Source organism: Bradyrhizobium sp. Ec3.3, assembly GCF_000472925.1.
GTDB lineage: Bacteria > Pseudomonadota > Alphaproteobacteria > Rhizobiales > Xanthobacteraceae > Bradyrhizobium.
In genome coordinates, this window is the sequence record NZ_AXAS01000010.1 from 55,207 (window position 1) to 164,667 (window position 109,461).

113 protein-coding genes (1 of these 113 only partly in view) are annotated in these 109,461 nt (G+C 63.8%); 60 read left to right on the top strand and 53 right to left on the bottom strand.

The window, feature by feature from the left end; translation table 11 throughout:
* Together YUU_RS0111680 and YUU_RS50695 are read left to right on the top strand one after the other, a co-directional pair.
* Nucleotides 1-194: the 3' portion of a thioredoxin family protein gene (locus tag YUU_RS0111680; protein ID WP_027522529.1), read on the top strand. 547 nt of this gene lie to the left of the window's left edge; only the last 194 of its 741 coding nucleotides appear in the window; its start codon lies beyond the left edge, outside the window; it ends in the stop codon at nt 192-194.
* The gene (locus tag YUU_RS50695) at nt 134-445 is read left to right on the top strand and encodes a hypothetical protein (protein ID WP_371260483.1); all 312 of its coding nucleotides are present in this window, start codon (nt 134-136) and stop codon (nt 443-445) included. Before YUU_RS0111680 ends, YUU_RS50695 begins: the two co-directional genes overlap by 61 nt.
* 52 nt (nt 446-497) lie before the next feature.
* Here the strand turns inward: YUU_RS50695 and YUU_RS0111690 are convergent, their stop codons facing one another.
* Entirely contained in the window at nt 498-1,823 is a 1,326-nt protein-coding gene (locus tag YUU_RS0111690; protein ID WP_027522530.1) for a TROVE domain-containing protein, read from the bottom strand.
* A 1,229-nt stretch (nt 1,824-3,052) separates the two neighbouring features.
* Between YUU_RS0111690 and YUU_RS0111700 the strand changes: the two genes are divergently transcribed.
* Nucleotides 3,053-3,712, top strand: coding sequence for a DUF429 domain-containing protein (locus tag YUU_RS0111700; RefSeq protein ID WP_027522531.1), 660 nt, complete (start codon nt 3,053-3,055; stop codon nt 3,710-3,712).
* A 29-nt stretch (nt 3,713-3,741) separates the two neighbouring features.
* Here the strand turns inward: YUU_RS0111700 and YUU_RS0111705 are convergent, their stop codons facing one another.
* Nucleotides 3,742-3,942: a hypothetical protein gene (locus tag YUU_RS0111705; protein ID WP_027522532.1), complete on the bottom strand. Its 201-nt coding sequence runs from the start codon at nt 3,940-3,942 to the stop codon at nt 3,742-3,744.
* Between the two features lie 145 nt (nt 3,943-4,087).
* On the opposite strand from YUU_RS0111705, the gene YUU_RS60175 reads away from it, so the two are divergent.
* Nucleotides 4,088-4,234 carry a hypothetical protein gene (locus YUU_RS60175; RefSeq protein ID WP_198031736.1) on the top strand — a complete coding sequence of 49 codons (147 nt, stop codon included), beginning with the start codon at nt 4,088-4,090 and terminating at the stop codon, nt 4,232-4,234.
* A gap of 131 nt (nt 4,235-4,365) precedes the next feature.
* Nucleotides 4,366-5,070, top strand: a complete 705-nt coding sequence (locus YUU_RS0111715; RefSeq protein ID WP_027522533.1) for a glutathione S-transferase family protein — start codon at nt 4,366-4,368, stop codon at nt 5,068-5,070.
* Between the two features lie 129 nt (nt 5,071-5,199).
* On the opposite strand, the gene YUU_RS0111720 is transcribed toward YUU_RS0111715, so the two are convergent.
* The 3 genes from YUU_RS0111720 to YUU_RS0111730 form a co-directional block, all read right to left on the bottom strand.
* The gene (locus tag YUU_RS0111720) at nt 5,200-5,982 is read right to left on the bottom strand and encodes a sulfite exporter TauE/SafE family protein (RefSeq protein WP_027522534.1); all 783 of its coding nucleotides are present in this window, start codon (nt 5,980-5,982) and stop codon (nt 5,200-5,202) included.
* A 3-nt stretch (nt 5,983-5,985) separates the two neighbouring features.
* A complete protein-coding gene (locus tag YUU_RS0111725; protein WP_027522535.1) occupies nt 5,986-6,618 on the bottom strand; it encodes a TetR/AcrR family transcriptional regulator in 633 nt (210 codons plus the stop codon).
* Nucleotides 6,619-6,817: 199 nt separating this feature from the next.
* A complete protein-coding gene (locus YUU_RS0111730; RefSeq protein ID WP_027522536.1) occupies nt 6,818-7,189 on the bottom strand; it encodes a tRNA-binding protein in 372 nt (123 codons plus the stop codon).
* 103 nt (nt 7,190-7,292) lie between these two features.
* On the opposite strand from YUU_RS0111730, the gene YUU_RS0111735 reads away from it, so the two are divergent.
* From YUU_RS0111735 to YUU_RS0111770, 8 genes are all read left to right on the top strand, one after another.
* The gene (locus tag YUU_RS0111735; RefSeq protein ID WP_027522537.1) at nt 7,293-7,652 is read left to right on the top strand and encodes an ArsC family reductase; all 360 of its coding nucleotides are present in this window, start codon (nt 7,293-7,295) and stop codon (nt 7,650-7,652) included.
* Nucleotides 7,653-8,149: 497 nt separating this feature from the next.
* Entirely contained in the window at nt 8,150-8,905 is a 756-nt protein-coding gene (locus YUU_RS0111740) for an ABC transporter ATP-binding protein (RefSeq protein ID WP_008551999.1), read from the top strand.
* Nucleotides 8,898-9,647 (top strand): ABC transporter ATP-binding protein, encoded by a 750-nt coding sequence (locus tag YUU_RS0111745; RefSeq protein ID WP_027522538.1) that lies wholly within the window; start codon nt 8,898-8,900, stop codon nt 9,645-9,647. The genes YUU_RS0111740 and YUU_RS0111745 overlap by 8 nt, the downstream gene beginning before the upstream one ends.
* Nucleotides 9,648-9,682: 35 nt before the next feature.
* Nucleotides 9,683-10,906: an ABC transporter substrate-binding protein gene (locus YUU_RS0111750; RefSeq protein WP_027522539.1), complete on the top strand. Its 1,224-nt coding sequence runs from the start codon at nt 9,683-9,685 to the stop codon at nt 10,904-10,906.
* Nucleotides 10,907-10,979: 73 nt separating this feature from the next.
* Nucleotides 10,980-11,849, top strand: coding sequence for a branched-chain amino acid ABC transporter permease (locus tag YUU_RS0111755; RefSeq protein WP_027522540.1), 870 nt, complete (start codon nt 10,980-10,982; stop codon nt 11,847-11,849).
* A gap of 1 nt (nt 11,850) precedes the next feature.
* Entirely contained in the window at nt 11,851-12,819 is a 969-nt protein-coding gene (locus YUU_RS0111760) for a branched-chain amino acid ABC transporter permease (protein ID WP_027522541.1), read from the top strand.
* A gap of 155 nt (nt 12,820-12,974) precedes the next feature.
* Nucleotides 12,975-13,619, top strand: coding sequence for a DUF47 domain-containing protein (locus tag YUU_RS0111765; RefSeq protein WP_027522542.1), 645 nt, complete (start codon nt 12,975-12,977; stop codon nt 13,617-13,619).
* A 99-nt stretch (nt 13,620-13,718) separates the two neighbouring features.
* Nucleotides 13,719-14,723, top strand: coding sequence for an inorganic phosphate transporter (locus YUU_RS0111770; RefSeq protein ID WP_027522543.1), 1,005 nt, complete (start codon nt 13,719-13,721; stop codon nt 14,721-14,723).
* On the opposite strand, the gene sugE is transcribed toward YUU_RS0111770, so the two are convergent.
* Nucleotides 14,716-15,030, bottom strand: a complete 315-nt coding sequence (gene sugE, locus YUU_RS0111775; RefSeq protein WP_027522544.1) for a quaternary ammonium compound efflux SMR transporter SugE — start codon at nt 15,028-15,030, stop codon at nt 14,716-14,718. The genes YUU_RS0111770 and sugE overlap by 8 nt on opposite strands.
* A 174-nt stretch (nt 15,031-15,204) precedes the next feature.
* Here sugE and YUU_RS0111780 point away from each other — a divergent pair, with 174 nt between their 5' ends.
* From YUU_RS0111780 to der, 7 genes are all read left to right on the top strand, one after another.
* The gene (locus YUU_RS0111780; RefSeq protein WP_027522545.1) at nt 15,205-16,824 is read left to right on the top strand and encodes a peptide chain release factor 3; all 1,620 of its coding nucleotides are present in this window, start codon (nt 15,205-15,207) and stop codon (nt 16,822-16,824) included.
* A 203-nt stretch (nt 16,825-17,027) separates the two neighbouring features.
* Nucleotides 17,028-17,615 (top strand): hypothetical protein, encoded by a 588-nt coding sequence (locus tag YUU_RS0111785; protein WP_027522546.1) that lies wholly within the window; start codon nt 17,028-17,030, stop codon nt 17,613-17,615.
* Between the two features lie 77 nt (nt 17,616-17,692).
* A complete protein-coding gene (locus YUU_RS0111790; RefSeq protein WP_027522547.1) occupies nt 17,693-18,277 on the top strand; it encodes an NnrU family protein in 585 nt (194 codons plus the stop codon).
* A 72-nt stretch (nt 18,278-18,349) separates the two neighbouring features.
* A complete protein-coding gene (locus YUU_RS0111795) occupies nt 18,350-19,945 on the top strand; it encodes a class I adenylate-forming enzyme family protein (protein ID WP_027522548.1) in 1,596 nt (531 codons plus the stop codon).
* Between the two features lie 167 nt (nt 19,946-20,112).
* Complete coding sequence (locus tag YUU_RS0111800; RefSeq protein WP_027522549.1) at nt 20,113-20,766, top strand: tetratricopeptide repeat protein; 654 nt, start codon at nt 20,113-20,115, stop codon at nt 20,764-20,766.
* A gap of 30 nt (nt 20,767-20,796) precedes the next feature.
* Nucleotides 20,797-21,348: a hypothetical protein gene (locus YUU_RS0111805; RefSeq protein WP_027522550.1), complete on the top strand. Its 552-nt coding sequence runs from the start codon at nt 20,797-20,799 to the stop codon at nt 21,346-21,348.
* A 50-nt stretch (nt 21,349-21,398) separates the two neighbouring features.
* Complete coding sequence (der, locus tag YUU_RS0111810; RefSeq protein WP_027522551.1) at nt 21,399-22,781, top strand: ribosome biogenesis GTPase Der; 1,383 nt, start codon at nt 21,399-21,401, stop codon at nt 22,779-22,781.
* Nucleotides 22,782-22,944: 163 nt separating this feature from the next.
* On the opposite strand, the gene YUU_RS0111815 is transcribed toward der, so the two are convergent.
* From YUU_RS0111815 to YUU_RS0111840, 6 genes are all read right to left on the bottom strand, one after another.
* Nucleotides 22,945-24,171, bottom strand: a complete 1,227-nt coding sequence (locus YUU_RS0111815) for an ABC transporter substrate-binding protein (protein WP_027522552.1) — start codon at nt 24,169-24,171, stop codon at nt 22,945-22,947.
* Nucleotides 24,172-24,380: 209 nt separating this feature from the next.
* Nucleotides 24,381-25,121, bottom strand: coding sequence for an SDR family NAD(P)-dependent oxidoreductase (locus YUU_RS0111820; RefSeq protein ID WP_027522553.1), 741 nt, complete (start codon nt 25,119-25,121; stop codon nt 24,381-24,383).
* Nucleotides 25,122-25,280: 159 nt separating this feature from the next.
* The gene (purF, locus tag YUU_RS0111825; RefSeq protein ID WP_027522554.1) at nt 25,281-26,792 is read right to left on the bottom strand and encodes an amidophosphoribosyltransferase; all 1,512 of its coding nucleotides are present in this window, start codon (nt 26,790-26,792) and stop codon (nt 25,281-25,283) included.
* A 31-nt stretch (nt 26,793-26,823) separates the two neighbouring features.
* Entirely contained in the window at nt 26,824-27,453 is a 630-nt protein-coding gene (locus tag YUU_RS0111830) for a CvpA family protein (RefSeq protein ID WP_027522555.1), read from the bottom strand.
* 167 nt (nt 27,454-27,620) lie between these two features.
* Nucleotides 27,621-29,066, bottom strand: coding sequence for a DNA repair protein RadA (radA, locus tag YUU_RS0111835; protein WP_027522556.1), 1,446 nt, complete (start codon nt 29,064-29,066; stop codon nt 27,621-27,623).
* Nucleotides 29,067-29,084: 18 nt separating this feature from the next.
* On the bottom strand, nt 29,085-29,813 hold the full coding sequence (locus tag YUU_RS0111840) for a sulfite exporter TauE/SafE family protein (RefSeq protein ID WP_027522557.1): 729 nt from the start codon (nt 29,811-29,813) through the stop codon (nt 29,085-29,087).
* A gap of 293 nt (nt 29,814-30,106) precedes the next feature.
* Between YUU_RS0111840 and YUU_RS0111845 the strand changes: the two genes are divergently transcribed.
* A complete protein-coding gene (locus YUU_RS0111845; RefSeq protein WP_027522558.1) occupies nt 30,107-30,475 on the top strand; it encodes a GFA family protein in 369 nt (122 codons plus the stop codon).
* A 69-nt stretch (nt 30,476-30,544) separates the two neighbouring features.
* On the opposite strand, the gene YUU_RS0111850 is transcribed toward YUU_RS0111845, so the two are convergent.
* Entirely contained in the window at nt 30,545-31,057 is a 513-nt protein-coding gene (locus YUU_RS0111850) for a hypothetical protein (RefSeq protein ID WP_156944238.1), read from the bottom strand.
* A 180-nt stretch (nt 31,058-31,237) separates the two neighbouring features.
* Nucleotides 31,238-32,008, bottom strand: coding sequence for an exodeoxyribonuclease III (locus tag YUU_RS0111855; protein WP_027522560.1), 771 nt, complete (start codon nt 32,006-32,008; stop codon nt 31,238-31,240).
* Nucleotides 32,009-32,048: 40 nt separating this feature from the next.
* Here YUU_RS0111855 and YUU_RS0111860 point away from each other — a divergent pair, with 40 nt between their 5' ends.
* Nucleotides 32,049-32,267: a cysteine rich repeat-containing protein gene (locus YUU_RS0111860; protein ID WP_027522561.1), complete on the top strand. Its 219-nt coding sequence runs from the start codon at nt 32,049-32,051 to the stop codon at nt 32,265-32,267.
* A gap of 173 nt (nt 32,268-32,440) precedes the next feature.
* Here the strand turns inward: YUU_RS0111860 and alr are convergent, their stop codons facing one another.
* Together alr and YUU_RS0111870 are read right to left on the bottom strand one after the other, a co-directional pair.
* Nucleotides 32,441-33,730, bottom strand: coding sequence for an alanine racemase (alr, locus tag YUU_RS0111865; protein WP_027522562.1), 1,290 nt, complete (start codon nt 33,728-33,730; stop codon nt 32,441-32,443).
* Between the two features lie 166 nt (nt 33,731-33,896).
* Nucleotides 33,897-35,402 (bottom strand): replicative DNA helicase, encoded by a 1,506-nt coding sequence (locus tag YUU_RS0111870; RefSeq protein ID WP_027522563.1) that lies wholly within the window; start codon nt 35,400-35,402, stop codon nt 33,897-33,899.
* Nucleotides 35,403-35,950: 548 nt separating this feature from the next.
* On the opposite strand from YUU_RS0111870, the gene YUU_RS0111880 reads away from it, so the two are divergent.
* Nucleotides 35,951-36,148, top strand: coding sequence for a hypothetical protein (locus YUU_RS0111880; RefSeq protein ID WP_027522565.1), 198 nt, complete (start codon nt 35,951-35,953; stop codon nt 36,146-36,148).
* 15 nt (nt 36,149-36,163) lie between these two features.
* Here YUU_RS0111880 and YUU_RS0111885 read toward each other — a convergent pair whose 3' ends face one another.
* Nucleotides 36,164-37,414, bottom strand: a complete 1,251-nt coding sequence (locus tag YUU_RS0111885) for a cyclopropane-fatty-acyl-phospholipid synthase family protein (RefSeq protein WP_027522566.1) — start codon at nt 37,412-37,414, stop codon at nt 36,164-36,166.
* A 287-nt stretch (nt 37,415-37,701) separates the two neighbouring features.
* On the opposite strand from YUU_RS0111885, the gene YUU_RS0111890 reads away from it, so the two are divergent.
* The 3 genes from YUU_RS0111890 (at nt 37,702) to YUU_RS50700 (ending at nt 40,317) form a co-directional block, all read left to right on the top strand.
* Nucleotides 37,702-38,757 carry a hypothetical protein gene (locus tag YUU_RS0111890; protein ID WP_027522567.1) on the top strand — a complete coding sequence of 352 codons (1,056 nt, stop codon included), beginning with the start codon at nt 37,702-37,704 and terminating at the stop codon, nt 38,755-38,757.
* Nucleotides 38,758-38,863: 106 nt separating this feature from the next.
* Nucleotides 38,864-39,472 carry a TetR/AcrR family transcriptional regulator gene (locus tag YUU_RS0111895; RefSeq protein ID WP_027522568.1) on the top strand — a complete coding sequence of 203 codons (609 nt, stop codon included), beginning with the start codon at nt 38,864-38,866 and terminating at the stop codon, nt 39,470-39,472.
* Nucleotides 39,469-40,317, top strand: a complete 849-nt coding sequence (locus YUU_RS50700) for an amidohydrolase family protein (protein WP_051389699.1) — start codon at nt 39,469-39,471, stop codon at nt 40,315-40,317. Before YUU_RS0111895 ends, YUU_RS50700 begins: the two co-directional genes overlap by 4 nt.
* Nucleotides 40,318-40,358: 41 nt before the next feature.
* On the opposite strand, the gene rplI is transcribed toward YUU_RS50700, so the two are convergent.
* The 4 genes from rplI to rpsF form a co-directional block, all read right to left on the bottom strand.
* Nucleotides 40,359-40,958, bottom strand: coding sequence for a 50S ribosomal protein L9 (gene rplI / locus YUU_RS0111905; RefSeq protein WP_027522569.1), 600 nt, complete (start codon nt 40,956-40,958; stop codon nt 40,359-40,361).
* Nucleotides 40,959-41,004: 46 nt separating this feature from the next.
* Nucleotides 41,005-41,979, bottom strand: coding sequence for a DUF2232 domain-containing protein (locus YUU_RS0111910; RefSeq protein WP_027522570.1), 975 nt, complete (start codon nt 41,977-41,979; stop codon nt 41,005-41,007).
* Nucleotides 41,980-42,108: 129 nt separating this feature from the next.
* Entirely contained in the window at nt 42,109-42,348 is a 240-nt protein-coding gene (rpsR, locus tag YUU_RS0111915; protein WP_007592020.1) for a 30S ribosomal protein S18, read from the bottom strand.
* A gap of 5 nt (nt 42,349-42,353) precedes the next feature.
* A complete protein-coding gene (rpsF, locus tag YUU_RS0111920) occupies nt 42,354-42,821 on the bottom strand; it encodes a 30S ribosomal protein S6 (protein ID WP_027522571.1) in 468 nt (155 codons plus the stop codon).
* 494 nt (nt 42,822-43,315) lie between these two features.
* Here rpsF and YUU_RS0111925 point away from each other — a divergent pair, with 494 nt between their 5' ends.
* Both YUU_RS0111925 and YUU_RS0111930 read left to right on the top strand, forming a co-directional pair.
* A complete protein-coding gene (locus YUU_RS0111925; RefSeq protein ID WP_027522572.1) occupies nt 43,316-44,020 on the top strand; it encodes a TetR/AcrR family transcriptional regulator C-terminal domain-containing protein in 705 nt (234 codons plus the stop codon).
* 3 nt (nt 44,021-44,023) lie between these two features.
* Complete coding sequence (locus tag YUU_RS0111930) at nt 44,024-45,049, top strand: fatty acid desaturase family protein (RefSeq protein WP_027522573.1); 1,026 nt, start codon at nt 44,024-44,026, stop codon at nt 45,047-45,049.
* Here the strand turns inward: YUU_RS0111930 and YUU_RS50705 are convergent.
* Entirely contained in the window at nt 45,046-46,299 is a 1,254-nt protein-coding gene (locus tag YUU_RS50705) for a GGDEF domain-containing protein (RefSeq protein WP_084801410.1), read from the bottom strand. The genes YUU_RS0111930 and YUU_RS50705 overlap by 4 nt on opposite strands.
* A gap of 321 nt (nt 46,300-46,620) precedes the next feature.
* Here YUU_RS50705 and fabD point away from each other — a divergent pair, with 321 nt between their 5' ends.
* The 7 genes from fabD to gmk all read left to right on the top strand — a co-directional run bounded on the left by fabD (nt 46,621) and on the right by gmk (nt 53,314).
* Nucleotides 46,621-47,580 carry an ACP S-malonyltransferase gene (gene fabD, locus YUU_RS0111940; protein ID WP_027522574.1) on the top strand — a complete coding sequence of 320 codons (960 nt, stop codon included), beginning with the start codon at nt 46,621-46,623 and terminating at the stop codon, nt 47,578-47,580.
* A gap of 10 nt (nt 47,581-47,590) precedes the next feature.
* Nucleotides 47,591-48,328: a 3-oxoacyl-[acyl-carrier-protein] reductase gene (fabG, locus tag YUU_RS0111945; RefSeq protein ID WP_027522575.1), complete on the top strand. Its 738-nt coding sequence runs from the start codon at nt 47,591-47,593 to the stop codon at nt 48,326-48,328.
* Between the two features lie 310 nt (nt 48,329-48,638).
* A complete protein-coding gene (locus YUU_RS0111950) occupies nt 48,639-48,878 on the top strand; it encodes an acyl carrier protein (protein WP_027522576.1) in 240 nt (79 codons plus the stop codon).
* A 105-nt stretch (nt 48,879-48,983) separates the two neighbouring features.
* Entirely contained in the window at nt 48,984-50,249 is a 1,266-nt protein-coding gene (gene fabF, locus YUU_RS0111955) for a beta-ketoacyl-ACP synthase II (protein ID WP_027522577.1), read from the top strand.
* 113 nt (nt 50,250-50,362) lie between these two features.
* A complete protein-coding gene (mltG, locus tag YUU_RS0111960; RefSeq protein WP_027522578.1) occupies nt 50,363-51,631 on the top strand; it encodes an endolytic transglycosylase MltG in 1,269 nt (422 codons plus the stop codon).
* A gap of 132 nt (nt 51,632-51,763) precedes the next feature.
* Entirely contained in the window at nt 51,764-52,651 is an 888-nt protein-coding gene (locus YUU_RS0111965; RefSeq protein ID WP_027522579.1) for a YicC/YloC family endoribonuclease, read from the top strand.
* A gap of 3 nt (nt 52,652-52,654) precedes the next feature.
* Entirely contained in the window at nt 52,655-53,314 is a 660-nt protein-coding gene (gmk, locus tag YUU_RS0111970) for a guanylate kinase (RefSeq protein WP_027522580.1), read from the top strand.
* Here gmk and YUU_RS0111975 read toward each other — a convergent pair.
* Nucleotides 53,247-54,560: a hypothetical protein gene (locus YUU_RS0111975; protein WP_027522581.1), complete on the bottom strand. Its 1,314-nt coding sequence runs from the start codon at nt 54,558-54,560 to the stop codon at nt 53,247-53,249. The genes gmk and YUU_RS0111975 overlap by 68 nt on opposite strands.
* Before the next feature lie 376 nt (nt 54,561-54,936).
* Here YUU_RS0111975 and YUU_RS0111980 point away from each other — a divergent pair, with 376 nt between their 5' ends.
* Together YUU_RS0111980 and YUU_RS0111985 are read left to right on the top strand one after the other, a co-directional pair.
* Entirely contained in the window at nt 54,937-55,455 is a 519-nt protein-coding gene (locus tag YUU_RS0111980) for a hypothetical protein (RefSeq protein ID WP_027522582.1), read from the top strand.
* A 164-nt stretch (nt 55,456-55,619) separates the two neighbouring features.
* The gene (locus YUU_RS0111985) at nt 55,620-56,867 is read left to right on the top strand and encodes a sensor histidine kinase (protein WP_035662141.1); all 1,248 of its coding nucleotides are present in this window, start codon (nt 55,620-55,622) and stop codon (nt 56,865-56,867) included.
* A 16-nt stretch (nt 56,868-56,883) separates the two neighbouring features.
* Here the strand turns inward: YUU_RS0111985 and YUU_RS0111990 are convergent, their stop codons facing one another.
* On the bottom strand, nt 56,884-57,789 hold the full coding sequence (locus YUU_RS0111990) for a transglutaminase family protein (protein WP_027522584.1): 906 nt from the start codon (nt 57,787-57,789) through the stop codon (nt 56,884-56,886).
* Nucleotides 57,790-57,943: 154 nt separating this feature from the next.
* Here YUU_RS0111990 and YUU_RS0111995 point away from each other — a divergent pair, with 154 nt between their 5' ends.
* The 3 genes from YUU_RS0111995 to YUU_RS0112005 all read left to right on the top strand — a co-directional run bounded on the left by YUU_RS0111995 (nt 57,944) and on the right by YUU_RS0112005 (nt 59,510).
* On the top strand, nt 57,944-58,207 hold the full coding sequence (locus tag YUU_RS0111995) for a GlsB/YeaQ/YmgE family stress response membrane protein (protein WP_027522585.1): 264 nt from the start codon (nt 57,944-57,946) through the stop codon (nt 58,205-58,207).
* Nucleotides 58,208-58,337: 130 nt separating this feature from the next.
* Nucleotides 58,338-58,601 (top strand): hypothetical protein, encoded by a 264-nt coding sequence (locus YUU_RS50710; protein ID WP_063621696.1) that lies wholly within the window; start codon nt 58,338-58,340, stop codon nt 58,599-58,601.
* Nucleotides 58,602-58,763: 162 nt separating this feature from the next.
* A complete protein-coding gene (locus YUU_RS0112005) occupies nt 58,764-59,510 on the top strand; it encodes a hypothetical protein (RefSeq protein WP_156944240.1) in 747 nt (248 codons plus the stop codon).
* A gap of 32 nt (nt 59,511-59,542) precedes the next feature.
* On the opposite strand, the gene YUU_RS0112010 is transcribed toward YUU_RS0112005, so the two are convergent.
* The 7 genes from YUU_RS0112010 to lptF all read right to left on the bottom strand — a co-directional run bounded on the left by YUU_RS0112010 (nt 59,543) and on the right by lptF (nt 68,318).
* Nucleotides 59,543-60,601, bottom strand: coding sequence for an alcohol dehydrogenase (locus tag YUU_RS0112010; RefSeq protein ID WP_027522587.1), 1,059 nt, complete (start codon nt 60,599-60,601; stop codon nt 59,543-59,545).
* Between the two features lie 126 nt (nt 60,602-60,727).
* Nucleotides 60,728-61,582, bottom strand: a complete 855-nt coding sequence (rsmA, locus tag YUU_RS0112015) for a 16S rRNA (adenine(1518)-N(6)/adenine(1519)-N(6))-dimethyltransferase RsmA (RefSeq protein ID WP_027522588.1) — start codon at nt 61,580-61,582, stop codon at nt 60,728-60,730.
* Complete coding sequence (pdxA, locus tag YUU_RS0112020; protein ID WP_027522589.1) at nt 61,579-62,580, bottom strand: 4-hydroxythreonine-4-phosphate dehydrogenase PdxA; 1,002 nt, start codon at nt 62,578-62,580, stop codon at nt 61,579-61,581. The genes rsmA and pdxA overlap by 4 nt, the downstream gene beginning before the upstream one ends.
* Nucleotides 62,580-63,512: a SurA N-terminal domain-containing protein gene (locus YUU_RS0112025; RefSeq protein WP_027522590.1), complete on the bottom strand. Its 933-nt coding sequence runs from the start codon at nt 63,510-63,512 to the stop codon at nt 62,580-62,582. Before YUU_RS0112025 ends, pdxA begins: the two co-directional genes overlap by 1 nt.
* 56 nt (nt 63,513-63,568) lie before the next feature.
* Entirely contained in the window at nt 63,569-66,055 is a 2,487-nt protein-coding gene (locus tag YUU_RS0112030) for an LPS-assembly protein LptD (RefSeq protein ID WP_027522591.1), read from the bottom strand.
* A complete protein-coding gene (lptG, locus tag YUU_RS0112035) occupies nt 66,055-67,152 on the bottom strand; it encodes an LPS export ABC transporter permease LptG (RefSeq protein ID WP_027522592.1) in 1,098 nt (365 codons plus the stop codon). The genes YUU_RS0112030 and lptG overlap by 1 nt, the downstream gene beginning before the upstream one ends.
* Complete coding sequence (lptF, locus tag YUU_RS0112040) at nt 67,149-68,318, bottom strand: LPS export ABC transporter permease LptF (protein ID WP_027522593.1); 1,170 nt, start codon at nt 68,316-68,318, stop codon at nt 67,149-67,151. Before lptF ends, lptG begins: the two co-directional genes overlap by 4 nt.
* A gap of 338 nt (nt 68,319-68,656) precedes the next feature.
* Between lptF and YUU_RS0112045 the strand changes: the two genes are divergently transcribed.
* The 3 genes from YUU_RS0112045 to YUU_RS0112055 all read left to right on the top strand — a co-directional run bounded on the left by YUU_RS0112045 (nt 68,657) and on the right by YUU_RS0112055 (nt 71,272).
* A complete protein-coding gene (locus YUU_RS0112045; RefSeq protein WP_027522594.1) occupies nt 68,657-70,159 on the top strand; it encodes a leucyl aminopeptidase in 1,503 nt (500 codons plus the stop codon).
* The gene (locus YUU_RS0112050; protein WP_027522595.1) at nt 70,156-70,608 is read left to right on the top strand and encodes a DNA polymerase III subunit chi; all 453 of its coding nucleotides are present in this window, start codon (nt 70,156-70,158) and stop codon (nt 70,606-70,608) included. Before YUU_RS0112045 ends, YUU_RS0112050 begins: the two co-directional genes overlap by 4 nt.
* A gap of 169 nt (nt 70,609-70,777) precedes the next feature.
* Entirely contained in the window at nt 70,778-71,272 is a 495-nt protein-coding gene (locus YUU_RS0112055; RefSeq protein ID WP_198031742.1) for a hypothetical protein, read from the top strand.
* 9 nt (nt 71,273-71,281) lie between these two features.
* Here the strand turns inward: YUU_RS0112055 and YUU_RS0112060 are convergent, their stop codons facing one another.
* The gene (locus YUU_RS0112060; RefSeq protein ID WP_027522597.1) at nt 71,282-71,932 is read right to left on the bottom strand and encodes a glutathione S-transferase family protein; all 651 of its coding nucleotides are present in this window, start codon (nt 71,930-71,932) and stop codon (nt 71,282-71,284) included.
* 229 nt (nt 71,933-72,161) lie between these two features.
* Nucleotides 72,162-72,530 carry an antibiotic biosynthesis monooxygenase gene (locus tag YUU_RS0112065; protein ID WP_027522598.1) on the bottom strand — a complete coding sequence of 123 codons (369 nt, stop codon included), beginning with the start codon at nt 72,528-72,530 and terminating at the stop codon, nt 72,162-72,164.
* Nucleotides 72,531-72,627: 97 nt separating this feature from the next.
* On the opposite strand from YUU_RS0112065, the gene YUU_RS0112070 reads away from it, so the two are divergent.
* The 3 genes from YUU_RS0112070 to dapD all read left to right on the top strand — a co-directional run bounded on the left by YUU_RS0112070 (nt 72,628) and on the right by dapD (nt 75,538).
* Complete coding sequence (locus YUU_RS0112070) at nt 72,628-73,104, top strand: MarR family winged helix-turn-helix transcriptional regulator (RefSeq protein ID WP_027522599.1); 477 nt, start codon at nt 72,628-72,630, stop codon at nt 73,102-73,104.
* Nucleotides 73,105-73,253: 149 nt separating this feature from the next.
* Nucleotides 73,254-74,411: a D-alanyl-D-alanine-carboxypeptidase/endopeptidase AmpH gene (gene ampH, locus YUU_RS0112075; RefSeq protein WP_051389702.1), complete on the top strand. Its 1,158-nt coding sequence runs from the start codon at nt 73,254-73,256 to the stop codon at nt 74,409-74,411.
* Nucleotides 74,412-74,566: 155 nt separating this feature from the next.
* Nucleotides 74,567-75,538, top strand: a complete 972-nt coding sequence (gene dapD / locus YUU_RS0112080; RefSeq protein ID WP_027522601.1) for a 2,3,4,5-tetrahydropyridine-2,6-dicarboxylate N-succinyltransferase — start codon at nt 74,567-74,569, stop codon at nt 75,536-75,538.
* A 475-nt stretch (nt 75,539-76,013) separates the two neighbouring features.
* Here dapD and YUU_RS0112090 read toward each other — a convergent pair whose 3' ends face one another.
* From YUU_RS0112090 to YUU_RS50715, 3 genes are all read right to left on the bottom strand, one after another.
* Nucleotides 76,014-76,772 carry a sulfite exporter TauE/SafE family protein gene (locus tag YUU_RS0112090; RefSeq protein ID WP_027522602.1) on the bottom strand — a complete coding sequence of 253 codons (759 nt, stop codon included), beginning with the start codon at nt 76,770-76,772 and terminating at the stop codon, nt 76,014-76,016.
* 269 nt (nt 76,773-77,041) lie between these two features.
* Nucleotides 77,042-77,725, bottom strand: a complete 684-nt coding sequence (locus YUU_RS0112095) for a response regulator transcription factor (protein WP_027522603.1) — start codon at nt 77,723-77,725, stop codon at nt 77,042-77,044.
* On the bottom strand, nt 77,722-79,035 hold the full coding sequence (locus tag YUU_RS50715) for a histidine kinase (RefSeq protein ID WP_198031737.1): 1,314 nt from the start codon (nt 79,033-79,035) through the stop codon (nt 77,722-77,724). Before YUU_RS50715 ends, YUU_RS0112095 begins: the two co-directional genes overlap by 4 nt.
* A 440-nt stretch (nt 79,036-79,475) precedes the next feature.
* Between YUU_RS50715 and YUU_RS50720 the strand changes: the two genes are divergently transcribed.
* The 5 genes from YUU_RS50720 (at nt 79,476) to YUU_RS0112125 (ending at nt 83,592) form a co-directional block, all read left to right on the top strand.
* Nucleotides 79,476-79,832: a hypothetical protein gene (locus YUU_RS50720; protein ID WP_051389704.1), complete on the top strand. Its 357-nt coding sequence runs from the start codon at nt 79,476-79,478 to the stop codon at nt 79,830-79,832.
* 76 nt (nt 79,833-79,908) lie between these two features.
* A complete protein-coding gene (locus tag YUU_RS0112110) occupies nt 79,909-80,262 on the top strand; it encodes a hypothetical protein (protein ID WP_027522604.1) in 354 nt (117 codons plus the stop codon).
* A gap of 121 nt (nt 80,263-80,383) precedes the next feature.
* The gene (locus tag YUU_RS50725) at nt 80,384-81,667 is read left to right on the top strand and encodes a serine hydrolase (RefSeq protein WP_051389711.1); all 1,284 of its coding nucleotides are present in this window, start codon (nt 80,384-80,386) and stop codon (nt 81,665-81,667) included.
* A gap of 121 nt (nt 81,668-81,788) precedes the next feature.
* Nucleotides 81,789-83,045: a tetratricopeptide repeat protein gene (locus YUU_RS50730; RefSeq protein WP_084801412.1), complete on the top strand. Its 1,257-nt coding sequence runs from the start codon at nt 81,789-81,791 to the stop codon at nt 83,043-83,045.
* Between the two features lie 31 nt (nt 83,046-83,076).
* On the top strand, nt 83,077-83,592 hold the full coding sequence (locus tag YUU_RS0112125) for a hypothetical protein (protein WP_156944243.1): 516 nt from the start codon (nt 83,077-83,079) through the stop codon (nt 83,590-83,592).
* Between the two features lie 183 nt (nt 83,593-83,775).
* Here YUU_RS0112125 and YUU_RS0112130 read toward each other — a convergent pair whose 3' ends face one another.
* The gene (locus YUU_RS0112130; protein WP_035662091.1) at nt 83,776-84,282 is read right to left on the bottom strand and encodes a helix-turn-helix domain-containing protein; all 507 of its coding nucleotides are present in this window, start codon (nt 84,280-84,282) and stop codon (nt 83,776-83,778) included.
* Between the two features lie 169 nt (nt 84,283-84,451).
* Here YUU_RS0112130 and YUU_RS0112135 point away from each other — a divergent pair, with 169 nt between their 5' ends.
* Both YUU_RS0112135 and YUU_RS0112140 read left to right on the top strand, forming a co-directional pair.
* Nucleotides 84,452-85,102, top strand: a complete 651-nt coding sequence (locus YUU_RS0112135; RefSeq protein ID WP_027522607.1) for an isochorismatase family cysteine hydrolase — start codon at nt 84,452-84,454, stop codon at nt 85,100-85,102.
* Nucleotides 85,099-86,472 (top strand): epoxide hydrolase family protein, encoded by a 1,374-nt coding sequence (locus YUU_RS0112140; RefSeq protein WP_027522608.1) that lies wholly within the window; start codon nt 85,099-85,101, stop codon nt 86,470-86,472. The genes YUU_RS0112135 and YUU_RS0112140 overlap by 4 nt, the downstream gene beginning before the upstream one ends.
* Nucleotides 86,473-86,621: 149 nt before the next feature.
* Here YUU_RS0112140 and YUU_RS0112145 read toward each other — a convergent pair whose 3' ends face one another.
* The 3 genes from YUU_RS0112145 to YUU_RS0112155 all read right to left on the bottom strand — a co-directional run bounded on the left by YUU_RS0112145 (nt 86,622) and on the right by YUU_RS0112155 (nt 89,241).
* Nucleotides 86,622-88,484: an ABC-F family ATP-binding cassette domain-containing protein gene (locus tag YUU_RS0112145; protein WP_027522609.1), complete on the bottom strand. Its 1,863-nt coding sequence runs from the start codon at nt 88,482-88,484 to the stop codon at nt 86,622-86,624.
* A gap of 47 nt (nt 88,485-88,531) precedes the next feature.
* Nucleotides 88,532-88,714, bottom strand: a complete 183-nt coding sequence (locus YUU_RS0112150; protein ID WP_027522610.1) for a hypothetical protein — start codon at nt 88,712-88,714, stop codon at nt 88,532-88,534.
* Nucleotides 88,715-88,989: 275 nt separating this feature from the next.
* A complete protein-coding gene (locus tag YUU_RS0112155) occupies nt 88,990-89,241 on the bottom strand; it encodes a hypothetical protein (RefSeq protein ID WP_027522611.1) in 252 nt (83 codons plus the stop codon).
* A 294-nt stretch (nt 89,242-89,535) separates the two neighbouring features.
* On the opposite strand from YUU_RS0112155, the gene ndk reads away from it, so the two are divergent.
* Nucleotides 89,536-89,958, top strand: a complete 423-nt coding sequence (gene ndk, locus YUU_RS0112160) for a nucleoside-diphosphate kinase (protein ID WP_027522612.1) — start codon at nt 89,536-89,538, stop codon at nt 89,956-89,958.
* Nucleotides 89,959-89,973: 15 nt separating this feature from the next.
* The gene (locus tag YUU_RS0112165; RefSeq protein WP_027522613.1) at nt 89,974-90,834 is read left to right on the top strand and encodes a TerC family protein; all 861 of its coding nucleotides are present in this window, start codon (nt 89,974-89,976) and stop codon (nt 90,832-90,834) included.
* 50 nt (nt 90,835-90,884) lie between these two features.
* Here YUU_RS0112165 and YUU_RS50735 read toward each other — a convergent pair whose 3' ends face one another.
* From YUU_RS50735 to YUU_RS0112190, 4 genes are all read right to left on the bottom strand, one after another.
* Entirely contained in the window at nt 90,885-91,364 is a 480-nt protein-coding gene (locus YUU_RS50735; protein WP_084801413.1) for a LysR substrate-binding domain-containing protein, read from the bottom strand.
* 170 nt (nt 91,365-91,534) lie between these two features.
* Nucleotides 91,535-92,020, bottom strand: coding sequence for an adenosine-specific kinase (locus tag YUU_RS0112175; protein ID WP_027522614.1), 486 nt, complete (start codon nt 92,018-92,020; stop codon nt 91,535-91,537).
* Between the two features lie 330 nt (nt 92,021-92,350).
* A complete protein-coding gene (gene glnA / locus YUU_RS0112185) occupies nt 92,351-93,781 on the bottom strand; it encodes a type I glutamate--ammonia ligase (RefSeq protein ID WP_027522615.1) in 1,431 nt (476 codons plus the stop codon).
* 166 nt (nt 93,782-93,947) lie between these two features.
* Nucleotides 93,948-94,130: a hypothetical protein gene (locus tag YUU_RS0112190; protein WP_027522616.1), complete on the bottom strand. Its 183-nt coding sequence runs from the start codon at nt 94,128-94,130 to the stop codon at nt 93,948-93,950.
* Nucleotides 94,131-94,371: 241 nt separating this feature from the next.
* On the opposite strand from YUU_RS0112190, the gene YUU_RS0112195 reads away from it, so the two are divergent.
* Nucleotides 94,372-94,734, top strand: a complete 363-nt coding sequence (locus YUU_RS0112195; RefSeq protein ID WP_035662166.1) for an SPW repeat protein — start codon at nt 94,372-94,374, stop codon at nt 94,732-94,734.
* 140 nt (nt 94,735-94,874) lie between these two features.
* On the opposite strand, the gene YUU_RS0112200 is transcribed toward YUU_RS0112195, so the two are convergent.
* Nucleotides 94,875-96,200 (bottom strand): MFS transporter, encoded by a 1,326-nt coding sequence (locus YUU_RS0112200; RefSeq protein WP_027522618.1) that lies wholly within the window; start codon nt 96,198-96,200, stop codon nt 94,875-94,877.
* Between the two features lie 357 nt (nt 96,201-96,557).
* Here YUU_RS0112200 and YUU_RS0112205 point away from each other — a divergent pair, with 357 nt between their 5' ends.
* Both YUU_RS0112205 and YUU_RS0112210 read left to right on the top strand, forming a co-directional pair.
* Nucleotides 96,558-96,791 (top strand): DUF2171 domain-containing protein, encoded by a 234-nt coding sequence (locus YUU_RS0112205; protein WP_027522619.1) that lies wholly within the window; start codon nt 96,558-96,560, stop codon nt 96,789-96,791.
* Between the two features lie 93 nt (nt 96,792-96,884).
* A complete protein-coding gene (locus tag YUU_RS0112210; RefSeq protein WP_027522620.1) occupies nt 96,885-99,164 on the top strand; it encodes a ComEC/Rec2 family competence protein in 2,280 nt (759 codons plus the stop codon).
* 8 nt (nt 99,165-99,172) lie between these two features.
* Here the strand turns inward: YUU_RS0112210 and YUU_RS0112215 are convergent, their stop codons facing one another.
* The 4 genes from YUU_RS0112215 to glp all read right to left on the bottom strand — a co-directional run bounded on the left by YUU_RS0112215 (nt 99,173) and on the right by glp (nt 102,284).
* A complete protein-coding gene (locus YUU_RS0112215) occupies nt 99,173-99,610 on the bottom strand; it encodes a hypothetical protein (RefSeq protein WP_027522621.1) in 438 nt (145 codons plus the stop codon).
* Nucleotides 99,611-99,824: 214 nt separating this feature from the next.
* On the bottom strand, nt 99,825-100,151 hold the full coding sequence (locus tag YUU_RS61140; RefSeq protein WP_245287998.1) for a hypothetical protein: 327 nt from the start codon (nt 100,149-100,151) through the stop codon (nt 99,825-99,827).
* 47 nt (nt 100,152-100,198) lie between these two features.
* Nucleotides 100,199-100,897, bottom strand: coding sequence for a transcriptional repressor LexA (lexA, locus tag YUU_RS0112225; RefSeq protein WP_027522623.1), 699 nt, complete (start codon nt 100,895-100,897; stop codon nt 100,199-100,201).
* 175 nt (nt 100,898-101,072) lie between these two features.
* On the bottom strand, nt 101,073-102,284 hold the full coding sequence (gene glp, locus YUU_RS0112230; RefSeq protein WP_027522624.1) for a gephyrin-like molybdotransferase Glp: 1,212 nt from the start codon (nt 102,282-102,284) through the stop codon (nt 101,073-101,075).
* A 229-nt stretch (nt 102,285-102,513) separates the two neighbouring features.
* Between glp and YUU_RS60180 the strand changes: the two genes are divergently transcribed.
* Nucleotides 102,514-102,690, top strand: a complete 177-nt coding sequence (locus YUU_RS60180) for a hypothetical protein (protein WP_198031738.1) — start codon at nt 102,514-102,516, stop codon at nt 102,688-102,690.
* 101 nt (nt 102,691-102,791) lie between these two features.
* On the opposite strand, the gene YUU_RS0112245 is transcribed toward YUU_RS60180, so the two are convergent.
* The 3 genes from YUU_RS0112245 to YUU_RS0112255 all read right to left on the bottom strand — a co-directional run bounded on the left by YUU_RS0112245 (nt 102,792) and on the right by YUU_RS0112255 (nt 104,936).
* Complete coding sequence (locus YUU_RS0112245) at nt 102,792-102,989, bottom strand: hypothetical protein (RefSeq protein WP_027522625.1); 198 nt, start codon at nt 102,987-102,989, stop codon at nt 102,792-102,794.
* Between the two features lie 174 nt (nt 102,990-103,163).
* Nucleotides 103,164-103,793 carry an HAD family phosphatase gene (locus YUU_RS0112250; protein WP_027522626.1) on the bottom strand — a complete coding sequence of 210 codons (630 nt, stop codon included), beginning with the start codon at nt 103,791-103,793 and terminating at the stop codon, nt 103,164-103,166.
* A 9-nt stretch (nt 103,794-103,802) separates the two neighbouring features.
* Nucleotides 103,803-104,936: an alpha-hydroxy acid oxidase gene (locus YUU_RS0112255; protein ID WP_027522627.1), complete on the bottom strand. Its 1,134-nt coding sequence runs from the start codon at nt 104,934-104,936 to the stop codon at nt 103,803-103,805.
* Between the two features lie 294 nt (nt 104,937-105,230).
* Between YUU_RS0112255 and YUU_RS0112260 the strand changes: the two genes are divergently transcribed.
* Nucleotides 105,231-106,571, top strand: coding sequence for a S41 family peptidase (locus YUU_RS0112260; protein ID WP_027522628.1), 1,341 nt, complete (start codon nt 105,231-105,233; stop codon nt 106,569-106,571).
* A 135-nt stretch (nt 106,572-106,706) separates the two neighbouring features.
* Here YUU_RS0112260 and YUU_RS0112265 read toward each other — a convergent pair whose 3' ends face one another.
* On the bottom strand, nt 106,707-109,427 hold the full coding sequence (locus YUU_RS0112265; RefSeq protein WP_051389707.1) for an EAL domain-containing protein: 2,721 nt from the start codon (nt 109,425-109,427) through the stop codon (nt 106,707-106,709).
* Nucleotides 109,428-109,461 lie beyond the last annotated feature (34 nt).

Below are 109,461 nucleotides of genomic sequence, written 5' to 3' on the forward strand. Positions count from 1 at the left end.
ATTACCTCGACATCACACCGCTCGGCCGGCAGGAGGTGTGGGAAGACTCGCCCGAGGGCTATCCCCAGACGCCGACCTACAAGTGGTGGAACTGGCATGACAATTACGAGGCAGGTGCAGCGCCCGACAAGAGATGGGTCGAGGTGTCGGACGCCGGAGAGGCGGCGTTCCGGAAACAGAGCGCAAAGTCGTGAGCAAGACCGCCGCGATCGGTGCGGCCAATTGGCTACGCCTCGCGGCCGCGCCGACCTTCGCGATCATGGCGCTGCTGACGGCCGTTCTGGGCGGCGGATCGCTGGATGCGTTGTGTTCGACAGCGGGAGCGTCGCCGTTCGGTGGAATGGTCCCGATGTACCTGCTGATGAGCGCCTTCCATCTGGCGCCCTGGCTGAAGCTGATCGGCAGCCGCGCCGGGCTGCCCCGTGCGGCTGAAGGCCCGGCGTAAAACCGAGTGAGCCGGGCGCGGGAGGCCGCGCCCGGTTCGTTGGTGTGACGTATCAGTGCAGCGTGGTCTCCGACGCCGCGATCCACGCGACCACGGCCTCCGAGAAGCCGTTGACGCGGGTCCAGCCGCCGTGGCCGACGCCATGCTGATACGAGGCGATGTTGACCAGCGTTCCGCGCGCCGCAGGGTCCGGCACCCGGTCGTGGCTCTGCTCGTCGGTGAAGACGATCAGCCGGTCACCCTTGCGGTCGATCTCGGACACCGCCTTGCCGAGATAGGTCCCGCCATGGGCCTGCGAGTTGATGATCGCATCCCTGAGCGCAAAGCCGCGGCGGGGAGGGACCTTCACCACCTCATTGCTGAAGGTGAAGATCTCGACCTCGTCGCAGACCTCGCGGGCGAGGATCGCAAGACCGCACGCGGCCTCCGCGCGCGTCATTTCCGACTGCGCGGAGAGGGGCGTGAACATCGAGCCTGACACGTCGATCAGGAGCCGCGTGCGGCCAGGCAGCCGCACATGGTCCTTGACCGACTTCAGCATCGCACCTTCGAGTTCGGGCTCGAAATCCGGCGCGTAGCGCGCGGCCGTGATGAAGCGATAGGGCAGGATACGATCCGTCCGCATCGCCTCGATCGCGCCCGCGATCACATCGCGCGGCACCTGCGCGTTCTGCATCAGGCGCAGATTGCGCAGCAGCGCCATGCCGCCGAGCTTCTTCTCGGCGATCAGCCGCTCGAAGCTCTCGCGCTTGCTCTTGCCGGCCGAGAGCGAGACCTCCCAGGTGTCGGGGGAGGCGAGCTCGCCGTCGACGAGCTGCTTCCACACCTTCTCCTGCGCTGCGTCCTTCGGCTTGGCGTGCACCAGGAACAGCACGTCCCTGATCCGCACCGCGCCGTCGCGGTCGTACTTCGCGAGCTGATAGGCGTCGAACTTGGTCAGCGCGCGGGCAAGACCCTTCTTGACCTGCGCCGACACCGGCTGACGCTTGCGCTGCTGCTGAGGGCCGAGCGCGTCCGCCCAGTAGATCGCGAGCAGCTCCGTCATCTCGTCGGGGCGCTGGATCACCTGTGCGAGCGTATCGGCAACCAGCGCACGATGCTTCTCGCTACGCGCCATCTCGCGGACCACGAGGAGCGGTGCGTGCCGCAGCTTCATGATTTCGCGCGCCTCGATCGCAAGCTGCGCAACGCGGGCAGGGGCGACCTTGGGCACGAGTGCCTTGATGCGATCGGCGATCGAAACGCCATCCTCGTAGAACTGGTCCTCCCAGAGAAGGCAGTTCATCAGCGTGCGCTTCAGCTCCATCTCGGGCGTGAAGCGCACGGCGCGCGCGCCCTCACGCGTGAAGGCGCGAACGATCTTGTTGAGCCTGACCATGACGGCCTCCTCTTAAGTTGATGATGGAATGAAAACGGTGCCGGGGAACAAGCGAGGCTGTACTGCCCTTGCGGGCTTCACAGAGCGGGCTCAATCTCGGAAGAGACGAGGCACCGCCGTTGCGATCACGAAGTAACAGCGCTCTTCACCACCGGCGGTGGTGACGAGAATGACACGATCCGGGAACAGGCGATGCTGAGACCCCAGCTTGCAGCTTACCTGCAAGCCGGGTAGCGCTCTGGCCACTGAGCTACCGGTGCATGGTACACCGGGCGGGATTCGAACCCGCGACCTCTCGATTATCAGTCGAAGTAACAGCTATCTTCACCACGGATCGTGATGGGGGTGGCGGGGAACGGGCGATGCTGTTCTGCTCTGTGAGCGGACTGAGCTACGGCATTTCAGCCGGCGGGATACGAACCCGCGACCTCCGCTCCGGCAAGCCAAACGTTGGCAAGCCAAGACGGCGCTCTACCGAAGTAACAGACATCTTCACCACCGCCAGGCCGAAGCATTCGCATCGGCATTGATGGGTACGCTGGGGAACGGGCGATATCGGCTTTCAGTGACGACAACACAGGATTGTCCTTGCGGAGGGACCCTGCGCCGGGCCGCGTGCAAGCCTTTTCCGAGGCCGCATCCCGGTGCGTGTGTCAAAGGCGGGAGGCATACCCGCTTTGCCGGGGAGGAAGTATCCGACATCTTCACCACCAGCGTCGGTTGAGCCGCGAACATCGCGGCAAACCGATTTACGAAAACTCTATCGCGGCGCTGTCGACGCGCCGCCGTTTGCGAACCCTTTCGAGGTTCGCTCTGCCATCGGTGTCCGGCTCATCGCCTCGTTCCCTCCGGCAGGCCCCGCGCGCTTGGGCACGCGCTTCTCCAGCGCGGGCCCCGGGATCCGGGTCTCCCGTTCCGGCGTCATGCCGGGGTATTCGAACGGGCCGCGCGGCGGGCAACAAAAAACCCTCCGGAGCGGCTGGCTCGGGAGGGTCCGTGAGAAGCGGACTTTCGATCTCGCTCTCAAGCGAGATCGCTCCCATGAGCCGGGCATGCGCTATCGATCGGTCCGAGACCGTTCGACAGTCGCGCAAATCTTTCGTAGCGATGGTTCATCACTCGGTTCATGGTCTTTTCTCGAACGGAAGTGTTCGCGAGGGCGCGGGACATACGCCCGCAACTTGCGGATGTCAAGCGTGCTCGAAGACATGCAGCAGACGGAAGAGGGGATGCCAATCTATCTCGGCCTCGACGGCTTTCGGTTCGGCTGGGTCGCTGCCTGGATCGATCAGCGCGGCGATCATGGGTTCGACTATGCGCCTGGTCTCACGCGCTTGCTTGCGATGTCGCACAGGCGGGCGATGATCGACATGCCGATCGGATTGAAGACGACGGGCTATCGGGTCTGCGATCTTCGCGCCCGCGAACTGGTCGGCGCTGCGGTCTTCCTCGGCGCGCGTCGCGATCTCTGGACGTTTCCGGACATGGCAGCTGCGAACCGGCATTATTGGCAGCGGGGCGACAAGGGCGTGTCGTGCCAGCTCTGGAACATCAGGGACAAGATCAGGGAGCTCGACGATGTCATGACGCCGGAGCGCCAGAAGACGATCGGCGAAGCGCATCCGGAGTTGATTTTCTGGAGTCTTGCGGGCGAGCGAAGGCTGGAACGAAAGACGTCGGCGACCGGCCGCGAACAGCGCATTCGGCTGCTGGAGAAACAGGGTTTTGCCAAGCTCCGGAAATGGCTGACGCAGCGTCACGGCACCGGCATCGGGCGTGACGATCTGATCGACGCCTGTGCCTGCGCGATTGCCGCGCGCGACAGCACCAGTTGCCTCGATGGCGAGGATCCAGATCCGCGCGGCTTGCGGATGGAGATCAACTATTGAGAGCGATCAGGTGCCCGATCGCTTCCGCCTCAGGTGCGGCCGGCATGAGCACGGCGCTGCATGAGATGCTGCCGAAGTTGATCTTCCTGGTGCTCCAGCCTCAAAGCTCTATCTTCAAAATCCGCGGCCATCGCCCGTAGCCGTCGCGCGGCTTCGTTATGGGCAAGGTCGTTCGCGACCCGGCGACAACGCTCGGCGTGATCGAGCAAGGCGCGCTTCTCGATGTTCATCCCTCGACAACGCGGGCGTGGCTCAATGGTCCCTCGCTCTGGTTTTGGAACAGAGCGGGAAAGAGTGGCAATCTTTTCGCGCGACCAAGGAACATGACGAACGAGCCGACGTTTAGAGATCAAGTTATGCTGAGGGACAAATGCAATGAACGATGTCAGCCAATTGGCGACCGCGATGCTTGCGATCGCCTTTACGGCGATGCTGCTGGTGACGGGGCAATGGTTCATGGAGTATCGGCTGCAACATGAGGCAGAGACTCCGCTCGCGGCGATGATGACGCTGCCGCCATAGGCGCGTCGGGCGGGCTCGTGCTGGACTTCATCCTCGTGACCGGAACGTGCAGGCGGCATGGCCTGTGATCTTGTGTTGTTCCGCGCCGCGCCTAGATTAGATGCGCTCCAACACACGCATCCAAGGTCCTGATGTCCGATCTCTCAGCCTTCCCCATCACCAAGCGCTGGCCCGCGAAGAATCCCGAACTCCTTCAACTCTACTCCCTTCCGACGCCGAACGGCGTCAAGGTCTCGATCATGTTGGAGGAGATCGGGCTGCCTTACGAGGTCCATCTCGTCGATTTCGGCAAGGACGACCAGAAGACGGTGGAATTCCTCTCGCTCAATCCGAACGGCAAGATCCCGGCGATTCTCGATCCCAACGGTCCCGGCGGCAAGCCGTTGCCGCTGTTCGAATCCGGCGCGATCCTGCAATACCTCGCCGAGAAGACCGGCAAGCTTCTGCCGCAGGAGGCGGCGCGCCGCTACCAGACCATCCAGTGGGTGCACTTCCAGATGGGCGGCATCGGGCCGATGTTCGGCCAGGTCGGCTTCTTCCACAAATTCGCCGGCAAGGAGTTTGAGGACAAGCGGCCGCTTGAGCGCTACGTGGGCGAGTCCAGGCGCCTGCTCGGTGTCATGGAAACGCATCTAGTCGGCCGGCAGTGGTTCATGGATGACGATTACACCATCGCCGACATCTCCATGCTTGGCTGGGTACGCAATCTCGTCGGCTTCTACGGCGCTGGCGATCTCGTCGAATTCAGCCAGTTCAAGTCGGTCGCGGCCTGGCTCGAACGGGGCCTTGCGCGCCCGGCCGTACAGCGCGGGTTGAACATTCCGAAGCGGCCGTGAATTAAAGCGTGATCCGGAAAAGTGTGAAGTGGTTTTCCCTCGCGACAAACGCGGAACGCGTTTGCGCGGAGATCATGCTCAAACAAAAATCTAAAGCGTGATGGCGGTTCATCCTGATCTCATCGCGCTTTAGCTCAGCGCCTTCCAGGTCATGTAGAGTGCCATCAGCGAGACGAGCCCGACCATGATCCGGCGCAGCACTGATTTGCTCACGCCATTGGCCATGCGTGCGCCGAGATCAGTGCCGATCCAGAGGCCGGCAAGAATGCCGATGATGGCCGGCCAGCCGACCATGAGCCCCTTGCTCCAGTAGATCCAGGCGGCCGGAATGTTGGTCGGAATAACCGAGAAGATGAGGCTGACGAGTTGCGCCCGATGTTGCGGCACGCGCAGGCCAGCGGCGAGGCCGACCGTGATCGCGAGGCCGCCGCCGATACCCATGAAGCCGGAGGAAAAGCCGGCCAGCGTGCCGATGAGAAACAGAGGGAGCCCGGGCAATTTGTCGGCATTGCCGACCTCGCTACTGGCGTCCTTGCGGTCGCGCCGCAGAACCAGAGCTGCGATCAGCGCAACGAGGTAGACGACGTAGGTCCATTGCAGGACCGAGTCGGATACCGCGGCCGCGGCATAGCCGCCGCTCGCACCACCGACGAGAAATCCGATGCCGATCCAGGCGATCCATTGCAACGGGCTGCGATTGCCACTCTGCCAATAGCGGCGCACGCCGGCGAGGCCCGTCGGAGGGACCTGGGCGATGAGCGAAGTCCCCTGGGCGACGTGCTGCTCCGCGCCGAGTAGCAGCACGCAGAAGATCACGAGACCGCCGCCGGGGCTTGTGCCCATGAAGCCCGATGTCACCCCTCCGACGAGGCCAACGCCGACACCTGCCAGCAGGTCATGGATCCAGGACATCATTCAGGCCCTGGTCCTTCGTTTGACGTCGTGTCTGGTGATGCGGAAGCCGTCGATCACGCCGGTGACGGCCGCCATGCAGGCTTTGCTGTCGAACTCCTCGCCCCAGCATTTTTGCAGCACAAAGCCCTGAAAGATCGCGATCAGCGTACGCGCGATCGCATCGGCGCCGAGATCGCGCTTGATGAGGCCATCGTGCTGGGCACGCTCGACCAGCGCGACGATCAGCGCGCGCGGCATGTCGATGCCTTCGACGACGCTGGTGCGGACGCGGCGGTTGCGCAGGGCCTCGGCCCAGCCGTGGATTCCGACGCGCCGGCGCGCCTCGCCGGCGGGATCGGTGAGCCATTGCGCGTAGACGCGAACCAGCGCGTGGAGTCGCTCCAGCGGATCGCCGGACCCTTGCGCGACCGAGTTGAGCACGGCCTCGCGGCGATGCCGGTCGTCGGCCAGCGCCTCGATGAGATCGTCCTTGCTCTGGAAGTAGAGGTAGACCGCGCCGTGGCTGAGCCCGGAGCGCTTGACGATGTCGGCCATGCCGGTCTGGTGGAAGCCGTCTTCGGAGAAGCAGGCGAGGGCGGCCTCGAGAATCTGCTGGCGCCGGCTTTCACGCTGTCTTTCGCTGATCTTCGGCATCGCGGCTAGCCCCGCTAAATAACTGACCAGATGATCGTTTTGTGAGATTTCGCGCATAAAAGCGTTGACGATCTCAATAATAAAAAACGATCAGTCAGTCAGTTTTAGTGCGAAAGAACCAGAGCGTCAAGTGATCGGCCGGCCATCGCTGGCATGCCAGAAGTCGACCGACGTCACGTTAGCTGGTGGACTGAGGTGGCTAGAACAGCCGGCCGCCGTTCGGCACCGGCTTGCTCGGCTGCATCAGCACGACCTTGCCCTCGGCGTCGGGGAAGCCAAGTGTCAACACCTCGGAAACAACCGGCCCGATCTGGCGCGGAGGAAAATTGACGACGGCTGCGACCTGCTGTCCCACCAGCGTTTCCAGCGGATGGTTTTCGGTGATCTGCGCCGAACTCTTGCGCACGCCGATCACGGGGCCGAAGTCGATCCACAACCGCCATGCCGGCTTGCGCGCTTCGGGGAACGGTTTTGCGTCGATGATAGTGCCGACGCGGATGTCGACCTTCAGAAACGTGTCGAAGTCGATGGTGGGCGCCGCAGCGGCGGTGGAATCGTGATTGACGTGCATGGTGAAATCCGTGTGGCGAACTTGGGTGGCGAATATTGTGGGGTGCGCCGTAGTTTCGTACAACGCCGATCATCGTCACGTGACCCATGCATGAGGAGCGGCCTTGCCCACCACCATTTATGGCATCAAGAACTGCGACACCATGAAGAAGGCGCGCGCCTGGCTGGATTCCAGCGGGGTGGCCTATGATTTCCACGACTACAAGGCCGCGGGCGTCGAGAAGGAAAAGCTCAAGTCGTGGAGCGACAAGGTCGGCTGGGAGGCGCTGCTCAACCGTGCCGGCACCACCTTCAAGAAGCTGCCCGAGGCCGACAAGGAAGGCCTCAACGAGAAGAAGGCACTCGCTTTGATGCTGGCGCAACCCTCGATGATCAAGCGTCCCTTGCTCGAGATGGGCGGCAAGCTCCTGGTCGGATTCAAGCCGGACATCTATGCCAAGGAAGTCGGCGCCAAGAAACGCTAACAAGAAACGCTAACAAGAAACGGAAGCCGCCGTCCTCGCTGGTCGTCTTCACTGATGCGATGACGTGGGAGATTTTGTCATCGGTCGCGAAGATCACGTTGTCTGATCGACTTGACGACCGATGGAGTGGCGTTTTCGAAATCCAAAACAATAGTCCCGGCGAATACAAACCCGCGGATGATCCACCGCGCGGTAAAATCTTCCATGAAGGGCTGGCCGAGCCTGCGAAAGACCGTTAACGACGGCTTGATGACCAATGCTTTGCGCGCGAGGCATCGGGCAGGTGCGACATCAACGCCTTCGACTAAGGGAGCATCTATCCCGTAGTCGACGGCTCTGCCTGCTCAGCTTTCCGCCTTGCCTAACCCCCGTCACCTCCGGCATATTCCGCCGCCGGAGGCGGCGTTCCGGAAAGGGCTCCAAGGCTTCCGGAAAGCCGATAGCAATAAGCAAAGCCACGCGCGGCCAGCGCGTCGCGCGGGCGGGGGGAAATTTGTTTGGCCGATGAGTTCATTCTCGAAACGGAAGGGCTGACCAAGGAGTTCGCGGGATTCTTCGCCGTCCGCGATGTCGCCCTCAAGGTCCGCCGCGGGAGTATTCACGCGTTGATCGGTCCGAACGGGGCCGGGAAGACGACGTGCTTCAATCTCCTGACCAAGTTCCTCAAACCGTCTGCCGGAAAAATCCTCTACAAGGGGCAGGACATCACCGCGATGGCGCCGGCCGACGTCGCGCGCATGGGATTGGTGCGCTCGTTCCAGATCTCGGCGGTATTTCCGCATCTCACTGCGCTGGAAAACGTCCGTGTTGCGCTTCAGCGCCAGCACGGCAGCTCGTTCGACTTCTGGCGCTCCAAGTCCGTGCTCAACCGCTTCAATGATCGCGCGCGCGAGCTGTTGAACGACGTCGGCCTCAGCGAGTTTGCCAACACGCCCGCGGTCGAGATGCCCTACGGGCGCAAGCGCGCGCTCGAGATCGCAACCACGCTCGCGCTCGACCCCGAGATGATGCTGCTGGACGAGCCGATGGCCGGTATGGGCCACGAGGACATCGACAAGATCGCGGCGCTGATCAAGCGCATCTCCGCGAAATATACCATCCTGATGGTCGAGCATAATTTGAGCGTCGTGGCCAATCTTTCCGACATCATCACCGTGTTGACGCGCGGGCAGGTGCTTGCGCAAGGCCATTACAGCGAGCTCACCAAGGACGAGCGCGTCAAGGAAGCCTATCTGGGAGCCGGTCATGCCTGACACTGCGATCGCCGAGGCGCGGGCGAAGGCTGCAACGACCGGCGGCAACATCCTGCAGGTGCGCAACTTGGAGGCCTGGTACGGCGAGTCCCACATCCTGCACGGGATCAATTTCGACGTGAATGCGGGCGAGGTCGTCACGTTGCTCGGGCGCAACGGTGCCGGCAAGACGACCACCCTGAAGTCGATCATGGGCGTCATCGGCAAGCGCACCGGCTCGGTGCGGTTCAACAACGAGGAGATCATCCGCGCGACCTCCGACAGGATCGCGCGCATGGGGATCGCCTTCTGCCCCGAGGAGCGCGGCATCTTCGCGAGCCTCGACGTGCGCGAAAACCTGATGTTGCCGCCGATCGTGCGGGCCGGGGGGCTGTCGCTCGACCAGATCTTCGAGCTGTTTCCGAACCTGAAGGAACGCCTGAGCAGCCAGGGAACAAAACTCTCCGGCGGTGAGCAGCAGATGCTGGCGATTGCGCGTATCCTGCGCACCGGCGCCAGCTTCCTGATGCTGGACGAGCCGACCGAAGGTCTTGCGCCGGTCATCATCCAGCAGATCGGCCACACCATCGCGCGGCTGAAGAAGGAGGGTTTTACCATCCTGCTGGTCGAGCAGAACTTCCGCTTCGCTTCCACCGTCGCCGACCGCTATTATGTCGTCGAGCACGGCAAGATCATTGACGGATTCTCCAATGCGGAGCTTGCCGCCAATATGGACAAGCTCCACGCCTATCTCGGCGTCTAGAACTGCCAACGAGAAACTCAAAAAAGGAAAGTTGCATGAAGACCAGGTCGATTGCGTCATTTCTGCTCGGCACCGCGCTGTCGCTCACCGCGGTGAGCGCGGCTTGCGCACAGGACAAGACCGTCAAGATCGGCGCGCTGTCCGATCAGTCCGGTCTCTACGCCGATCTCGGTGGCCCCGGCTCGACGCTGGCGGCGCAAATGGCAGTCGAAGATTCCGGCCTTGCCGCCAAGGGCTGGAAGATCGACATCATCTCCGGCGATCACCAGAACAAGCCCGACATCGGCACCGCGATCGCGCGGCAATGGTTCGACGTCGACAAGGTCGATGTGATCGTCGACGTGCCGAATTCCGGCGTGGCGCTTGCCGTCAACAACGTCGTCAAGGAGAAGAACGGCGTCTACATCAATTCGGGCGCTGCGACCTCCGATCTCACCAACGCGCAGTGCTCGCCGAATACCGTGCACTGGACCTACGACACCTACATGCTCGCCCACACCACCGGCCAGGCGCTGGTGAAGGCCGGCGGCGACACCTGGTTCTTCCTGACCGCGGACTACGCCTTCGGCGCGGCGCTCGAGCGCGACACCACGGCGGTGGTGCTGGCCAATGGCGGTAAGGTCGTCAGTGGCGTCAAGCATCCGCTCAACACGCCGGACTTCTCCTCCTTCCTGCTCCAGGCGCAGTCGTCCAAGGCCAAGGTCATCGGCCTTGCCAACGCCGGCGGTGACACCACCAACACGATCAAGCAGGCGGCTGAGTTCGGCATCGCCAAGGGTAGCCAGAAGCTCGCGGCGCTGCTGCTGTTCCTCACCGACGTCAAGGCGCTCGGTCTCGAGACCGCGCAGGGCCTCAACTTCACCGAGACCTTCTACTGGGACATGAACGACCAGACCCGCGCGTTCTCGAAGCGTTTCGCTGCCAAGATGAAGAACGGCGCACCGCCCACCATGGTGCAGGCCGGCGTCTATTCGGGCCTGCGTCATTACTTCAAGGCGCTGGAAGCGCTCGGCGGCAATCCGCATGACGGCGTCAAGGTCGTCGAGAAGATGAAGTCGATGCCGACCGAGGATGATCTGTTCGGCAAGGGCGAGATCCAGCCGAACGGCCGCACCATCCACAACGCCTATCTGTTCGAGGTGAAGAAGCCCTCCGAATCCAAGGCGCCGTGGGACTTCTACAAGCTGGTCGGCACGGTGCCGGGCGATCAGGCCTTCACGCCGCTGTCCGAAAGCAAGTGCGCACTGTTGAAGAAGTAAGAAGCAACAACGGTTCGCCGGCGAGCGCCGGCGAACCGCATGAGGAACGCTGAAGGGACTGGGTGCGGGATCGATGCAGGCTCTCTATGCACAGCTACTGGTGGGACTGATCAACGGCTCGTTCTACGCGCTGCTCAGTCTCGGGCTCGCCGTGATCTTCGGCATGCTCAACATCATCAATTTCGCCCATGGCGCGCTCTACATGATGGGCGCGTTCGTCGCGTATTTCCTGCTCAACAACGATTACCTCAGTATCGGTTACTGGCCAGCGTTGATCATCGCGCCAATCGTGGTCGGCATCTTCGGCATGATCCTGGAGCGGACCATGCTGCAATGGCTGACCGGGCTCGATCATCTCTACGGCCTGCTGTTGACGTTCGGTATGGCCTTGATCATCCAGGGCGTGTTCCAGAACTACTTCGGCTCGTCCGGTCTGCCCTATGCCATTCCCGACCAGCTCAAGGGTGGCATGAATCTCGGCTTCATGTTCCTGCCCATCTACCGCGGCTGGGTCGTCGTCTTCTCGCTGGTGGTGTGCCTTGCGACCTGGTTCCTGATCGAGAAGACCCAGCTCGGCGCGTACTTGCGCGCAGCGACCGAAAACCCGACGCTGGTGCGCGCCTTCGGCATCAACGTGCCGCGCATGATCACGCTGACTTACGGTCTCGGCGTCGGCCTTGCCGCGCTCGCCGGTGTGCTTTCCGCGCCGATCAACCAGGTGCGGCCGCTGATGGGCGCCGACCTCATCATCGTGGTGTTCGCGGTGGTGGTGATCGGCGGCATGGGATCAATCATGGGCTCGATCATCACCGGCTTCGCGCTCGGGGTGATCGAAGGCCTCACCAAGTATTTTTACCCCGAGGCCTCCAACACCGTCGTGTTCGTGCTGATGGTGCTGGTGCTGCTCGTGAAGCCGACGGGACTGACGGGAAGGGCGGCCTGATATGACAGCCTTGACGGACGATACCCTGCCCGTGACGGCGCGCGCGATGCGCGACGAGATGATCGTGTTCGTGTTCATGGCGCTGGCCTTGGCCGCCGTGCCGTTCACCGGCATCTATCCGTTCTTCGTGATGCAGGCGCTGTGCTTCGCGCTCCTCGCCTGCGCCTTCAACCTGCTGATCGGCTATGGCGGTCTCTTGTCGTTCGGCCACGCGATGTTCCTCGGCACCGCCGGCTATTGCAGCGCCCATGCGCTGAAGGTGTGGGCGCTGCCGCCGGAACTCGGTATTCTCGCCGGCGTTGCCGCGGCCTTCGTGCTCTCGATCGTGACTGGCTACATTTCGATCCGTCGCCAGGGCATCTACTTCTCGATGATCACGCTGGCGCTGTCGCAACTGCTCTATTTCATCTACTTGCAGGCGCCGTTCACGCATGGCGAAGACGGCATTCAGGGTATTCCGCAGGGCCATCTGTTCGGGATCTTCGATCTCTCCAAGCCGACGGTGCTTTACTACGTCGTGCTGGTCGGCTTCCTCGCTGGCTTCCTGCTGATCTACCGCATCATCAACTCGCCATTCGGCGAAGTCTTGAAATCGATCCGCGAGAACGAGCAGCGCGCGATATCGCTCGGCTACCGCACCGATCAGTACAAGCTGCTGGCCTTCATCCTCTCGGGCACGCTGGCGGGCTTTGCCGGCTCACTGAAGGTGTTCGTAGCGCAGAACGCCTCGCTCACCGACGTGCACTGGTCGATGTCCGGCGAGGTCGTGCTGATGACGCTGGTCGGCGGTCTCGGCACCATTTTCGGACCCGTGGCGGGCGCCTTCGTGATCATCGCCATGCAGCAGTACCTGGCGAGCTACGGCCAGTGGGTGACGGTGATTCAGGGCGCGATCTTCGTGATCTGCGTGCTCACCTTCCGCCGCGGCGTCGTCGGCGAAATCGCGCATTACTTCCGGAGATCCCTGTAAGTCTCTGAGCCAAAGACAGTTTCCCTGATTTTTGAAAGTGGTGGATGAACTGCTTCGGGCGGCGTGACGTGGCACGCGCGCGGCCCCAAAATGGTCTATGACAGTCGGGTGACAGTCCCTCCGGACCGGCCAATCTCAACCCGGCAGTTATTCCCATGATGCGTTGGTTTCGCGCCTTTCTCCCCAAGGAGGAAAGGTTCTTCGATCTGTTCGACCGCCACGCCCAGACCGTGATCCAGGGCTCGATCGCGCTCCAGGGCATGCTGAACGGCGGCGAGGAGACGCCGGTCTATTGCCAGCGCGTCAACCAGTTCGAGAACGATGCCGACAACATCACGCGCGAGGTGCTGACCGCGGTGCGCCGCACCTTCATCACGCCGTTCGACCGCGGCGACATCAAGAACCTGATCACCTCGATGGACGACGCCATCGACCAGATGCAGCAGACCGCCAAGGCGGTGATGCTGTTCGAGGTCCGCGCCTTCGAGCCGCCGATGCGCGAGATCGGCGGGCTTCTGATCGAGTGCGCCAACCTGGTGGGCCGCGCGCTGCCGCTGCTTCAAGAGATCGGCAAGAACGTCGCCATGCTGACCGCGATCACGGAAGAGCTGACCAAGCTGGAGGGACGTGTCGACGACCTCCACGATATCGGCCTGAAGGAGCTGTTCCTGAAGCACCGCGAGGGCAACGCGATGGATTTCATCGTGGGTGTCGAGATCTACGATCATCTCGAGAAAGTCGCGGACCGCTTCGACGACGTCGCGAACGAGATCAACAGCATCGTCATCGAACAGGTCTAGCGCATGATCCGGAAAAGTGTGCAGCGGTTTTCCCTCGCGACAAACGCGGAACGCGTTTGCGCGGAGATCATGCGCAAACTTTAAAGCAGGGGCTGCGCCGTGGATGCTGTGTTGGGTCTTCCCGTCCTCGTCGGACTGATCGCGGTCGCGCTGCTGTTCGACTTCCTGAACGGCCTGCACGACGCCGCCAATTCGATCGCCACCATCGTCTCGACCCGCGTGCTGCGGCCGCAATTTGCGGTGTTCTGGGCCGCGTTCTTCAATTTCGTCGCCTTCCTGGTGTTCGGCCTGCACGTCGCCCAGACCATCGGCACGGGGATCATCGATCCCTCGATCGTCGACGCTCAGGTGATCTTTGCGGCTCTTGTCGGCGCTATCGTCTGGAACATCGTGACGTGGGCGCTCGGCATTCCGTCGTCGTCGTCACATGCGTTGATCGGCGGACTCGTCGGCGGCGGCGTGGCCAAGGCCGGGATTTCGGCCGCAGTCTGGAGCGGATTGTCCAAGACCGTGTTGGCGATCGTGCTCTCGCCGCTGGTCGGCTTCCTGCTCGCGATGATGCTGGTTGCGATCGTCTCCTGGGCCTCGATGCGGTCGACGCCGTTCGCCGTCGACCGCGCCTTCCGCATCCTGCAATTCGCCTCAGCCTCGCTCTATTCGCTCGGCCATGGCGGCAACGACGCCCAGAAGACCATGGGTATCATCGCCGTGCTGCTCTTTTCGCAGGGCCAACTCGGCGGGGAATTTTATGTACCGTTCTGGGTGGTGCTGTCGTGCCAGGCGGCGATGGCGATGGGCACCCTGATGGGTGGATGGCGGATCGTCCGCACCATGGGCCTGCGCATCACCAAGCTGACGCCGATGCAGGGTTTCTGTGCCGAGACCGGCGGTGCCGCAACCTTGTTCATGGCGACTTTCCTCGGCGTTCCCGTCTCGACCACTCACACCATCACCGGCGCGATCGTCGGTGTCGGCGCCGCCCGCCGCGTCTCCGCGGTGCGCTGGAACGTGGCGAGCTCGATCGTCTATGCCTGGGTGATCACGATACCGGCGTCCGCGATCGTCGCCGGCCTCTCTTGGTGGGCGGTGCAGTTTTTCAAGTAACGAGTTTCAGCCCGACGATGCCGCCGACGATCAGACCAATGCTGGCGAGGCGAAGTGCCGTGGCCGGCTCGCCGAACAGGATGATCCCCAGGACGGCGGTGCCGACCGCGCCGATCCCGGTCCAGACCGCATAGGCGGTTCCAATCGGCAGCCACTTCAAGGCCAATCCGAGCAGGATGACGCTGCCCGCCATGGCGGCGAGCGTGAGCACGGATGGAACGAGCCGCGAGAAACCCTCGGTGTATTTGAGGCCGATCGCCCAGCCGACCTCCAAAAGACCGGCGACGAACAGGATAGTCCAAGCCATGACGCCCCTCCGTTCAAGGCAGGGCCGTCCCCGCGACTGATGTGCTGATTAAAGGAAGGTCGTCCTTCCCGGGGTGGATGTCCTTCCCGGGGCGGATATGGGGCTGGCCGAGGCGCCCCGCAATCACCAAATGACCCTTGATTAGCCCGGTTTTCCCTGCCAAACGCTCCCGCCATGTCCGACATCGCCATCACAGCAGAATCGCCGGCCCGTTCCCCGCTTGCTGCCGAAGTGGCGCGGCGGCGGACCTTTGCGATCATCTCCCACCCGGACGCCGGCAAGACCACGCTGACCGAAAAGCTCCTGCTGTTCGGCGGCGCCATCAATCTTGCAGGCCAGGTCAAAGCCAAGGGCGAGCGGCGCAACACGCGCTCGGACTGGATGAAGATCGAGCGCGAGCGCGGCATTTCCGTCGTCACCTCGGTCATGACCTTCGAGTTCGAGGGCCTGGTGTTCAACCTGCTGGACACGCCGGGCCACGAGGACTTTTCGGAAGACACCTATCGCACGCTGACGGCGGTCGACTCCGCCGTGATGGTGATCGACGCCGCCAAGGGCATCGAGGCGCGGACGCGCAAGCTGTTCGAGGTCTGTCGCCTGCGCGACATCCCGATCATCACCTTCATCAACAAGATGGACCGCGAGAGCCGCGACGTTTTCGACCTCCTGGATGAGATCGAGAAGACGCTGGCGCTCGACACCACGCCGATGACCTGGCCGGTCGGGCGCGGCCGCGACTTCCTCGGTACCTATGACGTCGTCAATGGCGGCGTGCGCCTGCTCGAAGGCGGTGGCGCCAAGACCGGCGCGGCGCAGCAGATCGAGATCGCCGAACTGGCCAAGCTCAATGCCAATCTCGATGTATCGGCGGTGAAGGACGAGCTCGAGCTCGTCACCGAAGCTTCCAAGCCGTTCGAACTGGGTGCGTTTCGCGAGGGCCATCTGACGCCGGTTTATTTCGGCAGCGCGCTGCGCAATTTCGGCGTCGGCGACCTTCTGGAAGGCCTCGGCAAGTTCGCACCCGAGCCGCGCGCGCAGGAAAGCGACCAGCGCAAGGTCGAAGCAACCGACCCACGCATGAGCGCCTTCGTGTTCAAGATCCAGGCGAACATGGATCCGAACCACCGCGACCGTATCGCCTTTGCGCGGCTGTGCTCGGGCAAGCTCAGCCGGGGCATGAAGGCCAAGCTCGTGCGCACCGGCAAGAGCATGCCGCTGTCGAGCCCGCAATTCTTCTTCGCGCAGGACCGCTCGGTCGCGGACGAAGCCTTCGCCGGCGACGTCGTTGGCATCCCCAATCACGGCACCCTGCGCATCGGCGACACGCTGACGGAAGGCGAGGATTTCACCTTCGTCGGCGTGCCGAGCTTTGCGCCGGAAATCGTCCGTCGCGTCCGGCTGACGGACGCCATGAAGGCGAAGAAGCTGAAGGAAGCACTCCAGCAGATGTCGGAAGAGGGCGTGGTGCAGGTGTTCCGCCCGCGCGACGGTGCGCCGGCGCTCGTGGGCGTCGTCGGCGCGCTGCAGCTCGACGTGCTGAAGGCGCGGCTCGAGGCGGAATATTCGTTGCCAGTCGAGTTCGAGGTAAGCGAATTCCAGCTTGCGCGTTGGGTCTCCTCGGATGACCGTAAGAAACTCGACACGTTTGTCGCCGCAAACACCTCCAGCATCGCCGACGACGTTGACGGCGATCCCGTGTATCTGGCCAAGAACGAGTTCTACCTCGGCTACACCAAGGAGCGTGCCGAGGGCATCGAGTTCGCCAACGTCAAGGACGTGAAGAAGAAGGGGTAGAGCTGCCCCAATCTCACTGACATGCCCGCTCGAAAGCGGGCGTCCAGTACGCCGGGGCTTCTCGGCTCCTGCACGGCCGTCTCTGGATACTGGGTTGCCAGGCAACGAGCACGAGCTGAACGCGCGCATGTGAACGCCGGTGGGCTTGACGCGTCGACGGCCGGTGTCACGTTTGAAGCATGTGGCATTGCGGTCTGGCGGTCATGTGGCGCTGCATCCTTATTCTGCTCTTGGTGACGGTAACATCGGTCTCTGCCGATGCACGGTATCGACACTTCCATTCGATTCCGTACTTCTACGAGCCTTTCCCCTACGAGCCTTTCCCCTACGAGCCGTGCGGCGGACCGTTCCAGGGGCCCTGCATCACCGAGATACCCTTTCCGTTCGGCGAGACGTTCCAGGTCACGGTCGAGACCGTTCCATCGCAAGCCGACAGCGCGAAGTACCAAAAGCCGGATCATGATCTCGACACGCTCAGTGACCTCCGTGCCGAGCTGCGCTCGTGCTGGTCGCCTCCCTCAGTCGATAGTGCGCGCGAGGGCATGCAGATGTCGGTGCGTTTCAGCCTCAACAGATCGGGCAGCCTGATCGGCCCGCCGCGCCTGACCTTTGCGACGCCGGGGGCGCCGGCGGACACGCGAACCACCTACCTCGATGCCATCAACGCGTCGCTGAATGCCTGCCTGCCGCTAAAACTCACCGACGGCTTTGCCGGCGCGCTGGCCGGACGGCCGATCGCGATCCGCTACGTCGACAATCGCGAGCTGAAGAAACCTGGGACGCAGCAGTGACTGGCGAATGACGCATTGCGGGCGACGGGCTCGAAGTGATACCCGATAGCGGGGGCGCCATTTAAGGGGAGGATGTCATGGGTCTGCTGGTGATGATCCTGGGGCTCGCTTTGTTTTTCGCGGCCCACACATTTACGACGAAACGCGAGGCGCGCGCGCAGGCGATCGCGCGGCTGGGCGAGGGCACCTACAAAATCCTCTACGCGCTGTTTTCGCTGGCGGGCCTTGCGCTGATCGTCTGGGGCTTTTCCCAGTACCGCGCGACCGGCTGGATCGACGTCTGGTATCCGCCGAAGGCGATGAAGCACATCACCGTCGCGCTGATGCTGCCGGCGGTGATCCTGGTGGTGGCGTCCTACATCCGCGGGCGCATCTACGCGACACTGAAGCATCCGATGCTGGCCGGCATCAAGCTGTGGGCGGCGGCGCATCTTCTGGCCAATGGCGATCTCGGCTCCATCATCCTGTTCGGCTCGTTCCTGGGCTGGGCGGTGTATGACCGGATTTCGCTGAAGCATCGCAAGGATGCTGGCGGCCCGCCGATTCCGGTTGGCGGCGTCACCAACGATCTGATCGCCGTCGCCGTCGGTGTCGTCGCCTATCTGGCGCTGGCCTTCGCCTTCCATCCCGTCGTGATCGGCGTTCCCGTGATGGGAGGTTAGCCGATCAGCGCAAGACAAGACCGGCTGTCCGTGCGGGGAAGGTGACAAGAATAACAAGCCGGGAGCTTCCCGATGGACTGGTCGCAAATTCAGCTTCCCCCGATGCGGCTCGAGGCGCGCTTTGCCGACCGCGTGGTAAGCGCATTCTGCGAGCGGCCGGCGAGCGTCTGGGCGATGATCGCGGAAGCCGCGAGCCGCAATCCCGACGGTGAAGCGCTGATTTGCGGCAATGCCAGGCTGACCTGGCGGCAGGCTGTCGAGCAGTCGGCGCGGATCGCCGCCGGACTTCGCAGGCTGGGCCTGCAACGCGGTGATCGCGTCGCGCTCCTGCTCGGCAACCGCATCGAATTTCCGTTGATCCTGTTCGCGGCCGCGCATGAGGGCCTCGTCACCGTGCTGCTGAGCACGCGCCAGCAGAAGCCCGAGATCGCCTATGTGCTCGGCGATTGCGGCGCCAAGGTCCTGATCCACGAGGCGGCGCTCGCCGACCGTCTCCCGGAGCCGCGCGATGTCCCCGATGTCGTGCATCGTATCGCGGTCGACGATGACGTGCGTTTATCGCGCTTCTCCGAGCTCAGCGATCACGCGCCTGCGGATGCGCCGGCTGATGTCGGTGAAGAGGATACCGCGATGATCCTCTATACCTCCGGCACCACGGGCAGGCCGAAGGGCGCAATGCTCGCCCATTGCAACATCATCCATTCCTCGATGGTCTTCGTATCGTGCCTGAAACTCACGGCGGCCGATCGTTCGATCGCGGCGGTTCCGCTCGGCCATGTCACCGGCATCGTCGCCAACATCACCACCATGGTTCGCTGCGCAGGCGCGCTGATCATCATGCCGGAGTTCAAGGCGGCCGACTATCTCAAGCTCGCCGCGCGCGAGCGCGTCACCTACACGGTGATGGTGCCGGCAATGTACAATCTGTGTCTGCTCCAGCCGGGCTTCGACAGCTATGATCTCTCGAGCTGGCGCATCGGCGGTTTCGGCGGCGCGCCGATGCCGATCGCGACCATCGAGAAGCTGGACGAAAAAATTCCCGGCCTGAAGCTGATGAACTGCTACGGCGCGACCGAGACCACATCACCGTCGACGATCATGCCGGGCGAGCTTACCGCGAGCCACATCGACAGTGTCGGCTTGCCCTGTCCCGGCGCGCGGATCGTCGCGGTTGACACAGAGGGGCGCGAGCTGCCGCGTGGCGAGATCGGCGAGCTCTGGATTGGAAGCGCGTCCGTGATCAAGGGTTACTGGAATAATCCGAAAGCGACCGCCGAGAGCTTTACCGGCGGCTTCTGGCACTCCGGCGACCTTGGCTCGGTCGATGCCGAAGGCTTCGTCCGCGTGTTCGACCGCCAGAAGGACATGATCAACCGCGGCGGCCTGAAGATCTATTCCGCCGAGGTGGAATCCGTGCTGGCCGGCCATCCGGCGGTGGTCGAGAGTGCGATCATTGCAAAACCATGTCCTGTGCTCGGCGAGCGCGTCCATGCGGTGGTCGTCACGCGTGAGGCGGTCGCGGGCGAGGCGCTGCGTTCCTGGTGCGCCGAGCGGCTGTCCGACTACAAGGTGCCGGAAACGATTGTCCTCACCGCCGAGCCGCTGCCGCGTAACGCCAATGGCAAGGTGCTCAAGCGGCAGTTGCGGGAGACGCTGGCCGCCTCCTGAGGCCGGCCGGAACCGCAAGGGCCTGGGCGAAGGGTTAACGCCTTGATCGGGCTCGCTTTGCCTTGCCACCGCCATATCGATAGCGTATCGCAGCCGCGACGCGGGGACGGGATTCCTGACGCGAACGCTATGGCGCGCGCTCCCGGCCGGGCATGGGATTAGCATAAGTGTCTGAATTATTTGACGAAGTCGACGAGGAAGTACGTCGCGATCAGCTCAAGAAGCTGTGGGACAAGTATTCGATCTACTTCATTGCCCTGATGGTGCTGATCGTGGCCGCCGTCGGCGGCTGGCGCGGTTATCAGTACCTGGAGGCCAAGAAGGCCGCCGAGGCCGGCGCCGCCTTCGAGAAGGCCGTAGAGCTGTCGGAGCAGAACAAGCACGCCGAGGCCGAAGCGGCCTTCACCGAGCTCGCGGCCAAGGCACCCCGGGGCTATCGCACACTGGCGCGCCTGCGCGCTGCGGCTGAGGCCGCTGCACGCGACCCCAAGGCTGCCGTGAAGATGTATGACGATATCGCGGCCGACAGCAGCGCTGGCGCCGAGCAGCAGGCGCTCGCAAAACTCCGCGCCGCAGGGCTTCTGATCGACACGGCGGCCTATGCCGACATCCAGCAGCGGCTGGAGGCATCCGCCGCGGCCGGCTCCACCTTCCGCCATAGCGCACGTGAAATGCTGGCCCTGTCGGCCTGGCGCAATGGCGACGCGGCTGCCGCACGTAAATGGCTGGATGCAATTGCCGAGGATGGTGAAACCCCGCAGGGCCTGCGCTCGCGCGCCGAGGCCTTGCAGGCTCTGCTGCCGCCGGTCGCCAAAAGCTAACGGCCCGAGAACAGTTGGACGAGACCTGAGATGCGCCGTACCCAACGTTTGATCGCAGCTGCTGTTCTGATCGCCTTCTCAAGCCTCCTTGGCGGCTGTTCGAGCGGCGGGTTCGATCCGAGCGATCTCATGGACTGGCTCGACACCAAGAAGAAGCTGCCGGGCGATCGCAAGCCGGTCTTCCCCGAAGGCGTGCCGGGCCTGGAGCAGGGCGTGCCGAGGGACCTCTACAAGGGCTCACAGCAGCAGCAAGACCAGCAGAATGCGGACGCCGCGGCGGCTGCCGCAGCACCGCCGCCTGAGCCGCCGAAATCCGCGAAGGCCGCGAAGTCGAAGAAGACCAAGCAGCCGGCGGCCGCCGCCGCTGCGCCGGCTGGCGAAGTCGACGGTGAGGCTCAGCCCGAAGCGGCGCCGCCCGCCGCTGCACCGCCGCCGAAGCAGAAGATCGTCCGCAAGCGCACCACCGCGCCGCCGCCCGATCAGGATCAAACCACCCAGCCGGCGCAATCGAGCCAGGCCACGCAGCAGCAGTCGCAGGGAGCTTTCCCCGCGCCGATGCCAAGCGGCAGCTTCACGCGCTGATATTTTTCACTGCATTGACAGGCGCAGCCCCGGCAGCGCACGAATGACCAATGTCTTTTACGATCGCCATCATCGGCCGGCCCAATGTCGGAAAATCGACGCTGTTCAACCGCCTGGTGGGACAGAAGCTCGCGCTCGTCGATGACCTGCCCGGTGTGACCCGCGACCGCCGCGAGGGCGATGCCAAGCTCGGCGATCTCGCATTCACCATCATCGACACGGCCGGTCTCGACGAAGGCGCCAAGGGTTCGCTGACCGCGCGGATGCAGGAGCAGACCGAGACTGCGATCGCGCAAGCCGACGCACTGTTCTTCGTCATCGACGCGCGCGTCGGCCTCACGCCGACCGATCGCGCCTTTGCCGATTTCGCGCGCCGCGCCAACAAACCGGTGCTGCTGGTTGCCAACAAAAGCGAGGGCAAGCATGGCGATGCCGGCGCGATGGAAGCCTTTGCGCTGGGCCTCGGCGATCCCATCCAGGTTTCCGCCGAGCACGGCGAGGGCATGGGCGAGCTCTACGATGCCCTGAGCAGGCTGATGCCGGAGCCGCCCGATGAGGATGAGGTCGAGGACGAGGAGGAGCTGTCCGAGGAGGAGGCCGCCAGGCGTCCGATCCGGGTTGCGATCGTCGGCCGCCCCAACGCCGGCAAGTCGACGCTGATCAACCATCTGCTCGGCGAGGAGCGCCTTTTGACCAGCCCGGAGGCGGGCACAACGCGCGACTCCATCGCGGTCGAGATCAACTGGAAAGGGCGCGATTTCCGCGTGTTCGATACCGCGGGCCTGCGCCGCCGCTCGCGCATCGAGGAGAAGCTGGAGAAGCTCTCGGTCGCCGATGCCTTGCGTGCCGTGCGCTTTGCCGAAGTCGTCGTGCTGATGATGGATGCGCAGCACCGCTTCGAGGAGCAGGATCTGCGCATCGCCGACCTGATCGAGCGCGAGGGCCGCGCCGTCGTGCTGGCGGTCAACAAATGGGACCTGATGGAGAGCAGGGGCGGCGGCGCAATCTCCAATCTGCGCCGCGATGCCGATCACTGGCTGCCGCAGGTCAAGGGTGTGCCGATCGTCGCCGTCTCCGGCCTGATGGGGGAAGGTATCGACCGCCTGATGCAGGCGATCCAGGACGCCTATGCGGTCTGGAACAGGCGCGTGCCGACCTCGGCGCTGAACCGCTGGTTCGAGCAGGCGATCCAGGCCAACCCGCCGCCGGCGGTCTCGGGCCGCAGGCTGAAGCTCAACTACATCACCCAGACCAAGGCGCGCCCGCCGAGCTTCGTGCTGTTCTGCTCGCGCGCCGACGCCGTTCCGCAGGCCTATTTGCGCTATCTCACCAACTCCATGCGCGACGCCTTCGAGCTGCCGGGCACGCCGGTGCGCATCACCTTGCGCGAGAAGGCCAATCCGTTTGCGCATAAGCGCAAGCGTCCGTCCTGATTGGCGAGGCGAGTGGGGCGATAACTTCGCATGGTGGGCAAAGCGACTTGTCCGCCGTAGCTCGAAGAGCGACGGCGGAAGCGTGCCCACCACTTCTGTCGCGATGGATGGATAAGACGGTGGGCACGGCGCTTTCGCGCCTTTGCCCACCCGACAGCATCGCTTACTTCTTCACCAGCGGACACTCGCTCGCTTCGAGCGGCTTGGCAGCGTCTTCCGGTGCGATGGTGGCGACCAGCTTGTAATAGTCCCACGGGCCCTTCGACTCCTCTGGCTTCTTCACCTCGAACAGATAGGCCGGGATGAGGCGGCGGCCGTCGGCGCGCAGCGGGCCCTTGCCGAACAGCGGATCATCCGTCGGCAGTTCCTTCATCTTGGCGACGACCTTGGCGCCGTCATGCGGGTTGCTGCCGAGCGCGTCCATCGCCTTCAGATAATGCAGGATGCCGGCATAGAGACCGGCGACCGTCATCGACGGCATCGAGCCCTTCGGCGAGACCTTCTGGAAGCGCTTCGACCATTCGCGCGTCTGGTCGTTGAGGTCCCAGTAGAAGGACTCGGTGAAGGTCAGGCCCTGCGCGGTCTTGAGGCCCAGCGAGTGCACGTCGTTGATGAACAGCAGCAGCGCTGCGAGTTTCTGACCACCCGCCACGATGCCGAATTCGGATGCCTGCTTGATCGCGTTGGTGGTGTCGCCGCCGGCATTGGCAAGGCCGATGATCTTGGCTTTCGACGACTGCGCCTGCAGCAGGAACGACGAGAAGTCGGAGGAGTTGAGCGGATGCTTGACGCTGCCGAGCACCTTGCCGCCATTGGCGATGACAACCGACGAGGTGTCGCGCTCCAGCGCATGGCCGAAGGCGTAGTCGGCGGTCAGGAAGAACCAGCTGTCGCCGCCGGCCTTGGTCAACGCCTTTCCGGTGCCGTTGGCGAGCATGTAGGTGTCGTAGGTGTAGGAGATCGTATTCGGCGTGCAGGCTTTGCCGGTGAGGTCAGCGGTGGCCGCGCCCGAATTGAGCAGCACCGAGTTCTTTTCCTTGACGAGGTTGCTCACCGCGAGCGCAACGCCCGAGCTCGGCGTGTCCGAGATGACGTCGACCTTGTCGTTGTCGATCCACTGCCGAGCGATGTTGACGCCGATGTCGGGCTTGTTCTGGTGATCGCCCGAGACGACCTCGATCGTCCAGCCCTTGGCTTTCAGGCCGGAATCCTCGACCGCCAGCTTCACGGCGGCGACCGAGTTCGGCCCGCCGATGTCGGCATAGAGGCTCGACATGTCGTTGAGCACGCCGATCTTGATGGTCTTGTCTTGGGCGGAAGCCGAGGTGGCGAAGCCGAGGCCGGCACAGGTCAACAGCGCGGCATAGCGCCACGCGCGCATGTTTTTCATTGTATTCCCTCCAACTGTTGATGCCGGGACGGCCCTCTTCGGTGGGGCTTTTGACCATCGGCGCGATCGGTCATGATCTTGATGTTCCCGATAGCCTGTCCTGATGCTTGCGGCAATGCGCTAATCGTAGCGGTCCGGGCGATCGGTTAATCCGATCGTCCCGCGCTGACTTAAATTTCATCAAAGGTCGCGCCACCGCAGGGCGGCTTTCAGGCCGGCGGTCGGAAGCTCATCAGCGTGCGCGACTTGTAGTCGTAGAATTTGCCGGTTTCTGTCCAGTCGGGTGCGCACATCGGCACGATGAACTCCGCCGCCTGCTCGGGCGTGTCGAGCGTCGAGGGATCCTCGCCCGGCATCAGGGTCGCGCGCATGCGGGTGCGGATCGGCCCGGGATTGAACAGGTTGACGCGCAGCTTCGTGCTCGCGGTCTCCTGCGCCCAGGCGCGTGCCAGCGTCTCCAGCGCGGCCTTGGAGGCGGCGTAGGGGCCGACATAGGCGGTCGCCTTGTTGGCCGCGCCCGAGGTGATGAACACCGCGCGGCCGGCGTCGGATTGTTTCAGCAGCGGCTCCATGCAGCGGATCAGCTGGAAGTTCGCGGAGACGTTGATCGCCATCACGTCGGTGAAGGTCTTCAGTTCGATATGGCCAAGCGGTGAGGAGGGACCGAGCACGCCGGCATTGCCGACGAGAATGTCGAGCTTGCCGTGGCGCTCGTGCAGCGCGGCGCCGAGCCGCGCGATACCATCGAAGTCGGTGAGGTTGAGCGGCACCAGCGTGGCACTGCCGCCTGCTTTCCGGATCTCGTCGTCGAGCTCTTCCAGCCCGCCCTGCGTGCGCGCCACCGCGACGATGTGCGCACCGGCTTTCGCCAGCGCGATTGCGGTGGCGTAGCCGATGCCGCGCGAGGCGCCGGTGACGAGAGCGATGCGGTTGGCTAGGGGTTGTGTCATGGCGGGGTTTTACAGGCGTGGATGGCCGGGACAAGCCCCCGCTTGGTCGTCATTTCCGGGGCGATGCGAAGCATCGAACCCGGAATCTCAAGATCGCCCAATGCGCAATTGCGCATTGGGGTCGGTCCTGCGGACCGCCCCGGAATGACGGCTACGCCGTCAGCTCGCCTCCGCCAGCAACGACAATTGCCGCGGCTGAGCCTCGGTCTGGGTCTGGTCGGTGAGATGCGTCGGATAGGCGCCGGTAAAACAGTGATCCGAAAATTTCGGATTGGCCGGGTCGCGGCCGGGCTCGCCCATGGCGCGGTACATGCCGTCGATCGACAGGAAGGCGAGCGAGTCCGCGCCGATGATCTCGCGCATCTCTTCGAGCGAGTGCGTCGCCGCGAGCAGGCCGCCGCGATCGGGCAGGTCGATGCCGTAGTAATCGGGATAGAGGATCGGGGGCGAGGCGAGACGGAAGTGCACCTCGGTCGCGCCCGCATCGCGCATCATGCGCACGATCTTCTTCGAGGTGGTGCCGCGCACCAGGGAGTCGTCGATCAGGATGATGCGCTTGCCTTCGATCGCGGCGCGGTTCGCCGAATGCTTCATGCGCACGCCGGATTCGCGGATCGCCTGCGTCGGCTGGATGAAGGTGCGTCCGACATAATGGTTGCGGATGATGCCGAGCTCGAACGGCACGCCGGAGAACTGGCTGTAGCCGACCGCGGCGGGCACGCCCGAATCCGGCACCGGTACCACCACGTCGACCGGCACGTGGCTCTCCCTGGCGAGCTGCGCGCCAAAGGCCTTGCGAACTTCGTAGACCGAGCGGCCGTGGACGATGGAATCCGGACGGGAGAAATAGATGTATTCGAAGATGCAGGGCCGCGGGGCCATCGGCGGGAACGGCTTGTGGACGTCCTCGCCGTTCTCGTCGAACACGATGACTTCGCCGGGCTCGATGTCGCGCACGAAGCGCGCGCCGATGATATCGAGCGCGCAGGTCTCCGACGTCAGGATCGGGCAGCCGTCGAGCTCTCCGAGCACCAGCGGCCGGATGCCGCGCGGATCGCGCGCGCCGACCAGCTTTTTGTTGGTGAGCGACACCAGCGCATAGGCGCCTTCGATCTCGCGCAGCGCATCGATGTAGCGTTCGATGAAGCGGGAGCGCTTGGATCGTGCGACCAGGTGCAGGATCACCTCGGTATCGGTGGTCGACTGCATCATCGCGCCGTTCCTGACGAGCTCGCGTCGCAGCGTCAGGCCGTTGGTGAGGTTGCCGTTATGGGCGACCGCAAGGCCGCCGGCATTCAGCTCGGCGAACAACGGCTGCACGTTGCGCAGGATCGTGGCGCCGGTCGTGGAGTAGCGGACATGGCCGACCGCGACACTGCCGGGCAGGCGGTCGATCACCTCGCGGCGAGAAAAGGTGTCGCCGACGAGACCGAGGCGGCGTTCGGAGTGGAAGCGGTTGCCATCGTAGGAGACGATGCCGGCGGCTTCCTGGCCGCGGTGCTGAAGGGCGTGGAGGCCGAGGGCGGTGATGGCGGCAGCGTCGGGATGGCCGTAGATGCCGAACACGCCGCATTCCTCGCGTAGCGTATCCCCCTCGAGATCGTCCTGAAGCTCGAGCCCGGCCGGGGGGAGGTCGAGATCAAGCTGGGCGTTCCAGTCGGGGTTTTGCATCTCGTCCATCGCGCCTCTCTTCGGGCTCAATTCAACGTGCCGCGGGTTTCTCGATCAGCTTTTTAAGGCTGTCACGAGCCGGTTTACTGTAGCCGTCGCTGCCGCCCGCAGGCTGCTGCTCGGTATCAGCTTGATCATCATCTGGTTTGTTTTTCTTGAATCTCTTCAAGATGGTGTTCTCGGGGTCATCCGGCAAGAGCGACATCAGCCAATCCCCGGTTCCCTGGAGCACCACCCGGGATTTGGCTCCCGTGACCCAGTCCGGGCGCTGCTTGTCCGGTACCAGCCAGGTGAAGAACAGGAAGGCGACCACAACGATCAGGAGGCCGCGGGCAAGGCCGAACAGGAAGCCCAGGGTGCGGTCCAGGGCGCCGATCCGGGAATCCAGGATCATGTCGGAGATCCGGACCGTGATCACGGACACCACGATCAGCGTGCCCACGAACACACCGGCCACAACCACGACGCTCGCGACCGTGTCGTTGTTGAAATAGGTCTTGGCGGTCGGCAGCAGCTTCGAGAATGAATAAAGCGTCACGATCGCCGCTGCGCCCCAGGCCGCGATCGACAGGATTTCGCGCATGAAGCCGCGGACCATGGCAAGCAGGCCCGAGATCAGCATCACACCGAGCAGGATCAGATCGAGGAGTGTAATCGGCATCGGCTGGTCTGGTCCGCTCGTACTCTCAAAGGTGCTCAGCGAATCGGTGTTTTGGCCGCCGCCCTAAGTGAGGGGCAGACGGTGTTCCCAGCAAGTCCGGAACCACGCAATCCCATGCTGCTTTGTGACGGCTGTATAGCGGCGGGGCCGGGGATCGTCACCTCCAGCTAGCCCTCTCCACGGCGGAATCTGGCGGGTGTGGCATTTTTCTCGGGCGCGGACGCGGATTCGCCGCGGCGCGAGCCGCGGGCGGCGATCTCGGCGACCAGCGTGGTGAGGCTGTTCACGGCGTTGAGCGACAGCCCGGCGTCGCCGCTGGCCTCGCCACGGGCCGATTCGGGCAGCACGGCGCGGCTGAAGCCGAGCTTTGCGGCCTCCTTGAGCCGCGCGGGGGTCTGGGCCACGGGCCGCACCACGCCGGAGAGCGAAATCTCGCCGAAATAGACGGCATCGGTGGGTAACTGCGCGTTAACCAGTGACGACACCAGCGCCGCCGCCGCGGCAAGGTCGGCGGCTGGCTCGTGGATGCGAAGGCCGCCCGCAACGTTCAGATAGACGTCGTGGCCGGACAGCTTGACCCCGCAATGGGCTTCCAGCACCGCCAGCACCATGGAGAGCCGGCTCGGGTCCCAGCCGACCACGGCGCGGCGCGGGGTGCCGAGCGAGGTCGGCGCCACCAGGGCCTGCAATTCGACCAGCACGGGGCGGGTGCCCTCGATACCTGCGAACACGGCAGTGCCGGGGGTGCCGAGGTCGCGCTCGGACAGGAACAGCTCGGACGGGTTGGTGACTTCGCGCAGGCCGAGTCCGGTCATCTCGAAGACGCCGATCTCGTCGGTGGGGCCGAAGCGGTTCTTCACGGCGCGCAGGATGCGGAATTGCTGGGAACCTTCGCCCTCGAAGGACAGCACGGCGTCGACCATGTGTTCGACCACGCGGGGGCCGGCGATCTGACCGTCCTTGGTGACGTGGCCGACCAGGATGATGGCGGCTCCCGTCTTCTTGGCGAAGCGGATCAGCGCCTGCGCCGAGGCGCGCACCTGCGTCACCGTGCCGGGCGCAGACTCCACCGTGTCGGTCCACATGGTCTGGATCGAGTCGATCACGATCAGGCGGGGGACCGAGCCTTCAGACAGCGTCGAGATGATGTCCTCGACCGACGTCTCCGCAGCGAGCTGCACCGGCGCGTCGGATAGCCCGAGCCGCTCGGCGCGCAAGCGCACCTGCGCGATCGCCTCTTCGCCGGAGATGTAGACGATGCGGTGGCCGGCGCGCGCCAGCAAGCTGGTAGCCTGCGTCAGCAGCGTCGATTTGCCGATGCCGGGATCGCCGCCGACCAGGAGCACCGAGCCGCGGACGAAGCCGCCGCCGGTGACGCGGTCGAGCTCGGTCATCCCTGAGGACAGGCGAGGGGCGTCAGGGCTTTTCCCCGCCAGGCTCTCCAGCGCGAAGGTGCGCCCCTTGCGTTTGGAGCGGATCGACACAGGCACGTTGCCGGTCGCGTCCTCCTCGGCCAGCGTGTTCCACTCGCCGCAGGCCTCGCACTTGCCTTGCCAGCGATTATAGGACGCGCCGCAGTTCTGGCAGACGAAGGAGAGCGTGGATTTGGCCATGGGACTGGTGAATCGGTGTCAGGGGGAGAGCGTGGCGTTCCATAGCATGCTGAGCCCCGCCGCGACCATGATGGCGTCCATCACCAGGCGGAACACGTCTGGCTTCATCTGCAGCACGAAGCGCTTGGCGATGAAGGCGCCAAACATGAGCGAGGAGCCTGCGATGAGGCCCTTGATTGCGACGTCGCCGGTCAGCGCGCCGAAGCGTTCGAAGGTCACGGATTTCGACAGATAGAGGCCGAGCGAGGAGGCGGCCTCGGTCGCGAGGAAGGCGCCCTTGGTCAGGCCGTAGAACAGGAACAGCGGCACGCTGAGCGGGCCCGTCGAGACCACGATGCCGGTGATATAGCCGATGACCGCGCCGCCGATCGCCAGATGCCAGAGATTGGCCTTCAGATCGTGCCGCGCCAGCCAGTGCCGCGCCGGCACCATCGCGATCAGGAAGATGCCGATCGCAAGATCGACCGCGTGCGAGGGCAGCGCCAGCAGCGTCCGCGCGCCGAGCGCTGCGGCCGGGATGCCGGTGATGGAATAGGCTGCGCATGCCTTCCAGTCGACCTCGCGCCACCAGGCGAGGATCCGCGACAGGTTCGCCATCACGGCGGCCACGGCCATGATCGGCACCGCCTCCTTCGGCCCGTATTCATAGACCAGCACCGGCATCAGCATGATCGACGAGCCCGTGCCGACGATGCCGGAAATGGTGCCGGCGATCAGGCCGACGATGAGGACGAACAGGAATGCCAAAGAGGAGGGCTCCGGGAATCGGGGGAGTGTAGCCAATTCTTGCCGCAGATCGGACCGTTTCGCCTGCGCGACAAAAAACCTCGAAAACAACCCCATGCAAAGTAGCCGGGGCTGCCGGCATCCTGCGGTCTGCGAACGGCTTGAGACGGGCACACGTCGGTGTCGCGATGGCGGCGCCCGCTGAGGCGGCTGCCTGCAAACGAGGCGGTGCGCCGCAGCACATGCTGACAGCATGTTGGCAGCAGGCCTCGGCTACGACCATCTCCTGACATTTTCGAGACAGGGAGCGGGCCATGCCGGTCGAAGGAAGCTGCCATTGCGGTGAGACGGTGTTCGAGGTCACCGAGCCGCCAGCCAGCGTGACGCGCTGTACTTGCTCGCTCTGTGCCAAGCGCGGCGCGTTGTGGGCCTATTACACGCCGGCGCAGTTCCGCTTGCTCTCTCCGCCGGAGAACATCGCGACCTATCAATGGGGCAGCCGCACCGTCAAACATCACTACTGCGCGAGTTGCGGCTGCGGCACCTATTCGGAGTCGCCGGACTGGTCGAGCGGAAAGCCCGACTTCGACAATCCGAGAGTGGGCATCAATGCCCGCCTGTTCGACGATTTCGATCTCGATGCTGTGCCGGTGAACGTGATCGACGGCAAGAATTTGTGGTGACGGGGAATATCGCCGTTTGACCCCGAAGCGGATTTGGACGTGCCTTGAGGTCATATCCGACCGGAATTTTCAAAGGCACGCGCCGTAGTAGCCCCCCTCGACATGGGTCAAATCGCCATGCTCATCGCTTGACCACATGACTGAAATGGATTCCATGCAAACACCGCCGCCCCACTTATAAACCAACGTTCTCTTCCTCCTCTCTTCCTGCTCCGGAGTTAAGCACTGGTGGTAGACCTCCCCGATCGGCACCTGCTGGCCAGGCGGAACGCAATTGGACGGTACGGGATCGGCGGGTCGAAATCCCTGGCCCGCCAAAATCGCTTTCAGTGCGCCCTCTGTTGACCCAACCGGAAATTGTGACTGCAGGACCCCAGTCAACTTTTTGCTGGCTGCTGCAAAGTGGGGCCAGTCTTCTTTGGTAATGACCCCCTTCGCGATTGGCGGCGGCCCGGAGTTGAAAATCGCCGCGATGACGATAACCATGACCAAACGCGCTGTCGGGCTAAAAACAAACAAGCCCGAGAGAATGGCCACAACAAGGGCGAGTGTTGCCAAGACCCAAATAGCAAAACGCTTCACGCAGGTCTCTCTCCCCGAACTCGCTGCTGGTGCGCTACTTTGGCATGAAACCGTCATTCCGCGCACGTCCGAATCTGGCCCATGGCGGAAATCATCGAAGCCACTGCCGACGTCTGCTTCAAGAGACAAAGCCGACGAGTAGCTGTATCTACCGTAGGCAGTGGACTTGAGAGCGTGCGCCTAGCGCAGCACCACCCACACCGGCGCATGGTCGCTCGCGCCGTCTTCGCCGCGGATCGTCTTGTCAACGCCGGCCTTGGTCAGGCGCGGGGCGAGGGCAGGGCTGAGCAGGAGGTGATCGAGGCGAAGACCGGCATCGCGCGGCCAGCGGTTACGCTTGTAGTCCCAGAAGGTGTAGATGCGCTTCTCGGGATGCAGCGCGCGGAGCGCATCGCACCAGCCTTGCGCGACGAGTGATTTGAATGCGGCGCGGCTCTTGGGCTGGATCAGGGCATCCTTGTCCCAGGATTTCGTAGGATAGATATCGAGCGCGGTCGGGGCGACGTTGTAGTCGCCGGCGAGCACGACCGGCAGGTCCTGCTTGAGAAAGGTCTTCGCGTGGCGCTTCAGGCGCGCGAACCAGTCGAGCTTGTAGTCGAATTTCGGTCCGGGCTGCGGGTTGCCGTTCGGCAAATAGATGCTGGTGACGATGATGCCGCGCACGGCGGCCTCGATGTAGCGCGCCTCGATGTCGTCGGCGTTGCCTGGCAAGCGGTCGCGGGTCAACACGGGCTCGGCGTTGCGCGCGAGAATGGCGACGCCGTTCCAGGTCTTTTGTCCGCGCCAGACCGCGCCGTAGCCGGCCTTCTCGATCGCAGCGGCCGGAAATTCGCCATCGATGGCCTTCAGTTCCTGGAGTGCGACGACATCGGGATTCGCCGCGCGCAGCCAGCGCAACAGGTTGGGCAGGCGGTGGTTGATGTTGTTGATGTTGAATGTCGCAATCTTCATGTAGAGCTGAAGGCTCCTGACGCCCCAAACCGGAGAAACAATGTCCAAGTTGAATTTTGCCGCTATCGCATTCGCCGTCGCGCTCTCCGGGTCCGCGCTGGCACAATCGTCCGATCCGCGCGGCGCCTGCAAGGCGGATTATGACAAATTCTGCGCCGGCATCGCGCCTGGCGGCGGCCGCATCGTCGCGTGCCTCAATGCCAAGCGCGACCAGCTCAGCGACACCTGCAAGAAGGCGCTGGACACCAGGAAGAAGTAAGCGTTCACGATCACCCTCGTGTCCCGGACGAGGCGCAGCGCGAAAGCGGTGCGACGCAGAGCCGGGACCCAGAAGGCGGCACGGTACAAAGCGGATAGATGGGCCCCGGCTCTGCAGCGCACCGCTGAAGTAGCGCTGCGCTGCGTCCGGGGCACGAGAGCGTGTCGGGTCGGTTAGGTCGGCAGCGGCGGCGGGCTTGCCGGCTGCTCCAGTGGCGGCGGCGCGGGTGGCTCGGCGGCGGACGTCGCGGCGGGCTGCGCGAGAGGTGGCTGTTCGACCGGCGCTTGCGCATTGCCGCCCTTGTAGACCCGGGCATAACGGTGGCCGAGGCTCGTCAGCACCTCGTATCCGATGGTGCCGAAATGATGCGCAAGCTCGTCGACGGTGATGCCTTCACCGAGCAGCGTCACCATGTGGCCGCGCCGCACCGAATTCGGCGGCAGATCGGTGATGTCGATCGCGATCAGATCCATGGAGACGCGGCCCGCGACCGGACAGCGCTTGCCCGCGACGATCACCTCGGCGCCGCGGGTGCCGTCATTGGAGCTGGCGGCGCGGAAATAGCCGTCGGCATAGCCGACCGCGATGATCGCGAGTTTCGTGGGGCGCCGCGCCGTCCAGGTGCCGCCATAGCCGACGCTCTCGCCACGCTCGATGGTGCGAATCTGCACGATGCGGGCCTTGAGATCGACCACCGGCTGCATCGGATTGTCGGCCTCCGGCGTCGGGTTGACGCCGTAGAGCGCCGCGCCCGGCCGCACCAGGTCGAACTGGAAGGGGGCGCCAAGGAAGATGCCGGAGGAATTGGCGAGCGCGGCGGGCACACCCGCGAATTCGCTCGCGATGGAGCGGAAAGCTGCGAGCTGCCTGGCGTTGACCGAACTATTGAGCTGCTCGGCGGAGACCAGATGGCTCATCACCAGCGTGATGCCGTGATCGCCGGCATTGATGCGCGGGATGATGGCCTGCGCCTCCTGGAGCGTCAGCCCGAGCCGGTTCATGCCGGTGTCGATATGGATGGCCGCGCCCCCGGTCCAGTCCGTGCGGCGGCAGAACACGTCCCATTCGGCGAGCTCGTTGAGATCGCCGATCACGGGGCGGCAATCGATCTTGGCGTAATGCTCGCCGGTATTCTGGAAAAAGCCGCCGAGCACGTAGATCGTCGCGGTCGGCACCGCCGCGCGGGCGATGCGCGCTTCCTCGATCGTCGCGACGAAGAAGGTCTTGCAGCCGGCTTTGTGAAGCGCGCGCGCCACCGGTTCGGTGCCGCAGCCATAGGCGTCGGCCTTGATCACGGCGGCGCATTCGGCCGGCACCGCGGTCTTCTCGAGCTTGCGCCAGTTGGCGACGATCGCGTCGAGGTCGACGGTGAGCACGCCACCATAGGCGGCAAGCGCCGCGGCCTGGTTGGCCTCCTCGGAGAGGAGGCCGGTTTGGGGGATGAGGTTCGGGTCGGACGCCATTGTCATGGCATCGTTTTACGCAAGAGGTGTGCGCGGTTCAACCCGAGCAACTCAGAGCGCGATGAGATCGTCGCGTTCTGCCTCCTTGCTTGAACATGATCTCCGCGCAAACGCGTTCCGCGTTTGTCGCGAGGGAAGACCGCTGCACACTTCTCCGGATCATGCCCTAGTAGTCGCTGCGATCCGGCAACTGGCCGTCATGGGCGAGATCGCCGAAGCGGGTGACCGAGGCGTCGAAGTGCAGTTCGACCGTGCCGGTCGGACCATGGCGCTGCTTGCCGATGATGACTTCGGCCCGGCCGACCGTGCGCTCCATGTCTGCCTGCCATTTGGCGTGTTCCTCGGTGCCGGGACGCGGCTCCTTCATGGCGAGGTAATACTCCTCGCGGAACACGAACAGCACGACGTCGGCGTCCTGCTCGATCGAGCCGGATTCACGCAGGTCCGAGAGCTGCGGGCGCTTGTCGTCGCGCGATTCGACCTGGCGCGAGAGCTGCGACAGTGCGATCACGGGGACGTTGAGCTCCTTTGCCAGCGCCTTCAGGCTGGTCGTGATCTCCGTGATTTCCTGGACGCGGCTGTCGCTGGCGCGCTTGCCCGAGCCGGACAGCAGCTGGATGTAGTCGATCACGAGGAGATCGAGACCCTTCTGGCGCTTCAGCCGGCGCGCGCGCGCCATCAGCTGGGCGATCGACAGACCGCCGGTTGCGTCAACATAGAAGGGCAGCGACTGCAGCTCGATCGAAACCTGGCGGATTTTCTCGAAATCGGCTTCCGAGATTCCGCCACGGCGGATGTGCGAGGAGGGGATGCCGGTGCGCTCGGCCACGATACGCGTGGCGAGCTGGTCGGCCGACATTTCGCAGGAGAAGAAGCCGATCACGCCGCCATTGGCGGCCTTCGTGGTGCCGTCGGCCTGGAGTTCTGGAACGTAGGCTTGCGCGACGTTGTAGGCGATATTGGTCGCAAGCGACGTCTTGCCCATGCCGGGACGTCCCGCGACGATGATGAGGTCGGAGTGCTGCAGGCCGCCCATCTTTGTGTCGAGGTCGCGTAGCCCCGTCGAGATGCCCGACAGCTTTCCGTCGCGCTGGAACGCTTTTGCCGCGAGATCGACGGCGACCGTCAGCGCCTGCGAGAATTTCTGGAAGCCGCCGTCATAGCGGCCCGACTCGGCGAGCTCATAGAGGCGGCGCTCGGCGTCCTCGATCTGCGCCCGCGGCGCAAAGTCGACCGGGGCGTCATAGGCGACGTTGACCATGTCCTCGCCGATGCCGATGAGGTCGCGCCGCAATGCAAGATCGTAGATGGTGCGGCCATAGTCCTGGGCGTTGATGATGGTTGTCGCTTCGGCCGCCAGCCGCGCCAGATACTGCCCGATGGTCATGCCGCCGACGTCGGTATCGGCGGGCAGGAACGTCTTTAGCGTCACCGGGGTGGCGATCTTGCCCATCCGGATCAGGCTGCCGCCGGTCTCGAAGATCGTCTGGTGCAGCGGTTCGAAGAAGTGCTTTGGCTCGAGGAAGTCAGAAACGCGGTAGAAGGCGTCGTTATTGACCAAAATGGCGCCCAGAAGGCTCTGCTCCGCCTCGATGTTGTGCGGTGCGCTCCGATAGGCGGGGGTTCCGGCATCGGGCGCGAGTTTCAGGACGGTCGAATCAGTCAGGGCCATGGTCGGAGGTGCTTAGCAACTTTTCCGGCGGGATGCGGGGCGGCGATAAAGCGCCGACGGCAGGCAAAGCGGAAGCGAAAGCTGGTCGCTATCAACCGGTCTTTAAAATGGTGGATGGTTAGCAGCCGCAGCATGCGCGATGCTTGACTGATGTTTTGCGGAATTCGCCTCGGCGCCTTGATCCCGCTCAGGCCGAGCCACGGAAAATTCCGGATGATGTGAACCTTATATGTCGGCGCGCAGACCTATTTTGCGGGCGCGCATCATGCGGCGCACTGGCCGGCCGACTGTTCAGACGATCAGGAGGTAGACCAGCGCAACCAGGGCGGCGGCAACGCCGGTGGCGATCAAGGCATAGTCTGTGCGGAGATCGTCCTGCACGTCGAAGGAGGTTTGGATCTTCTTGCTCATGGCGACGGTCTAGGACAATTCCGACCACCGCTTTGTGAAGCAGATCACAGAACCCCGGAATCTTTCGTGTGAGGCTCGGAACGGGCCGCCGGGTAGGGAATTGATCTGGTCCGCGACCGTCAGGAGACGAGGCGAAAATGCGGCAGGAGCTGCAGATATGGAAAAGCGAGGCGGGCAGCCGGATCTGGCTGTCGGCGCTGATCGCTGCCATGGAGGACGCCTCCCGGCCGGAACGCGAGGGGTCCATGGTGCCGGCCGAGACGCTGGCGCAGTTCCGTGCACGGCTCGCGCTACCGGCTTCGCTGCTCTACTCAGCCCCGCGCCTGCGTCACTAGCCTTCATTTGTAATATTATTCGCCCGCCAGCTTCAGCCTGGGCCTGCTGCTGCCCTCCAGGCCGCGCAGCCGCGCCTCCTCATGGCCGATATAGTCGCGGGTCACGGGGACCACGCCCTGCCGTTTGGTGAGCTGGATCTGGAAGTTCATCATGCCCTGCTTGCGGAAGGTCATCTCGCAGGCGGCCAGATAAAATTCCCACATCAGCGCAAATCGCTCGTCATAGAGCTGCACCGCTTCCTCGCGCCGCGCCATGAAGCGCTCGCGCCAGGCCTTCAGCGTCTCGGCATAGTGCAGGCGGAGGATCTCGATGTCGCAGACGAGCAGCCCTGCGCGCTCGATTGCGGGCAGTACCTCGGACAGCGCCGGGATATAGCCGCCGGGGAAGATGTATTTGGCGATCCAGGGATTGGTGGAGTCCGGCCCCTGCGAACGGCCGATCGAATGCAGCAGCATGACGCCGTCCTCGCTGAGGAGCTCAGCGCAGCGCTGGAAATAGGTCTCGTAGAACTTGACGCCGACATGCTCGAACATGCCGACCGAGACGATACGGTCGAACGGACCGTCGATGTCGCGATAGTCCTGGAGCAGGAACCGGGCTGACCGGGTCAGGTTCTTCTCGGCCGCACGGGCATTGGCAAGCTGCAACTGCTCGGTCGACAGCGTGATGCCGGTGACGTCGGCGTCTGCGATCTCGGCGAGGTAGAGGCCGAGCCCGCCCCAGCCGGAGCCGATATCGAGCAACCGGTGGCCACGTTTGATGGCGAGCTTCGCTGCGATATGCCGCTTCTTGGCGAGCTGGGCGTCGTCGAGCGAAGTGTCCGGCGTCTCGAAATAGGCGCAGCTATATTGCCTGTCGGCGTCGAGGAAGAGCGCATAGAGCCGGCCGTCCAGATCATAGTGATGGGCGACGTTGGTCTTCGCGCGGGCACGCAGGTTGAACTGCTTCAAATGTCGCGTCAGGTAGCGCAAGTGCCACTGGGGTTTGGCCCACTGTGGCAATGTTCCGGGTTGATCCAGGAGGATCGCCAGGGCATCAGCGATCGAGCCTTGCTCGACGACGAACTCGCCGTCCATATAGGCCTCGCCGAGCCCGAGCTCGGGATTGAGCAGGATCTTTCGCTGCGCATCGGTTGTCGCGAAGCGGACCGCCACACGTTGGCCAGAGCCGTCACCGCATGTGAATTTTGCGCCGCTTACGGTCGTCACCGTCATCCATCCGCGCCGGATGAACTTGGTCAGGAAGCTACGCAACAAACGGTCCATAGAACCACCCTGTCGAGCGAACCCGAAAAGATGCGACTAACCCCCGCCATCACACCGACGCTTCGGAACTGCGTTGGTTCCTATGCATCTGCATGGGAATGTAATCAGCTGGTTCCGGACCTGCTATTGCGTTGTGTTCAAAGCCGATATTCGCAAAACGCGCGATCACATCCTTGCGTCATGAGCGTGCTTCCAATTGCAGCGCAATCGGCTAAAAGGTGACCCGCCGCCAGCGCCGCCCACGCGTGCGGGCTGGCCTTCTTGCGTTTTTCAATGGAGATGACGGGATGTCGAGCCGAGCGCTCAGCCTCGCGACGGTGTTGCTTCTGATCGGCCTTGGCGCTCCGGAGGCTGCGTTTGCGCAGGCGACGAACCTCGAGGCCGGCAAGAGTCCGTCCCAGATCTTCGCCCAGACCTGCAATGCCTGCCACAAGTCGCCGCGGGGGCTGCTCAAGTCGGTGCCGCCGGGCTCGCTGCCTAGCTTCCTGCGCCAGCACTACACCACGAGCTCGGACATGGCGGGCGTGCTCTCCTCCTACCTCGTCTCCAATGGTGCGACCGACACGCGCTACCAGGCCAAGGACGGCAAGGACAAGAAGGACGGCGCCAAGGAGAAGGAAAAAGAAGCCAATTCCAGCGCCACGCAACAGCCCGAGCCTTCCAGCCGGCGCCAGCGCCAGGACGCGGCGAAGCCGGAAGGTGAGGGCGCTCCGGCATCCGAGACCGGCCGGGCCGGTTCGAGGCGGATGGCGCGGCCGAGCGAAGAGGGTGCAAAGGAAGGCGCCAAGCCCGAGGGGCAAGCGACCAATGAGCGCGGTCCCGAGGGCCGCAAGTCCAAGCAGCGCCTGAGCAAGCGCGGCAAGCCCGAGCCCGAGGAAGCTCCGAAGGCTGACACCCCCAAGGGCGAAACGCCCAAAGACATGCCCGCCGCAGCCGAGCCGCCGGTCGAGAAGAGCGAACCCAAAAACGATACGAAGAACGACAGCGCCAAGGTCGATACCGAGGCCAAGCCCGACAGCGCGAAGGACAAGCCGGCGGAGAAGCCGGCCGACAAGCCCGAGAGCGCCAAGGTCGAGCCTTCGACCAGCCAGACCCCAGCGCTGCGGCCCGATCCGGTGCCGGACGTGACGCCGGCCCCGTCGGCTGCTGCCAAGCCGGCAGATGCGCCCGTGCAGAAGCCAGCAGACACCGCGGGCAAGCCCGCCGATGCCTCTTCAAACGGCAGCGGCGCCTCTGCGCCGGCGGCGGCCAAGCCGCAGGACGCGGCGCCGCCTGCGGCCGCGGCCGCCCCGCCGGCTCCGGCCGAGCCGTCCGGCTCGCCGGCCCCGCCGATCTCCCGCTAACGAGACTTCCATCTCGTCATTGCACCGGAGGCCGCTCATCGCGGCCTCCGCGTCGTCTTGACAGCAGCTAGAGTACTGCTCTAGAGTATTACTCTAGGAGGTGCCGATGTCGGCTGGCGTGCGTGACGATCTGTTAGCCGCGGGGCTGGCGATCTTCGATCGTGCGGGCTTCGAGGGCGCGACGGTGGCCGCGATCCGCGCGCGGGCGCGTGCCTCCAATGGCAGCTTCTTTCATTTTTTCGCCTCGAAGAAGGAGCTCGCCGGCGCGCTGTTTCTGGAAATTCTCGCCCGGTATCACGCAGCAGTGCTGAATTCGGTCGATGAGTCCTGCGGCGCGCGGGAAGGTGTGGCGCGATTGATACGCGCTCATCTGGACTGGGTGGTGAACTCCAGGCGAGAAGCGCGTTACCTGTTCGAGATCTCCCGCAGCGAATGGACCGAAGATGTCCGCGACGCGCAGCGTGCGCAGAATTCGCGTCTTGCGGAAGCCGTCGAACGCTGGCGCGCGCCGCTGGTCGCGCGCGGCGAGTTGCTGCCGATGACGGCCGCGCTGTTCTTCAGCCAGATCATCGGACCGGCGCAGATTTTCTGTCGCGCCTGGCTGTCGGGCCGCGATCGTTCCGATCCGAGAGACCAGACCGACATGCTGATCGCATGCGCCATCCGCGCAGTGGTCACGCCGAACGTCTCTAGCGCGGGAACAGATGGGCCATGATCATCGACGCATGGGGGCAGCACCCGACGCTGCGTCACAGTCAGGACGACATCTTCGCGTCGCTGCGACGCTGGACCAAACGCGATAGTCCAACTCACGAGCTTCCTGTCGCGGCCACGGTCCGCGCGATGGAGGAGCGCGGAATCGACAAGATGCTGATTTCGGCGTGGGTTGCCCCGCGAAATGTCATGATCTCGAACGACGAGGTGGCTGGATTCGTGGCGCAAGCGCCCGACCGCCTGGTCGGCGTCGGGTCGGTCGATATATCGAGGCCGATGGATGCCGTCAGGGAAATCCGCCGCTGTGTCAGCGAACTCGGTTTCAAGGCAATTCGCGTCCTTCCCTGGCTCTGGGATTTGCCGCCGACCGATCGTCGTTTCTATCCGGTCTATACGGCGTGCTGCGAATTGAACGTGCCGTTCTGCACGCAGATCGGACATACCGGCCCCCTGATGTCATCGGAAGTAGGGCGCCCGATCTATCTCGATCGTGTTGCGCTGGATTTCCCCGAGCTCAGCATCGTCGCCGGCCACATCGGTTATCCCTGGACCGAGGAGGCAATCGCGGTCACCACCAAACACGAAAACGTCTTCATCGATACGTCGGCCTATACGGTCAAGCGCTATCCGTCCGTGTTGATCGACTACATCCGCGCGCATGGCCGTACCAAGGTGATGTTCGGCACCAACTATCCCATGATAACGCCGGCGAAGGCTCTTGAAGGCTTCGACCAGCTTGATCTCGACGACAGTGTCGCGAATTTGTTCCTCGGCGAAAACGCGAAGCGGGTATTCAAGCTCGGCGGCGGCGAAGACGACGGCCATAAGCAAAGAAGCCCGGCCTGAGGGCCGGGCTTCCGTTCGTCGAACAGGTTAGCGAGCGCGCGTTACTCTTCGGTCGCGGCAGGCGCCGGCTGCACGTCGTCGTGCTGGGCTTCCGGATCGAAGAACTCGCCGGCGGCGGCGATCGCCTCGGCGGCCGCGTCGCGGTCCTCGTTGCGGGTCGAGATGTCCTCGCCGCGGTTGATGCGTTCGGCTTCTTCCTGGCTGCGCGCAACCGTCACGGTGACTTCGATCTCGACCTCCGGGTGGACGGCGATCGTGATGGTGTGCTTGCCGATGGTCTTGATCGGCGCGTCGAGCTGCACCTGCGGGCGGGCGAGCGAGATGCCGTCGGCCTCGAAGGCGACGACGATGTCGCGCACCGTGACCGAGCCGAACAGCTGGCCGGCTTCGGAGGCCTGACGGATCACGGTGATGTTCTTGCCCTCGATCTTCTCGGCGACCTTGGACGCCTCGCCCTTGGCCTTGAGGTTGCGCGCCTCGAGCTCGGCCTTCATGCCGTCATACTTGGCGCGGTTGTCGTTGGTGGCGCGCAGCGCCTTGCCGCGCTTGAGCAGGAAATTGCGGGCATAGCCGTCGCGAACCTTCACGACTTCGCCCATCTGGCCGAGCTTGGCGACGCGTTCCAGCAAAATGACTTCCATAATCGTTCTCCTTTTGAAGTGCTGTGAGTTGGGTTTTGGGTTGGACTTAAGGGGTTGGCAGTGGCGGCGGCCGGTTGCGCAGGAAGCGCTCGCGGAAACCGAAGACGGCATCGGCAAGCCCGAGCGCGATCATCGCGATCACGGGCCATCCGAGCACGACGACGACGGCGTAGGTCGAGCCGAGCCAGAACGCACGGCTCTTCAGTGCAAGCGTGAGCGTATGCAGTACGGCGAAGCCGGTCAGCGCATAGGCTATCATCAGCGCCGCCGTGATGATCTGCGCGGCGATCGCGAGCAGCCCGCCGGCGAAGCAGAAGGCGATGGCGATGCACAGCACGGCGAGCGTCATCGACGGCAGCTCGGCGGTCATCAGCGCGGGCCAGGGACGGCGTAGCCGTCCCGACGTCGCCGCCACCTTGGCCGAGAGCCAGAGGTTGAGGGTGAGCGTCATCATCGAGACGATGGTGGCAACGGCCGGTGCGACGGTCGCCAGCGCATCGATGAACTGGTCGGTATCGCCGGAGACTTGCGGATCGGCTGCGCGGAGGATGCGCATCAAGCCGCGGCGCAGCGAGGTCGTGATGCCCTCGGCATCGCTGCCGAGCGTGAGCAGCGCCGCGATCGTGATCAGCGCGGCAAAGCCCGCGATCCAGAGCAGGATTCGCCCGACCGGATACCATTCGATCTCAGGTTCGGCCGGCGGCTCTCCGCCCGCGGCGATCACGGCAGGGGTGGTATGGCGGCCGAGCAGCACGAGATGGCCAAGCCACCAGGCCGGCAGCGCGACCGTGACGGCAAAGGCGAGGCAGTAGGGCAGGCCGAAAATGGCGCCGAGGCCGATCGCGGCGGCGATGCCGCCAAAGCTCGCATACAGCGGTCCCCAGCCGATCGCGGCGACCATCAGCGGCAGGGGCGAGAGGTAGAACAGGACGAGCGAGATCAGCGCGCCCGAGATGATCGAGGCGAACATCAGGGCCGACGCAGCGCCGGCGATCAGGGCAATGAGTACAAGTGCCATCATCAGCTGTCCCGCTCCCTTCGAGCGGTTAGAGGCATTTCGCCCCAACCATCGGCAACCGGACGACCCGGAAGCCTTATGAGTTTGAATGATTCGACCGGCGGTCTCTGGGGCCGCCGGTCGGAACGTCGTTTAGCGGATCACGTAGGGCAAGAGGCCGAGGAACCGCGCGCGCTTGATGGCGCGGGCGAGCTCACGCTGCTTCTTGGCGGACACGGCCGTGATGCGGCTCGGCACGATCTTGCCGCGCTCGGAGACGTAACGCATCAGGAGCTTGGAGTCCTTGTAGTCGATCTTCGGCGCGTTGGCGCCCGTGAACGGGCAGCTCTTGCGGCGACGGAAAAACGGACGGCGTGCACCAGCTTCAGCCATTGTTCTTACTCCCCATCCGTCGTTTCAGCTTCTTCGCGCGGACGGCGCGGGCCGCGGTCACCGCGGAAGCCGCCTTCGCGGTCGCCACGGAAGCCGCCTTCACGCTCGCCGCGGAATCCACCGCCGCGGTCATCGCGCTCGCGATCGCGATCGGCCTTGCGCATCATTGCGGAGGGACCTTCCTCCAGCTCCTCGACGCGGACGCTGAGATAGCGGATCACGTCTTCGCTGATGCGCTCCTGGCGCTCGATCTCGGCGATCGCCGCGGACGGCGCGTCGATGTTGAGCAGCACGAAGTGCGCCTTGCGGTTCTTGTTCATGCGGTAGGTGAGGGAGCGCACGCCCCAGTTCTCGGTCTTGGTGACCTTGCCGCCGAGACCCTCGACGATACCGGTCATCTGGGTCGTCAGCTCTTCAACCTGCTGCGGGCTCGCGTCCTGACGCGCGAGAAAAACATGCTCGTAAAGAGGCATGGAAGTCCTTTCCTCATGTTGGCGCTTCACCCGGCGTCAAGCCCTTCGAGGCCTTCGGAAAGGACTCTGGGGTTAAGCTCAGAAGGCGGAAACACGGGACGACGGGCCGACTGGCCCTGCCACATCAAAATCAACAAGTGAATTTGCTGAGACCGTCCGTTCAGCTCCCGGCCGGGGTCTGCGGATGGCGCGCTTTATACGGATTTTGGCCGGCTTGGCAAGGTTGGCAGAGGGGTTTTGAGGACGTCGCGTCGGCGAACCGGTTGTGGCGGTTCCGGTGCGGGAACACCGCGCTTGTACGGAATCCCCAGAATTTATGAAAAGTTGTAGGCTTCTGACTGCCGGGGCTGAATTTCATCTCGAAACCATTTTTACCGGCAAGGGGCCGCTCTCAGGAGCGGCCCCTTTCGATTCCAGAGCAAGCCAAAGCCGCACGCCCCTTCGTCTTGATTTATTTGTTTGTATATCATACAAATAAATGACGGGAGGAGCTGATGGCCAAATCCGTCAAGGGTCCGGTGGAAGCGCTTCGGGGCGACCCAAAGCATGCTGCCCGGGCGACCCGCTCGGCGGGGCGCAAGATGCGCTCGCTGCTCCTCGATGCGGCTAGCCCCTTGTTCAAGGAGCAGGGGCTGTCCGGGACATCGATTTCCGACATCGCGACCGCCGCGAACGCGTTTCCAAGCCAGATCACCTATTACTTCCGCACCAAGGAGGCGCTGTTCGTCGAATCCGCTTGCCGCGATCTCCTGTATCTGGCGCGCACCACCGAGCAGGCGGCGCTGAAGGCGCACACGCCACAGGCCTACACATATGCGCTCGCGCAGACGGTCACGGCGACCGATTCGGTGGCTTTCTTCGCCGAAGCGCTGACGCTGACGCGGCGGCGGCAGGATCTCGCGCCGCTGGTCGAGCGTACCATCGAGCGCCTGCACGCCGAGGGTGCGCGCGCCTATGCTGCCCAGGTCGAGCGCCACGGCTGGCGGACGTTGCGCGCGCCTGACGAGAGCTCGCGCAGGTTCTGGGCGGTGGCGATCGGCGTCATCGTGGAAGGCTATGCGATGGGCCGCTCGCCGGATGAGCTGTGCGCCGAGATGCTGCGCGTGCTGGGCGAGCAGGCGAAATCGGCAGGCGATGCGGCGCGCCTGCGGCTCGTCGGGGATCGCGACGCATCAACACAATCGGATGAGGAGAGCTAGGTCATGACCGCGCTTCGCATGCGTGCCCGCGATTTCCTGACCGAGGACCAGCTCGTCGACGTGCGCGAGCGCGTCACGTGGAAGGGCATAGCACTGATCGCGCACGCCTGGGCGCTGATCGCGGCTGCGATCGCACTGGTGGCGTGGTGGCCGAATCCGCTGACCTACATTCTCGCGGTCGCGATCATCGGCTCGCGCCAGCTGGGCTTAGCGATCCTCATGCATGACGGCGCGCATGGCTGCCTGTCGCCGGATGAAAAGACCAATCTGGCGCTGAGCCAGTGGTTCTGCGCCTATCCGATCTTCGCGGAGACGCGCAGCTACCGTCGCTATCATCTGCAACATCACGCGCGCACGCAGCAGGAGGACGATCCCGACCTCGTGCTGTCGGCGCCGTTCCCGATCACCAGGCTGAGCTACCGCCGCAAGTTCATCCGCGATCTCACCGGGCAGACTGGCTACCAGCAGCGCAAGGCACAACTGCTCAATGCGCTCGGTCCGAAGGATTGGCCGTCGTCGCAGCGCGTCGCGCATTTCTGGGAGAAGCTCGGGCCGCAATGCGTCACGAACGCGCTGCTGTTTGCGGTGCTCGCGGCCGCCGGCGTGTGGTGGGCCTATCCGTTGCTATGGCTGGTGCCGCTTCTGACCTGGCAGATGGTCATCACACGTATCCGCAACATCGCCGAGCATGCGGTCGTTCCCGACAGTCACGATCCCTTGCGCAACACCCGCACCACGCATGCCAATTTTATCGAGCGGCTGTTCATCGCGCCGTATTACGTGAACTACCACCTCGAACATCATCTGCTGTTCTACGTGCCCTGCTACAATTTGCCGAAGGTGCATCGCCTGCTGAGCGAGAGCCGACATGCCGGCCGCATGGAGGTGCAGCCGAATTATCTCGCCGTGCTGCGGCTCGCGACCGCCAAGCCAAACCGCGATGATCGTCCCGGGCAATTGGTCAGCAGCGTTCGCCGCGCACACGCGGGTGCCGAAGTCGGCGCAGATCAGAAGGCCGGCGGGTTCTAGTCGGCCAGCGCCGGAGCTTTCACCGTGGGGACGAGCGGCACCACCTCGGTGACCTCTTCGACGCCGCGGGTGTGGATCACAAAGCTGCCCTTGCCGCGGCGCTTGGCCTCGTACATCGCGCGATCGGCGGCGCTCAGCAGCTCGTCGGCGGTCATGCCGTCCTGGGGCGCTGTTGCAAGGCCGATGCTTGCGCCGACGCGCGCCGCCGGCGCAAATTCAAACGGTTCAGCAACCCGCGCGGTGATCCGCCGGGCAATGTCGGCGGCCTCGGTGTCCGTGATGTCGGGCAGCAGGATCACGAATTCGTCGCCGCCAACGCGGCACACGACATCGGCCTCGCGCACGCTGGCGCGCAGGCGGTCCGCGACGGCGACCAGGACCGCGTCGCCGGCCGCATGTCCGAGCCGGTCATTGACGCCCTTGAAGTTGTCGAGATCGACGCAAAACACGGTGAGCTTCGCGGCTGATGGTGATGCAGCTTCCGGCCATGGACCGTCGAGCAGCTCCGAAAACAGCTTCCGGTTCAGGGCGCGATTGGGAAGACCGGTGAGCAGGTCGTGGTGCGCCATCTGGCGATTGTTGCGCTCGGTTTGATGCAGGTTGAGGAGGATCTTGTGATTTTCAAGCAGCAGGAAAATCATCCCCGCGGTGTAGACCGGGGTTTGCAGGCCGACGATGAACAGGAAGGGGATCGGCGACAGCATCGTGGCCACCGCAAAAGGCAGCGTCAGGATGCAGATCATGAGAATTCCATAGCGCGGCGTTCCGGCGTTGCGCGAGGCAATTCCACCGATCAGGTTGGCGAGCCCGACGCCTGCGGAAAGGACCAGCGGCAGCTGTCCCGATGCGACGCATTGGTAGCAGCCCGCAGAAATCAGGATCACGGATAGCAGGCCGACCCAGACTGGCGTGCCGCTCGCTGCACTCGGCCCGTCGGCCTTTGCCCGCGCGGAGGCTTTCATCATCAGGTAGATTCGGGTGCTGCCCAGGACCAGTTCTGCCAGCACCCAGGCATAGGCCCATGTGGCGCCGGTCAGAGCAGCGGCGAGTGATGCGATCAGCAGGGATGCGAGCACCGCCACCGCGAGCGTCTTCGTCTTGTTCGTCCTTTGCTGAAGAAACTCGTTATGAATGTCGTCGGGCTGCGAGGTCGGGCTGGCAAGCAACCAGTTGACGCAGCCGTGCCACCACAGCCGCGGTTGCGCGGCAGCGGTGGAAGCTGTCGAAGTGGGGGTAACTAGGGATGCCATGGCCGCAATTTCGAGAGCCGGTATTTAAGGCGCCTTAAAGCGAACCGGCGAGTTCCAGACAGCGTAAACGTTTGACTGCCTGCTGACTGCACCGTCAGCCCACGACCGCGCGGCGGGCCGGGAGGCTCTCTTGAGGCGGGCTGTATCGGGGGCCCATCGGTGGGGCATAATCCGTCGGCGATCCCCCGTCCCGAACGTGGTCGCGGCTTGACATTCCGGCCCCGGTCAGTGTCTACGGCCCCCTTTGGAGCATGATGGGGAACAACGGCCCGCGCCCCGGCGTAGAATGGCCGCCCGATCCTAGCAAGCCAGGGAGCGCCGATGACGGCAGCATTCACATTTCCGGGGCAGGGGTCCCAGGCGGTCGGCATGGGCAAGGCTCTGGCCGAAGCCTTTCCTGCGGCCCGCGCCGTGTTCGACGAAGTCGATGCCGCGCTTGGGGAAAAGCTCACGGCGACCATCTGGGATGGCCCGGCGGAGACCCTCCAGCTCACCGAAAACGCCCAGCCGGCGCTGATGGCGGTCTCGCTCGCCACCCTGCGCGTGCTGGAGGCCGAGGCCGGTTTTTCCGTGGGGCGGGATGCCGCCTTCGTCGCCGGGCACTCGCTCGGCGAATATTCGGCGCTGGCCGCGGCCGGGAGCCTGACGATTTCCGATACCGCGCGGTTGCTGCGCACCCGTGGTCTCGCAATGCAAAAGGCCGTGCCGGTCGGTGCCGGCGCGATGGCCGCCCTGCTCGGCCTCGACTACGAGGCGGCCATGGAGGTCGCCCGTGAGGCGGCGCAGGGGCAGGTCTGCCAGGCCGCCAACGACAATGGCGGCGGTCAGGTGGTGGTCTCCGGCGACAAGGCGGCGGTCGATCGCGCGGTCGAGATCGCCAAGGGCAAGGGCGCCAAGCGCGCGATGCTGCTGCCGGTATCCGCGCCGTTCCATTGCAAGCTGATGCAACCCGCCGCCGACGCCATGGCCGAGGCGCTGTCCAAGGTCACGATCAAGGCGCCCGCGGCGCCCCTGGTCTCCAACGTGCTGGCGAGCGCCATCACCGACCCCGACGAGATCCGCCGCCGCCTGGTCGAGCAGGTCACCGGCACGGTGCGCTGGCGCGAGTCGGTCTCCTATATGGCTGGTCAGGGCGTGACGCGTTTCTTCGAGATCGGCGCGGGCAAGGTGCTGACGGGTCTCGTCAAGCGCATTGCGGACGGCGCGGTGGGCGTGGCCGTCGGCGGGCCGAACGATATTGCCGCGGCCAAGGACGCCTTGGCTGCCGCGAAGCAGGGTTGAGGAGCTATCGATGTTCGATCTGACTGGCAGGAAGGCGCTCGTTACCGGCGCGACCGGCGGTATCGGCGGCGCGATCGCGCTGGCGCTGCATGCGCAGGGCGCCACGGTTGCGATTTCGGGGACGCGGAAAGAGGTGCTGGACGAGCTTGCCGGCAAGCTCGGCGAGCGCGTGCACGTGCTGCCGTGCAATCTCTCCAAGGCCGACGAGGTCGAGGCGCTGGTGCCCGCAGCGGAAGCCGCGATGGGACAGGTCGACATCCTCGTCGCCAACGCCGGCATCACGCGCGACAATCTCTTCGTGCAACTCCGCGACGAGGACTGGGAAGAGGTCATCAACGTCAACCTGACCGCGACCTTCCGCCTCGCGCGCGCCGCGACCAAGCTGATGATGCGCAAGCGCTTCGGCCGCATCATCGCGATCACTTCGGTGGTCGGCGTCACCGGCAATCCGGGGCAGGGCAACTACACCGCGTCGAAGGCGGGCCTGATCGGCATGATCAAGACGCTTGGCGCCGAATACGCCAAGCGCGGCGTGACCGCGAACTGCATCGCGCCCGGCTTCATCAAGACGCCGATGACGGATGCGCTCAACGACAAGCAGCGCGAGACGATCCTGACCAAGGTTCCGGCCGCCCGGCTGGGCACGCCGGAGGATATTGCTGCAGCTGCGGTCTATCTCAGCTCCAACGAAGCAGGCTACGTCACCGGCCAGACCATCCACGTCAACGGCGGCATGGCCATGATCTGAACGTAATCCGTCCGGCCGAGGGCCGGGCGGACCGGATGCGGCAAACGGCCGTTTCCAAAGCGAATTGAGGCTTGTAGTCAAGGCAGTTGAAGTATGATAACCGGACCTTCAACGGATGGGCAAAGAACGCCATTGCAGGTTTTTGAAACCCTGTATATTGGCGATGCGGAGCCTTGGCCGTCGTTCGCCGGGCCCTGCATCGGCTAGGATGGGGCCAAATCAAGTTCGTACGCAAAGGCAGTAAAACGACCACGACGGCTCGTATCGTCCCGGGGGGTCGGGTCTACAGGGAACAACACGAGGTTAAGCAATGAGTGACATTGGCGAACGGGTTAAGAAGATCGTGGTCGAACACCTTGGTGTTGAGCCCGAGAAGGTTATCGACAGCGCGAGCTTCATTGACGACCTCGGCGCCGACAGTCTGGACACCGTCGAGCTGGTGATGGCGTTCGAAGAAGAGTTCGGTTGCGAGATTCCGGACGACGCCGCGGAAACGATTCTCACCGTCGGCGACGCGACCAAGTTTCTCGAGAAGAACGCGAAGAGCTAAGGCTCCAAAATCCGCGGTCGAACGACGAAACCGGACGGATCGTGCCAGCGGTCCACCGGTTTCTTATTATCGGCCGCGATTCCTTGAGAACCGGAGTTTTGGGATATGAGACGAGTTGTCGTCACGGGCCTCGGCATGGTGTCGCCACTCGGCTGCGGTGTCGAGCCGACCTGGCAGCGTATCCTGAACGGCGAGAGCGGGGCGCGCAAGATCGAGACGTTCGATGTGTCCGATCTGCAGACCAAGATCGCCTGCGTCGTGCCGCGCGGCGACGGCTCGAACGGCACTTTCAATCCCGACCAGTGGATGGAGCCGAAGGACCAGCGCAAGGTCGACGACTTCATCATCTTCGCCATGGCTGCGGCGACGCAGGCGCTCAACGATGCCAACTGGCATCCCGAGAGCGAAGAGGACAAGTGTGCGACCGGCACCCTGATCGGCTCCGGCATCGGCGGCCTCAACGGCATTGCGGAGACTGCAATCCTGCTAAAGGAGCGCGGGCCGCGCCGGGTCTCGCCCTTCTTCATTCCGGGGCGATTGATCAATCTCACCTCCGGCTACGTCTCGATCGAGCATGGGCTGAAGGGGCCGAACCATTCCGTGGTCACAGCCTGTTCGACAGGCGCGCACGCGATCGGTGATGCCGCCCGTCTGATTGCGCTGGGCGATGCGGACGTGATGGTCGCCGGCGGCGCGGAATCGCCGATCAGCCGCATCGGCATCGCCGGCTTCAACGCGGCGCGCGCGTTGTCGACCGGTTTCAACGAGACGCCCGAGAAGGCCTCGCGTCCCTATGACAAGGATCGCGACGGCTTCGTGATGGGCGAGGGCGCTGGCGTCGTGATCCTCGAAGAGCTCGAGCACGCGAGGCGCCGCGGCGCGAGGATCTATGCCGAGGTGATCGGCTACGGCCTGTCAGGCGATGCCTATCACATCACCTCACCATCTCCGGATGGAGATGGCGGCTTCCGCAGCATGTCGGCCGCGTTGAAGCGCGCCGGGCTGACGCCGGCCGATCTCGACTATATCAACGCGCATGGCACCTCGACGCCACTCGGCGACGAGATCGAGCTTGGCGCGGTGGAGCGGTTGCTCGGCAACGCGGCGTCCAAGGTCGCGATGTCCTCGACCAAATCCTCGACCGGGCATCTCCTCGGCGCAGCGGGCGCGATCGAGGCGATTTTCGCCATGCTCGCGATTCGCGATAACATCGCGCCGCCGACCATCAACCTCGAGCACCCGTCGGTCGAAACCGCGATCGATCTCGTGCCGCAGGCGGCGAAGAAGCGCGAGATCAACGTAGCGTTGTCGAATTCTTTCGGTTTTGGCGGTACCAACGCATCGGTGATCGTCAGGCGTCTGGCCGATTAGCTTGCGTTTGAGACGAATTCACCGTTTTGCCTAAGTCATAGTTGCGGGCGTGTGCTATTAGCCGGGCAGACGATTGTCAGGCTGCGATTGAACCGGCAGGATTCAGGTTTTCGATGAGTGAAAGGCCGCCCATTTCGCCCCGAAGTCCGCGTGCTGCGCTGGAGCCTGAACAGGTGCCGCCGCCGCCGAAGCGGTCGGACCGCGCGCGCAATCCCTTCGTGGTAATCGGCAACGCCATTATCACCATCCTCCTGATCGCAATGCTCGGGGCCGGTGCGGTCTATTATTACGGCCGGCAGGTGCTCGAGGCGCCGGGGCCTCTCCAGGAAGACAAGATCGTCAACATCCCCTCGCGTGCGGGTAAGCGCGACATCGCCGATACCCTGAACAGGGAAGGCGTCACCGACGTCAATCCCTGGATCTTCATCGCCAGCGTGGCTGCGCTGAAAGCGAGCTCGGACCTGAAGCCCGGCGAATATTCGTTCCAGAAGAACGCTTCGTTGCGCGACGTCATCGCCACCATCGTCGAAGGCAAGGTGGTGCAGCATGCGGTGACGATCCCCGAAGGCCTGACCTCCGAGCAGATCGTGGCGCGGCTGTCGGACAACGATATCTTCACCGGCAGCGTGCGCGAAGTGCCACGTGAGGGCACGCTGCTGCCGGAGACCTACAAGTTCCCGCGTGGCACCACGCGCGAGCAGGTGGTCCAGCGCATGCAGCAGGCACACAAGCGCGTGCTCGCTGAAATCTGGGAACGCCGCAGCCAGGACATTCCGATCAAGACGCCTGAGCAACTGGTTACGCTCGCCTCGATCGTGGAGAAGGAGACCGGCAAGCCCGACGAGCGCAGCCGTGTCGCTGCCGTGTTCGTCAATCGCTTGAAGCAAAAGATCAAGCTGCAGTCCGATCCGACCATCATCTACGGTCTTGTCGGCGGCAAGGGCACACTGGGCCGCCCGATCAAGCGCAGCGAGATCACCCAGCCCTCGCCCTACAACACCTATGTCATCGACGGCCTGCCGCCGGGGCCGATCTCCAATCCCGGCCGCGCCTCGCTGGAGGCTGCCGCCAATCCGGCCCGCACCCGCGACCTCTATTTCGTCGCCGACGGTACCGGCGGCCACGCCTTCACCGAAACCTACGACGCGCACCAGAAGAACGTCGCAAAGCTGCGCGCGATGGAGAAGCAGATCCAGAACGACACGGTGGAGCCGGCCGATGACGCCCAGGCGCCGGCCGCCGCCGCGCCCGCCGACCCCGCTCCGACCGCAACCACCAAGCCGCCGGCCCAGCAGAAGAAGCCGCCTGCGACGCGCCCGGCCAATCCTGCCCCGGCCCGCCAGGGGGCCGTGCAACCCTCGCCGCAGGTTATCCAGCGCTAGAGCAGATCTGTGCGCTAAAGCCGCAAGGCTCACCTGCGGTGGTTACGGATTCCACTTTGCGGCAAAATAGTCTTAAGATTCGCGTGCCTTGATGGCTTTTGCGAATCTCATCTGTCTGGAGAAGTTCACCCGATGGCGCTGTCGTCCATGACCGGCTTTGCCCGAAGCCACGGCGCTAGCGGGCCGTATACGTTCGAATGGGAATTGAAGTCGGTCAACGCCAAGGGCTTTGACCTGCGCGTGCGGCTGCCGCAGGGCTTTGACGAGCTCGAGGCCCACGCCAAGAAACGCGCCGGCGAGGTTTTGTCGCGCGGTACGGTCTATGCCAATCTCAACGTCAAGCGCACCAACGCGGCGGCCACCGTGCGGATCAACGAGGACGTGCTCTCAGCCGTGCTGAAGGCTGCCTCGCAGATCGCCGGCAAGGTCGATGCGGTGGCGCCGAGCATCGACGGCCTTTTGGCCATCAAGGGCGTGATCGAGGTCGCCGAGCCCGAAGGCAACGAGGAAGAGGACAAGGCGGCGCGCACCGCCGCGGCCGAAGCCTTTAACAGGGCGCTCGCCGAGCTCGTCGACATGCGCAAGCGCGAGGGCACCTCGCTTGGCCAGATCCTGACCCAGCGCGTGGACGAGATCGAGGCGCTGGCGAAGAAGGCGGAAGCCGCGCCCGGGCGCAAGCCCGAGGCGATCAAGGCAAAACTCGCCGAACAGATCGCGACGCTGCTCGACACCTCCGATCGCTTCGATTCCGATCGCCTGATGCAGGAAGCGATCCTGATCGCGACCAGGGCCGACATCCGCGAGGAGCTCGACCGCATCGCCTCCCATGTCGCGCAGGCGCGCGAGTTGATCGGCAAGGGCGGCTCGATCGGGCGCAAGCTCGATTTCCTGGCGCAGGAGTTTCACCGCGAGGTCAATACCTGCTGCTCGAAGTCCAACGACATCGAGCTGACCAATACGGGGCTCGCCATGAAGAACGTGGTCGAGCAATTCCGCGAGCAGGTCCAGAATCTGGAGTGATCGATGACGACGGGCGGGCACGGAACTGATGGTGTCGAGCGGCGCGGACTGATGTTCGTGCTGTCCTCACCCTCCGGTGCGGGCAAGACGACGCTGTCGCGCCTGTTGATCGAGCGGATGCCCGGGCTGAAGATGTCGGTCTCCGCGACCACGCGCGCGAAGCGGCCCGGCGAGGTCGACGGCCGCGACTATCTGTTCGTCGACAAGCCGCGCTTCGAGGCGATGGTGAAGGGTAACGAACTGCTGGAATGGGCGACCGTGTTCGACAACCGCTACGGCACGCCGCGCGCTCCGGTCGAGGCCGCGCTGTCGGCAGGGCAGGACGTGCTCTTCGACATCGACTGGCAAGGCACGCAGCAATTGCGGGAAAAGGCGCGCGCCGACGTCGTCAGCGTTTTCATCCTGCCGCCCTCGGCGGCCGATCTCGAGAAGCGGCTGCGCTCGCGCGCGCAGGATTCAGACGAGGTGATCCGCAAGCGGATGAGCCGCGCCAGCCACGAGATGAGCCACTGGGCCGAGTACGACTACATCGTCATCAACCACGACGTCGATGAGGCCTTTGCCGAGGTGCAGTCGATCCTGAAGGCCGAGCGCCTCAAGCGCGAGCGGCGGATTGGCGTCGTTGGCTTTGTACGAGGTCTGCAAGGTCAGCTTCAGGGCTAGACGGCGCCAGCCGCGGACCTTCCTTCGCCAGCCGTTCCAGGATCGCGGTGATCGCATCGATATCGATCGCGTCGGCATCGCGGTCGTCGCCGTCATCCGCCGCTGCATCGACAGCCGCGACATGCGGTTCGGCGGTTTCCGCGGCCGAGGCGATGTGCAGGTCGTTGCGGTCCAGATCCTCAGGGACCGGCTCTTCGAACTCGCTCGTTGCATCCTCGAGACGCTGATCAACGTGCGGCGTGGAGGTGCCATTGGTCTTGCCATTGGCGGTCTTGCCGTTGGCGTTGGCCGCCGTGGCCAGCGCAGCACCGAAATCGACCGGGCGCGGCCGCTGCGCGCGCGGGGCGGCAGTTGCGGCCGCATCGATCCACGGCGCGTGGCTCTTGTCGTCCTGCGCGTGCTCCCAGTTGATGCGGCGGCGTCCGCCTTCAACCTGGACGCGCCTGCGCGAGCCGGCGAAGCGATAGATGACGCTGCCGGTGATGCCGGCGAGCGCCAGCGCACCGCCGATGACAAGCAGCAGAGTCTGGAGCGAGCCGGTCGGCTTTTCGGCCGGGGCATCGGCCGCGGCGAGCGTCATCGTGCCGGCGGACGCTGAAGCCTGAGGTTTCGGTGCGGGCCGCGCATCGGCGAGTTTTGGCGCAGGCGCGGCTTGCGGGGCGGGCGAGGGCGAGACGTTCGGGTCGGGCCAGCGCGCATCGACGGTCGGCTGACCTGCGCCGGCATCGGCCACCGCGACCGGACGCTGAAGCGTCGCGGGCGGGGTGCCAGGTGCGCTCGGCGCTGGGATCGATGCGGTCGTGTCGGGCGCGGGGCTCTGTGCCGTGAGTTCGGCGTGCGCGTTCTGCACCGAGAGCGGCGCAGGTTTGTCGACCTTCTGCGCGGGCGAGGTCGCCCGCGCGCTCGGGGTCGCCGGCGCGCCCTGGGTCGCCGGCGCGCCTTGCGTCGCCGGCGCGCTTTGCGTCGCCTGCGCGCTCTGGGCCGTTTTTGCGCCTTCTTCGCGCAGATACCAGCACTGCCGCTTGGTGCCGCGTTCGACACGGTAATACCAATGCTGCCCCTCGGGCGTTGTGCCCTTCGGAGCGCTAAGACAATCATCAGTAGCGTTCGGCGAATCTTGCGACGCATTCTGCGCGTCTGCTGCGGCCGGGACGTTCGCCGCGTTTTGCGATTCCGCACTCAAGGGTATGCCGGCGAGTACGCTTGCAAACAGGGCGGATATGAATTTCGCGGTTCGGTTGCCCATCCTGGTCTCCCGGCTACGCCTTACGCAACACGTCACTGTCGCCTTTCTCGTCAAAGAGTTGGGTGGCAATGAGCCGCAAATCCGGAGAGGATGAGGCTTAAATCGGGCCCGCGCAGCGTTCGTTCCGCCGCGAAAATGAACGATTTTCGGCTGCGACTGCCGCAAGCCCGAAATCCGCTAATATCCGTCGGAGCGGTGGAAGGTTCCCGAGCCGCTGCGGCACGGGTTGTTGGGGTCGGCGCTGGGGATAATGAGGTTCAGCCGCGCCCAACATCACGATTCCGGCAGTCTGCTGGCGCGGGCACAGAACGCCGATGCGGACGGCGCACATGCGCGGTAAACTTGTCCTGTCGATGTCGTTTGAGGGAGCATGCCCATGGCCCTTCAGGATCATTCCGACAAGAGCACGCCCGCCAAGAACACTCCCGCCGACCTGTCCACCTGGGCCGCCGCGGGCGACGAGTTCGTTCTGCTCGACACCGTCCAGCCGCCGGCCCGCATCGCGATGGCAAGGGAGCGCATGCTGCTCAGCCGGCTCTATCTCGGCCTGATCCGCAGCCTCAACGACGATTACGGCGCAGACTTCGTCAGGCAGAATGACAGCGCCACGTTCCGCACCATCGGCATCTACCTGTTCCTGCGAACCGCGATGTGTTCGCCGGTGCGAGCGAGCACGGTTGCGGCCGCGCTGAAGCTACCGCGCGCAACCGTGTTGCGCAGGCTCGAGGAGATGATCAAGCAGGGGTACGCGGAGCGGATCGGTAATGCCTACCGTGTCACCGACAAGGTCAACATCCCCGATTTGCAGCAGCGCTTGCAGCAGCGGATCGACATGATCCTGGAGACGGCGCGCGAGTTGGCGAGGCTGACGGGCAGGGATGGACACGCGCATTGAGGCTAAACGGCCGCAATCTCAATTTTGTAGGATTTGGATAGTATGCCGCGGTTTTGCCGAAGCCGGAAAGACGTTGTGTGTCGTCCTGGGACGATAGCAGCGAGGGGGCCGGCTCAGCCAAAGAGGATGCGACCCGAACCTACAAAAACAATGTCGAGGCGGTCATGGCACAGGCGTCAAAATCAGCGCTCGCATCCGAGGTGTTGCTGTTTCCGGAGCAGCCCGCCCTGAAAGCGATCTACGACACCGCGCCGATTGGACTTGCCTGTCTCTCTCCGGATTGCCGCTATCTGCAAATCAACCAGCGCCTCACCGAGATCTGCGGTATCCCTGTCGAGAACCATCTCGGCCGCTTCGTGCGGGATTGCGTTCCGGCCCTGGCGGATTCCGTCGCACAGATCGTCCGCTCGATCATGGAAACCGGAGAACCGGTTGTCGGCATAGAGGTTGCCGGCCAGCGCGCCGATCAGGCCGAGGAGCGCTACTGGGTGACCTATTGGCATCCGTTGCGCGCGCCCGGCGGCAAGATCGTTGCGGTCAACGTGGCTGCCGAGGAGATCACCGAACGCAAGCGCGCTGAACTGGAGCTGCGAGAGGCGAGAGACGCTGCCGAAACCGCGCTGCGTCGCTTGCGGGAAACCCAGGAGTCGCTGGTGGAAGCTGAAAAGCTCGCGGCACTCGGCCGGATGGTTGCCGGCGTTGCACACGAGGTCAACGGTCCCGTGGGCAACAGCCTGACGATCGCCTCGACGCTCCAGCGCAAGTCGGAGGCCTTCGCCTCGGAAGTTTCAGGCGGCAAGGTTCGACGCTCGAGCCTCAACGAGTTCGTCAGCCTCGCCGGCGATGTGTCCGCTCAACTCATCGCCAACCTGTCGCGCGCGGCGGAGCGGATCCAATCCTTCAAGCAGGGCGCGCTCGATCCGGGCCAGTCCACGCTGCGTCGCTTCAACGCTGCCGAGCTATCGGAACAATTGCTGTCGCATCTTGATCGCGAATGCCGTCGTCGCGGTATCGCGCTCGATCTGCGGCTCGCGCCAGCGCTCGAAATGGACAGCTATCCCGGTCCCTTCGGGCAGGTTCTGACCCATCTGGTCATGAATGCCATGACCCATGCATGGCCGGATGGCGCGGGAGGTCGGATCCGTGTCGATCTGAGATCTGCGGGTGATGATCAGGTCGAACTCGTCGTGTCCGACGACGGCTGTGGAATGCCACCGGACGTCAAGCTCTCCGCTTTCGATCCGTTTTTCACTACGCGGCGTCATCATGGGGCGACGGGTCTTGGACTGCACGTCGTCCATGCCGTCGTCACCGAACGCCTTGGCGGCCGGATCAGGCTGGACAGCGAGCCGGGGGCAGGGACGTACGTGCGGCTGATCTTTCCAAGAAGCGCACCACGGTCCGACGACTGATCCGTTCCGGGCCCGCTCAGCCCTCGGAGGGATCGCGGATCTCGCCGATCTTGTGAACCGCGACCTTGATCGACATGCCCTTGTAGTCCCCTGCATCCCCGAACCATGATCCCTCCAGTGGAATGGCCTGGCCGGGATGCCGGGCGACCGCGACCGGAATGAGATCGAACCCTGCATTGATCTGGTTGGTCGGATCGTAATCCAGCCATCCGGCGCCGGGGAGAAACACCTGGAGCCAGGCGTGCGTGGCGCCGGAGCCGGTCATGCCCACGGCGCCGCCATCCAGCGCCTGGTCATAGAGGTAGCCGCTGACGAAGCGCGAGGCGAGGCCGAGACGGCGCAGCGCCTCGATCATCAGCCAGGCATAGTCGCGGCAGGTCCCGGACCTGGTACGCAAGGTTTCGCTCGGCGTCTGGGTACCCTCGGACTCCCGGGATCGGTAGCTGAAGCCTTCACGGAACGTGCGCAGGATCCGGCGCAGCACGTCGATCGTCTGGTCCTGGTCGCCGGCGACGAAGTTTTTCGTCCATGCTGCGAGGGTGCCGTCGGGGTCCTCGGCATGCGGGCGCAGATAGCCGGCGAGGTCGGTCCATTCGTCCGGCGAATACTGCACGGGAATCTCGTCCGCCCGCGACGCCAGGGGAAAGGACTCGATGCCCTTGATGCCGAAGAACACGCCGCGGACCTGGAAGGTGAAGGTCAACTCGCTGCTCGGCTCCGCGAACTCCATCACCGTAACGGTGTTGGAGCGGGAATCAGTAATCCAGTGGATCTTCGAAGATGGGTCGGTTTTCGCCGACCAACCGAGCAGTCGCGCGGACGCACCGCGCCTCGGCAGGAACATCGCCCGATGCGTCCCGAACGAAACAGGCTTTGCATATTTGTAGGTGGTGGTGTGCGTGATCTCGCCCAGCATGGCCATGCCGACCTCCCTCGCGCGACCTGATGACGGTCCTGCGCAGTCAGGGCCGCCCCGAGAACGCCGGCCTACGTTGATCTATGTCAAAGGCGCTGCCGTGCGATCTCTCTCAGGATGCCGATTGCCGCAGGTGCCGGCTCATGACAGGAGCAGCGAGATGGGGATCCTCTGGACTATCATCATCGGCTTTATCGTCGGCCTGATCGCAAAATTCATCATGCCGGGGAGCAATGAGCCGAAGGGCTTCATCCTGACCACGATCCTGGGAGTCGTCGGCGCGTTCGTCGCGACGTTCCTGGGCCAGTCGGTGGGCTGGTACCGGGCGGGCGAATCCGCGGGCTTCATCGGCGCAATCGTCGGCGCAGTGATCCTGCTCGTCCTCTATGGCCTCCTCATGGGTCGCCAGGGGCGAACGAGCTGAACCCAGCCGCGGCGTTCGACAGGGGCCGAAGATCGGCGTTCACGCGGGTTGATCTGCGTCAACTGCCGGCCGGCTTATCGTGCGAGGATAAGGGGAGAAAACTCAGCGGAGGTCGGACGTGGACCGGGCAATGGAGCTGGCGCACCTTGCTGACGCGGAGGAGCGGATCGCCTTGGGCGAGCATCACATCGCAAAGCAGGAGCGGATTGTCGCCGAACTGGACCGCGATGGCCACGATGTCAGGAACGCGCTCGCACTGCTCGACACGTTTCGGCAGTCTCAGGTTCAGCACGTCGCGCACCGCGACTTCATCCTCACGCGGCTGGCGCAGGAGCCACGAGCCCCGAGCGGAGCGATCTACCAGCCGGGGCACTACGAAGGATCGGAAGGATAAACGAAAGCGCGGCGGGCGTGATCCGGTTCATGTCCATCGCTATCTGAGTTCGTTTTCGGTCTTGGCGCCTGATGGCCGGCCTCGCGGGGCGCGTTTTCCCGAATACTGAACCGACAGGTCGTTTCTGCCGACCAAATCCGCATGCGGTGGCTACTTACGATCTTGCAACTCCTCGTCGCTCTGGCGAGTGTCTTCAACATAATCCGTTTCCGGCTCGACAACCTGCTGCTGGAGCGGGCGGCTGAGGTCGACCGTCTGACCCTCGCGGGGCTGGCCGTGGCTGCCGTGTCGACAGCCGCCGTGCTCGTTCTCTGCTGGCGCGTGACGGCACTGACTCCGCCGCGTGCGGGACTTGCGCTTGTGCTGATCGGATTGACTGCTCTCTGCGGTATCGTGCCCGGGATGATCGAATCCCGCGTCAGGGCCGTGGAGCAGGCCACGCGCAAAGCCGAACAACAGCAACGGGATGATGCGTTCGCGCGCGAGCTCATTCAGTGGACCGCTGATGTCGATAGACGCGCTGCTGCGGCCCAGCCGCTCGAACCCGCGCAAGCCTGGGCGTTTCTCGATTGCATCGCCACTGCAGGCTATCGGGACGAGGGAGCCAATCCCCCGAGCTCCCAGGCGCTCGAGCTCCTGCGCAGGGCGCTTGCCGCAGGCCTGATCGACGTCAATGCAGTGGTGCCGGGTCACCACCTCAACGAGCCGGTGGCGCGGCCGCTGTTCTTGCAGTTTTACGCGGAGCGCATCGCGCCGCTGCGGTACGCGCTGGCGCGACAGGACTGGGAGATCATGCGCCTGCTCGCCGCTGGTGGCGCCGATCTCGCGTTACCCGACGCGGCGCCGCTCGTCGCGGACCTTGCAAAGACTGTGGTGCCTGGACCGTCGCGGTTCGTCAGCTTGAAATAGCTTCGGACGCGCGCGGCCTCGACGCCGGCGGATCAGTTCTTCAGCACGATCCGGCCGACGACCTTTCCGGCGCGCAGAGAGTCGATCCACTTCTGGACATCGCCCATCGGCTCTTCCTGCATCGGCGTCGGCTTGATCTTGCCGGCGCTGGCGAGCGCCATCAACTCGTGGGCCTCGGCAAGCGTGCCGACCATGAATCCCTCGATGGTCATGCGCTTGTACACCCATTGCACCATGGGCAGGGTGAACTGGCCGCCCATCAGGCCGGAGACCACGACCTTGCCGCCGCGCGCGAGCACGGAAACGGCGAACGCCATCGACTTCTCGTTGCCGGCGAAATCGACGACCTCGTCGAAACCGCCGTCAGTCTCTTTCAGGATGCGCCTGACGACCTCCGGCTCGGCCGGATCGTAGGCGGTCGCCGCGCCATTCTTCAGCGCGGTCTCGCGCGCCGCCGGGCTGAGATCGGCGACTGCAATCGGCTGCCTGAACATGGCCTGCGCGAACGACAGGCCCATCATGCCGACACCGCCGAGACCAATCAGCAGCAGGTTGCGCTGGCGCGGACGGTCGACGAGGCGCTTGAGCGCGCCGTAGGCGGTGACGCCCGAGCACATCAATGTCGCGGCCTGATTGACCGGCAGGGGATCGTAGTCGAGCAGGTATTTTGCATCCGGCACCAGCACATGGCTGGCAAAGCCGCCGTCGATGGAGACGCCGAGGAAGCGCTGCTTGGCGCAGAGATTCTCATCGCCATTGGCGCAGTCGCGGCACTGGCCGCAGCCGATCCAGGGGAAGACCGCCTTCTTCGCGCCGATGAGGCCAGCCGGCACATCGCCGCCGACTTCCTCCACGACACCCGCGATCTCGTGGCCGAGCGTGAAGGGAAGCGTCATACCGCGCGTGGTGTCGAGCTTCTTGCCGCCGCCGAGATCGGCGTAGCCGTCCTGGATGTGCAGGTCGGAATGGCACAGGCCGCAGCATTCGATGCGCACCAGCACCTCGCGTCCTTGTGGCTTGGGCGTGTCGATGATGGTCTCGCATAGCGGCGCATCGAACTTGACCAGGGACTGCCGACGCATCAACGCCATTTTCCTTCCTCCGAAATTTTCGCTTAAGCGCGATCATCGCGCTTAAGCTTATTGTTCGAGCATGACCTCTTCGGAAAGCCGCTGCGCACTTTGCGCCGGCGCGGCCCTCCGAGTCCGGATCATGCTTCAGGCTTGGCTGCGTATATCGGCCAATTCACGCGCCATGGCAACAAAGCCCGCGACCGGAATGGTCTCGGCGCGCCGCGTCGCATCGACGCCGGCGGCAGCGGCGAGGCGCGCCGGATCGGCCTGAAGTGATTTCAGGCTCTGGCGCAGCATCTTGCGGCGCTGGCCGAAGGCGGCCGCCGCGACCTGTTCGAGCAGCCGGCGGTCGCATGGCAGAGGCGCCGCGCGCGGCACGAGGCGCACGACGGAGGAGGTGACCTTCGGCGGCGGAACGAAGGCGGAGGGCGAGATGTCGAACAGGATCTTGGTCTCTGCCCGCCAGTTGGCGAGCACGCCGAGCCGGCCATAGGCCTCCTCGTTCTCGCGCGCCACGATCCGCTCGGCAACCTCGCGCTGGAACATCAGCACCATCATCTCGTACCACGGCGGCCACGGCTCGCCGGTGAGCCAGCCGATCAGGAGCTGGGTCGCGATGTTGTAGGGCAGGTTGGCGACGATCTTTGCCTTGGCGCCGCCGAGCAGGGGTCTCGGATCGAAGGTCATGGCATCGCCATGCACGATCTCGAGGCGCCCGGGATAGCGCACGGAAATATCCTGCAAGGCGGGGATCGCGCGTTCGTCATGCTCGATCGCGATGACGCGCGCAGCACCAAGCGCGAGCAGGGCGCGCGTCAATCCGCCCGGGCCGGGACCGATCTCGACGATCGTCAAATTCTCGAGCGGCGCGGCGGCACGCGCGATGCGCGCTGTCAGGTTGAGGTCGAGGAGGAAGTTCTGGCCCAGCGACTTGCGGGCCGATAGCGAATGCTGGCGAATGACCTCGCGAAGCGGCGGGAGGTCGTCGATCGCGCTCATGCCGGTTGCGCGGCCATGCGGCTTGCGAGTTGCAGCGCCGCGATCAGGCTTGCGGGATTGGCCTTGCCCGTGCCTGCGATGTCGAATGCCGTGCCGTGATCCGGCGATGTCCTGATGAAGGGAAGGCCGAGCGTGACGTTGACCGCGTCGTCGAAGGCCAGCGTCTTGATCGGGATCAGCGCCTGGTCGTGATACATGCAGACCGCGCAGTCATAGGTTTGTCGCGCGGCGTCGTGGAACATGGTGTCGGCGGGCAAGGGGCCCCTGGCCTCGATGCCGTCGTTGCGCAAGATCTTGATCGCCGGCGCGACGATGGTCTGCTCCTCGTGGCCGAGCGAGCCGTTCTCGCCGGCATGCGGGTTGAGGCCGGAGATCGCGATGCGCGGCCGGCTGATGCCGAAACGTGATTTCAGCTCGGCTGCGACGATGCGCACCGTCGAGACGATCAGCTCGCGCGAGAGCTGCGCCAGCGCATCGCGCAGCGAAAGGTGAATGGTCACCGGCACCACCGCAAGGCGCGGCGACCACAGCATCATCACCGGTTGCGGCACGCGTCCGTCCTGTTCGGCGAGCTCGGCGAGAAATTCGGTGTGACCGGGATGGCGGAAGCCCGCGCGGTAGAGCACGCTCTTGGCGATCGGATTGGTGACGACGGCGCCGGCGCGGCCTTCGCGGACGTCGGCGACGGCCTGGCGAATGGAGGCGAGCGCCGCGGGCGCGCTGCTCTCGTCGGGCCGGCCCGGCTCGGCCGTTGCGACCTCGCCGGTTGCGACCACCGGCAGGGCGTCGGCGAAGGTGGCGACTGCATCCTCGGCGCGCACACGCGCGATCTTGATATCGGCGCCGAGCGCCTTGGCGCGCCGCGCGATCAGGGCGTCATCGCCGAGCAGGTAGAACGCGGGCAGCTTCAGCTCGTTGCGGCGCAGCCAGGCCGCGATCGTGATGTCGGGGCCAATGCCGGCAGGCTCGCCCAGGGTCAGTGCGAGGGGCCTTGCCATCAACGATATTCGATCATCGCCGCTTTGCGGATTTCGGCCAGATACCGCTTCGAGGTCTTCTCGTACTTCTCGACGTACATCTTCTCGCGGACCTCGCGCCGCTTCGGCGTGTCGATCATGGTCGAATTGCGCGCACACAGCACGACCATTTCGATGCCCTGCTTGGTGACCTCCGGCGGGGTGAGATGGCCAACCTGCGTATCGTCGAGCACCTTGCGAAGCGCCTCGGGGAGATCAGCGCTGGTCTTGGTGACGCTTTCGCGGATCGCCGCGTTGGGCGTCGAGCGGAACAGCGTATTGGCTTCATCGCAGCTCGTGATCCGGCTGCGGTACAATTCGGCTTCCTTGTGCCGTGCCTCGGTCGCGGCCTGCGACGAGCCGCGCGGCACGATGAGGACGATCGGCTGCATCTTGTATTCGAAGCCCTCGACCTGCAGCTTTTCGCCGTTCTGGGCCTGCACGGCGGCCGCGACGTCGCGCTCACCGACCTGCAGCTGTTCCTTGAAGCGGCCGCGGACGAGGCTGGTCCAGACCATTTCGGCGCGCATGCGGTTCTTCAACGTCTCCGGCCGCACGCCCTTCACCTCGAGTGATTTCGCGAGCTGGTCCGGCGTGATGCGCATGCGCTGCGCCATGCCGGAGAAGGACTGGTCGATATCGGAGGCGCCGGGGTCGACGCCGTATTTCTTGCCTTCCTTGATCTTCACCTTCTCGTCGATCAGCTCGTTGATGACCTCCTGCCGGCCAGGGTTCTTCTGGGTCGTCAGGACGTCGAGCTTGCTGCGCTGCTCGATGTCGAAATCGGTGATGGGCTCGCCATTGACCATGACGACGACGGTCTGCGCCTGCGACGGGGCGGCGCCGCCGATCAGGAGCAGGGCCGTGCCGAGTGCGGTGAGGAGAAGGCGATGGACTCGCAAAGTGGTCGTCATGGATGTCGTCGCTCGCATGCTTGCGATCCGAACAAGCCCCGCAGCGTCAAATCTGTTTACTGCAAGCCGGCGGAGCTGCTGGTTCCCGAGGAGTTCGCCAGCGTTCGCAGGCCGATCTGGAACATGAACGCGTGGCTCAGAACAGGCGGGTTGCTGCCCGCCGAGTAGCTATAGGACGTTACATAGTTTGCCGCCAGCACGAAGCAATCGTCGACATAGCCTGCGCCGACCACGTATTGGTTGATCTTGTTGGCTTCGAGGTCCCAGCGCGCCGAGCCCTGGACCACCCAGTTGGCCGCGACCTTCACCGAGCCGCTGGTGAGGATGCCCTCGCGGCGGGTCAGGTAGCCGAGTTCCGGCTGCGGCGCATAATTGCCGTAGATCATGCTGACCGACCAGCGATCGAAATTGGCGCGGCCTTCAGCCTCGAAGCGCTGGACGTTCCAGGTCTGCTCGTCGAAGCGGCCGCGGACGCTGAAGGTGTAGGTCCGGTTCGGCGAATAGCCGACGCTCGCGACATAGTCGGACCGCGGCTTGTCGAGACCGGAATCCAGGCCGGTATTGATCTCATCCTTGACCGCGAAGGAGTTCAGGCCGAACAGCTGGTAGGACTGCCCGAACAGAACCTTGACGGCGCCGCCCCTGTCGAACTGGGTGGTGGCCTGCACGCCGACATTGGCGCGGCCGCCGCCCTCGACGCGATCGTAGCCCGAGAACTTGTCGACGCTGAACAGATTGCTCGCGTCGAACACCATGCTCTGCGCGTCCTCGTTGGGAAACTTGCCGGCATAGGTCTCGTTCGGACGGATGATGACCTGCGCGATCGGCTCGACGATCGTCGAGCCCCACGGCTGCACGTTGATGAAGGGATAGCGGTACTCGAGGCCGACCATCGGCATCAGGCGCAGCGCCTGGGTGTCGCCGACAGGCAGGAAGTTCGACACGCCCGGCTGGTTCGAGACCGAGGAGTTGATCGCGTCCGCGCGCAGGATGGCGAACGGGGTCCAGATTTCACCGAAGGGATCGGTGAAGGACTTCCGCCACTGCGCCTCAGCCGTCATGCGCGTGTAGGTGCCGGGGAAGCCGCGCAACAGACATTGCGAGGGCGTGCGCGCGAGCGGATCGGCCGAGGTGGTGGTGCAGAGGCCGAGGGTGTTGGCGGTCGTGGTGATCGGATCGAACACCGCGTCGTTACGCGTCAGGTTGACGAAATTCGTCTTGTAGGAGACCTCGCCACCGAAGATCGGATAGTTGATCACGTTCGAGTAGTCGATCACGGGGTAGACGACCGGCACCTGCTGCTGATTGCCCGAGAAGCTCAGGAAATACATCGTGCGCGCGTCGAAGAAGCTGCGGTTGCCCACCCCGGTCAGATAGAGCTGGGAGATCGCTTCGGTCGGCAGGCTCAGGAACGAGGAGAAGGGATCGCGGTACGCCGACAGCCGGTAGTCCGAGAAGAAATAGTAGTCGGACATCAGGACGCCGTCCCAACCCCAGACCCATTTGTCGTTCAGCGCGAACTGGCCCTTGGTGTCGATGGCGCCGCGGAACTGGCGGTCACCGGGCTGCCCGGCGAGCGCGCCCGGATCGAGCTGGTCGATGCCGTAGACGCGGATCTGGTAGGCGCCGTCCATCAGGCGCTGGCGGAACTCGGCCTGGAACAGCACGCCCTGCCTGGAGGTGATGCGCGGGCTGAAGGTCGCGTCCATATCGGGCGCGATCGCCCAGTAGAACGGAATTTCAACGCCGTAGCCGAACGGCGTGTTCGACGTGAAGCCCGGCATCAGGAAGCCGGTCTTGCGCTTCACCGTCGGGTCGGGCGTCGAGAAGTACGGCATGTAGGCGAGCGGCACGCCGAAGAATTCGAGCTGCGCCGTCTCGAAGTACAGCATCTTCTCCTGCTGGTCGTGGATGATGCGGGCACCCTTGACCTGCCATAGCGGCGGCTTCTTCGGATCGTCCTTGCACGGCGCGCAGGCCGTGTAGACGCCGTTCTCGAATACGGTGTAGTTGCCGCTGGAGCGGTCGGCGCGGCTCGCGGCCATGCGGGTCTGGTCGGCGGTGTCCACGCGCAGCGAATCGACGAAACCGTCGCGGTAGTCGTCCGACAGATCCATGATCTCGGCATAGGTGATCTTGCCGTCGGCATCCGTCATGCGGATGTTGCCTTCGGCATGGAGCCGCTTGGTCTTCTGGTCGTAGATGACCTTGTCGGCCTCGACGCTGGTGCCGTTGTAGAACAGCTGGACGTTGCCGACCGCCGAGACGCGCGAATTGTTGTAGTCGTAGTCGACCTCGGTCGCCTGCACGAGCATCTGGTTGTCGTTGGCGGCCTTCGGCGGCTTCGGACGCGGCGGCAGCGGATTGTAGGTGAAGCTCTGTGCAGCCGCAGGCGCGGTCGCGGCAAAGTCGAGCAATCCACCCAGCGCGAGCGCGGCCAGGAAGGCTAGCAGGAGGCTGCGGGCAGGCAAGCCGCGTCCGTTCGCGCGCACCACGGTGCGCAGCGCCAATTCAGACACATGCCCTCGGCGGACGGCAGTCACTATCCGTCCTCCTGATAGAGCAAGGCCAAAAAGCCGGTGAGGCCGCCCACCACAACGGGCAGCCACGCCGCAGCGATCGGATGCATCAACTCAGCCTTGCTCAAATCCTCAGTAACTTTGGACAGCACGTAGAGCAGAAAGCCTGCGCCCACGCCACTCAAAACCATCTTCTGTACGCCGCCCATCCGGAAGAAGCGCAACGATACGGAAGCCGCCAGCATCACCATCGCTGCAAGCAGAAACGGCTGTGCCAGAAGCTTATGGTACTGGAGTCGATATCCGGCTGTCGCGAAGCCCGAGCTTTCAGACGAACGGATGTAGCTCGGTAGTTGCCAAAAGGACACAGTCTCGGGTGTGGAAAAGCTGTTGCGAACCTGCGCTTCGGTCAGCGTCGTGGGAATCTCCAGGCGGTCCTGATCGACAGGGGGGGCGTCGAGCGAGAAGCGCCGCACGGTCCTGAACACCCAGCGGCCGTCTTCCAGCGTCGCCTCGCGCGCCTCGATGCGCTCCTTGAAGTGAAATTCCGTATCAAACCGGAACAGCGTCAGGCCGGTCAGCCGGATGCCCTGCTGCTCGCTGCGCGCGGCGTTGATGATGATCTGGCCTTCGCTGGTGACCTGGTTGAGCCAGAAGCCCGAGGCGTCCTGGATGCCGCCACCGGGCGCCGAGCCGAACAGCTCCGCTTCCATGCGCTTGGACAGCTCGCGCAGGTTTGCCGACATCGGATTGTAGGCGACCGTCGCGATCACGCCGATCAGCAGCGCGCTGCCGAGCGCGGGCGAGATGAACTGCCAGGCGGAAATGCCGGCGGCGCGTGCCACGACAAGCTCGAGCCGGCGGGAGAGGGCAAGGTAGCAGGTCATGGCGCCGATCAGCATGCAGAACGGCGTCAGCTTTTCCAAAAGCTGCGGTACGCGGAACAGCGAGGTTTCGGCCACCATGATCGCGGAGGCGGACGCCAGGCCAGAGGTCTTGCGCACCATCTCGATATAGTCGACCAGCACCAGCAGCAGGAAAATGCTCGCGAACACGCCGAGGGCGGCGACGACGAAGCGGCCCGCGAAATAGCGCCCGAGGGTGTTGGTGAGCATGCTCATGCGGCGACCGGACGTCGGAACAGCCGCGCAATGCGCGCATTGGATCTGTTGATGGCTTCCAGCAGCGCAGGCGGCGCTTCCACCACCACGCCGCCGACAATCATCCAGACGCCGAGGCCGATGGCGACCGCCAGCATGGCATATTGCACGATCGGGGCGGCCGGCGACTTCACCGCCATCACCGAGCAGGCGAAGCCCGCCATGCGCAGGCCGAACACCGCGAGGATCGAGCTGCCGATCGAGAAATTGCGGCTCTGACGCGTGGTGCGCGGCGCGCCGAGGAAGGCGAATGTCAGCGCCGCAAAGGCGAAGGGATAGAGCGGCGCCATGATGCGGTCATGCAGCTCGGAGCGGAACTGGCCGGGCACCGATTTGTAGACCGGATCGTCCTCGGACGGCGAGAACAGCTCCCAGAGATAGCGTTCGCGAATCCCGAGCGTGACGTCGCGCCCCTGGTTGGAGAATTTCGACATGTCGAAGCCGTGGCGGGCGAAGGTCACGAGCGCAGGATCGCGCTTGCCGGCCTCGAAGCGCTGCAGGTTGCCGTCCTCCAGCACCAGAATCGTCTCGCCGCCGCTCTTCACCACCGTGCCGCGCTCGGCGACGATCGAGTTGCGCTCCTTCGGATCGCGGCGGTCGTCGATGAAGATGCCGGCCATGATGCCGCCGGGCTGGCGCTCGCGAATCCGGATCGTGAGGTTCTGGTCAAGCTGGGCGAAGCGGCCGGGCTGGAGGATGTTGGTGAGGACGTCCGCTGTGATCTCGGCGTCCCATTGCTTGATCCGCCGCATGCCGTCGGGGGCGAGATAGGCGGCGATGAAGGCGACCAGCAGCGCCACCACGCAGGTGGCGTAGAAGAACGGATAGAATAGCCGGAACGGCGAGAAGCCGGCGGCATTCATCACGATGATCTCGGAATCGGTCGCTAGCTTGTTCAGCGTGTGCGAGATCGCGATCATCAGCGCGATCGGCGAGATGATCAGCACCAGCGCGGGAATCACGAGGCTGGTGATGCCGAGGAAGGTCAGGATGGTCTGCCCCTGACTCGTCATCAGGTCGATGCCGCGCAACGCCTGCGTAATCCAGATCACGCCGGTGAGGCTGACCAGGACCAGCGCAAACGACGCCAGCGTCGTGCGGAAAATATACCTGTCGATCGACCCCATGCGCTACCGCACGATCCCCACCAGGCCCCTTCTGGGTCCCAAACTCCGGACGTCCCGACCCATCCCGGAAGGGATCCCCAAGGGTCGTTCTGCCACGTCTTTCACCAGTTCACACTCTCACTACCATCCCTTTGATCCGTCAACAAAATGGCTGCCCCGTGGCACCCTCATCATATGGTTAATATTTCCTTCTTGTGGCCTGCCGGCCACGGGCAGCGCTTGGCATGCGAGGTGCGGACGGGTCATAGTACGCCCCGGAGCAGTGAATCGCCGTTCAGCCGGTGCCCGTAGCGGTGCTCGGGGAGCGGCAAAAGTCTTGTTTTTTGGAGGAGTTATCCATGTCCGACGCCGTCAAGGTCGGCTTCGTTCCGTTTTCCGCCGTCCCGCGCGGGACGCTGGTGGCGTTCTGTGACGACGGCTTGCGATTCGGCCCGGCGACCGCCAAGGCGCTCGGATCGGCAGTGGACCTGGTGAAGCGGGCCGCCGAGGCGGGCCAGTTCAAGGGCAAGACGGGCGCGGCGCTCGACATCCTGGCTCCCGAGGGGCTGAACGCGAGCCGGCTGATTGTGATCGGGGCCGGCAAGACTTCGGCGCTGAAGCTCAACGACTTTCTGAAGTTCGGCGGCGTGGCGGCCGGCAAGCTGAAGGCTGGCGCGAGCGCCATGACCATCATGGCCGAACTGCCTGACGGGGCCATGACCGCGGAGCAGACGGTCGCGATCGGCTCGGGCCTGCGGCTGCGCGCCTATAAATTCGATCGCTACAAGACGAAAAAGAAGGACGGCGAGGAGGGCGGTGCGTTGCGCGCCGACGTCGCGTTCGCTGTCGCTGACTTGGCTGCTGCGAAAAAGGCCTTCGCGCCGGCGGGCCATGTCGTCGAAGGCGTGATCATTGCGCGCGATCTCGTCAACGAGCCGCCGAACGTGCTCTTCCCGGAGGAGTTCGCGCGGCGCGCGAGCCAGCTCCGCAAGCTCGGCGTCAAGGTCGAGGTGCTCGACGTCAAGGCGATGCAGAAGCTCGGCATGGGAGCGCTGCTCGGCGTCGGTCAGGGCTCGGCGCGGCCGAGCCGTACCGTGATCATGCGCTGGGACGGGGCCAAGAAAGGCGAGGCGCCCGTCGCTTTCGTCGGCAAGGGCGTCTGCTTCGACACCGGCGGCATCTCGATCAAGCCGGCCGGAAGCATGGAGGACATGAAGGGCGACATGGGGGGAGCCGCCTGCGTCGTCGGCCTGATGCACGCGCTCGCGGCGCGCAAGGCAAAGGTCAACGCGGTCGGTGCCATCGGCCTCGTCGAGAACATGCCCGATGGCAACGCCCAGCGTCCGGGCGACATCGTCACCTCGATGTCGGGCCAGACCATCGAGATCATCAACACCGACGCCGAAGGGCGTCTCGTGCTGGCCGACGTGCTCTGGTATGTCGCGAAGAGGGTGAAGCCGAAATTCATGGTGGATCTCGCAACGCTCACCGGCGCAATCATGGTCGCGCTCGGCACCGAGCATGCCGGCATGTTCTCCAACAATGACGAACTCGCCGAACGTCTCCTGACGGCCGGCATCGAGAGCGGCGAAAAAGTCTGGCGCATGCCGCTCGGGCCCGAATACGACAAGCTGATCGATTCCCAGTTCGCCGACATGAAGAACACCGGCGGCCGCCATGGCGGCTCGATCACCGCGGCGCAGTTCCTCCAGCGCTTCGTCGACGGCACGCCCTGGGCGCATCTCGACATTGCCGGCACCGCCATGGGCGCCCCGAAGACCGACATCAACCAGAGCTGGGGCTCCGGCTATGGCGTGCGCCTGCTGGACCGTCTGGTCGCCGACCACTACGAGCGCAAATGACCGAAGTGCTGTTCTACCATCTGCAAAACATGACGGTGGAGAACGTTTTGCCGCCGCTGCTCGAGAAATCGCTCGAGCGCGGCTGGCGCGTCGTGGTGCAGTCGACGTCGGAGGAACGCGCCGATGCGCTCGACGCGCATCTCTGGACCTATCGCGACGATTCCTTCCTGCCGCACGCGACATGGCGGGTGAACGACGCCGCGGAGCAGCCGGTCGTACTGGCGGTCGAGGAGGGCAATCCCAACGGCGCCAATGTCCGCTTCCTGATCGACAACGCCGCGCTGCCTCAGGATTCGGAGACTTATGAGCGCATGGTGCTCCTGTTCAACGGCGACGATCCGGACGCGCTCGCGCTGGCGCGCAGCGCCTGGACGGATTGCAAGGCGCGCGGATTTGATGTCACCTATTGGCAGGCTGACGAGCGGGGCCGATGGCAGCGGCGCAATTAGGTGTTGGCTGTCAAATTAATGATAATTTGCGCCTTTCGGGGGAAAGCTGGCCTTCGTCACGGTCGTGCCGCAAAGTGATGTTGGGACAATCGTTTAGGGCTGGTCCTTAACGCGGGGATTTGGGTTTATCGTGCGACATCAAAAGCTTCCTTCGACGCTTCTACTGGCGTTGTGCACGGTTGCGCCGCTGATCGCGGGCTGCGCGGGCGGCTCGGATCTGCTGTCGAAGGATGCCGAATGGTTCAACAAGCCGGCCCGGCTCTTCATCAAGAACATCTCGATCGAATCGCCGCCGCTGACTCCCGACAAGCCGGTGACGGCGGAGGATCTGGTCAGTGCCGACGGCGCCTGCCCGGGCATGGCGCCCGCGGGTGCGCCGGCTGACGCCAATGCCTCGACCACGGCACCCGCGCCGTCGGGCGGAACGGTCGCGCTCGGTCACACCGAATGCGACGTGGTGCGCGGCATCGGCGCGCCGAGCAACGTCAATCTCTCTAATGATGCCGGCGGCAGGCGCGTCGCCGTCATCAGCTGGGCGAGCGGACCGCGTGCCGGCATCTACACCTTCACCGCAGGCCGCCTGACCTCGATCGAGGGCGGCCCCGAGCCGGCACCGATGCCGAAGGCGGCCAAGCCGAAGCCGAAGAAGAAGGCGGCGACCTGAGCGGCCCCATCAGCCAGTCGATGCGGCGGCGAAAACCGCCAATTGAGCATCGAAAGCACGCCTGAAGGTCGGACGCGCTTCGCCGCGGGCCACATAGGCGGAGAGGTTCGGATATTCGTGCAGAATGTCCGATCCATTCAACCGGCGCAGCACGGTCACCATCAGAAGGTCGCCGGCGCTGAACGCACCATCGAGCCAGTCGGAATTTCCCAGGCGACTGGAAAGTTCGGCAAGCCGGACCCGGATGCGATCCTCGACGACAGGCAGGCGCTGCTCGTACCAGGTCTCGCCGCGCTCCACGAGCATGGCGATTGCCCGATCGACGATCGGCGGCTCCAGCGTGTTAAGCGCGGCAAATATCCATGTGATCGCGCGCGCCCGGCCATGCGCATCGTCTGGCAGCAGTCCACCATGGCGCTCCGCAATATGGAGCACGATCGCCCCCGACTCGAACAGGGCAAGACCGCCTTCTTCGTAGGTCGGAATCTGCCCGAAAGGATGAAGCGCACGATGCGCCGCTTCCTTCATCTCGCTGAACGAAACGAGACGAACGTCGTAAGGTTGGCCCACTTCTTCGAGCGCCCACCGAACACGCATGTCACGTGCTTGTCCTCTGCCGCGGTCGGGCGACTTTTCGAAGGCAGTAATGACGGGGATCATGGGAAGCCTCCGTGAAATTGCATGACGCCGACGATAAGTCTTCGGTTCTTGCGCTTTGTGCCCAGAGGACGAACGGGTGGGGCAGCTCCCGACAACATACGTCGCTTTTCCAGCGGGAGATTCGCAGTGCGACTCCTCAGCCGTTCTGGACCAGGGGTTCGTGGGCTCAACAGAGAGCCGTCAAGATGATCGACGCAACGAAGGTCGGATCACGGAATTGCCGGGCGAGCTACGCGACGCAGATGCCGGGCACAGCGACCTTCTGGAACAGGTGCGGAGAAGCGATGGCGGAAGATGGATAGGCGGAGATCTTCGATCGGAACTCGGGGTGCGTGAAGGCGGCCCGGAAGTGGGCGGTCGATTCCCAGACGGCGCAGTTCAGATAGGTCGGGCTTTCGCCGATCGCGCGATGAAGCTGGGTGGCGATGAAACCCGGCTGCCGCTTCATGAAGGCAGCATCGTCTTGCCAGACCTGGAGGAATGTTTCCTCATCGGCTTTGTCGAGCGTGAACAGATTCACGAGCACGACAGGGCTGGTATCGATGCCGAGCTGACGTTCGATCGGAAACGCGGGATCCAGTGGGCGCAGGTGCGACATGAGAGCCTTCATTCGGTTGGTTGCATGATGTCAATGTGGCATTATATTTAGACTGCCAATTTGGCATTATGATGTCAATCTAGATTTATGGTGACGAATGCTGAAATCCCGACGAACGCCTGCTGGCGATGCCCTGAGCAACCTCATGCTTGACCTGTTCCGGCTGAATAGCCTGGTCCTGACCGCAGGTGACCGCCTGGTCGCCGCGCTCGGGCTCACGAGTGCCCGCTGGCAGATCCTTGGCGCCATCGTGCACGCGGAGCGAGCGCAGCCGGTCGCATGGCTCGCCCGCGACCTCGGTGCCAACAGGCAAAACGTGCAGCGGATCGTCAACGACCTTCAGGCGGAAGGGCTCTTGGCGTTCGAGGCCAACCCGCACCACCGGCGCGCACAACTCGTGGTCCTGACTGACAAGGGAAGGCGCACGTTCGACGCCGCGATGGCGTTGCAGGCCCCGTGGATCAACGACCTCTCGGAAGGGCTTTCGGTCAAGGACCTGCAAACGGTTCACCGCCTCGTCACGGCCCTACGCAAGAAGCTCGAGAGCAATGAAGGAACTGAAGATCGGGTGTAGTGGTGGCGCGAGATGGTCGCGCTCTGAAACTGATGCTGATCAAGCTTCTTATTGCTGGCATCGGCTTCCCTCCGTACACTCGACATGCGCGCCTGCGCCACCATTGAAACCCGCCTGACCGGTTCAACAGCGAGCGGAGCAGGGGACAAATGCTCGGATTGCGCAAATGGATTGGCCTTTGCGGCTTGCCGGCGGCGCTCGCGTTGCAGATCGTCTCCGGTGCGCCGGCTGTCGCCGAAGACAAACTGCTCAACGAGGTGGTCAATTTTGCCGGCACGCTGAGCTTTCTGGCCGGCAAGCTCCCGGGCTTCATCCTCGTTGCGGTGCGTGACGGCGAGACAGCCATTGCCGGCTTCGGCAGCACGGCCGACCATGACGGCAAGACGCCCGATGGCGATACGATGTTTCGCATCGGTTCCGTGAGCAAGGTGTTTTGCGGCGAGACGCTCGCCAGCATGGTGCTCGACGGCAAGCTGCACTTCGCCGATCGCCTGCAGGACAGGCTTGGCTATGACGTAACCTTGCCCGAGAAGGATGGCCGTCCGATCCGGATCATCGACCTCGTGACGCAGTCATCGGGCTTGCAGCGCGAAGTGCCGCGCGCTGATGGGCCGGCGGATGATCCGTTTGGCACCAACACCAGGGACGCGCAGATCGCCGCTCTCAAGACGGAGCCTCTACTGTTTCCACCCGGCACGGCTGCGCTCTACTCAAACTTCGGTTTCGACCTGCTTGGCGCCGCGCTCGCGAAGTCAGGCGGAAAACCCTATGCGGATCTGCTGAAGGAGCGGGTTCTCGATCCGGCCGGCATGAAGGATACCGTGTTCAACCTGCGTCCGGGTGATGAACTGCGCTTCATGCGCGGACACGATTTCGACGGATCACAGATGGCGATCGCGAAGACGCCAATCAGCATCGAATGCGCCGGCGGTATGATCACCACCGCCAACGATATGGCGCGTTGGATGAAGTGGCATCTTGATCGGCTTGCGGCCACAGATCACGACCTGCGCCTGCTGGACCATGCCGCCTATCTCTACCGCGACGGCCTCTCTGTCGTGTCGGGCCTGGACGACGCGGGGCCGATGGATGCAATGGGGCTCGGCTGGGTAATCAATATGCCCGCTGGCAACCGGCCGCTGATCCTGCAAAAGACGGGCGGTCTGCAGGGCAGTTTCGCCTATCTCGCGATCGCGCCGACACGCGGGGTGGGCGTATTCTTCGTCATGAACGCATTCAACATTCCCGCCTTCACGGCAGCCGTGGCCACGGCCAATGGACTGATCACGCAGCTCGCGCCGCGTTAGTCGTGCGGGAAAGGGAGTTTGTGCGCCCTGCCGACAATCCCTGATGAATCCGTCGAAAATGGTCCGAAGCGGACGTGTTTGAGAGTCCAGAAGTTGCCAATTCTGCGAGAACTCGCGTATGCACTACGTGTAGGATCGTAGTGTGAGACATTCAAATGGCGATGGAGCTGAGGGGCGCGAGAGGCGAGGGATTTGCGACGATTGCCGCTGACGGTCGCGTGTTAGATTCCTGGTTTCTTCGGCTACGCCTGGTTGAGCAGGCCGACAAGTCGGCAACGGTACGGCTGACGAGCGACGAGATCAACAGATCGTTGGGTGAGTCGGCGGACGGATATGCGCGACAGGACGACATCCGCAATGTCGACATCGTTTCCATTCATACAAAAATTGACTCGCTTGCATCTGCGCCGACTGATGTGCACGACGCATATCTTCGACTTCATCTCCTGAGCCACCGGCTCGTCCAGCCGAATTGCCTGAACCTTGAAGGACTCTTCAGTCTGTTGCCTAACGTTGCCTGGACGACACTCGGTCCCTGTGAATGCTCTCGTGTGCCGGAAGCGCAAATGGTAGCGCGAAAGCGTGCCCTTGCGTTTGAGGTGACAGGCGTGGACAAGTTTCCGCGCATGACTGATTATGTGACGCCTGCGGACGTGAGAATTGCAGATGCGGATCGCGTAAGGCTCGGAGCCTACTTGGCTCCGGGCACAACCGTTATGCATGAAGGCTTTTGCAATTTTAATGCGGGTACGCTCGGTCCCTGCATGGTCGAAGGCCGGATAAGCGCCGGTGTGGTCGTGGGAAGCGGCAGCGACGTTGGTGGCGGAGCGTCGATCATGGGCACTCTGTCCGGAGGAGGGAAAGAGAGGATTACAGTTGGTGAGCGCTGCCTGATCGGAGCCAACGCCGGTATCGGCATTTCATTGGGTGACGATTGTGTCGTCGAAGCGGGCTGTTATGTCACGGCAGGCGCGCGCATCCTTTTGGAAGATGGCCGAGTACTGAAAGCTAAAGAACTCTCGGGCCAGAAGGGCCTTCTTTTTCGTCGTAATTCCCAGAGCGGCGCTCTTGAGGCAACCAGACGTACACCAAATTGGGACGGCCTCAACTCGCAACTTCACAGCTAGGCAGTCACTCGAAGAATTCGTCGCGACAATTGTGGCGCGTCAGCGATGTCGCCTTCTGGCCCATCGCGACACTTGCTGCGGTTGCACAAGGCGGTCGGTGTCGCGGCGAACCGGACATCGACAAAGATTTATGGTACGCGCGCTAGTGGGGGAAGGTGATCGGCGGGCAGAAACCGCCGACACTTCAACGATTATCGATCGGACTTTTTGCCGTTCGCCTGGCCGTAAGCCGGCTTGTTGTCGGGCTCATGCTCAAATGCGCACGCACTCACTGAGATGCCGATCAAAATCAGCCATGTCGCGGTCGTCAGAAACTTCATTTGCCCACCCCAGGGGATCGATGGGTCATTCCCCGAAAAACACAGGTCTTTGACGTCGCGGGCCGGGATGGGGTTCAAAGCCGCGCGCCCTGGGGAGCTGCGCGGCCTCTATGACGGCCGTGTCGATGCTTCCAGCTTGAGTGTCCTCGCTCGATTCATCCGAGATAACCGGAAACTCCGTCCCACAGCAGCTTCAATGCCGTGACGGCCAGCAATCCGTAGCAGGCCCGGTAGACTTGTTGCTGGTCCAGCTTGCCGTGGAGGCGCCAGCCAAGCCAGACACCACTGGGAACGGCGAGCAGGCACGCCGCCATCACGATCCAGACGTTGCCGCTCGGCTTTACCAGGAGCAGCCACGGCACCGCCTTGGTCGCGTTGCCAACGGTGAAGAAGAGGCTCGTCGTTCCGGCGTAGACTTCCTTGCTGAGCCCGAGTGGCAGCAGATACATCGCAAGCGGCGGACCGCCGGAATGCGCGACCATGGTCGTGACGCCCGAGGCGAGACCGGCAGCAACCGCCTTCGGCGACGAACGCGGCTGACCAGTCACCTTCGACGCACGCAAGAGCCATAGGCCGACAAAGACCAGAGTGACGACCGCCATCAGAATCGCCACGGCACGATGGTCCAGCACCCGGAATAGCAGATAGCCGAGCCCGACGCCTGTCACGAGCCCGGGCAGCAGAAGCACGAGGTCGGGCTTCGACCAGGTCGAGGGTTTCCAGTAGCGAAGCGCGAACAGATCCATCGCGATGAACAGCGGCGCGAGCAGGCCTCCGGCCGTGACCGGGTCCATCACGAGCGACAACAGTGGAATGCCCACGATGGAGAACCCGCCGCCGAACGCGCCCTTCATGAAGCAGATCAGGAACACGCCGGCAAACGCGATGAGAACTGTGGTGACCGTCAGATCCATATGGCCTCTACGATCGTCGTGCCACCGGCCCGGCTCGCCAAATGCAGCGTGCAATCGAGTTCATGTCGCCATATTGTTCCGACGATTGTCTCGGTTCAATGGAAACATTGCCATCGGTGCAATTTACCTGGAGTGTCTTCGGGGAGGGGCCGCGCTGGGTGCGATGCGCAAGGGCACAGCTAACCGGCAGTCACGGCGGATCTTGTGTGGCGTATCTCTTGAGTCTGAAGGACTTGGGAGCCGCATCCGGGGCCGAATGCAATCGCCTGCTAGGCCGATCGGAGACCGTCCTCGTGCTCGCGCTCGTCAACTTGCGTTATCAACCCGCTTCGCAGCCCAAAAAGCACAAGCTCGACATCGGAAGAAACGCTGAGCTTCGATTTGATGGCGTAGTGGTAGTTCGAGACCGTCTTCGGACTGAGATTGAATGCGGCGGCTATTTCCTCGGCCGACCGGCCAGCGAGCAGCATGCGCAGGATCTCGAATTCACGTGGAGACAAACTATCGACGGCACTTGCATCGTCCTGCAAGCTGTTCCTCGCAAGGGCTTCACTGATCTCGGGGCAGATGGCAACACGGCCGGCAGCGGCGTCACGTACCGCGCTAACGAGCAGCTCGGGCGGGCTGCTCTTTGTGACAAAGCCCTTTGCACCGGCCCTGAAGGCCTGGAGAGCGAATGTCGCGCTCAAATGCATGGTGAAAACGAGCAGGCGCGCTGCCGGATCCCACTGACGTATCTGGCGAATGGCATCGATACCGCCGCGACCTGGCAATGAAACGTCCATCACCACAACATCGGGCTGTTTGCTCTTATAGGCTTGATAGGCACTCGCCGCATCGGCGGCCTCGGCGACTACTGTAATGCCCTCATGCTTTTCGAGAAGCCGACGGTATCCCTCACGTACGACCGCGTGGTCATCGACAAGCAGGACGCTGATACTTCGCGGCGTCATGATGCTGCACCCCGGGCATTCGTAACGGGAATGATGGCGCTGAGGATGAGGCCCTTCTCTGGCCTCGACACGACTTTCATCTGCCCACCCAGCGCGAGCGTCCTCTCGCGAATCCCGATCAGCCCGAGCCCAAAGCCAGTCTCTCTCCTGATCTCATGCGCTAGTCCGGCTCCATCGTCTTCAACCGTTGCCTCGACCAAGCCGCTGCCTGACCGTGGCGCACCGCCTTGGGCAAGGTCGATCCGCACCACGGCACGCACGTTGGCCGCCTGCGCATGCTTCGCCGCGTTCGTGAGACCCTCCTGAACGATATAAAAGACGTGAACGGTAATCGCCGGGGGTAGCGCGTCGAGGTCGCCGTGCGTCTCGAGAAAGAACCGGGTCTTCCCGCAACAGCGGCGATTATGATCGCCGATCAATCCCTCGAGGCTCGTGAGCAGGCCGACGTCGTCGATCTCCTGCAGTCTCAACTCTTGCACGGTCCTGCGAAGCCCCTTCATGATATTGCCGGCAGTTTCCGTCAGGGCCTGAGCTTCGGCGACAAGAGATGGACAATCAGTCGTGGCGGTGAACTTGATCGAAGCCGCCGTCGCACTCATGGCACTGAGGCTCTGGGCCAGCTCGTCATGAAGCACCCGTGCGAGGTGACGCCTTTCCTGCTCGCGGGCTTCCACCAGACGTCGCGCAAGCTCGGCGCGCTCGGAAGTCGCGACTTCCAGGGTGTTCGCCAGATCGTTGAAGACGCCGCGTATTCTTTGCAGCTCGGCAAGTCGGAAGGGCGGAAGACGGCACTTCAGATCGCCCGCAGCCAACCTGTTGAGCCCGCTGACGACATCTCTCGTCGGACGCAGCGCGCGCTCGACGACAAAATACACCAGGGTGCCAAGAGCGCCGATTGTCGCTGCCGAGAGGCCGAGCATCCGTGAGATCTCGGACCACGCGCGCGCCGTCACGGCTGACGGGTCCGTGCTGACGACGACCGAGCCAAATACATGACTTTGGTACCCGATGGGACGCTCGTAAGTCATACGACTGCCGACCGCCCGCTGATATGCAGCCGAAAACCATGCCGGCGCCTCGTCCACCTGGCTGCGGAAGCCCAGACAACTGGAGATGACATCCTTCCCGGCTTCATGGAGCCGCACGCACTGACCGGGGCTCATCACCTGGTCGAGATAGCCATCCAACTGACGAAAGCGTCCTTGCAGGTCGAAGCGCCTTCCGAAGAAATTCCGCATGTCGGGATGGAATGCAATCGGCATTTCCAGAAACCTGCCGACAGTATCGCCTACTGCGCGATTGGCCTTCAATGTCTCCTGTCCCGCTCGGTAGACGGAGACCGCTGCTCCGCCAAGAAAACAGAGTAGCGCAACGGCCGCTACCTGCCTCAACAGCGACCATTTGAGATCGATGACCGGCCGGTGCCGAAGAAGCCTTATCTTCCGCATGGCGAGGGGCCCGTAATGCTTTGCGCAGATTACAGCATCTGCTCGCCGCTCGATACTGTTTGGTTCCACGTCGGGCAAATTTCCCAGGGCCTCGCATGGAGTCCGCCGTTTCCCTGATTGAAGGTCTGTCAGATGCTGCGCGTGCGGTCCCGATGAAACGACCGTTGAGGAGCAGGCGCCCGGTCCCATCCTTGCTTGGGGCGGCTTACCCGTCTCTCCTCGCCATAATGCATTGATGATTTGAGGCAGGATGACTGTGAAATTCGTGGTGGGACGAACTCTGATCCAGGAGGGATGTCATCATGAAAAATCTATTTGTGATCACCATTGCCGTCGCCGCCATCGGAGGCACATGGAGCAACAAAGCCGGCGCGTGCAGCCTGAATTTTCCGACTTTTGAACTCATGGGCTTCCCGATCTCCCGACACCAGGTCGCGGTGGTGGGATCGGCCCATGTTGAGGAGAGTTCGGCTACAGCGCAGCTAATGTTAGCTGGTATGCCCGCTTCTCCTCATCAGATTGCGGTCCTCACTCCGCGCGCGAAAGCCCCGAAAATGGTTCAGGCCACGGTTGGTATTCGAGAACCAATCACCGTTGGCTTGACGCCGCCTGGCTTGCCAATAGGCGCGACTGGCGCTGCGCTTTGTGCCGCTGATTGAGCACACACCGCTTCAAGGCCGCTCGATGGCCTCGAAGTCTTCCATTGAGCCGAGACCAGATCGCGGAGGCGAAGACATGCTGGCGATGAGGCAGGCGACGGTTTCGATCTGTCTGCTGCTGCTGTTCACGACCGCGGCGCTCGCGCGAGATGACGGCCGCTACGCGAATTCCCCGCTGAAACCCTGGTTCGAAAGCCTGGAGAGCGAATTCGGGAAGTGCTGTGAGGATTCCGACGGCTACGTGGTCTCCGAACCGGATTGGGAGTCCGATCACGGGCGATATCGCGTCCGCATCGATGGCGAATGGGTTCTGGTGCCGGACGGCGCTCTCCTCACGCAACCCAACCTCGCCGGACGGACGATGGTCTGGAAGTACTACATCGACGGCCATCCCCGTGTCCGCTGTTTCATACCGGGCAGCATGACCTGATGCGTCCAGCGCCGGACCGACGCGAAAAAGCGTCCTCTCCGGCAGATCGCATTTTGACCCATCTCGGAAGTCGTGCCTTGATGGAAGAGCTGCGCTAGTGCAGCGCAACACGGAGGCGGCGATGAACAGGGCAACAGGGCGGGGTTCGATCATCGCGATGGTTGTGCTCGCGACCTTCGGCATCGCAAGTGCGCAAGAAGCCGCCAAGCGTGCCGCTGCCGGACCGGTCTTGTCGAACACCGGTCATGATGCGGCCGCTTACGGCGCTGATGAGGGATATCCCCTTGGCACATTGTCGACCGGCGCAGAGATGCGGCATCTCGTGGCGACCTATAGTCATTTTGACGAACTGACACCGGCGCGCATCGTTGCACGTGCAGCCACATCCTGGTCGTTTCAGCGCGCCACCGAACCCGAGATTTACTACAGCTTTGGCGGCGAGCGCCGCACGATCGCGGATTATCTTGAACGGCAGCCGACGACCGGACTGCTCATCGCCAGAGACGACACTATTTTATACGAACATTATCAATACGCGCGATCGGACCACGATCGCTTTCTCTCCCAGTCGATGGCGAAGACCATTACTGCGATGCTGATCGGAATCGCTGTGGCCGACGGTGTCATCAAATCGATCGACGACGACGTCGCCACCTATGTCACCGCACTCGCAGGTACCGAGTACGGCAAGACGCCGATCCGCTCGCTGTTGCACATGTCTTCCGGTGTCAACTTCGAAGAGCGGTACGATGGACAGGACGATATTGCGCGTCTCGGGCGCGATCTGTTCGGCCGTCCCGGCAAGGCCCCTGTGGTCAGCATCGCGCAGTTCAATACTCGCGTCGCGCCGCCTGATACGCGATGGCACTATGCCAGTTCCGAGACCGAGATCCTTGGCCTCATCCTGCGCTCGGTGACCGGCACTCCAGTCGCGGATTACCTCAGTGAGAAGATATGGCAGCGGATCGGCACCGAAGCCGATGCCTCGTGGGCGATCGACGGAACCGGCCAGGAGGTGACCTTTTGCTGCTTTAACGCCGTGTTGCGCGACTACGCCCGTTTTGGACGCCTACTGGCGCATGGCGGCGTGTGGAATGGGCGCGAGGTCATTCCACACCAATGGCTGATTGATGCGACGACGGTGAGTTCAACCGACGCCCATCTCGCGCCTGGTGTGGCCACGAAGTATTACGGCTATGGCTATCAGGTCTGGCTACTGCCCGGCGCCGAACGCCGGTTCGTGTTGCTCGGCATCCGCGGCCAGATGATCTTTGTAGATCCTGGGACCAAGCTGGTGATGGTGCATACAGCTGTGCGTCCCGAAGCGGTCGATAGGACTGCGTCAGCAGAGACTATAGCATTGTGGCTGGCCGTGGTGGACCAGCTCGGTCGCACCGCGCGATAAGCGTCCCCATCTTGTGGGCCCATAGCGGACATCGGTTGTCGATGGCAGATGGCCTGCCTTTGGGGCTAAAGTCCCCACGTCCGGACGCGTCGCGCCGGATCGCCGGGCGGAGGGTACCAGCATGGCAGCGCGTGGATCAGGTGGACTGCTGGTTTGCATGAGTCTCCTGCTTGCGATGCCGGTGCAGGCCGCCACGCTGGCCGACCGGGACGGGTGCGCCGCCAGCGCCGACAAGCCCGAGGTCGGGGGCACGGCATGCAGCCGCATCATCGACGATGCAAGCGAGTCGGTGGCAGCACGCGTCGAGGCACTCAAGAACAGAGGCCGCGGCTCCTTCAACAGGAGGGATTTCGACCGCGCGATTGCCGACTACGGCGAGGCCATCAAGCTCAACCGAAAAGACGCCTGGGCCTTTGCTCACCGGTGTGAGGCCTACGAGAGCAAAGAGGACCACGACGCGGCCGTCGCCGATTGCACCGAGGCGATCAGGATCGATCCCGGATATGGCTGGGCCTACAACAACCGTGGCGTCGCCTATTACGGTCTGCATGAATACGACGCAGCCCTGGCTGACCACGCCGAGGCGATCGGGGTCGATCCCAAGGACGCGTGGGCCTATGCCCGCCACGGCATGGCCTGCATGGAAAAGGGCGAATTCGACCAGGCAGTCGTCGATCTCACCAAGGCGGTGACCATCGATCCGAAATACGCCTTTGGTTTCGGTCAACGGGGTCAAGCGCTCTTCAGAAAGAGGTTGATCACGAAAAAAGGCGGATGGGAGCCCGCAATCGCAGACTACGGCGAGGCCATCAGGCTCGATCCAAATCTGGTTTGGCTCTACAGTTCGCGTGGCGTCGCCTACAGCAACAATTTCCAATACGATTTGGCCGTTCCGGATTGCAGCGAGGTCATCAAGCGCGAGCCCAACAATTCCGGCGGGTACAATTGTCTCGGCGTCGCCTACGAAGGCTTGAAGGAATATAGCCGTGCGATCGCCGGCTATAACCAGTCGATCAGCATCAATCCAAGGAACGGTGTGGCGTATTGGAATCGCGGCAATGCCAATGTGGGGCTGCGCAAGATCGATGACGCGATCGCCGACTATGACCGGGCAATCGCGATCAACCCCAAGGACTTCAACGCTTTCAACTCCCGCGGCAAAGCCTACGTTTTGAAGCGCGACCGCAACCACGCGATTGCCGATTACACGCAAGCGATCGAGCTCAATCCGTCCTATGTCGAGGCCTACAACAACCGCGGCCTCACCTATGAAGCGCAAAACCGCCGCACTGATGCGATCGCCGATTTCCGCAAGGCGCAATCGATCGACCCGGCCGACCAGATCAGCAAGCAACAGCTCCACGTGCTCGGATTCTGAAGAGCGTGGCGCGAAGCCGCTTGCAGCAAGGATGTCTGCAAGTACCATCGGTTTTGTCAGCGCGTGTCTTGTTCACGCCGTTGTGCGGTGTACCATCATCCACTTAAATAAACGGGGCTCGTATTCGAAAATGTTGAATTGTGCGCTGGCGGCGGTGCTTGTTGTTGCACTCGGCGGGATTTTGTTCGGCGTGAGGTATATGCGGCGCGAAGCATATTTGCCGTATCATGCCGTCGTGGCCAGAAAGCCGTTCGCCGAACTCGATCCCGGAGTTCAGGCCGTCATTCTCGGTATGCTGAAAATCATTGGGGGCGGCTTCGCTACGCTTGGTGTCACCTTGCTGTGGCTGTGTTTTGCGCTTCATGAGGGTGCGCGCTGGGCACCGTCGGCAATCCTGACCATCTCGGCTGCCGCGCTCATCCCGATGTTGTATGTCGCCACCACGCTGCGGACGTTCCGGCCCGGCGCGCCAACACCTGTGCGGCCGACACTCGTCATGATGATCTTGATCGTCGTCGGTGTCGGGCTGTCTCTGCTGGCACGCTAGCGCCGGCGCCGCCTGTTCGAGGAGGCGAATGCACGCTACGAGGCGATTCAACGGTAGCGCGAGCAGTCAAACTGAATCGATGGGTGGCCCGCTATGGCCCTTCGAACCTCACGTGATGCTTCTTGTGAGTCCGAAGAGCATGGGAGCGGAATGACGCAACGCCATCGCGCGGGTGCTGAATATCTAGCGGTTCGCCTTGAAAGCTTCCCACCGCGCCTCGCGCTCTCGCTGGTATTTGGGAGCCCGCTCGGCGACCAGATCCTCGCGATGAAGCGGTTTGCCGCAGGATTCGCAGGCTGGACCAAGGCCGGCCGGCTTGCCACAGGTGAGATGCGTTAAGTTCACTGCGCGGCCTTCCCTCGGCGACTTGCACCAGGTCTCCCCCCAGGCGCGTAGCGCCAGGATCACGGGATAGAAGGCCTCGCCTTTCTTTGTGAGTTGATATTCGTGACGCAGCGGCCGCTTGTTGTAGACACGCCGCTTCACCAGCCCGTCCGCTTCCAGCTTCTTCAGTCGCGCCGCGATCATTTGCGGTGTCGCACCCGTCTGCGCCTGAATCTCCTCGAAGCGGTGCATCCGCATGAACAGCTCGCGTAGGATCAATACGGTCCAGCGATCGCCTACGACTGTCTCGGCGCGTGCCACGGGGCAGAGCGTTTGGTCAGCAGTGTTGTCATTCATCGTCTTCATCACGTTTGCTTCATCGCGCTTGTGCCTATGAATTCCATAGTAACATGGGACGGCGTCGGTTCAATTGCAACGGGCCGCCTTTGGCGCCCGGTTCGTCACCACAGGAGCGAACCATGACCACCGCAAGCACAAAAGGGAGCAAGGTCGACATGAAGCTGGAGGGGCGACAATGACCGAGACCATCTATCCACGCGGGAGAACCGGTCTGCTTTTCGTCGATCCATACAATGATTTTCTGTCCGAGGGCGGCAAGATCTATCCACGCATCAAGCCGATCGCCGATGAGGTCGGGCTGCTCGACAACATGCGTCGGCTGGACGGCGCCGTACGTGCGGCAGGCGTCCAGGTCATCATCGTCCCGCACCGACGGTGGGAGCCGGGCGACTATGAGCACTGGGACCATCCCAACCCCACGCAGCGGAAGGTCATGCAGGTACACCACTTCGCGCGTGGCGAATGGGGCGGCGAGTGGCATCCTGACTTCGCGCCAAAACCAGGCGATATCGTCGCCAGCGAACATTGGGGTCAAAGCGGCTTCGCCAACACCAACCTGGATTTCCAGCTGAAGCAGAAGGGGATCACCCACGTGATCGTGGTAGGGCTGCTCGCCAATACCTGCATCGAGTCCACTTCCCGCTACGCCATGGAGCTCGGTTATCACGTCACGCTGGTGCGCGACGCCACCGCCGCTTTCACCCACGAAATGATGCATGCCGCTCACGAGCTGAACGGCCCGACCTACGCCCACGCGATTCTGACAACCACCGAAGTCATCGCGGCGTTGCCCACCGCAGCTCATTCCGAGGAACCCGCCAAATGACCACGCAATCACAGAACCCAATTGCAATCGCCGCAGTGCAGCCAAACCATGAGACTATCGATCATGAGAGGCGCAAGCTGCTCGTCGGGGCTGCCACGGGACTTGCCGCTGCAGGCGTCGTCAACCTGTTTGCGATACGTCCGGCGCCGGCCGCAACGAACGACGAGATCCGTCCGTTCCACGTCGATATTCCCGAAGCCGATCTCGTCGACCTACGCCGTCGCCTTGGGGCGACCCGGTGGCCTGAGAAAGAGACGGTTGCCGACGACTCCCAGGGCGTGCCGCTCGCTATGCTGCAGGACCTCGTCCGCTACTGGCAAACCGATTACGACTGGCGGAAAGTCGAGGCGCGGCTCAATGCCCTGCCGCAGTTCATCACCGAGATCGACGGGCTCGACATCCACTTCATTCACGTCCGCTCTAAACATGAAAATGCGTTGCCGATGATCGTGACGCATGGCTGGCCTGGCTCCGTCATCGAGCAGATGAAGATCATCGATCCGCTGACCAATCCGACTGCGCACGGCGGCAACGCGGAAGACGCCTTCCATCTGGTGATTCCTTCGATGCCCGGCTACGGGTTCTCGGGTAAGCCAACCACGACGGGCTGGGATCCGCAGCGCATCGCGCGCGCCTGGGTCGTGCTGATGAAGCGGCTCGGCTACAAAAGGTTCGTCGCGCAGGGCGGCGACTGGGGCTCGCCGGTCTCCAATGAAATGGCAAAGCTGGGCGCGCCGGAATTGCTCGGCATCCACGTCAACCTGCCCGGCGTCGTTCCCCCCGAGATCTTCAAGGCGGTTGCATCGGGCAATCCCGCTCCGGACAATCTTGCTCCGGATGAAAAACGCGCCTTCGACCAGCTCAGGATTCAATTCGCAAAGCGGCGCGCCTATGCGCAGATCATGGGGACGCGTCCGCAAACGCTGGCAGCCTTGACGGATTCGCCAGCTGGCCTTGCGGCCTGGCTGCTCGACCACGGCGACGGCTTTGCGCAGCCGGCCTCGGCGATGCAATCGGCGGTGCTTGGGCGCGCCGTCAACGGGCACTCCGCGGGAGCACTGACCCGCGACGACGTGCTCGACAACATCACGCTGTACTGGGTGACCAACACCGCGATTTCCTCTGCGCGGCTCTACTGGGAGAACAAGACAAACCTTTATCTGCCTGCCAACGTCCCGATCCCGGCCGCCGTGACAGCATTTCCCGGCGAGAGCTTTGTTGCGCCCCGGAACTGGGCCGAGAAGGCCTATCCCAAGCTGATCTACTTCCATCAGGCCGAAGCCGGCGGTCACTTTGCAGCGTGGGAGCAGCCCGAGATCTTCAGCCGGGAGGTCCGCGACGCGTTCCGGCCTCTTCGCAAGGCAACTTGAGACTCGGCGGCGCGCGCCATGCGCACCGATGTTCGGGAGCGTTCCCCCAATCAGGTCGCCGTTGAGGTAATTTGATACCTCTACTTTGCATGGGGTTGTTTTTCAGATTTTGATGAGAGCCTCGTTTGGCGCGCACCCGCGGAGAGCCTCTAACCCGCCGCCTCATCATACTGCGCGCTGGCCTCGAGCCATTGCTCCTCCGCACGTGCCAGGGCGTCGGCGGCGTTGGCGCGTGCTTTCGAAAGCTGCGCGGCCTGCTTGGGATCGCGGGTGAAGATGTCGGGCAGGGCGAGCGCGGTGTCGATCTTGGCGATGATCTCGCTGACGCGCGCGATCTCTGCCTCGGCTTCGGCGATGCGTTTCTTCAGCGGGCCGCGATTGTCCGATCGTGCGCGCTGCGGCTTCTCGGCTGGCGCGCTGCGCTCGCGCGGGCTGTTGTCCGCGCTTGCTGCTGACAACACCACGCGCCGGTAGTCGTCGAGGTCGCCGTCGTAGTTCGTCACCGTGCGGTCGGCGACCAGCCAGAGCCGCTCGGCGCAGGCCTCGATTAGGTAGCGGTCGTGCGAGACCATGATGACGGCGCCGGGAAAGTCGTTGATGGCTTCCGCGAGCGCGGCGCGGCTGTCGATGTCCAGATGGTTGGTCGGCTCGTCCAGGATGATCATGTTGGGGCCGAAGAAGGTCGCAAGGCCGAGCAGCAGGCGCGCCTTCTCGCCACCGGACAGTTTTCCGGCCTTGGTGTCGGCCGCCTTGCCGGAAAAACCGATCGCGCCGGCGCGCGCTCGCACCTTGGCCTCGGGTGCATCGCCCATCAGCTTGCGGACGTGGTCGTAGGCGGAGGCATCCTCGTTCAACTCGTCGAGCTGGTGCTGCGCAAAGTAGGCGATCGACAATTTGTCGGCCCGTGTGACCCTGCCGGAGAACGGCGCGAGCTTGCCTGCGAGCAGTTTCACCAGCGTCGACTTGCCGTTGCCGTTGGCGCCCAAGAGCGCGATGCGATCGTCATTGTCGATGCGCAAGGTGACGCGGTTCAGCACGGGTATCGTCGGATCATAGCCGACCGAGACGTTGTCGACGGCGATGATCGGCGGCGACAGCGTCTTCTCCGGCGGCGGGAAACTGATCTCGTGCACGTCCTGCGTCACCAGCGCCGTGATCGGCTTCAGACGCTCCAGCATTTTGACGCGCGATTGGGCCTGGCGCGCTTTCGAAGCCTTGGCCTTGAAGCGGTCGACGAAGGCTTGCAGGCGTGCGCGCTCGGCCTCCTGGCGCTTGACCTGCTTGGCATCGAGCAGTTCGCGCGCGGCGCGCTGCTCCTCGAAGGACGAATAGCTGCCGCGATAGAGCGTCAGCTTGCCGCGATCCAGGTGCAGGATCTGGTCGACCGAGCTCTCCAGCAGATCGCGGTCGTGGCTGATCACGATCACGGTGCGCGGATAGTGGGCGAGGTGATCCTCCAGCCACAGCGTGCCTTCGAGGTCGAGATAGTTGGTGGGCTCGTCGAGCAGCAGCAGGTCGGGCGCTGCAAACAGCGTCGCGGCGAGGGCCACGCGCATCCGCCAGCCACCGGAGAACTCCGAGCAGGCGCGAAGCTGGTTTGCGGCCGAGAAGCCGAGGCCTGAGAGAATCGCGGCCGCGCGGGCAGGGGCCGAATGCGCATCGATGTCGACCAGCCGGGTCTGGATCTCCGCGATGCGGTGCGCGTCGTGCGCGGTCTCTGCCTCGCGCAGCAGCGCGTCGCGCTCGAGGTCGGCCTTGAGCACGACCTCGATCAGGCTTTCCGGGCCGTCAGGCGCCTCCTGTGCGAGGCTGCCAATGTGCCAGCGCGGCGGCAGCGTGACCGAGCCATGCTCGGCGGCGAGCTCGCGGCGGATCACCTTGAACAGCGTCGATTTGCCGGTGCCGTTGCGTCCTACGAGGCCGACACGTGAGCCGGGCGTGATCTGCACGGAGCTCTGGTCGATCAGGAGGCGTCCGGCGAGGCGGACCGAAAGGTCGGTGATGGTGAGCATGCGGCCTTGTCACCGCAGCGCGAGGCAAACGCAACCCCGTTTTATGCCTAGTTCTGCGGATCGCCGTCGCGATCCCGCTTGCGCAGCTCGTTCACGAGGTGCTCGAGATAAGTCGGAAGCCGCGGCTCGGGCCGAAGGCTCTGCTGGAGCCGTTCGCCGATGGCGTCGCAGATCGATCGGCTGGTCCGCCGGTCCATCTGTTCGCTGTCATTGGCGGATTGGCGAGGCATCACGGGGTTCCATCGTGAAAAGCAAGGACACCCTACCAAGTCACTGACCGCGAAATAGTTTCGGCCCCAATGGGGACCGCCTTCCATTCTCGTAACAATTGTATGAACGGGGGTGATGTGGGCCCAAGGCAGATCAGCCCAGGCAAATCATCCAAGGCAAAGCCCCGGCGGCGGGGGACGCCGGGGCTTCTTCTGGTCGTTCTCTTGGGTAGTTCTCTTGGGAAGTTCTCTTGGGAAGTTCTCTTGGGTAGTTCTCTCGGAAGGTGCTGACGGGCTCAGTAGCAGCGGTTCACCAGCCGCCAGCGGGGTCCCCAGGGGGTCGGGACCAGCTGGCGCACATAGCAGCCGCCATAGCCGTAGGAGACGGGGCCGCCGGCATAGAAGCGCGGTGCGCCCCAGCCGTAGCCGTGCCAGCCGCCATGCCAGCCACCCCAGCCGCCATGCCAATGGGCGGAGGCGGAGGTCGGAGCCAGCGCGGCACCCAGCGCGACCGCGGCGACTGCAGCAAGCGAAAGTTTCCTCAACATGGTATCTCCTCAAAACTGCCGGCGCGGGCCTGCGCGTCGATGGAATGGCCGCCGAAACGCCTCATGAAGGGTAGAACGCGTCTCGATGGCGTCGACCTTAGGCCCGTGATCCTGAACCGGGGCCTGAACGTGCCGTGCAGATTGGGTTCATCTCGGTGAAATTATCGTAATTCAGGAGTCCGGCCCCGCGGCGAGCCGCCCGTGAAGCCCTTATCGCCGGTCGCTTGCCGTTCGCCGATAGCGCCGATATAAGCCCGGCAACTCCAAATCACCCCCCTTCTCAAGGATAGAACCATGGCGATTGAACGCACCTTCTCGATCATCAAGCCCGACGCGACCGAGCGTAACCTGACCGGCGCGGTCAACGCCGTGATCGAGAAGGCGGGCCTGCGCATCGTCGCCCAGAAGCGTATCCGCATGACCAAGGGCCAGGCCGAGACCTTCTATGCCGTGCACAAGGCCCGTCCGTTCTTCGGCGAGCTCGTCGAGTTCATGACTTCCGGCCCGGTGGTCGTGCAGGTGCTGGAAGGTGAGGGCGCGATCGCCAAGTACCGCGAGGCGATGGGCGCGACCGACCCGTCGAAGGCGGCCGACGGCACCATCCGCAAGCTCTACGCCAAGTCGATCGGCGAGAACTCGGTGCATGGCTCCGACGCCCCCGAGACGGCCGTGATCGAGATCGCCCAGTTCTTCTCGGGCAACGAGATCGTCGGCTGATCGGAAGGACGCATTGTGAACTGGCTCTGGCAGATCTTCGACCCCGCCACGCTCGGGTCGTTCTTCACCCAGTTCCGCAATGAAATGGCCGAACCGGCCTTCTGGGTCGCGGTCGGCAAGATCATCTGGATCAACATCCTGCTCTCCGGCGACAACGCGCTGGTGATCGCGCTCGCATGCCGCGGGCTGAAGCCGCGGCATCGGCTCTGGGGCATGGTGCTCGGTGCGGGGGCGGCGGTACTGCTGCGCATCGTCTTCACCGGCATCGTCGCGAGCCTGATGGCGCTGCCATACCTCAAGCTGGTCGGCGGTCTCGCGCTGATCGTGATCGCCGCCAAGCTCCTGGTGCCGGAAAACGAGGACGAGGACGACGTCGCCTCGGCCTCGCATCTGTGGCAGGCGGTGCAGATCGTCGTTGTCGCCGACATCATCATGAGTCTGGACAACGTGATCGCGGTCGCGGCCGCCGCCAATGGCAGCGTGCCGCTCCTGGTGCTCGGCCTTGCCATCAGCGTGCCGCTGATCGTCGCCGGCGCTGCGCTGATCATGGCGCTGTTGTCAAAACTGCCGATCCTGGTCTGGGCCGGCGCGGCGTTGCTCGGCTGGATCGCCGGCGAGGTGATCGCGACCGATCCGGGCGTCGAGCCGAAGCTGCATGCGCTGTCCGACGGTCCGTTCGGCATTTCACTGGATGCGCTGCTCGCGGGCTTGCGCATCCCGCCGCAATTTACCCATGGCGGCGCGGGCGCCGAATATCTCTGCGCCCTGCTCGGCGTCATCGTTGTGCTGGTCGTCGGCTATATCTGGCGCCGGCGCAGCCTGCATGTTGCCGCACTCGAAGCATCCGAACGCCACGCCAAGGTGTCAGCCGAGTAGTTGCGCCACCAAGCAGTGGAATGCGTCAGCGACACCCAATCGTCACGTTTCTAGAATTTCTCGGCGGTTTCGCTTGAGAGCCACTCCTCGAAGGCCTGAGCTGCCCGGCTCGACTCGTCGTTCAGTGCTATAAGGTAGGGATCGAGCGGCCGGCTCAGCCTTGGCAGCACATGACATAACCGGTTCGACGCGATGTCATGGGCGACCAGGCTGGCGGGCCCAACAGCTATTCCCAATCCATCCGCTGCCGCGCGCAGGGCGAAGCCGAGGTGATCAAATCGCATTTCGTCGGCTGGATGGATCCACTCAACCCAAGCGAAGCTGAGCCATTCGTGCCAATCGTTGGCTCGCGTCTCGCTGTGCAGGAAGACATGGCTGGTCAGGTCTTCGACCTTTTCGATGGGGTTGGCCTCCAGCAACGACGGCGCAGTGACAAGATATGCTTGATCGGCCATGAAACGGCGCGGCTTGAGATAGGATGGCCAGCCGGCCCTCGTCCGGCGAATGACGACGTCAAAGTCGCGGCCCAGGCGCGCCGGCTCTTCCGCTGGCCGCCAACCACCTCGCGTTCGTCAAGTTGCATCGAGTGCGCAGCCGTAGCCGAATTCGTGCGAGGAGGAGGGCCAAGTGATTGGCCGCGAATTTCCTCGGGTTCGACGCGTGGCGGCGTCAGTCGGTCGACTTCGGCTTCATCCAGCCGCTACAGCTTGTACCCAATTTTTCGCAGCAGGTCTTTCCGCCACGCAATGTCGGCGTCGGTTTCAACGCCCATCGGCGAGGCGCCATCGACGACGCCGAGCACGCCGCGGCCAAGCTCCGTTTGCGCGACGATCACTTGCGTGGGGTTGGCCGTCGCGCAGTAGATGCGGCAGACCTCCGGCACGGCGCGTACAGCAGCCAGGACGTTGACGGGAAAGAACCCGTCGCCCAGGAAGATCAGGAAGGTGTGGCCGGCGCCGATGGCCGATGCGTTGTCACGCGCGAGAGCGAGCGCGACGTCGTCATTACCCGACCAGCGAACCAGCCGTTTACCAGAGGCCTCGCAGAAGGCGAGCCCGAAGCGGATGCCCGGAACCGCGCCCACCAGCGCCTCGTGGAGATCTTCCACGGTTTTGATGAAATGAGATTGACCGAAGATGAAGTTGGCCGTGTCCGGCTTGGCGATGGGCACCACGGTGAGTTCCATGGCTGCAGGCTCCTATGAGAAGAGCTACGCAATCCATGTTAGGCCGCCGGAAAGTGATTGCAAGCCGCACGGGCGGCCGATTTCGCTCGTTGCCGCGCTGCCACCCACGGTCAGGCTCAAGGCCAGGCTAGTGATCGCAGTTACCGCACCCGATATTTGCTCGCGTAGTGCTTGCCGAGAATCTTGCGGGTCTGATCGGCCAGCCGCTTGTTGCCGGTCGCAGGTGCCCCGGCGTGGCGCATTTTCGGCTTCGGCAAATCCGCTGTTGGGCTCCGCTTTCTTGGCATGCGCATGGCTGCAGATCTCGTAGTAACAAAACGGGCGTAGCCCCTAGATGTCGTAGTACAGATGGAACTCGTAAGGATGCGGTCGCAGCCGGATCGGGTCGATCTCCTTCTTTCGCTTGTAGTCGAGCCAGGTTTCGATCACGTCGGCGGTGAAGACGCCGCCGCGTAGCAGGAACGCGTGATCGTGCTCGAGCGCGTCGAGGGCCTGGTCCAGCGATCCCGGTGTCGACTTCACCTCTTTCGCTTCGGCAGGTGGGAGGTCGTAGAGGTTCTTGTCGATGGGGCTGCCGGGGTCGATCCGGTTGTCGATACCGTCGAGGCCGGCCATCAGCATCGCGGCAAACGCCAGGTAGGGATTGCAGGATGGGTCGGGCGAACGAAACTCGACGCGCTTGGCACGCGGGTTCGGCGAATACATCGGAATCCGACAGCACGCCGAGCGGTTGCGCTGGGAGTAGACGAGGTTGATTGGAGCCTCATAGCCCGGCACCAGACGCCGATAGGAGTTCGTTGTGGGAGCGCAAAGCCCGCACAACGCCCAGGCGTGCGTCAAAAGCCCGCCGATGTAGTGGCGGGCGAACTGGCTCAATTCGGCATAGTCGCCCTTGTCGTAGAACAGATTGGTCTCACCCTTCCACAGCGACTGGTGAACGTGCATGCCCGAAGCGTTGTCCTCGAAGAGCGGTTTCGGCATGAACGTCGCAGTCTTGCCGTGCTTATGCGCGGTGTTCTTCACCACGTATTTGTAGATCATCAAATTGTCGGCCATGCGGGTCAGCGTGGTGAAGCGCATGTCGATCTCGTTTTGGCCGCCGGTTGCCACTTCATGGTGATGGGCTTCGATCTGGATGCCCAGCTCTTCCATCGTCAGCACCATTTCGGTGCGCAGCGCCTGCATGCTGTCGGTCGGAGGAACGGGAAAGTATCCTTCCTTCGGGCGCGGCTTGTGACCCAGATTCGGCTCTTCCTCCTTGCCCGTATTCCAGCTGCCTTCGCTGGAATCGATGTCGTGGAAGGCGTGGTTGATGCCCTGTCCGTAGCGCACGTCGTCGAAGACGAAGAACTCAGCTTCCGGCCCGAAGTAGCTGGTATCGGCGCGTCCGGTGCCCTTCAGATAAGTTTCGGCCTTTTGGGCGATATAGCGGGCGTCGCGGCTGTAGGATTGGCCGGTCACGGGATCCCTGATGTTGCAAATCAGGACCAGCGTCTTCGCCGGACTGTAGGGATCGACGAAGGCCGTCGTCGGATCGGCGACGACCAGCATGTCGCTTTCCTGGATCTCCTGGAAGCCGCGGATCGACGAGCCGTCGAATCCAATGCCTTCGTTGAAAGCATCGACATTTACTGCGCTCGGTGGGACGGAAAAATGTTGCCACACCCCCGGCAAGTCGGTGAACCGCAGGTCGATCATCTGGACGTTCTCGTCCTTGATTGCCTTCACGAGGTCTTCGGCTGTTGCACAATTTCGAACCATGGCTTCGCTCCCAGCATCATGCGTCTTGCGCGTCGCGTCGCGTTGCCGTTCAGCCGCAGCCGAACGGCTTGCGACGAATTGTGGTCCATATTCTGTGTTGCCGCCGCTCCAGCCTCAATCCGGTTTGGCGGCACTCGGAGTCAGGCAGCCAGGCGCGCCGGCTGCTTCAGCTTTGGTGCGGTCCGCGCATAAGCTTCATCGCGTCTTCGATATGCCGCCAGGTCTTGGCCAGTTCGAACTCGCCCTTTGACTCGAGATCGATGGCATTCTGGGCGGCCTCCGCAATCGCCTTGGGGCCATGTGCTTCCAGCAACTGCCGCGCATAGTCGTGGATTTCGATTTCTCGCATGGCGTCATCTCCCTCTTGTGCCGGGCAGCACGCGAACCAAGTGGGGCCGAGAGCAGTAGTCGACACCTGTCAAGCGCAGCAAGTGTGCATCCTGGTGCGGCGCACTCGCAAGGGCTCTTTCCGGTGCCGGCCAGGTTGATTGGAAGCGCATCGGATCGCATGAGCGGCAACACATCGCAGGTTGGACGGATGCATTTTCATCAATGAATCCCCACATAGTGGGGGAAGGGAGGTGAGCATCATGCGCATCCAACATTGGCAGGATGCTGCCAGCCTGTTGGTCGGCGTGTGGCTGGTCCTGTCGTCCTTCGTCCTGGGCTTATCGGGGGCGGCCGTCTGGATGACCATCGCGCTCGGACTCGGCGTCATGCTGTTTGCCATAGAGGCATTTGTCATCCCGTCCTATCTGGAAGAGTGGGGAGAAATGCTGCTGGGTCTGGCTCTGGTGCTGGCGCCTTGGACCATTGGCTACGAACCAGTATCAGCCATGGTGAGTAGCGTAGTCTCGGGCATCTTGGTGATCTTGTTCGGCGGTTGGGAGCTGATAACCGATCGTGATTTCAGCTCCTGGTGGCACGATCGCTGGCATCACCTAGTCGGCTGACAGAGCAGTCAGCCGAGCCTCTTGCCGGCCGCTATCCGCTGGCGGTCGGGGAGGCGGAGATTGGCCTCGCTCGTGCGAAAAGCAGACCCGTTGGGCCTGGTGCAGGGCGCTTGCGGTCCTGCACCAGCATCCTTCCATCGCTAGGCGGCTCTCGGCTCGGTCGGTTGCCAGATGCTGATCTTTCGCGTCTCTGGCATCAGGAAAACCGCGAGCACGAAGCAGATCGCGGGGACCACGATCGGGTAGAGTAGTGCGTAGCCGATGCTGCCGGTCGCGGCGAAAGCTGCTGACGTGATGAACGGCACCAATCCGCCACCCCAGCCGTTACCGATGTGGTACGGCACGGAGACCGACGTGTACCTGATCCGGGCGGGGAAGTATTCCGCCAGAAACGCGCCGACCGGCCCGTAGACCATCCCGACATAGCAAACGAGGATGAAGATGATGAAGGTCGCGGTTGCGTAGTTGATGTTTCCGGGCTGCGTCACCGTTCCCAACCACAGATACAGCGGATAATACGTGACCGCGGCGAGCAGCATGCCGCCGAGGATCACTGGCTTGCGGCCGATCTGATCCGACAGCCAGCCAAAGAAGATCAGGCTCGGCGTTGCAATGAGCAGGGCGGCTCCCACGATGTAGGCGGAGGTCAGCGCGTCCACCTTGGAGACCTGCTGCAGGAAGTACAGCGCCCAGAACTGACCGCTGTACCAGACCACGCCCTGTCCGATCAGGACCACAGTGGCGATCCCAATATATTTGATGTTCGAACTGAGGAAGGCCTCTTTCCACGGATTCGTCGTCATCTGGCCGCGGGCCCTGATCTCCTGGAAGATCGGCGTCTCCTGGAGCTGGAGCCGGATATAGATCGCGATCGCCACCAGCAGGAAGGACAGCAGGAACGGAACGCGCCACGCCCATGCGTCGAAGGCCTCAGTGCCGGCATAGGTCCGCGTGAGGATGATCACGGCCAGCGATACCACGATGCCGAGCGTCGGAGAGGTCTGCAGCCAGCCGGTGTAGTAGCCGCGCTTGTCGTCCGGCACATGCTCGGCAACGTAGGTAATGGCACCGCCATATTCGCCGCCAAGGCACAGGCCCTGAATCATGCGCAGACCGAACAGAACGAACGCGGCTGTCAGGCCGATCGACTGGTAGGTCGGGATCAATCCGATCGCGCCTGTGCCTAGTCCCATTCCGCTGAGCGTAATGAGAAACGTATATTTGCGGCCGACCCGGTCACCCATCCATCCGAACAGGAACGCCCCCAGCGGACGGATCAGAAATCCTGCGGTGAAAAGCGCGATCGTGCTGAGCAGCGCTGCAACCGGGTGGGATTGCTCGAAGAACTTGACCGACAGAACCGCGGCCAGGCTGCCAAAGATATAGAAGTCATACCATTCGATGACGTTTCCCACCGATGCAGCAATGATCACGCGGCGAAAATCACTCGGTACCTGCATGTGCAACTCCTATCGTTTCATAACGTCTCCTCGCTTGTTTCAGCGGTCATCTTCTCGCGGGAAGAGCGTGATGCGCGGCGTTGCAGGCGCCAGTTCAAAGAGTTGCGTCTGCAACGTCTGACCTCAGGCGCGTTTTCCGTCACCTGAGGAGAGCTCCAGCGGCCTTAGAACCGCGAGCCACCACTGCCTTGCCCGTCTGTCGGGGAGGCGGGGAACACATAGTGTAGTCCCACCAGGGGCTGGCAACTTATGAGACTTTCGGCGCAATCGACTTGACACGGCGCGTTTGCGAAGGAGGTCGCAAGGGCAACGAACAGAAAAGGCGTTCCAGGCGTTGTGAGGGGACCAGAGAAGGATACTGGCATGCAAAACATCGCAGAACATATGGAAGTGATCGGCGCCGACGGCGTTCATATCGGTACCGTCGACCGTGTCGAAGGCAACCGCATCAAGCTGACCAGGAAGGACAGCGGTGAGGGCAGCTACAAGGGCCATCATCACTTCATCGACAAGGGCCTCGTTGCCGATGTCGAGGGCAACAAGGTCCGGCTCTCCGCCAAGGCGGCGGTTGCCGTGACGATGGAAGAGGAAAAGTAGCGGTCCTCGAGCTGGTTCCCTTTCCGTTCCGCTATTCGCGTCCCAACACCTTCCGGTAGCCTCCGCACCCGTCGCGTATTGTAAGGTGCAGGAATGGCGGAGCCTTCCCGGCCACACCGCTCGCAAGGGATCGCCGGGACATGGCCTGTAGGCCGTGCGGCTTCGGCCGGCGGCCTTGTGCCGGCGGGCTTTGGCGCGTGGTCGTCGCTGGCCGAGACGTTGCGTGGATGGGCCAGGGCGGAAGCCGGCGCGGGGCGGCTGCTGCCGTGGGTGCCCGTGGCCTTCGGTACCGGAATTGCTCTCTATTTTGCCGCCGACCACGAACCCGTGCTCTCGGTCGCCGCGATCACGGCGCTGGTGCTCATGGTGGGTAGCGTGCTGTTGCGGCGGAGCCGGTTGTTCGCCCCCGCCATCATGATCGCAGCGATCGCCGCAGGCTTTGCCACGGCGACCTGGAAGACCGCGCGCATCGCGCACACCGTGCTGGCGAAGCCGCTCTATTCGGTGGCGCTGTCCGGCTTCGTAGAGACGCGCGATATCCGCGAGCGCACCGACCGCTTCGTGCTGCGGGTGACTGCGATGGAGGCGCCGCGCGGCGAGATTCAGCTCGAGCGTGTGCGGCTGTCGGTGCGCAAGGGCACGGCACCGGAGGTCGGCAGCTTCGTGCAACTCAAGGCGCGCCTGATGCCGCCGCTCGCGCCCTTGCGGCCCGGCAGCTACGATTTCGCCCGCGACATGTTTTTTCAGGGCATCGGCGCCTCCGGCTTTGCGATGGGGGCGATCACGATCGCTGAGCCACCGGAGACCGGAGGCCTGCGGCTGCGCTATGCTGCGATCATGCAAGGCCTGCGCGACGCGATCGACGCGCGCATCCGCGCCACGCTCGACGGCGACAACCGCGCGATCGCCACCGCGCTCCTCACTGGACGGCGCGACGCAATCACCGAGCCCGTGAACGATGCCATGTTCATCTCGGGCCTCGGGCACGTGCTGTCGATCTCCGGCTATCACATGGCCGTCGTCGCCGGCGTGGTGTTCTTTGCGGTGCGCGCGCTGCTGGCGCTGATCCCGGGATTTGCAGTGGGCTATCCGATCAAGAAATGGTCGGCTGCGGCTGCGCTGGTGGCGGCCGCATTTTACCTGCTGCTGTCCGGCGCCGAGGTTGCGACGCAGCGCTCGTTCTTCATGACGGCGGTGGTGCTGATCGCGGTGATGGTCGATCGGCGTGCCATCACCTTCCGCACGCTGGCAGTCGCGGCGTTGATCGTGCTCGCGGTCGCGCCGGAGGCTCTCGGGCATCCGAGCTTCCAGATGTCGTTTGCTGCGACCCTCGGCCTCGTCGCGCTGGTGCAGATCGGTATGCCGAACCTGTTTGCCTCGCCCGATCACTCCGCTACAGCGCGCATCGCGCTGTGGGGCGGCCGCGAGCTCGTCATGCTGCTGATGGCCTCGCTGATCGCGGGGCTTGCGACGACACCTTATGCCGCCTTCCATTTCCACCGCGTCACGCCTTACGGGGTGCTCGCCAATCTCGCGGCGATGCCGGTGGTCTCGGCGCTGGTGATGCCCGCCGGACTTTTGGGGTTGATCGCAGCGCCGTTCGGGCTCGATGGCGTGTTCTGGTGGCTGATGGGGATCGGCATCGACTGGATGGTCGTTGTGACGCGCTGGGTCGCGGCGTTGCCGGGCGCGGTCGGCCGCATCGCCGCGTTCGGCACCGGTCCGCTGATTGCCGCCAGCATCGGCCTCATCGTGATGGGCCTGTTGCGCACGCCGCTGCGCTGGACGGGCGCCATCGTGCTCGCGCTCTCGATTGGTTCGACGCTGCACGTGCGCCAGCCCGACATCCTGATCGCGGGCGACGGCCACAGCGTCGCGGTGCGCGGCAGGGACCGCCAACTGCACCTGATCCGAACCGGCAAGGACAATTTTCTCCTCAAGGAGTGGCTTGCAGCCGATGCCGATCCGCGCAGCGCAACCGCTACCTCGCTCGCCGACGGCGTCTCATGCGACGAGGCCGGCTGCGTGACGCCGCTCGCTGATGGTCGTCTGGTCGCGCTCTCGCTGCGTGTCGACGCGCTGGCGGATGATTGCAGCCGCGCCGCGCTGGTGGTGACGGCGAAGCCGGCAGCAACCGATTGCGCGGCAATGGTCGTGGATCGCGAGCGTCTGAAGACGCAAGGCGCGCTCACCCTATCGCGCGAGGGCGACGGTTTCACGCTGCAAACGGTGAGAGCAAGGGGCGCAAACCGCCCCTGGTCGCCGGCTGAGGCCGGCGATAGCGATTTCGAGCTCAGCCTCGCACCGCGGCCGGCTACTCCACGCAGCAAGGACGCTACGCCGTCGGAGGCCGACCTGCAGGCCGAGGATTGAAAGACGCGTCAGCCGATCGGCAGGCGTGTCGTAGGCGTCGTGGTCGTGTGCTGCTCGACGGCGGGCTGCTCTGTCTTCTCGCCGAGCGGCTGCGTCACCGGCAATTGCAGAACGGTGGCACGCTGTCCCTCGACGAGCTGCGTCACCAGCACGTAGTTGCCGTCGGGGAATTCGATCGCATCATGATGACGATCGGGAATGTGCGGATCGACCTTGCCGAACTTGCCGACGCGGGAATTGACGGTGCGTGTCCAGATCCAGCGATTGTCGTAGCGGACGTTGTCGGCGAAGGCGAGCTCGGTGCCCGGCAGGAGGCAGACGGCAACCGAGAGATCACGCTCCGACGCAAATCCACGCGTCGAGGTGCCGCGGAAGGTTGTCGTGACGATCGTCTCGCCGACTTGAGCGGGGCGGGTCGCAACGGCATGTAGGCTGTAGTCACACATCGGAGTGCTCCTCATGCGAGATAGCAGGTCCGCGCCCCCCCGGAGGCGCAGGCCTCTATCAGAGTTGGAAGCCTTCGAGTGTATCGCGTTTGTGGGCAAATCTGCGGCCCGTCTGCGCGTCGTCCGATCACATTATCTTTCCTGGCAAACCAGGAACAAAGCCTCTCGCTGCTAGTCTATCTTGGTTCACACCATTCACTCACGCGAGCTTCCATCAGCGGCCGGCAGGAGCGGAGTACCCTGAATAGGGCCAGCTCACCTGCGGCGCGGGTGCGATCGCATTGTTGGAATTGCGGAATGGCGCGCTGGTTACCGCGTGCTCCGTCTTGCGGATGGCACAGTGGTGTTGCGCTGCATCGCTCGCGGAGGCCGAGCCCGCGAGCAAGGCCGCCGAGAACACGCCCAAAATCATCTGTCGCACGGTTTTTTCCTCTTTATCGTGCACCGCGCATTCGCGCTTGCGGTGCTTGAGGATTAGCTCTGCGCAGGTGTGAGGATAATCGCGGTGGAAGCGGAAACACCATTCCGCCGGAGCGGACAATCCGTCCGCCCGCGTCGCTGCGCGATGGCCGGCAATCTGCCGGGCAATCAGTACTTCCGGTACAGCCCGATCAGCTTGCCCTGAATCTTCACCCGGTTCGGCGGCAGGATGCGCACCTCATAGGCGGTGTTCGCGGGCTCCAACGCGATCGACGCACCGCGGCGGCGGAAGCGCTTGAGCGTCGCTTCCTCGTCGTCGATCAGCGCCACCACGATGTCGCCGGTATCCGCGGTCTCGTTGCGCTGGATCAGCGCCATGTCGCCATCCAGGATGCCGGCGTCGACCATCGAATCGCCGCGCACTTCGAGCGCATAGTGCTCGCCCGAGCCGAGCAGGTCCGGCGGTACGCTGATGGTGTGGCTGCGGGTCTGCAACGCCTCGATCGGCGTGCCGGCCGCGATCCGTCCCATCACGGGCACGGCGACCGGACGCTCGCCCTCGTCGACAGTAGCGCTTGGGCCCCGCACCTTGCCGAGATTGCCTTCGATGACGCTCGGCGTGAAGCCGCGGCGGCCGGCGCCTGCAGCCTGAAGCTCGGGCAGCTTGATGACCTCGATGGCGCGCGCGCGGTTGGGCAGGCGACGGATGAAGCCGCGCTCTTCCAGCGCGGTGATCAGGCGATGGATGCCCGACTTCGAGCGCAGATCGAGCGCGTCCTTCATTTCGTCGAAGGAGGGCGGCACGCCGCTTTCCTTGAGGCGCTCACTGATGAACCGCAGAAGCTCGTATTGTTTGCGCGTTAACATCTCGACCAAGTCCCCCGGTTGATGTCGTTCGATTCCGAGACGTCAGATTCAGCAGAAGCCGCTAGATGCTCGAAACAAATCATGAACGGACACTATATGTTCGATATGTGTTCCGCAACCACTTAATTTTGTGTGAACGCGGCGAAGTTCGCGTCACGCGCGAATCAGATCGCACTCACAAGGGCAGCCGCAACACCTCGCAAGGCGTGCCTGCTTCGGCCTTTGGCGCGAATGGCGCGCGCACGAGAAGTGCCTGTGCCATAGCGAGATTCGCAAGCAGCGAGGAGTCCTGGTGGTTGACCGGAACGGCCACGAGCGTGCCGTCCTCGCGCTCCTCGAGCCTGGCACGCAGATAGTCCTCGCGGACATCGTTGGGCCCGACGTCACGCCCGAGCACGGCGCGCTCGCGGCGGTGATGAACGCGCGAGCGGCCCGCAAGCGCGCGAATCAACGGCACCATGAACAGGAAGCCGCAGACATAGGACGACACCGGATTGCCGGGCAGGCCGATCACCCGCATCGCGCCGAGATGGCCGTGCATCATGGGCTTGCCCGGCCGCATCGCGATTTTCCAGAACGCCATTTCGAAGCCTTCGGCCTGAAGCGCAGGCCTGACCAGATCGTGGTCGCCGACCGAGGCCCCGCCGGTCGTGATCAGGATGTCGGCGCCGCTCTCGCGGGCCCGGCGGATACCGGCGGTGGTCGCCGCAACGGTATCGGCTGCAATGCCGAGATCGAACGTTTCGGCGCCCTCGGCCCGCGCCAGCGCGTGCAAGGCGTAGCCGTTGGAAAAAACGATCTGGCCCGCGCCGGGCGTCGAGCCCGGCATCACCAGTTCGTCGCCGGTCGCGAGAATCGCGACCCTGGGCCGGCGGCGGACGGCAAGCTCAGGATGGTTCATGCCGGCGGCGAGTGAGAGGTCGCGTTCGGTCAGCCGGGCTCCCTGTCGGAGCAGCACGTCGCCCTCGCGGAAATCGACGCCGGCGGGGCGGATGTGCCGTCCGACGATCGCGGCCTCCTTGATCGTGACGCACTTGCCGTCAGCGACGGTGTCCTCCTGGATCACCACCGCGTCCGCGCCATCGGGCACCACGCCGCCGGTGAAGATCCGCACCGCCTGGCTCGCGCCGACCGTTCCCGCAAACGGCCGGCCGGCCGCGACCTCGCCGATCACGGTGAGCTCTGCGCCCACCTTCGCCGCGTCGGTGGCGCGCACCGCATAGCCGTCCATCGCCGACATCGCCTGCGGCGGCTGCGTGCGCCTGGCCGCGACGTCGCGCGCGAGCACGCGGTGCCAGGCCGCATCCAGCGCGACCATCTCCTCAGCCACGGGCACGACGCCCGCAAGCACCGCGGCGAGGGCATCGGACACCGGCATCAGGGCCACGGGCAAAACTCCTGCAGAGCAAATCGTAAGGACAGGTCGCGTTGCGTTCTAGCCGAGTGCGGGCGTCGAGGCAAAAGGGGTGATCACGAAGGTGGAGATGGAAATGTCGCTCCAGCAGCAGGATGGCGGGATGCCCTTTGGGACAATATCGCGTCGTCCCGCCTCCGGCTCAGAATTGCCGCGCGCCACAGCACGAAAGGCGCGTCAGGAGACGTCCGGGAGAACCCTGATGGCAGAGACTTCAAAGCTGTCGGTCGAGAAGGCGCTCGAGAAGCTGCGCGGCGATGAGCCGCCGAAATCCAGGAGCGCAAAGCTCGACGAGGAGATCGAGGCACTCAAGGAGAAGACGAGCCGCATGCGCGCGCAACGGCAGCGTCTCGATCGGCCCCAACCCAAGCGCGGTTGAATGCGCCTAGTGCGGCCGCCGCGCGATCGTCTCGATGACGAGAAAGACGGGGATGACGGTGGCCAAACATGCCACGGCGACGACCAGGCTCACGGCTAGCATCAGGTGGCTCCCGTTTCATTGTCCGGATCGACGTCGGGCGCTCTCAGGCTGTGATCCATCTCCGGCAGCGGGTCGCCCTGCGCTTTCAGATCGGCCGCCTTGCTGACCAGCTTGGCGGAGAGTTCCTTGTCCGATGTTGACTTCGCGAATTGGAGAAGGATCGAGGCTTGTTTGGTGAAATAGGCTTTGCCCAACACGATCACGCGTCCGTTGTAGAGATCCCAACGGGCATATGACTCCCGACGCGCTGATCCGTTCCGGGAACTCTGTGCAAAAATACACAGAGCGAGTTGGTTCCACAGTTGCCTAAGAAAGTTCCTGGAGAAGGCGGGAACCAGACCCTTTGCTAACGCAGCAATGCGGCCATGCTCTCAGATACCGAGCGCCCTCAGGGCCTCGCCGACGTCGCGAGGCGACGTCACGTGGACCGCGGTCAGCCCTCGTGCCCGCGCGCCTTCGACGTTTTCCGCGAGGTCGTCGAAGAATACGATTCGCTGCGCCGGCAGGCCGATCGCGGCGACGACATGGTCGAAGGCTTCCGCATCGGGTTTGCGCAGGCCGATGCTGGAGGACAGATAAAGGTCGCGGAAATGGCCGAGCACGTCGGCATACTCCTTCGAGAAATATTCCACGTGTGGCCGGTTGGTGTTGGAGAAGGCGTAGAGCGGCACGTGCTGCGCGGCGCGCGGCAACAGGTTTGCTATGTCGGGCATCTCGCCAGCGAAGATCGCATTCCACCCCTCCAGGAACTGCGCGTCGGAAATTTCGATCCCCAGCGAGCGCCGCAGCGAGTCGAAATAGGCCTCGTCGCTGATCTTGCCCATCTCGTGCAGCCGATAGGCTTCGCTGTCCCGCACATAGCGCGCCACGATCGATTGCGGCTCGCAGCCGGCATGTCCCGCCCAGCAGGTGATCGCCTTGGAGAAATCGATGTCGAGCACCACGCGACCGAGATCGAACAGAAGCGCATCCGCGCTGCCGGGAGAGAGGAGGGAGGTCATTGCATCCTTTCAGTAGCGATAAGGCTCGATATCTAGCAGCGGAAACGCGCTGAATACGCTTGGTGCGTTGGTGGCTGTCGCCGGATGCAGGCAGGATGCGTTCACCTCGGCAAACGAGGCGGCCCCTAATAGCCCGAGACAGCGCAGCACTTCGTCTTCCAGAAGCTCCAGCATCCGCGTGATCCCGGCTTCTCCGGCCGCGGCCAGCGCCCAGCACTGCAGGCGCCCGATGCCGACGAGGTCCGCGCCCATGGCGATCGCCTTGACGATATCGGTGCCGCGGCAGAAGCCGCCGTCGACCATGATCTTCGCGCGTCCCTTCACGGCATCAACGATCTCCGGCAGCACGTGCATGGCGCCGCGGCCGTGATCGAGCTGGCGGCCGCCGTGGTTGGAGACGTAGATCCACTCGACGCCGTGATCGAGCGCGATCAGCGCGTCCTCGGCCGTCGCAATGCCCTTGATGATGAGCGGGATCTTGAATTTGTCCTTGATCAGCTTCACGGTTCGCCACTCAAGGCCCTTCTGGTAGTCGCCGCCGGTGGCGCGCAGCCGGCTCTCGCGAACATAGCGCTTGGCGATGTCGCGTTCGCGACGGCTGTAATGGGCGGTGTCGACCGTCAGGCAGAACGCGGCGTATGTGCTTTTCACGGCGCGGGCGACGACATCCTCGACGAAAGCGTCATCGCCGCGGACATAGAGCTGATAGAAGCGTAGCGCATCGGGGGCCGCTTCCGCGGTCTTCTCGAGGCCCGGGTCCGACACCGAGCTCAGCATATGCGCCGCGCCGAAGGCGCCGGCGCCGCGAGCAACGGAGGCCGCGCCGTGCGGATCGAAGATCTCGAGCGCGCCGACCGGCGCCAGCACCACCGGCAGGCGCATCTTGCGGCCGAACTGCACGACGGAACCATCGACGTTGCGCATGTCGCGCAGCACGCGCGGGCGGAAGGCGATCTCGTCCAGCGCCATACGGTTGCGGCGCATCGTGGTCTCGGTCTCGGCAGCACCGACGATATAGTCCCAGGCGTTCTGGTTGAGGTTGGAGCGCGCCTTGCGGATGAATTCGTGCAGGTTCTGGAACGGCTCGTCGCTGGCGCCGAGTTCGACGTTTCGTTGGGGCCGGATGCGGGGCGCTTCGTTCATTGTTATCCTCCCGAGAATTTGAAGCCTTAATCCATCGCCTATCCGGTTCGGCCCGCCAAAACCATCCTAAAATCGCATAGCTTGAACGCGTGGCCGGACGGGGCCGATTCCCGTTTGGCGCAAACCGGCCGGCGAACGTTGCCAAAAGTTTAGGCTGGAACGAAGGGATTTCTGCCGGATGCCCGCCGACGTGGCGGACCGGCCTTGAAGAAACCAGAATGGTATTGTGAGACACGGGCTGGATCGCCATTTGCATGGCGCCTCCCAACCGCCAGCAAAAAGGCCATTTAATCCATGCGGAAAACCCTGCTGTTCCCCCTCGGCGCGCTGACCGGCGCGTGTTTGACTCTGCTGGCGACCTCTCCGCAAGGCGGGCAATGGGTGGCAAGAGCGGCGGCGGGCGCGGACGATGCCTATTCGCAACTGAACCTGTTCGGCGAGGTCTTCGAGCGGGTCAAGGTGAGTTACGTCGAGAAGCCCGACAACGCCAAGCTGATCGAGGGCGCCATCAACGGCATGGTCACCTCGCTCGATCCGCATTCGCGCTACATGAACGACAAGGCCTGGACCGAGATGCAGGAGACCACCTCCGGCGAGTTCGGCGGGCTTGGCATCGAGGTCACCATGGAGGAGGGCCTCGTCAAGGTCGTGGCGCCCATCGACGACACGCCGGCCTCCAAGGCCGGCCTCCTGTCCGGCGACCTCATCAGCAAGATCGACGGCGAGGCGGTGATGGGCATGACGCTCGAGCAGGCCGTCAACAAGATGAAGGGCCCGGTCGATACCAAGACCAAGCTCACTATCGTGCGCAAGGGCGCAGACGCGCCGCTCGACGTCGCGATCACACGCGAGATCATCCATGTGCGCCCGGTCCGGTTCCACACCGAGGGCGGCGATATCGGCTATATCCGCGTCACCTCGTTCAACGAACAGACCACAGACGGCTTGCGCAAGGCCATCGCGTCGATCTCCAAGGAGATCCCGCAGGAGAAGCTCGCAGGCTATGTCGTCGATCTCCGCAACAATCCGGGCGGGCTGCTCGACCAGGCAGTCTCGGTGTCGAGCGCCTTCCTCGCCCGTGGCGAGGTGGTGTCGACCCGCGGTCGGAACCCGGAAGAGACCCAGCGCTTCAGCGCGCATGGCGGCGACCTCACCAAGGGCAAGCCGCTGGTGGTGCTGATCAACGGCGGCTCGGCTTCCGCGTCCGAGATCGTGGCCGGCGCGCTGCATGACCACAAACGTGCCACGCTGATCGGCACGCGCTCGTTCGGCAAGGGCTCGGTGCAGACGATCATCCCGCTCGGCACCGGCAGCGGCGCGTTGGCGCTGACCACCGCGCGCTACTACACGCCGTCGGGCCGCTCGATCCAGGCGCAGGGCATCGCGCCCGACATCGAGATCCTCCAGGACGTCCCGCCGGAGCTGAAGGGCCGTGTCGACACGATGGCCGAATCCCAGATGCGCGGCCATCTCTCTGCAGCCGACGGCAGCGAGCAGACCGGCTCGCAATCCTACGTGCCGCCGGAGGAGAAGGACGACAAGGCGCTGCACGCCGCTTTCGACTTCCTGCACGGCGTGACCGCGAACGCCGCCACGGCAGCGCGACCGACGCCGAAGGCGGCGGTGCCGAACTAGGATGTAGGCCGGGATGCGGTAGGGTGGGCAAAGGAGCGTAAGCGACGTGCTCACCGCTTCTGCATCCGCGGACTAGACACGAGGTTGGCACGCTTTGCTTCGTCCACTCTACGAACTACGACGCGAAGGCCTCGCCTAGCCCGCTTCGCGGCGGCGGCTTTCGTGGCCGGTCCTCTGGGCAAGCCGGCTGCGGTGGAGCGTGAACAGCTCCTGCACCTTGTCGGCCGGCTTCGCCGCGCTGAACAGATAACCCTGCATTTCGCTACAGCCGAGTGAGCGGAGCAGCCGCTGCTGCTCCTCGGTCTCCACGCCCTCCGCGGTCGTGGTCATGCGCCGCGCAGCGGCGAGGCCGACCACGGCCTGCACGATGCTGGAGGAGCCGTCGGGTCCTGCAATGTCCTCGACGAAGCAGCGGTCGATCTTGATCTTGTCGAACGGGAACCGGTGCAGGTAGCTCAGCGACGAGTAGCCGGTGCCGAAATCATCGAGTGCGATGCGTACGCCGATGGCGCGGAGCTGATGCAGGATGGCAAGCGCGGTGTCGTCGTCGCGGATCAGAACGGCCTCGGTGATCTCGAGCTCGAGCCGGCTTGCCGGCAGGTTGGAGGCGGCGAGCGCCGCCATGATCTTCAGCGCCAGCGTGCCGCTCTTGAACTGTACGGGCGAGACGTTGACCGCAAGGCGGATGTCATCCGGCCAGATCGCAGCATCCCGGCAGGCCGTCGCGAGCACCCACTCGCCGATCTCGTTGATGAGGCCAGTGTCCTCCGCGATCGGGATGAATTCGGCGGGCGAGACCATGCCGCGCTCGGGGTGCCGCCAGCGCACCAGAGCCTCGCAGCCCGTGATGGTGTCGTCCTTCAGGCTGAGGCAGGGCTGGTAGAACACTTCGAGCCCGCCATGGGCGAGAGCATGCCGGAGATCGGTCTCGAGCTGCCGCCGCTCGCGGACTTTGGCATCCATCTCCGGCTCGAAGAAGCGATAGGTGCGACGTCCGGCGGCCTTCGCAGCGTACATCGCCAGATCTGCATTCTTCAGGATCTGATCGAGCTCGGTGCCATGGTCCGGCGCCAGCGCAATGCCGATCGAGGCGTCCGTTGTGAGATGGTGGCCCATGCAGTCGAACGGCTCGCGGATGGCGGCGAACACCCGCGCCACGAGGTCGGTGACGTGGTCAGGCGAGGTCACGGTGCTCTGCACGATCGCGAATTCGTCGCCACCGAGGCGGGCGACGAATTCGGTCTCGCCGGCGCAGCGGTTCAGATGCGCTGCGATCGATTTCAGCAGTTCGTCGCCGACGAGATGGCCGAGCGCGTCGTTGACGCCCTTGAATTCGTCGATGTCGATGTAGTGCACCGCGATCTGTTCGCCGTCGGCGATCGCGCCCAACGCTTCCCGCAGATGCTCGTGGAACATGGCGCGGTTGGGCAGATCGGTCAGCGCATCGTAGTGCGCAAGATGCGTGATGCGCTCCTCGGTGCGGCGGCGCTCGGTGATGTCCTCATGCGTCGCGACCCACCCGCCGTCCGCGAGCGGCTCGTTGACGATCTGGATCGAGCGGCCGTCCGAGGTGTCGATGACCATGGAGTTGCGCAGGTGGATGTCGCGCAGCACGCGCGCGGCATATCGGTTGACGTCGCCGGCGAACGAGCCGGTCGCCTTGCGGTGCGCGATGATGTCGTGGAAACTGCAGCCGGGCTTCACGACATCGGCCGACAATCCATACATTTCCAGATAGCGCTGGTTACAGACCACCAGCCGTCGCGAGTCGTCGAACAACAGAAGCCCCTGGGTCATGTTGTTGACGGCGCGGTCGAGTCGTTGCTTCTCCAGCGTCAGCCGTTCCCGCGAAAGACGGTGCTGTGCGGACAGTTTGCGAACCACGGCAATCAGGAGCCCGGCGATGGCGAGCGCCGAAGCGATGGCGATCGAGATCAGGAATCCGATCTGCTCGTGCCAGGCTGCGAGCGCGGCCGCTCTCGTGTTGGTCGCGACCATTACGATCGGGAAGTGGGGCAGGGCGTGTGATGAGATCAGGCGGTCATCACCGTCGACCGTGCTCGTGAAGCGGCCGGTGAAGTGATCGAGATCGAACATCTTCTGCTGCGCCTCGGGGCCGGTCTTGAAGTTCTGGCCCATGGCTTCGTCGACATGGGGATAGCGGGCGAGCAGCGTGCCGTCGCGGTGAAGCATCGAGATCGTCGCGCCTTCGCCGAGCGCGACGGACGCGAAGAATTTCTCGAAACTGGCGGGCTCGATGCCGCGCCCGACCAAGCCCAGGAACTCGCCGTTCGGGTCCGTGACCTTGCGGAGGATCAGGATCGTCCACATGCCGGAGACACGGCTGTGCACGGGTTGGACCAGCATGTCCGGCGAGCGCGGGTCGAACTTGAAGGACCTAAAATAGGCGCGGTCGGCGACATTGACCTTCGGCGGAGGCCAGACGAGCGAGGAGTTGATCAGCTCGCCGTCGGCGTCGAAAATGTTGACGCCGCCGACATAGGACAGCGCCTCCATCTTGGAGCGAAGCGTCCGATGGACGTCCTGGGTGGACAGGCGCCGGCGGTAGTCTTCGACGCTCGCAATCCCGCTGGCGCGCACGTTCGTGATCAGGTCTTTCTGGATGACCTCGAAATCCTGGAGCTGCTGGTCGAAATGATGAGCGAGGAGCAGCGCCGTGTTATCCAGCTCGCGCGCACTGTTGCGCAGCGCCCGCTCGCGGAAGTTCTGCGCCATCAGCGTTGCGCCGATCGCGATCGCCGCAATCAGCAGCATGCCGCCCACCACCAGCCAGCGGATCGGTCCGCTGCGGATCATTGCCGTTTGGTCGAGGAGGCGACTGCCGAATCCCGTCATGATCTGAAACGCTGCCGTGCACACGCCAGGATCA

What these genes read in the sequence shown, in the direction of transcription:
- YUU_RS0112010 (WP_027522587.1), bottom strand. Translation starts at nt 60,601, where the DNA reads ATGGCGTTGATGCGTCGGCAGTCCCTGGTCAAGTTCGATGCGCCGCTA.
- rpsR (WP_007592020.1), bottom strand. Translation starts at nt 42,348, where the DNA reads ATGGCTGAAGCTGGTGCACGCCGTCCGTTTTTCCGTCGCCGCAAGAGC.
- sugE (WP_027522544.1), bottom strand. Translation starts at nt 15,030, where the DNA reads ATGGCTTGGACTATCCTGTTCGTCGCCGGTCTTTTGGAGGTCGGCTGG.
- YUU_RS0111750 (WP_027522539.1), top strand. Translation starts at nt 9,683, where the DNA reads ATGAAGACCAGGTCGATTGCGTCATTTCTGCTCGGCACCGCGCTGTCG.
- fabG (WP_027522575.1), top strand. Translation starts at nt 47,591, where the DNA reads ATGTTCGATCTGACTGGCAGGAAGGCGCTCGTTACCGGCGCGACCGGC.
- YUU_RS0111795 (WP_027522548.1), top strand. Translation starts at nt 18,350, where the DNA reads ATGGACTGGTCGCAAATTCAGCTTCCCCCGATGCGGCTCGAGGCGCGC.
- der (WP_027522551.1), top strand. Translation starts at nt 21,399, where the DNA reads ATGTCTTTTACGATCGCCATCATCGGCCGGCCCAATGTCGGAAAATCG.
- YUU_RS0112210 (WP_027522620.1), top strand. Translation starts at nt 96,885, where the DNA reads ATGGCGGAGCCTTCCCGGCCACACCGCTCGCAAGGGATCGCCGGGACA.
- YUU_RS0112255 (WP_027522627.1), bottom strand. Translation starts at nt 104,936, where the DNA reads ATGAACGAAGCGCCCCGCATCCGGCCCCAACGAAACGTCGAACTCGGC.
- rpsF (WP_027522571.1), bottom strand. Translation starts at nt 42,821, where the DNA reads ATGCCTCTTTACGAGCATGTTTTTCTCGCGCGTCAGGACGCGAGCCCG.
- YUU_RS0112045 (WP_027522594.1), top strand. Translation starts at nt 68,657, where the DNA reads ATGTCCGACGCCGTCAAGGTCGGCTTCGTTCCGTTTTCCGCCGTCCCG.
- YUU_RS0112065 (WP_027522598.1), bottom strand. Translation starts at nt 72,530, where the DNA reads ATGTCGCACCTGCGCCCACTGGATCCCGCGTTTCCGATCGAACGTCAG.
- YUU_RS0112025 (WP_027522590.1), bottom strand. Translation starts at nt 63,512, where the DNA reads ATGACGACCACTTTGCGAGTCCATCGCCTTCTCCTCACCGCACTCGGC.
- fabD (WP_027522574.1), top strand. Translation starts at nt 46,621, where the DNA reads ATGACGGCAGCATTCACATTTCCGGGGCAGGGGTCCCAGGCGGTCGGC.
- mltG (WP_027522578.1), top strand. Translation starts at nt 50,363, where the DNA reads ATGAGTGAAAGGCCGCCCATTTCGCCCCGAAGTCCGCGTGCTGCGCTG.
- YUU_RS50700 (WP_051389699.1), top strand. Translation starts at nt 39,469, where the DNA reads ATGATCATCGACGCATGGGGGCAGCACCCGACGCTGCGTCACAGTCAG.
- alr (WP_027522562.1), bottom strand. Translation starts at nt 33,730, where the DNA reads ATGGCGTCCGACCCGAACCTCATCCCCCAAACCGGCCTCCTCTCCGAG.
- radA (WP_027522556.1), bottom strand. Translation starts at nt 29,066, where the DNA reads ATGGCCAAATCCACGCTCTCCTTCGTCTGCCAGAACTGCGGCGCGTCC.
- YUU_RS0112150 (WP_027522610.1), bottom strand. Translation starts at nt 88,714, where the DNA reads ATGCCTCGCCAATCCGCCAATGACAGCGAACAGATGGACCGGCGGACC.
- YUU_RS0112205 (WP_027522619.1), top strand. Translation starts at nt 96,558, where the DNA reads ATGCAAAACATCGCAGAACATATGGAAGTGATCGGCGCCGACGGCGTT.
- YUU_RS0111765 (WP_027522542.1), top strand. Translation starts at nt 12,975, where the DNA reads ATGATGCGTTGGTTTCGCGCCTTTCTCCCCAAGGAGGAAAGGTTCTTC.
- YUU_RS0111730 (WP_027522536.1), bottom strand. Translation starts at nt 7,189, where the DNA reads ATGCACGTCAATCACGATTCCACCGCCGCTGCGGCGCCCACCATCGAC.
- YUU_RS0112135 (WP_027522607.1), top strand. Translation starts at nt 84,452, where the DNA reads ATGACCGAGACCATCTATCCACGCGGGAGAACCGGTCTGCTTTTCGTC.
- YUU_RS0111860 (WP_027522561.1), top strand. Translation starts at nt 32,049, where the DNA reads ATGTCCAAGTTGAATTTTGCCGCTATCGCATTCGCCGTCGCGCTCTCC.
- YUU_RS50695 (WP_371260483.1), top strand. Translation starts at nt 134, where the DNA reads ATGGGTCGAGGTGTCGGACGCCGGAGAGGCGGCGTTCCGGAAACAGAG.
- YUU_RS50720 (WP_051389704.1), top strand. Translation starts at nt 79,476, where the DNA reads ATGAAAAATCTATTTGTGATCACCATTGCCGTCGCCGCCATCGGAGGC.
- YUU_RS0111760 (WP_027522541.1), top strand. Translation starts at nt 11,851, where the DNA reads ATGACAGCCTTGACGGACGATACCCTGCCCGTGACGGCGCGCGCGATG.
- YUU_RS0112070 (WP_027522599.1), top strand. Translation starts at nt 72,628, where the DNA reads ATGCTGAAATCCCGACGAACGCCTGCTGGCGATGCCCTGAGCAACCTC.
- YUU_RS60180 (WP_198031738.1), top strand. Translation starts at nt 102,514, where the DNA reads ATGGCAGAGACTTCAAAGCTGTCGGTCGAGAAGGCGCTCGAGAAGCTG.
- YUU_RS0111975 (WP_027522581.1), bottom strand. Translation starts at nt 54,560, where the DNA reads ATGGGCAACCGAACCGCGAAATTCATATCCGCCCTGTTTGCAAGCGTA.
- YUU_RS0112060 (WP_027522597.1), bottom strand. Translation starts at nt 71,932, where the DNA reads ATGATCCCCGTCATTACTGCCTTCGAAAAGTCGCCCGACCGCGGCAGA.
- ampH (WP_051389702.1), top strand. Translation starts at nt 73,254, where the DNA reads ATGCTCGGATTGCGCAAATGGATTGGCCTTTGCGGCTTGCCGGCGGCG.
- YUU_RS0112155 (WP_027522611.1), bottom strand. Translation starts at nt 89,241, where the DNA reads ATGTTGAGGAAACTTTCGCTTGCTGCAGTCGCCGCGGTCGCGCTGGGT.
- YUU_RS0111980 (WP_027522582.1), top strand. Translation starts at nt 54,937, where the DNA reads ATGGCCCTTCAGGATCATTCCGACAAGAGCACGCCCGCCAAGAACACT.
- YUU_RS0112265 (WP_051389707.1), bottom strand. Translation starts at nt 109,427, where the DNA reads ATGACGGGATTCGGCAGTCGCCTCCTCGACCAAACGGCAATGATCCGC.
- YUU_RS0111965 (WP_027522579.1), top strand. Translation starts at nt 51,764, where the DNA reads ATGGCGCTGTCGTCCATGACCGGCTTTGCCCGAAGCCACGGCGCTAGC.
- YUU_RS0112140 (WP_027522608.1), top strand. Translation starts at nt 85,099, where the DNA reads ATGACCACGCAATCACAGAACCCAATTGCAATCGCCGCAGTGCAGCCA.
- YUU_RS0111705 (WP_027522532.1), bottom strand. Translation starts at nt 3,942, where the DNA reads ATGAACATCGAGAAGCGCGCCTTGCTCGATCACGCCGAGCGTTGTCGC.
- YUU_RS0111885 (WP_027522566.1), bottom strand. Translation starts at nt 37,414, where the DNA reads ATGGACCGTTTGTTGCGTAGCTTCCTGACCAAGTTCATCCGGCGCGGA.
- YUU_RS0111910 (WP_027522570.1), bottom strand. Translation starts at nt 41,979, where the DNA reads ATGATGGCACTTGTACTCATTGCCCTGATCGCCGGCGCTGCGTCGGCC.
- YUU_RS0111745 (WP_027522538.1), top strand. Translation starts at nt 8,898, where the DNA reads ATGCCTGACACTGCGATCGCCGAGGCGCGGGCGAAGGCTGCAACGACC.
- YUU_RS0111815 (WP_027522552.1), bottom strand. Translation starts at nt 24,171, where the DNA reads ATGAAAAACATGCGCGCGTGGCGCTATGCCGCGCTGTTGACCTGTGCC.
- YUU_RS0111890 (WP_027522567.1), top strand. Translation starts at nt 37,702, where the DNA reads ATGTCGAGCCGAGCGCTCAGCCTCGCGACGGTGTTGCTTCTGATCGGC.
- YUU_RS0112090 (WP_027522602.1), bottom strand. Translation starts at nt 76,772, where the DNA reads ATGGATCTGACGGTCACCACAGTTCTCATCGCGTTTGCCGGCGTGTTC.
- ndk (WP_027522612.1), top strand. Translation starts at nt 89,536, where the DNA reads ATGGCGATTGAACGCACCTTCTCGATCATCAAGCCCGACGCGACCGAG.
- rplI (WP_027522569.1), bottom strand. Translation starts at nt 40,958, where the DNA reads ATGGAAGTCATTTTGCTGGAACGCGTCGCCAAGCTCGGCCAGATGGGC.
- YUU_RS0111830 (WP_027522555.1), bottom strand. Translation starts at nt 27,453, where the DNA reads ATGCCGATTACACTCCTCGATCTGATCCTGCTCGGTGTGATGCTGATC.
- YUU_RS0111985 (WP_035662141.1), top strand. Translation starts at nt 55,620, where the DNA reads ATGGCACAGGCGTCAAAATCAGCGCTCGCATCCGAGGTGTTGCTGTTT.
- YUU_RS0111805 (WP_027522550.1), top strand. Translation starts at nt 20,797, where the DNA reads ATGCGCCGTACCCAACGTTTGATCGCAGCTGCTGTTCTGATCGCCTTC.
- YUU_RS0111785 (WP_027522546.1), top strand. Translation starts at nt 17,028, where the DNA reads ATGTGGCGCTGCATCCTTATTCTGCTCTTGGTGACGGTAACATCGGTC.
- YUU_RS0111700 (WP_027522531.1), top strand. Translation starts at nt 3,053, where the DNA reads ATGCCAATCTATCTCGGCCTCGACGGCTTTCGGTTCGGCTGGGTCGCT.
- YUU_RS0111720 (WP_027522534.1), bottom strand. Translation starts at nt 5,982, where the DNA reads ATGTCCTGGATCCATGACCTGCTGGCAGGTGTCGGCGTTGGCCTCGTC.
- gmk (WP_027522580.1), top strand. Translation starts at nt 52,655, where the DNA reads ATGACGACGGGCGGGCACGGAACTGATGGTGTCGAGCGGCGCGGACTG.
- lexA (WP_027522623.1), bottom strand. Translation starts at nt 100,897, where the DNA reads ATGTTAACGCGCAAACAATACGAGCTTCTGCGGTTCATCAGTGAGCGC.
- YUU_RS0111925 (WP_027522572.1), top strand. Translation starts at nt 43,316, where the DNA reads ATGGCCAAATCCGTCAAGGGTCCGGTGGAAGCGCTTCGGGGCGACCCA.
- YUU_RS0111690 (WP_027522530.1), bottom strand. Translation starts at nt 1,823, where the DNA reads ATGGTCAGGCTCAACAAGATCGTTCGCGCCTTCACGCGTGAGGGCGCG.
- YUU_RS0111845 (WP_027522558.1), top strand. Translation starts at nt 30,107, where the DNA reads ATGCCGGTCGAAGGAAGCTGCCATTGCGGTGAGACGGTGTTCGAGGTC.
- pdxA (WP_027522589.1), bottom strand. Translation starts at nt 62,580, where the DNA reads ATGGCAAGGCCCCTCGCACTGACCCTGGGCGAGCCTGCCGGCATTGGC.
- YUU_RS0111820 (WP_027522553.1), bottom strand. Translation starts at nt 25,121, where the DNA reads ATGACACAACCCCTAGCCAACCGCATCGCTCTCGTCACCGGCGCCTCG.
- YUU_RS0112130 (WP_035662091.1), bottom strand. Translation starts at nt 84,282, where the DNA reads ATGAAGACGATGAATGACAACACTGCTGACCAAACGCTCTGCCCCGTG.
- YUU_RS0111780 (WP_027522545.1), top strand. Translation starts at nt 15,205, where the DNA reads ATGTCCGACATCGCCATCACAGCAGAATCGCCGGCCCGTTCCCCGCTT.
- fabF (WP_027522577.1), top strand. Translation starts at nt 48,984, where the DNA reads ATGAGACGAGTTGTCGTCACGGGCCTCGGCATGGTGTCGCCACTCGGC.
- dapD (WP_027522601.1), top strand. Translation starts at nt 74,567, where the DNA reads ATGGCGATGGAGCTGAGGGGCGCGAGAGGCGAGGGATTTGCGACGATT.
- YUU_RS0111855 (WP_027522560.1), bottom strand. Translation starts at nt 32,008, where the DNA reads ATGAAGATTGCGACATTCAACATCAACAACATCAACCACCGCCTGCCC.
- lptG (WP_027522592.1), bottom strand. Translation starts at nt 67,152, where the DNA reads ATGAGCATGCTCACCAACACCCTCGGGCGCTATTTCGCGGGCCGCTTC.
- YUU_RS0112175 (WP_027522614.1), bottom strand. Translation starts at nt 92,020, where the DNA reads ATGGAACTCACCGTGGTGCCCATCGCCAAGCCGGACACGGCCAACTTC.
- YUU_RS0111880 (WP_027522565.1), top strand. Translation starts at nt 35,951, where the DNA reads ATGCGGCAGGAGCTGCAGATATGGAAAAGCGAGGCGGGCAGCCGGATC.
- YUU_RS0111950 (WP_027522576.1), top strand. Translation starts at nt 48,639, where the DNA reads ATGAGTGACATTGGCGAACGGGTTAAGAAGATCGTGGTCGAACACCTT.
- YUU_RS0112110 (WP_027522604.1), top strand. Translation starts at nt 79,909, where the DNA reads ATGCTGGCGATGAGGCAGGCGACGGTTTCGATCTGTCTGCTGCTGCTG.
- YUU_RS0111990 (WP_027522584.1), bottom strand. Translation starts at nt 57,789, where the DNA reads ATGGCCATGCTGGGCGAGATCACGCACACCACCACCTACAAATATGCA.
- YUU_RS0112095 (WP_027522603.1), bottom strand. Translation starts at nt 77,725, where the DNA reads ATGACGCCGCGAAGTATCAGCGTCCTGCTTGTCGATGACCACGCGGTC.
- YUU_RS50730 (WP_084801412.1), top strand. Translation starts at nt 81,789, where the DNA reads ATGGCAGCGCGTGGATCAGGTGGACTGCTGGTTTGCATGAGTCTCCTG.
- YUU_RS0112125 (WP_156944243.1), top strand. Translation starts at nt 83,077, where the DNA reads ATGTCTGCAAGTACCATCGGTTTTGTCAGCGCGTGTCTTGTTCACGCC.
- YUU_RS0112260 (WP_027522628.1), top strand. Translation starts at nt 105,231, where the DNA reads ATGCGGAAAACCCTGCTGTTCCCCCTCGGCGCGCTGACCGGCGCGTGT.
- YUU_RS0111930 (WP_027522573.1), top strand. Translation starts at nt 44,024, where the DNA reads ATGACCGCGCTTCGCATGCGTGCCCGCGATTTCCTGACCGAGGACCAG.
- YUU_RS60175 (WP_198031736.1), top strand. Translation starts at nt 4,088, where the DNA reads ATGAACGATGTCAGCCAATTGGCGACCGCGATGCTTGCGATCGCCTTT.
- YUU_RS0111995 (WP_027522585.1), top strand. Translation starts at nt 57,944, where the DNA reads ATGGGGATCCTCTGGACTATCATCATCGGCTTTATCGTCGGCCTGATC.
- YUU_RS0112190 (WP_027522616.1), bottom strand. Translation starts at nt 94,130, where the DNA reads ATGCGAGAAATCGAAATCCACGACTATGCGCGGCAGTTGCTGGAAGCA.
- YUU_RS0111715 (WP_027522533.1), top strand. Translation starts at nt 4,366, where the DNA reads ATGTCCGATCTCTCAGCCTTCCCCATCACCAAGCGCTGGCCCGCGAAG.
- glnA (WP_027522615.1), bottom strand. Translation starts at nt 93,781, where the DNA reads ATGGTTCGAAATTGTGCAACAGCCGAAGACCTCGTGAAGGCAATCAAG.
- YUU_RS50710 (WP_063621696.1), top strand. Translation starts at nt 58,338, where the DNA reads ATGGAGCTGGCGCACCTTGCTGACGCGGAGGAGCGGATCGCCTTGGGC.
- YUU_RS0112195 (WP_035662166.1), top strand. Translation starts at nt 94,372, where the DNA reads ATGCGCATCCAACATTGGCAGGATGCTGCCAGCCTGTTGGTCGGCGTG.
- rsmA (WP_027522588.1), bottom strand. Translation starts at nt 61,582, where the DNA reads ATGAGCGCGATCGACGACCTCCCGCCGCTTCGCGAGGTCATTCGCCAG.
- YUU_RS0112215 (WP_027522621.1), bottom strand. Translation starts at nt 99,610, where the DNA reads ATGTGTGACTACAGCCTACATGCCGTTGCGACCCGCCCCGCTCAAGTC.
- YUU_RS0111755 (WP_027522540.1), top strand. Translation starts at nt 10,980, where the DNA reads ATGCAGGCTCTCTATGCACAGCTACTGGTGGGACTGATCAACGGCTCG.
- YUU_RS50705 (WP_084801410.1), bottom strand. Translation starts at nt 46,299, where the DNA reads ATGGCATCCCTAGTTACCCCCACTTCGACAGCTTCCACCGCTGCCGCG.
- YUU_RS0111790 (WP_027522547.1), top strand. Translation starts at nt 17,693, where the DNA reads ATGGGTCTGCTGGTGATGATCCTGGGGCTCGCTTTGTTTTTCGCGGCC.
- YUU_RS0112145 (WP_027522609.1), bottom strand. Translation starts at nt 88,484, where the DNA reads ATGCTCACCATCACCGACCTTTCGGTCCGCCTCGCCGGACGCCTCCTG.
- YUU_RS0111870 (WP_027522563.1), bottom strand. Translation starts at nt 35,402, where the DNA reads ATGGCCCTGACTGATTCGACCGTCCTGAAACTCGCGCCCGATGCCGGA.
- purF (WP_027522554.1), bottom strand. Translation starts at nt 26,792, where the DNA reads ATGCAAAACCCCGACTGGAACGCCCAGCTTGATCTCGACCTCCCCCCG.
- YUU_RS0111895 (WP_027522568.1), top strand. Translation starts at nt 38,864, where the DNA reads ATGTCGGCTGGCGTGCGTGACGATCTGTTAGCCGCGGGGCTGGCGATC.
- YUU_RS0112250 (WP_027522626.1), bottom strand. Translation starts at nt 103,793, where the DNA reads ATGACCTCCCTCCTCTCTCCCGGCAGCGCGGATGCGCTTCTGTTCGAT.
- lptF (WP_027522593.1), bottom strand. Translation starts at nt 68,318, where the DNA reads ATGGGGTCGATCGACAGGTATATTTTCCGCACGACGCTGGCGTCGTTT.
- YUU_RS50725 (WP_051389711.1), top strand. Translation starts at nt 80,384, where the DNA reads ATGAACAGGGCAACAGGGCGGGGTTCGATCATCGCGATGGTTGTGCTC.
- YUU_RS0111725 (WP_027522535.1), bottom strand. Translation starts at nt 6,618, where the DNA reads ATGCCGAAGATCAGCGAAAGACAGCGTGAAAGCCGGCGCCAGCAGATT.
- YUU_RS0112050 (WP_027522595.1), top strand. Translation starts at nt 70,156, where the DNA reads ATGACCGAAGTGCTGTTCTACCATCTGCAAAACATGACGGTGGAGAAC.